The organism is Streptomyces sp. SS8 (genome assembly GCF_054072955.1).
In genome coordinates, this window is record NZ_JBSVCZ010000004.1 from 55,402 (window position 1) to 167,426 (window position 112,025).

Below are 112,025 nucleotides of genomic sequence, written 5' to 3' on the forward strand. Positions count from 1 at the left end.
CGCGGCGGCCCGGTGGACGGCCGGCCCGCACTGCTCCAGCGCCTGCCGCAGTGCCTGCCACCACTGCTCCGGGTCGCTCTCGTGGTCGGGGGAGACGGTGTGGGGCGCCTGGCCGCGCGCGACCACCTCGCCGGTGGCGGCGTCGACGACCAGTGCTTTGGTGGACTGCGTCGAGCTGTCCACACCGACAACGAGCGGACCTTCGGGTGCGGCCATGTCGCCTCTTCCTCTCTGGGGCTTCTGGGCGCATACTAATTTGTAAACGGGCCTGACGAAATACCCGAGAGGCATGACATGAGCTACGAGCCGACACCCGAGCACAAGTTCACCTTCGGTCTGTGGACCGTGGGCTGGCAGGGCCGCGACCCCTTCGGCGACGCCACCCGGCCGGCACTGGACCCGGTCGAGACGGTGCACAAGCTCTCCGAGCTGGGTGCCCACGGCGTCACCTTCCACGACGACGACCTGATCCCCTTCGGCTCCTCCGCCTCCGAGCGCGAGGGCATCGTCAAGCGCTTCCGCCAGGCGCTGGACGCCACCGGCATGAAGGTGCCGATGGCCACCACCAACCTCTTCACCCACCCGGTCTTCAAGGACGGCGCCTTCACCGCCAACGACCGGGACGTGCGCCGCTACGCGCTGCGCAAGACCATGCGCAACATCGACCTGGCCGCCGAACTGGGCGCCACCACCTACGTCGCCTGGGGCGGCCGCGAGGGCGCGGAGTCGGGCGGCGCCAAGGACGTGCGGGGGGCGCTGGACCGCCTGAAGGAGGCCTTCGACCTCCTGGGCGACTACGTCGTCTCCCAGGGCTACGACCTGCGCTTCGCCATCGAGCCCAAGCCCAACGAGCCGCGCGGCGACATCCTGCTGCCGACCGTCGGCCACGCCCTGGCGTTCATCAACGAGCTGGAGCACGCCGACCGCGTCGGCCTCAACCCCGAGGTCGGCCACGAGCAGATGGCCGGACTGAACTTCCCGCACGGCATCGCCCAGGCACTGTGGCACGGCAAGCTCTTCCACATCGACCTCAACGGCCAGTCCGGCATCAAGTACGACCAGGACTTCCGCTTCGGCGCCGGCGACCTGCGCCAGGCGTTCTGGCTGGTGGACCTGCTGGAGTCGGCCGGCTACGAGGGCCCGCGGCACTTCGACTTCAAGCCGCCGCGCACCGAGGACTTCGACGGTGTGTGGGCGTCGGCGGCCGGCTGCATGCGCAACTACCTGATCCTCAAGGAGAAGGCCGCCGCCTTCCGCGCCGACCCCGAGGTCCAGGAGGCGCTGCGCGCCTCGCGTCTGGACGAGCTGGCGCGGCCGACCCTGAACGAGGGCGAGACCGCCGCCGACCTGCTGGCCGACACCGCCGCCTTCGAGGAGTTCGACGTGGACGCCGCGGCCGGGCGCGGCATGGCCTTCGAGCGGCTGGACCAGCTGGCGCTGGAGCACCTGCTGGGCGTCCGCGGCTGAAACGGCCGGCCCGGTCGGTCCGGTCGGCTCCGCCGACACGGCCGACACGGCCGACACGGCCGGTGAGGCCCCGTGCGGGGGCGCGGGTGGCGGCCCGCGCCCCCGCACGGTCCGCCGCCGCCGCGCGGCCGGGGGGCGTCAGCCGTCCTTGCGGCGGCGGCGCCACCGGCGCCCCTTGCGGCGGCCTCTGCTCCAGAACCACCCCGCCGGGGGCTCGTCCGCCCGCCACGGCTGCGGCTCGGGCGGGTTGTCCCGCCAGCGGGCCCGCAGCATGCGCGTACGCGCGGCCGGCTCGCTCACCTCGGCGCCGCGTATGAAGTCCTCGTCGAGCACGATCTCGTCCCAGGCGTCTCTTCCGGCGTCGTCGCCGTCGCCCTCTCCCCGTCGTGCGTGTCCAGTGCCCACAACGCACCTCCTGGTGACGGGAAACGGACGGCGGCCCCCGGAAAGTTCCCGCCGCGGCGCGGACGAGCCCGCGGCGCGGGCGTCCCTCAGAGCGGGGAGAGCCGGTAGACGCGCCCGGGCGCCGTCTCGAACTCCACGACCCCGCTCTCCGGCCGTACGGCCTCCACCGGCCGCCCCCGGCAGGACACCGCGACCTCGCCGACCGTGCGCACCCGCACCCGGCGCCCGGCCCGGGAGAGCAGCTCGGCCCCGGTCAGCGCGCCGCCGCGCCAGGTGAGACCCACCTCGAAACCGCCGCGCGCCAGCAGCCCGCGTACCGACCCCTCGGGCAGCGCGGGCGGCAGGGCGGGCAGCAGATGGACCTCACCGGCGTGGCTCTGCACCAGCCACTCGCAGATTCCCGCGGCGGCGCCGAAGTTGCCGTCGATCTGGAAGGGCGGGTGCAGATCGAACAGGTTCGGGGCGGTGCGCTCGGGGGTGAGCTGGTCGGTCAGCAGCTTGTGGGAGCGCGCGCCGTCCTCCAGCCGCGCCCAGAAGTTGATCTTCCAGCCGAGCGACCAGCCCGTGCCCGCGTCGCCCCGCAGCTCCAGCGTGGTGCGCGCCGCCTCGAACAGCTCGGGGGTGCCGCGCCGGGTGATCCGGCCGCCCGGGTGCAGCGCGTACAGATGCGAGACGTGCCGGTGGCCGCGCTCGGGCGCGATCGCGTCCCAGTCCTCGCGCCACTCCTGGAGCTGCCCCAGCTCCCCGATCCGCGGCGGGGCCAGCCGCTCGCGCGCCGCCCGCGCCTCCTTCGCCAGCTCCTCGTCCACGCCCAGCAGTTCGGCGCTCGCGGCGGTGGCCTCGAACAGATCACCCAGGATCTGGTTGTCCATGGCCGGCCCCGCGCACAGCGAGCCGCCGGGGCCGGGGTGGTGGGCGTTCTCGGGGGAGATCGACGGACAGGTGACCAGCTCCCGCGTCCGGGGGTCCTCCACCAGGGCGTCCAGGAAGAAACGCGCCGCGCCGGCCAGGACCGGATAGCGCTCCCGCAGCTTCGCCTCGTCGCCGGTGAAGCGGTGGTGCTCCCAGACCGACAGCGCCAGCCAGGCGCCGCCGGTGGGCCACATCCCCCAGAACGCCCCGTCCACCGGCGCGGTGCCGCGCCACAGGTCGGTGTTGTGGTGGGCGACCCAGCCGCGCGCGCCGTACATGGCCCGGGCGGTACGGGCGCCGGCGGCGGCCAGATCGTCCAGCAGGCCGAACAGCGGTTCCCAGCACTCCAGGAGGTTGGCGGGGGCGGCCGGCCAGTAGTTCATCTCGGTGTTGATGTTGATGGTGTACTTGCCGCCCCACGGCGGGTCGGTCAGGTCGTTCCACAGCCCCTGGAGGTTCGCCGGCTGGGTGCCGGGCCGGGAGCAGGCGATGAGCAGGTAGCGGCCGTAGGCGAAGTACAGCGCCACCAGATGCGGGTCCTCGCCGCGCGCGAAGCGCGCCACCCGCTCGTCGGTCGGCAGCGCGGCGGCGGGCGTGGGCGGCACTTCCAGCCGTACGCGGCCGAACAGCGCGGCGTGGTCACGGACATGACGGGAGCGCAGCTCGGCGCAGGGCCGGGCGGCCGCCGCGTCCACCGGGGCGGCGGCGCGGCGGGCGGCCGCGCCGGGGTCCTCCTCCACGCCGCGCCAGTCGCGGTGGTTGGTGGCGGCCGAGACCAGCAGGGTGACGGCGTTCGCCCCCTCGACGCGCAGCTCGCCGTCCGCCGAGCGCACGGCGCCCCCCTCGGCGACCGCCCGCACCAGGCACCGGAAGCGCAGCACGCCCGCGATGCCCCGGGCGTCGTCGCCTGTGCCGTCCAGAGCGATGGAGTGCGGGGCGGGGGAGTGGGAGGCCGAGCGCAGCGGGCTGTCCAGGCGAGCGGTGAAGGAGACCGCGCCGGGGGTGTCGGCGGTCAGCCGGACCACGATCACCTGGTCCGGCGCGCTGGCGAACACCTCGCGGCGGTGGCGCACCCCGCCGCGCGTGTACTCCACCGAGGCGACGGCGCCGGCGAGGTCGAGTTCCCGCCGGTAGCCGGTGGTCTCGCCGCCCCCGGGGAAGGACAGGCACAGATCGCCGGCGGTCTGGTACTGGAGCTGCTCGACGGGGACGCCCATCAGGTCGGAGTCCACCAGGGCCCGCGCCTCGTCCCACCGCCCCTCGAACACCAGCCGGCGAACCTCGGGGAGGGCGGCGAGGGCCCGGGGGTTGTCGTAGTCGTGCGGGCCGCCGGCCCACAGGGTGTCCTCGTTGAGCTGGAGCCGCTCGCCGTCCGTGCCGCCGAACACCATCGCTCCCAGACGCCCGTTGCCCACCGGCAGGGCCTGGAGCCACTCGGCGGCGGGGCGGGGGTACCACAGGCGGAGCTCACCGGGGGCCGGGCCGCCGGGGCGGGCGGGGCGGTGGTCCGTGCTCACTTGAGGCTCCAGAGGGGGGAGACGGGACGGGCGCGCGGCCTGGCAAGCGCTTACCGTACACCCGTGGCACGGTCCGCGGGGAGGGGCGCGGACCGGCTCAGTCGTGCGCGCTCGGCCACTCCTGGTACGGCAGCAGCTCCCGCAGCCGGCGCGAGTGCCGCGGCCCGAGTACCACCTCGGTGTCGAGGTTGCCCGGATCGATCTGCCGGATGAACTCCCGGCACCGTCCGCACGGCGGCACCACGTGCAGCGTGCCCTCGCCGTCCCGCCATACGGCGACGATCCTCGCGATCCGGTACTCGCGCGCCGTGACCATGGCGGCGATGGCCGCGTGCTCGGCGCAGAAACCCGTCCCCGAGCCGGTGTCGATGCACACGCCCGAGTGGAGGCGGCCCGTTTCCGTCACCAGGGTCGAGGCCACATTGCCGAAGAGGCGGCCGCCGACGGGGTGCGGATGGAGCACCGCCTCGGCGGAGGCGATCAGTTCGTCGTCGGACACGGTGGTCACAGGGCCACGCTATCCGCGGCCGCCTCCGGTTCGCAGCGTGTTCTCCCGTGCGGCGGCGCCGTGTTCGGGACGGGACCGCCCGGCCTCCCCCGCCAAGGCCGGGCGGTCCCGCGTCACGGGGCGGAGGAGCCGAAGCCCAGTTCCGCCCAGACCGTGTGACCCCTGCCGCCTGCGCCCGGCCCTACCCCCCAGGCCTCGGCCAGGGCGCTGACCAGCAGCAGTCCGCGTCCGTTCTCCCCCTCCGCGCGGCCGGTCTCCGGGCAGAGCCCTGCCGCGCCTCCGGCGTGCCGGGCAGGACCGAAGCCCTGGTCGGTGACCGCCAGCCGCAGCCGTACGCCCGTGACGCGCAGCTCGCAGTCGACCTTCTCGCTGTCGGTGTGACGCACGGCGTTGGTGAAGAGTTCGGAGACGACCAGTTGCGCGTCGTCGCGGACCACCGTCCCGATGTCCCACTCCGTCAGCCGGGCGAGGACCCTCCTGCGGGCCTCGGCCACGGAGGTGCCTGTGGCCGGGAGACGGAACGCGTCCCACAGGGGCCTGTCGACGGACCCTCCGGTGCGCTCCAGCGGGCGAACATCGGAAAAGTAAGCCACGCCCTCAGTGTGAAGGGTGTGAGCAACATCTGGCAAGGATCAATCTGTTGTTTGCACAAACGTGCATGCCACCCTGTCGGGAAGATCCGACGGCATGACAAACTGCCGCTGCTGACAAGCGAGTTGGAACGCGGGAGGGGTGCGGTGGCTGACACCAGGGCGGGCGGCGCCCCCACGGTTCTGCGGGTGGTGCTCGGCCGGCGGCTGGGCGACCTGCGGCGGCGCGCGGGACTGACCTACGAGCGGGCCGCCGAGGTGCTCGACGTCACGCACGCCACCATCCGCCGGATGGAGCGGGCCGAGGTCGGCCTGAAGATCCCCTACGTCGAGAAGCTGCTGCGCACCTACGGCGTCACCGAGCAGTCGGAGATCGACAGCTTCCTCTCCCTCGCCCGCGAGGCCAACCGGCCCGGCTGGTGGCACCGCTACCGCGATGTGCTGCCCGACTGGTTCAGCGCCTTCGTCAGCCTGGAGAGCGAGTCCCACGTCATCCGCGCCTACGAGCCGCACTACGTGCCCGGACTCCTCCAGACCGAGGAGTACGCCCGCGCCGTGCTGCGCGCGGGCATGCCGCACGCCGCCGAGGAGGAGATCGAGCGCGGCATCGCGCTGCGGCTGGAACGCCAGCGGCTGCTCACGCGGGACGAACCGCCCCTGTTGTGGGTGGTGATGGACGAGACCGTGCTGCGCAGGCCCATCGGCGGGCCAGAGGTCATGCGCGGGCAGGTCTCCCGCCTGATCGAGGCGTGCTCGATGCCGACGGTGCGCCTGCAGGTCATGCCCTTCGAGGCCGGCCCGCACCCGGCCATGTACGGGCCCTTCCACATCTTCCGGTTCCCCATCCCGGAACTGCCCGACGTCGCCTACAGCGAGAGCCTGGTGGGCGCCGTCTACTTCGACCAGCGCGACGACGTCTCGGCGTTCCAGGAGGCGCTGGACCGGATGTGCGCACAGGCGGTGCCGGTGCGACGGACCGAGGCCGTCCTGGACGGCCTGCGCAAGGAGCTGTGAACCACCCCATGAGGAAACGCGTCTACAACGGCATGCCCGCCCGGCAGTTGGGGAGCGAGGGCTGGCGCAAGCCGTGGAGCGGCGGCAACGGGGGGAGCTGCGTGGAGGCCATGCGGCTCGCGGACGGAAGGGTGGCGCTGCGCCAGTCCACCGACCCCGACGGGCCCGCTCTGATATACGCCCGCCACGCGATGGCGGGGTTCATCCGGGGCGTCAAGGCGGGGCAGGCCGACTTCCTGCTCGCCCAGGAGGCGGCAGGCCCCGCACCGCGGCCCACGCAGCCCGCGCACTCCGCACATCCCGCGCAGAGCCCGTGCTGAGAACCGGCGAGGCGACGGCGACGGCTATGACGACGGCGATGACGACGACGATGATGGCGATCACGACGACTAGGACGGCTACGGCATGACCGACCAGCCCCACCCGGCACACCGGGCGCACGAGGGCTTCGCACCCGAGCAGATCGACACCAGCAGGCCGCACCCGGCCCGCATGTACGACTACTACCTCGGCGGAAGCGACAACTACGAGGTGGACCGCGAGGCCGCCGAACGCCTGATGAGGATGGCACCGGACGTACGGGTGAGCGCCCGAGCCAACCGGGACTTCCTCGGCCGCGCGGTGCGCACGGTGGTGGAGGAACTGGGCATCCGCCAGATCATCGACGTCGGCACCGGCATCCCCACCTCGCCCAACACCCACGAGCTCGCCCGGGCCGCGGCCCCCGACACCCGCGTGGTGTACGTCGACAACGACCCCATCGTCTCCGTCCACGCCGACGCCAAGCTCACCGGCGCGGGCAACGCCGAGTTCGTCCTGGCCGACGCCCGCAGGCCCGAGGCGGTCATCGGGCATCCGGCCGTCCGGGAGCTGATCGACTTCGGCCGTCCGGTGGCCCTGCTCCTCGTCGCCGTCCTGCACTTCGTCAAGGACGAGGAGGATCCCGCGGGGCTCGTGGCCGCGCTCGGCGGCGCGCTGCCCCCCGGAAGCTGCCTCGTCCTCACCCACGGCACCTCGGACTTCCACGAGAAGGATCGGGTGGAGGAGGGCACCGGCGTCTACCGGAACGCCACCGCCCAGGTCAGCCTGCGCAGCCATGCCGAGATCCTGTCGTTCTTCGACGGCTGGGACCTCACCGACCCCGGGCTGGTGCAGCTCCCGCTGTGGCGGCCGGACGGACCGGTGCCCGAGCCCGGCGAGCTGCGCCGCGTGGCGCTCTACGGAGGGGTCGGCGTCAAGCGCTGAGTCGCCGCGGCTCCCGCACCGGGCCCGGGCGGCGCCGGTCCGGCGCGCGTTCTCCGGGCGGACGCCGCCTCTCCGGAAAGCGGGCCGCTTCGGGGCCCGCTTTCCGGACGGGCCCGCTCCGTATGTCGGGCCAGGCCACCCCGCGGGGGATCCGGGCAGGCCCGACGGGGCCGTCCGTGTGGGGAACTGACCATTTATCAGGAGACGGACCGTTACCCGAGCCGGTGAGAGCCGGTTGTTCAACTGAATAACGAATCAATTTTGACATGGACACTTCCTGAAAGCGCTCCGCACTGCTACTACGTAGTAGGCGCACCTCACCCCCTCTTCCCTCCACACTCAGGAGACTTCATGAAGTTGTCCCGTCTCGCGTCCGTGGCGGCCACCCTCGCCGCCCTGGTCGGACTCGGACTCGGCGGCGCGGGCGTGGCATCCGCTCAGGAAGCCGCGGCCACCTCCTACGTCGCGCTCGGCGACTCCTACTCCTCCGGAGTCGGCGCCGGCAGCTACGACAGTTCCAGCGGATCCTGCAAGCGCAGCACCAAGGCGTATCCGGTGCTGTGGAAGAACGCGAACGCACCCGCCTCCTTCCACTTCACCGCCTGCTCCGGCGCCAAGACCGGCGACGTCATCAACAACCAGCTCGGCCCCCTGACGTCGAGCACCACCCTGGTGAGCATCTCCATCGGCGGCAACGACGCCGGCTTCGCCGACGCCATGACCACCTGTGTCCTGCAGGGCACCAACGCGTGCGTCGCGCGGATCAACGAGGCGCGCGCCTACATCTCCAACACCCTGCCCGGGAAGCTCGACGCGGTCTACAGCGCCATCCGCGGCAAGGCGCCCAACGCCCGGGTCGTCGTCCTCAACTACCCCCGCTTCTACAAGCTCAACGGCAGCTGCTGGGTGGGGCTCAGCGAGACCTCGCGCGCGGCCATCAACGACGCGGCCGACCACCTGAGCGACACCATCGCCAAGCGCGTCGCCAACCACGGCTTCACCTTCGGTGACGTCCGCGGCACGTTCACCGGCCACGAGATCTGCTCCGGCGACTCGTGGCTGCACAGCGTCGACTGGCTCAACATCACCAACTCGTACCACCCCACGGCGGCCGGCCAGTCCGGGGGCTACTACCCCGTGATGGAGCGCATCGCCTGATCCGGCACCGATCCACTCCCGAACCGTCCCCGGTGCGACCCGGCCGGAGTGCGACCGGGGACGGCGGCCGGTGGCGGCCCGCGAGAACCGCGGGCCGCCACCGGTGCCGCTCTTCCGCTCCGCGCCACGGAGGCGTGGGCGAGGAACCAGGCGGCCCGTGCGTACGTTCTCCGGAGTGAGCGGCGATCGCACCGCCGCCGGAGGAGGCGTGGAAGATGACCAACCGTGGAAAGATCGCCGTCGGCGGTGTGGCGGTGGGGCTGCTGCTGTGGGCGCTGACCGGCAGTTTCCTGATAGCGCTGGCGGTGGTGGTCGGTGTGCCGGCGATCGCCTACCTGGCGCTGGACCCCTCGCAGCGGCGCAGGGTGCGGCGGGTGGGCCGCAAGGAACTCGGGCGCTGACCGGGACACGGCGGGCGGCCCGTGCGGGCCGCCCGGGGTTCAGGCCGCCGCGTCCGGCCGCACCGCCAGCTCGTCCAGGGCCTTGAGCAGCCCCGGCAGCTCCGAACCGCGGCCCACCGGGAGTACCTCGCCGGGCTCGTCGTCCAGCAGGACGAACGCGATGTCGTCGGTCCGCGCCACCAGGCTCCAGCCCGGCCCGTCCGCGCGCAGAGTGCGGGCCTCCTCGGTGGCGAAGGCGGAACGGATCCGGCCGGGCGGCGGCGGGGAGTGCACATAGCCGCGGGCCTCCTCCAGAACCCGCCGGACCCTGCTGTTGGGGTTCTCGCCCGGATCGACGAACGTCACGTCCGCGTCGACCCGGGCGCGCCAGTCCGCCCACTGCAGCGCGATCTCGTCCGCGCCCAGCCGCCGCTGCGCCGGACCCCAGCGCGAGGTGTCCGGCGGGGACAGCGGTGCCCGGCCGCCGTCCAGCTCCGGATCGGGTTCCGGGTCGTGGGGGGCGGGGACGCCGGGCGCGGCCACCGCCAGCGCCAGCGGCCAGCCGGGCAGCACGGCGGCGATCGTCCGCTCGTCCGGTGACAGGTCGTACTCCATCCCGCAGTCCCAGGCGGCGATCGCGCACGCAACGAGGGACACGTCCTCCGTGACGACGGTCCAGCGCGCGCCCTGCCCGTCCTGTCCGAGAACGAGGCCGTGGCCCTCCGCGTACGGCTCCAGTCCCAGGGCGGCGCACGCCTCGGGATAGTCGTCGCCGAGGACGCTCGGGAACTGCGCGGGGGTGAGCAGCGCCGCGGTCAGCACGTACAGCGCGTCGTCGCCCTCGCCACGCGCGTCCTGTGCCTCTGCCACGTCGGCCTCCTCTCCGGACTCTCCGGACATCGTCCGCGCACCCTAGCCATGCCAGGGGGGCGGCGTCGAGAGACCGGGGACACACCGAGGGCACACCGGGGGCGCCTTCCGTCGCCCGTACTCCATGGAGGGACCGCGCGCGGCGCCTCAGTCGCGTACGGCCAGCGCGAAGTAGCGGTGCTCCTCGTCGGCGCAGGAGACCAGACGCCAGCCCGCGGCGGCCAGCAGCGGGCGGAGGTTCGGCTCGGCCCGCGGGTCGTCCGGCCCGGGCCGGCGCCCGTGCCGGGCAGCGAGAGCGGCGCGCCCGACCGGATGGAACAGCGCGAGACGGCCGCCGGGCCGGACCACCCGGGCCAGCTCCCGCAGGCCGGCGGCCGGGTCGGGCAGGTGCGACACCAGGCCGGCCGCGAACACCGCGTCGAGCACTCTGTCGCGCAGCGGCAGCCGGGCGGCGTCGGCGACGGTCAGCAGTGCGCCGCGGTGCCGTCCGGCCAGGACGGCGACCTCCAGCATCGCCGGGGTGAGATCGACGCCCACCACCGTGCCCTGTCTGCCCACCGCCGCGCGCAGCGCGGGCAGCGCGCGCCCGGTGCCGCACCCGGCGTCCAGCACCGTGTCACCGGGGAACAGGCCCAGCTCGGCCACGGCGGCGTCGTAGGCGGGGCCGTCGTCGGGGAAGCGGGCGTCCCAGCCGGCGGCCCGCTCGGTGAAGAACTCCAGCACGCGTGTCCCGTCGTACTCCGTCGAACGGTCGTCATCATTCACTGCCGGTGCCTTTCCCGGTGACCGGTCCCGGTACCCCTGCTTCCGGTTTCCTTCCTGTTCCGACCGGGCGGCGGGCGGCCGAGATCGGTGGTTGCCCCGGGGCCCGTCGTGGGTAAGGCTGGCACCGCGTGACCATGAGAAGGGGGAATCGGGGATGGCCCTGAGTAGTGAGCTGGACTGGCTCCTGGACGATCTGACGCAGCGGATGCCTTCGGTACGGCATGCGCTGGTGCTCTCGAACGACGGGCTGGTCACCGGAGCCGCCCAGAGCCTGGAGCGGAGCGAGGCCGAACACCTGGCCGCCGTCGCGTCCGGGCTGCACAGCCTGGCCAGAGGCACCGGGGACCGCTTCCACGTGGGCCGGGCGCGGCAGACGATGATCGAGTTCGACGAGGGGATGCTCTTCGTGACGGCCGCCGGGGACGGCAGCTGTCTGTGCGTGCTCGCCGAGGCGGATGCCGACATGGGCCAGATCGCCTACGAGACGACCCTGCTGGTGAACCGGGTCGGCGAGCATCTGGGAGTGGCCATGCGCAACGACCACTGAGCAGCGGCCGCTGAGCGACGGCCTGGGGCCCGCCGCCCCGCCGGACCGTCGCCGGCCGTATACCGGACACAGCGCCACCAGGGCGTTCTCCAGGTTTTCCACAGGCTCCCCGGAGCGGGCCGGCAGCGGACTACCTTCGTCGCACACGGTAGTCGTCGAGATGCGCAGGGGGATCACCATGCCGGTCGGACTGGCACGGGCGGAGAAGTCCGGTACACGGAAGACGGACACGGTGGAGACCGTGCCGATGGGCGAGGCGCACCGGATGCTGGGGATCAGGCCGAGGGAGCTGCAACTGGCCGTGGAGCTGGGCGTGCTGGCGACGGCGGCGCCGCGGCGGGAGAGCCGGCGCAGCCGGGTGCCGGTGGCCGAGCTGGCACGGGTGCGCGCGGAGGAGGGATTTCCGGCCACTTTGCGTGAGCGGTTGCGTCTGGTCGGTGCGCGGGAGGGCGCCGGGCTGCTGGGCGTCGCTCCGGTGCGCTTCACGCGGCTGGCCCGGGCCGGCCGCTTCGGCCCGGTGCGCTTCTCCCTCAACCGGTACCGGGCGGTGGTCTGGTTCTACCTCGCCGGCGAACTGCGGGAGTTCGCCGAGCACCAGCCGGCGCTGCTCGGCGGCCCGCTGCCCGAGGAGCTGCTGCGCACCCTGGCCGAGGGCGAGGACTGGCGTCCGCGCCACTGGCGCGACCGGCGGATCGCCCAGGCGGTCCGCCGGACGGACGACCCGTGGGCGGCCGCCGCCGCCCACGCCGCGGTGCTCACGCCGGAAGTAATGCGGGAGGCCGTGCCGGATCCGGGCGAGCGGGCCCGGCTGGAGGAACTGCGGCCGGAGCTGACCTGCGCCCGGCCGGAGTCCCCCGCGGCCAGGAAGGCCGTGCGCAGGCTGCTCACCGCCACCGGCGAGGAGGAGGTCCTCCGGCACCGGACGGGCCTGACACTGGCGATGGGCACGGCGCGGTCGGCCCGTCCCCTGCGCCGGCCGGAGCGCGAGCCCGCGGCCGCCGTCAGAGCTGACCCACGTCGATGACCTTGATCACCGCCCGGCCCTCCTCGTCGGAGGCCGTGAGGTCGACCTCCGCGGTGATACCCCAGTCGTGGTCGCCGTCGGGGTCGGCGAACGTCTGCCGCACCCGCCACAGGCCGTCCTCGGGACGCTCCTCGATCCGCAGCAGCTTCGGGCCGCGGGCGTCCGGGCCGGTGCCCAGCTCGTCGTACTCGTCCCAGTAGGCGTCCATGGCCTGGGCCCAGGCGTCGGCGTCCCAGCCGGCCTCGGCGTCCAGCTCGCCCAGTTCCTCGACCTTGTCCAGGGCGGCCAGCTCCACCCGCCGGAACATCGCGTTGCGCACCAGCACGCGGAAGGCGCGGGCATTGGCGGTGACGGGCTTGACCTGGTCGGCGCGGTCCTGTGCCTCCTCGGCCGTCTCGTCCCCGGGGTTGGCCAGCTGCTCCCACTCGTCCAGCAGGCTGGAGTCGACCTGGCGCACCATCTCGCCCAGCCACTCGACGATGTCCTGGAAGTCCTCGGACTTCCGGTCGTCGGGCACGGTGTGCTCCAGCGCCTTGTAGGCACTGGCCAGATAGCGCAGCACGATGCCCTCGGTGCGGGCCAGCTCGTAGTGGGAGACGAACTCACCGAAGGTCATGGCCCGTTCGTACATGTCACGGATCACGGATTTGGGGGACAGGGGATGGTCGCCGACCCACGGGTGGCTCTTGCGGTAGACGCCGTAGGCGTGGAAGAGCAGCTCCTCCAGCGGCTTGGGGTAGCCGATGTCCGCCAGCCGCTCCATGCGCTCCTCGTACTCGACGCCGTCGGCCTTCATCCGCGCGACGGCCTCGCCCCTGGCCTTGTTCTGCTGGGCGGCCAGGATCTGCCGCGGGTCGTCCAGCGTGGACTCCACCACGGAGACCATGTCCAGCGCGTACGAGGGGGACTCGGGGTCCAGCAGCTCGAACGCGGCGAGCGCGAAGGTCGACAGCGGCTGGTTGAGCGCGAAGTCCTGCTGGAGGTCCACGGTCAGCCGGATGCGGCGCCCCTCGGCGTCGGGTGCGTCCAGCTGTTCGACGACCCCGCCGTCCAGCAAGGAGCGGTAGATGGCGATCGCCCGCCTGATGTGGCGCAGCTGGCTGCGCCGGTCCTCGTGGTTGTCCTCCAGCAGCTTGCGCATCGCGGCGAAGGCGTCACCGGGCCGTGCGATGACGGACAGCAGCATCGCGTGGGTCACCCTGAAGCGGGAGGTGAGCGGCTCCGGCTCGGAGGTGATCAGCTTCTCGAAGGTCTGTTCGCTCCAGTTGACGAAGCCCTCCGGGGCCTTCTTCCGCACCACCTTGCGGCGCTTCTTCGGGTCGTCGCCCGCCTTGGCGAGGGCCTTCTCGTTCTCGATGACGTGCTCGGGAGCCTGGGCCACGACCAGGCCCGCGGTGTCGAAACCCGCCCGGCCGGCGCGGCCCGCGATCTGATGGAACTCCCGTGCCCGCAGCACCCGCACCCGGTTGCCGTCGTATTTGGCCAGCGCGGTGAACAGCACCGTGCGGATGGGCACGTTGACGCCCACCCCGAGGGTGTCGGTACCGCAGATCACCTTCAGCAGGCCCGCCTGGGCCAGCCTCTCCACCAGCCGCCGGTACTTCGGCAGCATCCCGGCGTGGTGCACCCCGATGCCGTGCCGGACGTAGCGCGAGAGGTTCCGCCCGAACTTGGTGGTGAAACGGAAGTTGCCGATCAGCTTGGCGATCTCGTCCTTCTCGGCGCGCGAGCACATGTTGATGCTCATCAGCGCCTGGGCGCGCTCCACCGCCTGGGCCTGGGTGAAGTGCACGATGTAGACCGGCGCCTGATGGGTCTCGAGCAGCTCGGTCAGCGTCTCGGTCAGGCCGGTCGTGCGGTACTCGTAGCTCAGCGGCACCGGCCGGGTGGCGGAGCGCACCACGGCGGTCGGCCGCCCGGTGCGCCGCGTCAGGTCCTCCTCGAACCTGCTCACGTCGCCGAGCGTCGCCGACATCAGGACGAACTGCGCCTGGGGGAGCTCCAGCAGCGGGATCTGCCAGGCCCAGCCGCGGTCCGGCTCGGCGTAGAAGTGGAACTCGTCCATTACGACCTGGCCGATGTCGGCGTCCGCGCCGTCGCGCAGCGCGATGGAGGCGAGCACCTCGGCGGTGCAGCAGATGACGGGCGCGTCGGCGTTGACCGAGGCGTCTCCGGTGAGCATGCCGACGTTCTCGGTGCCGAAGATCTTGCACAGGTCGAAGAACTTCTCCGACACCAGGGCCTTGATGGGTGCGGTGTAGAAGGTGACCTTGTCCTGGGCGAGCGCGGCGAAGTGCGCCCCGGCCGCGACCAGGCTCTTGCCGGACCCTGTCGGCGTGGACAGGATGACGTTCGCCCCGGAGACCACTTCGATCAGCGCCTCCTCCTGGGCGGGATAGAGCGTGATGCCCCGTCCCTCGGCCCAGCCGGAGAAGGCTTCGTAGAGAGTGTCGGGGTCTGCGGTGCTCGGCATCTGATCGATAAGGGTCACGCCCTCCATACTGCCTGCCGCGGCGCCCGCGGTGGGAACCGGCCGACCGCACGAAGATCATCGGCACTACGCTGTGCCACCGGCACAACGCAGGAGCGAGCGCGATGGGGTGGGGACGCACATGATGGGACCGGCGCATTCACTGTCGGGGGCGGCGGCGTGGCTGGGGGTGGGAGCGGTGGCGGACGCCCTGGACCGGCCGATGCCGTGGCCGGTCCTGGTGGTCGGCGCCCTGATCTGCGCGGGCGCGGCTCTCGCACCCGACCTGGACCACAAGTCGGCGACGATCTCCCGCGCCTTCGGCCCGCTCTCCAGATGGCTGTGCATGGTGATCGAGAAACTCTCGTGCGCGGTCTACAAGGCCACCCGCAAGTCCGGCGACCCGCGGCGCGCGGGAGGCCACCGCACCCTCACCCACACCTGGCTGTGGGCGGTGGCGATGGGCGCCGGCTTCTCGGCCTTCGCGATGCTCGGCGGACGCTGGGCGGTGCTGGGCATCCTCTTCGTCCACATGGTGCTGGCCGTCGAGGGCCTGCTGTGGCGGGCGGCGCGGGTCTCCAGCGACGTTCTGGTGTGGCTGCTGGGGGCGACCAGCGCCTGGATCCTGGCGGACATCCTGAACAAGCCCGGGAACGGGGCGGACTGGCTGTTCACCGCACCCGGCCAGGAGTACCTGTGGCTGGGACTGCCGATCGTGCTGGGTGCCCTGGTCCACGACCTCGGCGACGCCATCACCGTCTCCGGCTGCCCGGTCCTGTGGCCGATACCCGTGGGGAGCAAGCGCTGGTATCCGCTGGGCACGCCCAAGCCCATGCGGTTCAAGGCGGGCAGCTGGGTCGAGGTGCAGGTCCTGATGCCCGGCTTCATGCTGGCCGGCGGGCTGAGCGGGCTGTGGGCCGTGGGCTTCCTCGGCTGAAACCCCTCCCGGCGGGTCCTCCCGGGCCGGGCCCTGCCCCGCCGCACGCCCAGCCCTTCCGCCGTACGGCCCGGAGCGCTCCGGGCCGTACGGCGGAAGGGACGGGATCAGCCGTGCCAGGACCGCCACAGCGCGGCGTAGGCGCCGCCGGCGGCGACCAGCTCGCCGTGGCTTCCCAGCTCGCTGATCCGGCCGTCCTCCACGACCGCGATCACATCCGCGTCGTGCGCGGTGTGCAGCCGGTGCGCGATAGCCACCACGGTGCGACCTTCGAGGACTCGCGCCAGCGAGCGCTCCAGATGCCGGGCCGCACGCGGGTCCAGCAGGGAAGTCGCCTCGTCCAGCACCAGGGTGTGCGGATCGGCCAGCACCAGCCGGGCCAGCGCGATCTGCTGGGCCCGGGCCGGGGTGACCGCCTCCCCGCCGGAGCCGACCTCGCTGTCCAGGCCGCCGGCCAGCTTCCGGGCCCAGCCGTCGGCGTCCACCGCGGCGAGGGCGGCCCACAGCTCGGCGTCACCGGCGTCCGCTTTCGCCAGCAGCAGGTTGTCGCGCAGCGAACCGACGAAGACGTGGTGCTCCTGGTTGACCAGCGCCACATGCTCGCGTACCCGCTCCGCGGGCATCCGGGACAGCTCGGCCCCACCGAGCGTGACCTCGCCCGTCCGCGGCGCGTAGATCCCCGCCAGCAGCCGGCCCAGCGTGGACTTGCCCGCACCCGACGGCCCCACCAGCGCGACCCGCGTACCGGGCGCGACGTCCAGCGACACCCCGTGCAGCACGTCGCCCCCCGCGCCGTAGCCGAACCGCACCCGGTCGGCCCGCACCTCGCGGCCGTCCGGGAGCAGCGCGCCGTCGCCGGACTCCGGCTCGATCTCCCGCACCCCGACCAGCCGGGCCAGGGACACCTGGGCGGTCTGGAGCTCGTCGTACCAGCGCAGGATCAGGCCGATCGGTTCGACCAGCATCTGGGCCAGCAGCGCGCCCGTGGTCAGTTCGCCGACCGAGATCCAGCCCCGCAGCACGAAGAAGCCCCCGAGCATCAGCACCGAACCGAGGATCAGCACATGGGTGCCGTTGACGACGGGGAAGAGGACGGTGCGCAGCCACAGCGTGTAGCGCTCCCACGCCGTCCAGCGACCGATGCGGTGCTCGGACAGGGCGATCCGGCGCGGGCCCAGCCGGTGGGCCTCCACCGTCCGCCCGGCGTCCACGGTCTCGGCCAGGGCGGCGGCGACGGCCGCGTAGCCCGCCGCCTCGCGGCGGTAGGCGGCCGGCGCCCGCCGGTAGTACCAGCGGCAGCCCACCAGCAGCAGCGGCAGGGCGATCACGACGGACAGCGCCAGCGGCGGTGCGGTGGCCGTGAGCGCGCCCAGCAGCAGCGCGGCCCAGACGACGCCGATCGACAGCTGGGGCACCGCCTCGCGCATGGCGCCCGCCAGCCGGTCGATGTCGGTGGTGATCCTGGACAGCAGGTCACCCGTACCGGCCCGCTCCAGCACTCCCGGCGGCAGCCGCACCGAGCGGACCAGGAAGTCCTCGCGCAGATCCGCCAGCATCCGCTCGCCCAGCACCGCTCCGCGCAGCCGCACCTGCTGGACGAAGACCGTCTGGACGACCAGGGCCGCGGCGAACAGGACGACGGTGCGCTCCAGGCGCAGATCGCGGACCCCCGCCGCGAGGTCCTCCACCACCCGCCCCAGCAGATAGGGGCCGGCCATGGAGGCCAGCACCGCTGCGGCGTTCACCGACACCAGCACGGCGAAGGCCCCGCGGTGCCGCCGGACCAGCTCGCCGGCGTAGGCGCGCACGGTCCCGGGTGCGCCCGTCGGCAGAACCGCGGCCGACTCGGACGCGGTGGGATCATGGGCGGGCGGTGCGATGCCGATCATGCGCTCTCCTCCATCCGCTCGTGCCGCGGCCCCCGGCTCCCGGCCGGGCCGGCCGCGAGCCCGCTTTCGCCGGCCATGTCGGTGCCGCCGGTACCGTGGCCGTCATCGCCGTCGGCCTCACGGGTGACCACCGCGCGGTACCCCGGCTCGTCCGCCAGCAGGTCCCGGTGCGTGCCGACGGCGGTCACCGCGCCGCCGGAGACGAACGCCACCCGGTCGGCCCGGTCCAGCAGCAGCGGGCTGGAGGAGAACACCACCGTGGTGCGGCCGGCCCGCAGCCGGCGCAGTGCGTCGGCGACACGTGCCTCGGTGTGCGAGTCGACGGCGCTGGTCGGCTCGTCCAGCACCAGCACCCGCGGATCGGCGACCAGCGACCGGGCCAGCGCCAGCCGCTGGCGCTGGCCGCCCGACAGCGACCTGCCGCGCTCGGTGATCCGGGCCCGCATCGGGTCGCCGTCCGGGGCGCCCCCGGCGCGCGCCAGTGCGGCGAGCACATCGCCGCACCGGGCCGCCTCCAGCGCCTGCCCGGGCGCGACCGCACCGGACGACGGCACGTCGAGCAGTTCCCCCAGGGTGCCCGACAGCAGCACCGGGTCCTTGTCCTGGACCAGCACGGCGGTACGGGCCGCCTCCAGCGGCACCTCGTCCAGGGCGACCCCGCCCAGCAGCACCGACGGCTCGTGTGCCGCGGACCCGGTGCCGTGCCCGCCCAGCCGTTCGGCGAGCAGGCCGGCCGCGTCGGGATCGCCGCACACCACCGCCGTCAGACTTCCGGCCGGGGCGAGCAGCCCGCTCACCGGGTCGTACAGGTCGCCGTCCGGCAGCATCCGCGCGCCGTCGCGCGTATCCACCGCGTCCCGTGTCCGCGTCCCGCGGCTCAGTGCCAGGACCCGGGCGGTCCGCTCGGCCGACGGGCGGGAGAAGGAGTAGGCCATGGCGATCTCCTGGAACAGCCGGAGCGGAAAGAGCAGGAAGGTCACCGCGCCGTACACCGTCACCAGTTCGCCCACCGCGACCGTGCCGTCCAGCGCCAGCCGCGCACCCAGCCAGACCACCGCGATCAGCAGCACCCCCGGCAGCACCACCTGCACGGCGTCGATCAGCGACCACATCCGCGCGGTCCGCACCGCAGCCCGCCGCACCTCCTGCGAGGCCCTGCGGTACCTGCCGAGGAACAGCTCCTCGCCCCCGATGCCGCGCAGCACCCGCAGCCCGGCCACGGTGTCGGCGGCCAGCTCGGTGGCCCGCCCCGCCTTCGCCCGCTGTGCGTCCGCCCGGCGGGTCGCCGGCGGCAGCAGCGGCAGTACGGCCGCCACCAGCACCAGCACGCCCAGCGTCACCACGGCGCCCAGCAGCGGCTCGTACACCACCAGGGCCGTACACACCCCGGCCGTGGTCAGCGAAGCGGCGCCGAAGCGGGAGACGGCCTCGACGAACCAGCCGATCTTCTCGATGTCCCCGGTGGAGACGGCCACCACCTCGCCGGCCGCCACCCGCCGGGTCAGCGCGGCCCCCAGCGCGGCGGTCCGCCGGGCCAGCAGCTGCTGCACCCGGGCCGCGGCGGTGATCCAGTTGGTGATGGCGGCGCGGTGCAGCATGGTGTCGCCGACGGTGACCGCCAGACCCAGTGCCACCGTCAGGACGCCCGCGAGGACCAGCCGGTCCCCGGAACGCTCGGTGGCGGCCTGTACGGCCATGCCCACGGCCAGCGGGAAGGAGGCGACCGCCGCCATGTGGAGCGTCCCCCAGGCCAGCGCCTTCAGCTGGCCGCCCAGCTGTGAGCGCCACAGCCAGAGCATGAGGCGGGACCCGGACCGTACGTCGGGGTCGCCGGGATCGGGATATGGAAGATCGCGAATGCGCATGACGTCCCGGAAACGGTCTCGATGTCGGACAGGCGGAAGCGGCCGTGCAAGCCTTCCGCCATTCCCGGCGGTAGGGCAAAGGGTTTTCCGCGCGGCGGACGCGACGGTGCACGGCATGGACGGGCCCGGTACACGATCCGGATCCGGCGTCCGGCGCGGCACCCGGTCGTGGCGGGCGACGGCCGGAGCCTCGTCTCCTGGCCGGAAGCCCGTCCGGCCGGTGCCCCCGGACGGAGGACCGCTGTCCGGGAGGCCGCCCGCCCGGGCACGGCGGCGTCCGGGCGGGCGGCGGGCGGGCGACCGTAGGCTGGTGAACCGGGACCGGCCGCCCGAGCGCGGGCCCGCCGCCCCGCCCCCGCGACCGCCGAAGGAGCGCATTGCACCGCGACGAACCCGACTGGACCCCACCGCGCAGGGAGAAGGGCGAGCCGCAGCCGCCCGCCCAGATCAGCCGCATCCTGCGCCTCTTCCGCCCCTACCGCGGGCGGCTGGCCGTGGTCGGGCTGCTGGTCGGCGCCTCCTCGCTGGTGTCGGTGGCCTCGCCGTTCCTGCTGCGCGAGATCCTCGACGTGGCCATCCCCGAGCAGCGCACCGGCCTGTTGTCCCTGCTCGCCCTCGGCATGATCGCCACGGCGGTGCTGACCAGTGTCTTCAACGTCCTCCAGACACTGATCAGCACCACCGTCGGCCAGCACGTCATGCACGACCTGCGCACCGGGGTCTACGCCAAGCTCCAGCGGATGCCCCTGGCGTTCTTCACCCGCACCCGGACCGGCGAGGTCCAGTCCCGTATCGCCAACGACATCGGTGGAATGCAGGCCACGGTCACCTCCACCGCGACCTCCCTGGTCTCCAACCTCACCAGCGTGGTGGCGACGATCGTGGCGATGCTGGTGCTGGACTGGCGGCTCACCCTCGTCTCCCTGCTGCTGATGCCGCTGTTCGTCTGGATAAGCCGCAGGGTGGGCCGGGAGCGCAGGAGGATCGCCACCCGGCGGCAGAAGCAGATGGCGGCGATGTCGGCGATGGTGACCGAGTCGCTGTCGGTCAGCGGCATCCTGCTGGGCCGCACCATGGGCCGGGCCGACTCCCTCACCCGGTCCTTCTCCGAGGAGTCGGAGCGGCTGGCAGACCTGGAGATCCGCTCCAACATGGCCGGGCGCTGGCGGATGTCGGTCATCGGCATCATCATGGCGGCCATCCCGGCGCTGCTGTACTGGGCGGCCGGACTGCTTCTCCACCTCGGCGGCCCGGCCTTCTCCATCGGCACCCTGGTCGCCTTCGTCACCCTCCAGCAGGGCCTGCTGCGCCCGACCGTCTCACTGCTGAGCACCGGCGTGCAGGTGCAGACCTCGCTCGCGCTCTTCCAGCGCATCTTCGAGTACCTGGACCTGCCGGTGGACATCACCGAGCCCGCCCGGCCCGTGAGGCTGGGGCGGGCGCGCGGCGAGGTCCGCTTCGAGAACGTCAGCTTCTCCTACGACCCGGACTCGGCCACCCCCACGCTCAGCGGCATCGACCTGACCGTCCCGGCGGGCAGCAGCCTCGCCGTCGTCGGCGCCACCGGGTCCGGCAAGAGCACGCTGAGCTATCTGGTGCCCCGGCTGTACGACGTCACCGGGGGCCGGGTCACCATCGACGGCGTCGACGTGAGGGAGCTGGACTTCGACTCCCTGGCCCGGACGGTGGGAGTGGTGTCGCAGGAGACCTACCTCTTCCACGCCTCCGTCGCCGACAACCTCCGCTTCGCCCGCCCCGGCGCCACCGACGCCGAGATCGAGGCCGCGGCCCGCGCCGCCCGGATCCACGAGCACATCGTCTCGCTGCCCGAGGGCTACGAAACCCTCGTCGGCGAGCGCGGATACCGCTTCTCCGGAGGCGAGAAGCAGCGTCTGGCCCTCGCCAGGACCATTCTGCGCGACCCGCCCGTCCTCATCCTCGACGAGGCCACCAGTGCCCTGGACACCCGCACCGAGCAGGCGGTCCAGCGGGCCGTCGACGCGCTGGCCGCGGGACGCACCACGCTGACGATCGCCCACCGCCTGTCGACCATCCGCGACGCCGACCAGATCGTCGTCCTCGACGGCGGCCGGATCGCCGAGCGCGGCACCCACGAGGAGCTCATCGCGCGCGACGGGCGCTACGCGGCCCTGCTGCGGCGCGACGCCGTTCTCCCGGAATCCTCCGGACCGGAAACGGCGGGCCCGGCCGGCTCGGGACCGGACGCGGTCGAGACCGCCCCCGCCTGAGCCGGCCTCAGCGCAGCACCAGCACGTACTCCTCCACCACCTCACCGCGTGCCGCCGCGTATCCGGCGTCCTCGCCGCAGCGCACGAAGCCGCACTTGTCCAGGACCCGCAGCGAGCCGTGGTTGTCCCCGGCGGCGCGGGCGTACAGCGGCCGGTGCGGGTGCTCTACCAGAAGGGAGGCCAGCGCGCGCCCCGCGATGCCCCGGCCCCAGTGCTCGCGGGCGATCCAGTACGTGACCTCGCGCGCGTTCGGACCGCCGGGGCGGGGGTGGACCGCGGCGCTGCCGACGACCTCGCCGTCGGCGAGCACCGTCCGGCTCACGATCCCGGGGTCGCCGGGGAGCCGCTCCCAGCGGGCGTCGAAAGCGGCGCGGTCCGAGGGGTCGGCGACGGTGAAGGCCGCCATCCGGTTGGCCTCCGGATCGAGCCGGAAGCGGTGGAGAAGGGGCAGGTCGCCGGGTACGGTCTCGCGCAGTTCCACGGCGGGAGCGGTCACGACAGCCTCCCCGCGGTGTACAGCTCGTCGAAGACCAGCTGGTCCACCGGCGGCACCAGATCGCGGTCGGCGTACGACAGCAGGCGGATCTCCTCGATCTCGCCGGCGGCGGCGAGCGTGCCGCGGTAGTCGCCGGTGTAGCAGGCCATCCGCACCACCACCTGAGGAGTGCCCGCGTCCACCGGGGCCTCGTACGTGCCCACGTGGGCGATCGTGCCGGGCACGATCGCCACGGTCAGCTCCTCCTCGACCTCCCGCAGCAGGGTCTGCTCGTCGCTCTCCCCGGGGTGGCGCTTGCCGCCCGGGATGTAGAAGAGGTCCTTGCCGCGCGTACGGGCGCCCAGGATCACCCCGTCGCGCAGATGCACCCAGGCCACCGTGTCGATGAGCCTCCGTACGGGGCCGGACGCAGCGGGTATGGAGCCGGCGGCGCCCGTCACAGGGTGGTCCTTCCGCCCGAGAGGTGGAGCCCCGAGGAACGCGGGGCGAACACGCCGAACTCGTTGCCCTCCGGATCGGCCAGGACGTCCCACTCGGTCTCCTCGTCATGCCGGCGCACCATGGTGGCGCCCAGTGCGAGGAGTTCGCCGGTGTCGCCCCACAGGTCGAAGCGCACCCGGTTCCGGCCTGTCTTGGGATCCGGCACCGGGTTGAACCAGATCACCGGCCCGGCGTCCTGCGGATGGTGGATGGCCACCGCCCACTCCGCCGGCGGGGGAGGCTGTCCCAGCGGCCTGCGGCGTTCGTAGCCCAGCGCGGCGCACCACCAGTCGGCGAGCGCCTGGTGGTCGGTGGCGTCCACGACCAGGTCCTTGATACGTGCTGGCATGCCGACGAGCGTAGTCCGGCGCGGTGCCGGGGCGGGGGACCATGGGGTCATGAGCACTGAACCGATCCTCGTCTTCACCCGGACCACCGGCTACCGGCACGACTCCATCCCGCACGGGATCGAGGCCTTCCGCGAACTCGGCGGCGGCCTGGGTCTCACCGTCGAGGCCACCGAGGACCCCGGTGTCCTCGCCGCCGCCCTGGGCGGCTGCCGCGCGGTGGTCTTCCTCTCCACCAGCGGCGACGTGCTGACCTCCGAAAGCCGCGAGGCGCTGCGGGAGTACGCCGCCGCCGGAGGCGCCTTCGTCGGCGTGCACGCCGCGGCCACCACCGAGTACGACTGGCCCTGGTACGGCGAACTGCTCGGCGCCCGCTTCGAGAGGCACCCCGAACTCCAGCCGGGCGTGGCGGTGGTGGAGGACCGCGGGCATCCGGCCACCGCGCACCTGGATGCCGCCTGGCCGTTCACCGACGAGTGGTACGACTTCCGGGCCAGCCCGCGAGGCCGGGTGCGGGTGCTGCTCTCCGCCGACGAGTCCACCTACGAGGGCGGCGGGATGGGGGAGGACCACCCGCTGGCGTGGTGCCACGAGAACACCGGAGGGCGCTCGTTCTACACCGCCCTGGGCCACAGCCCCGAGGCCTACGCCGATCCCGCCTTCCGGCGCCATCTGCTCGGCGGCCTGGCGTGGGCGGCCGGCCTCCCCCTGCCCTGAGCCGTCCCTGCTCGGTGCCCCCTGCCCTGGCGCCGCGGCCGGCCTGGTGCCGTTTCGCCCCGGCAGCGGGCAGGATGGACCCGTGGTCACGATCCGGCTGGTCCAGGGCGACATCACCGAGCAGTCCGCCGACGCGGTGGTCAACGCCGCCAACTCCTCCCTGCTGGGCGGCGGGGGCGTCGACGGGGCGATCCACCGCGCGGGAGGACCGCAGATCCTCGCCGAGTGCCGGGCCCTGCGCGCCTCCCGCTACGGCAGGGGCCTGCCCACCGGACAGGCGGTGGCCACCACGGCCGGACGGCTGCCCGCGCGCTGGGTGATCCACACCGTGGGACCGGTCTTCAGCCGGGAGGAGGACCGCTCGGAACTGCTCGCCTCCTGCTACCGGCAGTCGCTGCGCGTGGCGCGCGAACTGGGCGCCCGCACCGTCGCCTTCCCCGCGGTCTCCACGGGCGTCTACGGCTGGCCGCTGGACGACGGTGCCCGTACCGCGCTGCGCGCGGTACGGGAGGAGACCGGGCGGGGGGAGGCGGCCGGGGCGTTCGACGAGATCCGCTTCGTCCTGTTCGACCGGCGGGCCTACGACGCGTTCACCGAGGCGATGTGACCGCCGCCCCGTCGGCGGACGGCCGGCACGGAGCGCGGCCGGAACGGTTTTCCACAAGACCCTGATGCCACGCCGGGCCTTTCGGCAGACTGTGTCCCCGGAGTCCGGGGGCAACCGGAGCGCCGGGTGGCCGGATCACGGGGGTGGGCACGGGCATGGACGCGGGGAACGGGAGCGGCGCGACCGCGTCGCGCGGTGGCGGAGACGGCCCCGTCAGCGGACAACCGGCCGGGGCACGGTCACCGCGCGGCACCGGCTGCTTCCTGGAGTGGATCGGTTCTCTGCTCCGGCGGCCCCGCAGGGAACGCGACCTCCCTCTGGTGTGGCTCGGTGGCGAAGGCGCCACCGCCGTCCTCGACTCCTTGGAGAAGCGGCTGGGGACCACCGACCGGCGGCAGGTGCCCCACGCGCGGGCCGACGCGGGGGAGCCGTCCGGCGCGGACGACGTCCGCCTGCTGCTGGACAGACTGTACGAGCTGTTGTCGGTGCGGAGCTTCGGTTCCGGGCACATCGGCTTCCGGCACTACGAGGTACTGCGGTGCCTGCTGGGGCCGTGGAGCGGCGAGGGGGGCGACGGCCACGCCGAGATCACCGCCCGGCTGCGCAGCCGCCGGGCCCCCGCTCAGGAAGGCCAGGCGGCGGACCGGGCCGGTCTCGCCGGCCAGATCGGCCCCGTCTGGCAACTGGTGTGGTGGCTGCTGCGGCAGGGGATCCCCACGGCCCTGTTCCGGATGGCGGTGTCCGGACGGTTTCCCGGGATCGGCCGCCCCTATCGCTGGTTCATGCGCCAGAGGTACCTGTCGCCGAAGGCCTCGGGGGGCTTCCTGGACTTCGCCGAGTGGATCCTGGCCTCGGAGTGCAGAGGCGAGCGGCGGGATGATCTCGACAAGCTGCTCGTCCACGCCTTCCTGCAGGACCTCCGGCGGGCTTATCCCCGTCTGTCCTGGCGCGTGCGGTGCTGGCGGCGGACGGTCTACCCCGTCGTGCTGGTGGAGGGAGCCGGACCGGGGGACGCGGGCGAGCGTCTGCTCGGACTCGTAGGGGAAGTGCGTTACGAGACGCAAGGGTGGGACCCGCTGCTGGTCGTCTACGCCCGTCGACGGCAGCCGTGGGAAACCGGTCTCCCGAAGGCCCCCGCGCTCGTCCCCGTCCGGCCGGAGGAGATCGGGCAGGGTGGCAGGGCGGCATGGGAGCGGGAGTCGGCCGCGGGACAACCGGCCGCGGACGGCAGGGCCTGGCTCCTGCCGGTGGAGATCTCCGGCACGTCCGTACGGGACGACGGCGAGGACGGTGGCGGACCGGCGGTGATCGCACCCGAGGCACCGCGGTGGTACGCCCACCGCACCTTCGCCGCCGCGCTGTGCCTGGCCCTGCTGGTGCCGCTCCTCGGCTGGTCGCAGCAGTGGCTGGGCGGACCGGGCTGCCTGCACCGGCCCTTCTCCGGTCAGGTGTCCGTCCGGAGCGTGGGCGGCGAGTGCGTCGGCTACAGCGACAGCGACGCCTTCCGGTTCAACGACCAGCCCGGCCAGGAGAAGCTCCAGCGGATCCAGGGCAAGCTCTTCGAGCAGAACCGGGAGGCGCGCGAGAACTGGGAGAGCAGCGGCCGGCGCCGCCCCTATGTCACGATCGTCCATCTGGGGACACTCACGGGCCGCAACACCAACGACGACGAGGAGGCGTACGCCGCCGAGCGCCAGGAACTCGAGGGGCTGGCCGTGGCCCAGTATCAGGGGATCCAGCAGCCGGCCACCGCCGCCGACGTACCGCTGATGAACGTGGTGGTCGCCAACGCCGGTTTCCAGATGAGGCACGCCGATCTGGTGATCGGCATGGTCGCGGACCTGGCGCACGGAGGGGGAGAGGCCCCCGTCGTCGGTGTCGTGGGGCTGGTGGAGAGCCGCACCAGCACCATCGAGGCACTGAAGAAGCTCAACGAGGCGGGGATCCCCGCGGTCGCCCCGACCCTCTCCGGCGAGGGCATGCACCGCGGTTCCCCGCTCTACCTGCAGATCGCCGCCCCCAACAGGGACCAGGCCACCATGGTCGCGGAGTACGCCGGGAACCGGAAGGTCCGCGGCACACGCGTCTACTACACCGTCGGTGAGCGGTCCAGCCTGCAGGAGGACATCTACGTCTCGACCCTGGTGGAGCAGTTGAAGGAGAAGGTCGCGAACCTGGAGTACGTCGAGGACTTCGAGAACAAGGGGCTGCGGAAAGAGGAGTGCGGCTACCGGGGAATGCTGTTCTTCGCCGGGCGGTGGTCGGAGTTCCACGACTTCCTCAGGGCCCTGGACACCTGCGAGGAGCAGCCGTTCCTGCTGGTGGCCGACGACTCGGTCAACCGCTACATGGCCAATCCCTCGCTGCGCAGGAGCGCGCCGGCCGGTCTGCCGCTGGTCTTCGCCTCCAAAGCACCCCTGGCCACTTGCGAGGCACTGCGCCTGCGGGCGGAGAAGGACGGGGACCGCAGGGCGGCCAAATTCCTCCAGCTGGTCAGTACGGACACGGAGGACCGGGCCCTGGAGAAGCCGCGCTGCACCGGTTCGAGCGGCGGCGGCCCGGGGGAGCCGGTGGGCGAACGCGTCGGACTCGCCTACGACTCGGCCGTCCTGCTGCTGGAGGCCGTCGAGTCGCTGACCGCGCGCGTCCGCCCCTCCGACGGCCCCTGGAACCCGCGGCTGATCGGCCCGGTGGCCGTCCACACCGAAGTGCTGCGCCGGAACGTCGACCGGCCGTTCTCCGGTGCCACGGGCCGGATCGAGTTCCACCGGGACGGAGGGGAACCGGTGGGCCGGACGGTCTCCTTCCTGCGGGTCGACGACATCACCGACCTCGACGAGCCGCCCCGGGAGGTGTTCCGCTGCGAGGGCACGGGGGCGGACGGCGAGACGGTCTGCGCCGAACCGGCCGCCGACGCCTCTCAGCGGTAGAGCAGGTACGGGCGGCGCGCCCGCTCGAAGGCGCGCACCTCCTCCCGCCAGGCGGCCGTGATCTCCTCCACGTCCTCGCCCGCGTCGATCATCTCCCGCAGCCTGGGGGAGCCGGAGAGCTTGTCGATCCAGAACGGGCGCCTGGTGTCCCAGGAGTCCTGGCGCCAGGCGAATTCGGCGTACCGCCGTGCCTCCACCAGCATCGCCACCGCCGTGGGGATCGGCTCGTAGCGGAGCGGATCGGTGACGTGGATCTGGACGCCCGCGCAGGTGGCGCCGGTGTGCTTGCCGAACGTCGGCACGAAGTAGCCCTCGCGGAACCGCACCCCCGGCAGCCTCCGCGCGTTCAGCCGGTCGCTGTAGCGGTGGTCCAGGTACGGCGCGCCGACGAACTCGAACGGGCGGGTGGTGCCGCGCCCCTCCGAGAGGTTGGTGCCCTCGAAGTAACCGGTCCCGGCGTAGACCACGGCGGTGTCCGCGGTCGGCATGTTCGGGGAGGGCGGCACCCAGGGCAGGCCGCTGCCGTGCGCGGTGGAGTACGGGTCCCAGCCGCGTACCGGCACGACCTCCAGCTCCGCCACCTTCCCGCCCCCGCCCTCTGCGGGCAGCAGCTCGCCGTTGAAGTAGCGGGCCAGCTCGCCCACCGTCATCCCGTGCTGCTGGATGATCACCTCGGCGCCGACCCCCGAGGTGAACTCCTCGGTCATCAGCGGGCCGTCGGCCCGCCGCCCGATCGGGTTGGGCCGGTCCAGCACCACGAATCGGGCGCCGGTGGAGCGGGCGGCGACCATCGCGCTGTACATGGTCCAGATGTAGGTGTAGAAGCGGACACCGACGTCCTGGATGTCGAAGACGATCGTGTCCGCCCCGGCCCTGGTGAACAGCTCGGCCAGCTTCGCCGCGCCCGCGCCGTACGCGTCGTACACCGTCAGGCCGGTGCGCGGGTCGGTGAACTCCGGCTCGGATCCGCCGGCCTGCGCACTGCCCCGGAAACCGTGCTCGGGGCCGAAGACTCCGGCGATCTCCAGTTCGCTGCGTGCGGCCATGGAGTCCACGATGTGCCCGGTATCGCGCAGGACACCGGTGGGATTGCTGATCACGCCGACTCGGCGGCCGCGCAGCATGGACCAGTCGCGGGCGGCCGCGACGTCGGCGCCGGGGACGACGCCCCGGCCTCCGGAGCGGTCGCCGGACGCGGCGGCGGTGGCGGTGGGCAGGAGCGGGGCGGCCAGTGCGGCTGCCGCGCCGCCGGCGAGGAGGGAACGGCGGGAAGGCATGCGGGGAAGCTAGTCGCGGGCGCGCCGAGCGACAAGAGGCCACGCACGGTGACAGAGGTAGAGAGCAATGGCGGCGCCCCGACGGAGCAGCCCCGGTTGCGCCCGCCCGCGTTTCACCCCTCGGAGACCGTCTCCTCGACGAGGACCACCTCCAGGGTGCGCGGGCCGTGGACGCCCTCCACCCGGTCCAGCTCGATGTCGCTGGTGGCCGACGGGCCGGAGATCCAGGTCAGCGGACGGGCCGGGTCGAGCCGTTCCAGCGCCTCGGGCACCGACGCCACCACCTGCCCGGGGGCGCGCACCACGCAGATGTGGTGGTCGGGGACCAGGGTGATGCGGCGGCGCCCCTGCCCGGGGCCGCCGTCCAGCACGATCGTGCCGGTCTCCGCGATCGCCACCGCGCATCCGGTCACCACGCTGTCCACCGAGTCCAGCTCACGCGCGGTGGCGGCGGCACGGTCGTGGACACGGACGGGGCCGGCCGCCTCCAGCCAGTGCGCCGGCAGACCGGGCGGCACCAGCACCGTGGCACTGCCGCGCTCCGCCAGCAGACGGCACAGCAGCGGGGGCAGGCCGTCGGCGCCGGTGCGGTGCACCACGGCGCGGTAGTCCGCCAGGTTCTCAGCCAGCAGCCCGGTGAGCGCCCCGGACGTTCCGGCCGCCCCGCTCCCGGACGGGACGTGGGCGCGCGCGTACTCCCGGGGCACGGGGACGTCGTCCGGCGTCTCGGAGCGCGGCACGTCCCGCAGGGCGCGGCGGATCCGGCCCAGCACCACCTCGCGGCCGCTCATCGGTCGCCTCCCCGCTCTCCCCGGTCTCTCCGTCCCCCGCCGTCGTCCCCCCGTTCGCGCCCCCACCAGTCGCGGAAGGACTCGGCGGGCACCTCGGGCAGCTCACGGCTCGCCGTCCAGGCCCGGCCCGGCCCCGGCAGGCGACGCGGATGCAGCCGCCTGGTGCGGGAGGCCAGCCGCTGGCCTGCCCGCAGTGCCGCCGGGTGCTCGAAGACCCAGCGGGCCGCCCGCATCGCCGCCCGCTCGGCGGCGTGCCCGCGGGCGGGGCGGACGGTGGTGCGCCGCCCGCGCACCGTCGCCTCGCCGCCCTCCACGACACGCTCGCGCAGATGGACCAGGACCTGGGGGATGTCGATGGCCACCGGGCAGACCTCGTAGCAGGCCCCGCACAGCGAGGACGCGTACGGCAGCGAGGCGTCCAGCTCCGTGACCGTGCCGCGCAGCTGGGGGGTGAGGATCGCGCCGATCGGACCCGGATAGGCCGAGCCGTAGGCGTGCCCGCCCGCCCGCTCGTAGACCGGGCAGACGTTCAGGCAGGCCGAGCAGCGGATGCAGCGCAGCGCCTGGCGTCCGACGGTGTCGGCCAGCGCGTCGGTACGGCCGTTGTCCAGCAGCACCAGATGGAAGTCGCGCGGACCGTCGCCGCCCTCGGCGTCCGCGGCACCCGTCCACATCGAGGTGTAGGGGTTCATCCGCTCGGCGGTGGAGGAGCGGGGCAGGAGCTGGAGGAAGACCTCCAGATCGCGCCAGGTGGGCACCACCTTCTCGATGCCGACCACCGAGATCAGCGTCTCGGGCAGGGTCAGGCACATCCGCCCGTTGCCCTCGGACTCCACCACCACCAGCGTGCCGGTCTCGGCCACCATGAAGTTGGCGCCCGAGATCCCGACCTTCGCGCGCAGGAACTTCTCCCGCAGGTGCAGCCGGGCCGCCTCGGCCAGCTCGGCCGGCTCCTCGCTCAGCCCCTCGGGCGCCGGGCGGCCCCAACGTCCCATCTCGGAGCGGAAGATGTCGCGGATCTCGCCGCGGTTGCGGTGGATGGCGGGGACGAGGATGTGCGAGGGCAGATCGTCGCCGAGCTGGACGATCAGCTCGGCCAGGTCGGTCTCGTAGGCGCGGATCCCGGCGGCCTCCAGGGCGGCGTTCAGGCCGATCTCCTGGGTGGCCATCGACTTGACCTTGACCACCTCGCTCTCGCCGGTGGCGCGGACCAGCTCCGTGACGATCCGGTTGGCCTCGGCGGCGTCGGCCGCCCAGTGGACGGTACCGCCCGCGGCGGTCACGGCCTCCTCCAGCCGCTCCAGGTAGTGGTCGAGGTGGCGCAGGGTGCGGTCCTTGATCGCCGCGCCGGCGGCCCGCAGCCCGGCCCAGTCCGGCAGTTCGGCGACGGCCTGCGCGCGCTTGGCGCGGATGGTGCCGGTGGCGTGGCCCAGGTTGCGGCGCAGCCGCCCGTCGCGGACGGCCGCGGCGGCGGCCTCGGGGAAGGCCGGCATGCCCAGGAACGTCCCACCGCTCATCGCGCCTCCTCCTCCGCGCCGCCGACCGTGCCGTCAGCCGTGCCGCCGTCCGTCGCCGTGCCGTCAGCCGCCGCCGTGCCACCGTCAGCCGAGGCCAGGATCTCGGCGAGGTGGACGGGCCGGACGGCCGAACCCCGCCGGGCCAGGATGCCGCCGATGTGCATCAGGCAGGAGTTGTCCACCGCGCACACCGCCTGAGCCCCCGTGCCCTCGATGCCGCGCGCCTTGTCCGCGCCCATCGCCGCCGACACCGCCGCGTTCTTCACCGCGAACGTCCCGCCGAAACCGCAGCACTCCCGTGCGCCCGGCAGCTCCACCAGCTCCAGGCCGCGCACGTTCTCCAGCAGCCGCCGGGGCCGGTCGCCCAGCCCCAGCGTCCGCAGACCGTGGCAGGTGGGGTGGTAGGTGACGGTGTGCGGGTAGTACGCGCCCACGTCCGCGACCCCCAGCACGTCCATCAGGAACTCGCTCAGCTCGTACGTCCTGGAGGCCACCTTGGCCACCTCCGCCTCCGCCCGGCCCCCGAAGGCCCGGGCGGCGATCCGCGGATGGTTCTCGCGCACCATCGCCGCACACGAACCGGACGGGGTGACGATGTGGTCGTAGCCGCGGAAGACCTCGGCGAAGCGGCGCACCAGCGGCTCGGTCTCGCGCCGGTAGCCGGTGTTGAACTGCGGCTGCCCGCAGCAGCTCTGGGCCAGGGGGAAGTCCACCTCCACCCCCAGCCGCTCCAGCACGGCGAGAGCGGCCCGTCCGGTGCCCGGGTAGAGGGTGTCGGTCACACACGTCACGAACAGCGCTACCCGCATACCGCGGCCTCCGCCCGACGCCAGGCTGCCTGGTCACCCATGGGCTCATGGTGCCGCAGCGGCTGGGTGGCGCGCAGCAGGGAGCGCAGCGCCGCCAGGTCACCGCGCACGGCGCCGGCCGCGCGCGCCTGGACCAGCACGTTGCCGAAGGCCGCCGCCTCGGCCGGGCCCGCCACCACCGGCAGCCCGCAGGCGTCGGCCGTGAGTTGGCACAGCAGCTCGTTGCGCGCCCCGCCGCCGACGATGTGCACCACCTCCACCTCCCGCCCCGACAGCCGCTGTGCGTCGGCGACCGCCCGGCGGTGGGCCAGGGCCAGGGAGTCCAGTACGCAGCGGACCGTCCCGGCCGGATCGCGGGGGACCGGAAGGCCGGTGCGCCGGCACGCCTGGGCGATCCGCGCGGGCATCCGCCCCGGCGCCAGGAAGGCCGGATCGCCGGCGTCCACCACCGAGCGCAGCGCGGGCGCCTTCGCCGCCTCGCGCAGCAGCGCGTCCAGGTCCGGCGCGAGCCCCTCGGCCTCCCAGGAGCGCAGACACTCCTGGAGGAGCCACAGGCCCATGATGTTGCGCAGATAGCGCACCGTGCCGTCCACGCCCAGCTCGTTGGTGAAGTTCGCGGCGCGCGAGTCCTCGGTGAGCACCGGCGCCTCCAGCTCCACACCGGCCAGCGACCAGGTACCCGTGGCGATGTACGCGAACGCCCGCCCGCTCTGTGCCGGGACCCCGGCCACGGCCGATGCGGTGTCGTGCGAGCCGACGGCCGTCACCGGCACCGGCCCGTCCAGCCCGCACTCCTCCAGCACCTCGCCCAGCAGCTCGCCCGCCGGATCGCCCGGCCGCCGCAGTGGCGGGAACAGCGACAGGTCCACACCGAACGCCCTCGCCACCGGCCGCGCCCAGTCGCCGGTACGCGGGTCGACCAGCTGGGTGGTGGAGGCGTTGGTCAGCTCGGTGCCCGCCTCGCCCGTCAGCCAGTACGCGATCAGGTCCGGGATGAGCAGCAGCCGCCGGGCGGCCTCCATCGGGGGCGTACCGCGGGCCGCCACCAGCTGGTGGAGGGTGTTGAACGGCTGGTGCTGCAGGCCCGTGGCGGCGTACAGCTCCCCGGGCGGCATCACGGCCGCGGCCCGCTCCGCGGCCCCCGCCGTGCGGCCGTCGCGGTAGTGCACCGGATTGCCCAGCAGCGCGCCCGAGGCGTCCAGCAGCCCGTGGTCCACCGCCCAGGAGTCGACGCCGACCGAGGCCAGGGAGCCACTCGGTGCGGCCCGGCCCGCCTCCCGCAGCCCGTCCAGCACCCCCCGGTACAGGCCGAGGACGTCCCAGTGCAGGGTGCCGCCGACGCGGACGGGGCGGTTGGGGAAGCGGTGCGCCTCGCGCAGCTCCAGAACGCCCGGCCCGGCCGTGCCCACCATGACGCGCCCGCTGGAGGCGCCCAGATCGACGGCGGCGAAGGACAGGGGGGAGCGTGTTGGTGGGGCAGGGGACACGTCGGGACCTCGCGGGGGAACGGGATTGGACCTGCCCGGCCACCGCGGTGGCCGGGCAGGGGATCTGGGAGGGACGTCAGCGCAGGAAGGCGGCGGCCACGCCCGCGTCGACGGGGATGTGCAGCCCGGTGGTGTGGCTCAGCTCGCCGCCGGTCAGCGCGAACACCGCGTTCGCCACGTGCTCGGGCAGCACCTCGCGCTTGAGGAGGGTGCGCTGGGCGTAGAACTCGCCCAGCTTCTCCTCCGGCACCCCGTACACCGCCGCGCGCCGGGCGCCCCAGCCGCCCGCGAAGATGCCGGAGCCGCGCACCACCCCGTCGGGGTTGACGCCGTTGACGCGGATGCCCCACTCGCCCAGCTCCGCCGCCAGCAGCCGTACCTGGTGCGCCTGGTCGGCCTTGGCCGCGCCGTAGGCGATGTTGTTGGGGCCGGCGAACACGCCGTTCTTGGAGGCGATGTAGACGATGTCGCCGCCCAGCCCTTGCGCGGTCATCACCCGGGCCGCCTCCCGGGAGACCAGGAAGGAGCCGCGGGCCATGATGGCGTGCTGGCGGTCCCAGTCCCCGGCGGTGGTCTCCAGCAGGGGCTTGGAGATGGAGATGCCCGCGTTGTTGACCACCAGGTCCACGCCGCCGAAGGCCAGGGCGGCCGCCCCGAACGCCTCGGCGATCTGCTCCTCGTCGGTGACGTCCACCGTCACAGCCACCGCCTTGTCGGGGCCGCCCAGCTCCTCGGCGACGGCGCGGGCGTTCTCCGCGTTCAGGTCGGCGACCACCACGCACGCGCCCTCGGCGGCCAGCCGGCGCGCGATGGCCCGCCCGATGCCCGAGCCCGCGCCGGTGACCAGCGCGACCCGGGCGGCCAGGGCCCTCGGCTCCGGCATCCGCCGCAGCTTGGCCTCCTCCAGCTCCCAGTACTCGATGCGGAACTTCTCGCTCTCCCCGATGGGGGAGTAGGAGGAGACGGCCTCCGCGCCGCGCATCACGTTGATCGCGTTGACGTAGAACTCGCCCGCCACCCGCGCGGTCTGCTTGTCCTTGCCGAAGGAGAACATCCCCACCCCCGGCACCAGGACGATCGCCGGGTCCGCGCCGCGCATCGCGGGGGAGCCGGGGGTCGCGTGCCGCTCGTAGTACGCCCGGTACTCCGCGCGGTAGACGGCGTGCAGCTCCTTCAGCCGGGCGACGGCCTCCTCCAGCGGCGCGGTCGCCGGCAGGTCCAGGACCAGGGGGCGGACCTTGGTGCGCAGGAAGTGGTCCGGGCAGGAGGTGCCCAGGGCCGCCAGGCGCGGATGTTCGGCGCGGGAGAGGAAGTCCAGCACGGCGCCGGTGTCGGTGAAGTGCCCGACCTGCGGCCGGTCGGCCGAGGCGACGGCGCGCACGTACGGCGCCAGCGCGGCGGCGCGCGCCCGGCGCTCGTCCTCCTCCAGCGGCTCGAAGCCCGCCAGGACCGGGCCGAAGGGCTCGGGCCGGCCACGCTCGGCGAGGAACGCCTCGGCGGTGCGGATGATGTGCAGCGAGTTGGCCTCGCACTCCTTTGACGTGCCGCCCCACGCGGTGATGCCGTGCCCGCCCAGGACGCAGCCGATCGCCCGCGGGTTGGCCTCCTTGGCGGCGGCGATGTCCAGCCCGAGCTGGAAGCCGGGGCGCCGCCAGGGGACCCAGACGACGGTGTCGCCGAAGCACTCGGCCGTCAGCTTCTCGCCGTCGGCGGCGCAGGCGAGCGCGATGCCGGAGTCGGGGTGGAGGTGGTCGACGTGGGCGGCGTCCACCAGAGCGTGCATCGCGGTGTCGATGGAGGGGGCCGCGCCGCCCCGGCCGTGCAGGCAGTGGTCGAACGCGGCGACCATCTCGTCCTCGCGCTCCACCCCGGGGTACACGTCCTTCAGCGCGCGCAGCCGGTCCAGGCGCAGGGCCGCCAGCCCGTCCTCGGTCAGTGTGCCAAGGTCCCCGCCGGAGCCCTTGACCCACAGCAGTTCGGTCCCGCCGCCGGTCACGGGGTCGGTGCCGGTGCCCTTGGCGGAGGTGTTGCCGCCCGCGTAGTTGGTGTTGCGCGGGTCGGAGCCCAGCCGGTGCGAGCGCGCCAGCAGCGCCTCGATGGTCTCCCGGCCCGTCATGCGGTCGCCGTCCATGTCCCTCACGCTCCCCAGCCGGCCTGGCGGCCGTCCTTGCGCTCCTCGGTGATCCGCTCGGCCCATCCCGAGCGGTGGTAGGCCGCGACCGGGTCCGGGGCCAGGCCCATCTCCTCGCGGACCTCGGCCAGCAGCGGCCGTACGTCGGTGTTGTAGGCGTCCATCAGCACGGCGTTGGCGGCCAGTACGTCGCCGGAGGCCTGGGCGGCCGACAGCGCGTCGCGGTCGACCAGCAGGGCCTTGGCGGTGGCCTCCTGGACGTTCATCACCGAGCGGATGATCGCGGGGATCTTCGCCTCGATGTTGTGGCACTGGTCGAGCATGAAGGCGGTCCGCGGCCCGTAACCGCCCCCGCGCACCACCTCGTACATGATCCGGAAGAGCTGGAAGGGGTCGGCCGAACCGACCATCAGGTCGTCGTCGGCGTAGAAGCGGGAGTTGAAGTCGAAACCGCCCAGCTTCCCCTCGCGCAGCAGCACGGCCACGATGAACTCGATGTTGGTGCCCGGGGCGTGGTGGCCGGTGTCCACCACCACCTGCGCCTTCTCGCCCAGCCTCAGGCAGTGGGCGTAGGCGGTGCCCCAGTCGGGGACGTCGGTGGTGTAGAAGGCCGGCTCGAAGAACTTGTACTCCAACAGCATCCGCTGCCCCTCGCCGAGCCGCTCGTACACCGTGGCGAGCGCCTCGGCCAGCCGCTCCTGACGGGCCCGTACGTCGTCCTGGCCCGGGTAGTTGGTGCCGTCGGCGAACCACAGCTTCAGATCGCGCGAGCCGGTGGCGTCCATGATGTCGACGCACTCCAGCAGGTGGTCCAGCGCCTTGCGCCGCACGGCCGCGTCGGGGTGGCAGACACTGCCGAGCCGGTAGTCGTCGTCCTGGAAGACGTTGGAGTTGATCGCGCCGAGGGACAGGCCGCGTTCCTTGGCGTAGTCCGCCAGCGCGGCGTAGTCGTCGACCCGGTCCCAGGGGATGTGCAGCGCCACGGTCGGCGCGACGCCGGTGTGCGCGTGCACCCGGGACGCGTCGTCGAGCTTCTCCCGCGGGGTGCGCGGGACGCCGGGCTGCGCGAAGACCTTGAAACGCGTTCCTGAGTTGCCGTAGGCCCACGAGGGCGTCTCGATGGCCTGTTTCCTGAGGGCCGCCTTCACGGCGGACACGGCGGTCATGCGTCAGAGCTCCCGGGGTCCGGACGGCTTCATGAATCGTTTCATCGCCGGAAAGCTATGAGGGCCCGCCGGGAGTGTCAAGGGGCAGGGCTGGTTGAGGGCCCGGAAGCCCGGCACTTCCCGGGCATTCGGACTTTTCCGTCCGCGCTCCATTGACGAGGGAGGGGGAGCGACCCTACCTTCGTGCGATCTCCATGAAACCTTTCATGGAGAAGATCAGGGCCGTCCACGGCTTCCCGCGAGGAGGAACGCGTGCAGCGCGTCTGCTTTCTGCTGAAGGTCCGCGCCGACCGGCTGACGGAGTACCGCGAGCGGCACGCCGCCGTCTGGCCGGAGATGCTCGACGCCCTGAGCCGCAGCGGCTGGCACAACTACTCGCTCTTCCTGCGCGAGGACGGCCTCCTCGTCGGCTACCTGGAGACCGAGGACTTCGCCGCGGCCAGGGCCGCCATGGAGGCCACGGACGTCAACGCCCGCTGGCAGGCGGAGATGGCAGGCTTCTTCGAGTCCCCGGACGGCGCGCGGCCGGACGAGGCCATGCGCCCGCTCACCGAGGTCTTCCACCTCGACTGACGGCGATGACGCCCGTGGTGACGCCGCGGGCTCCGCCGTGCCCCGGGCTCCGGGGCGGGTGCGTAGCATGGGCGCGCGGTCCCGGGCCGGGCGCCGCGGACAGCAGGAAACGGGAGACGGTCGGGCTCGTGGCGCGCATGGTGGGCATCAAGGACGTGGCACGTCAGGCGGGGGTGTCGGTGGGGACCGTCTCCAACGTCATCAACCGGCCGGAGATGGTCGCCGAGGAGACCAGGACCCGGGTGCAGACGGTGATAGCGCAACTCGGCTATGTACGCAGCGAGTCGGCGCGGCACCTGCGGGCGGGCCGCAGCCGGATCATCGCCCTGCTCGTGCTGGACATGGCCAACCCCTTCTTCGCCGACGTCGCCTCCGGAGCGGAGCGGGCGGCGCGTGAGGAGGGGCTCGGGGTGATGCTGTGCAACAGCGCGCAGAGCCCGGCGGAGGAGGCCGACTACCTCTCCCTCTTCGCCGAGCAGCGGGTGCGCGGCGTCCTGGTCACCCCGGCCGACACCTCCGGCCGGAACCTGGCCGAATTCCGCCGCCACGACATCCCCTACGTCGTGGTGGACCGGGTACTGGACAGCGCGGACGAGGGCTGCTCGGTCTCCGTCGACGACGTCACGGGCGGATCGCTGGCCGCCCGGCACCTGCTGGCACAGGGCCACCGGGAACTGGTCTACGTGAGCGGGCCGATGCATCTGTCGCAGTGCCGCGACCGGCACACCGGCGCGCTGGCGGCCCTGGCCGAGGCGGGACTGCCCCACGGCGCGCTGCGGCGGATCGAGGGCGAGCGCCTCGACGTGGCGGCGGGACGGGACGCCGGCGCCAGGCTGCTGGGGATGACGCCCAGACCGACGGCGGTGTTCTGCGCCAACGACCTGCTCGCACTGGGGGTGCTCCAGGCGCTGTTCGCGGCCGGGGTCTCGGTGCCGGGGGAGATCGCCCTGGTCGGCTATGACGACATCGAGTTCGCCGCGGCGGCGGCCGTACCCCTGACATCGGTACGGCAGCCCGCCTTCCGGATGGGGCGCACGGCCGCCGATCTGCTCATCGAGGAGACCGGGGAGGCGGCCGCCGAGCACCGGCACCAGCGGATCGTGCTCCAGCCCGAACTGGTCGTCCGCGACTCCAGCATCCCCGCGCCGCGTCACTGAGCCGCGGCCGCTTTCGCCCCTCGCGCGGCGACGCCGCCTCCCCTGGGACGGGAGAGGCGGCGCCACCGGGTCGTCGCCCGCCGTTCGGTCAGACGAGCAGGCCCACGGAGTGGACGAGGCCGGCGAGCAGACTGGTGATGAGGTCCATCGGGAACTTTCTCCTTGTACGTGTCGGGACGGATCCCCCGTCTCCCGGTGGGACTCCGGGCCGGGGGAAGCGGTGACGCTCCGCGGCGTGTCACTCGCACAACGTGAGCATCACGTGTCCCGCGGTCACCGCGCAGCCGTTTCCCCCGCCGCCACGCCTACGGGTGATTCCCCGGATGTCTGTTCGCCCTCCGAGGGGTGGTCGAGGAGGCCCCGTACCGCACGGACCGCGGCCCGGCCCGCACGGCTCGCGCCGACGGTGCTCGCCGAGGGGCCGTAGCCGACCAGATGGATCCGCGGATCGCGCACCACGCGGGTGCCGTCCATGCGGATGCCGCCGCCCGGCTCGCGCAGCCGCAGCGGCGCCAGGTGGCCGATGGCGGGACGGAAACCGGTGGCCCACACGATGCTGTCCGCCGCGACGAAGCGCCCGTCGTCCCACTCCACGCCGCCGGGAGTGATCCGGTCGAACATCGGCAGGCGCCGCAGCACCCCGCTGTCCCGGGCGCGCCGCATCTCCTCGGTCATGGGCAGTCCGGTGACGGAGACCACGCTGCGCGGCGGCAGTCCCCCGCGCACGCGCTCCTCGACCAGGGCGACCGCCGCACGCCCGCGCTCGGCGTCGAACGGCCCCTCGGTGAAGACCGGTTCGCGGCGGGTCACCCAGGCCGTGGCGGCGGCGGCCGGCGCGATCTCCAGCAGATGCTGCACGGCGGAGGTTCCGCCGCCCACGACCACCACGCGCTCGTCCGCGAAGGCGTCCGGCCCGGGGTAGCGGGAGGTGTGGAACTGGCGGCCGGCGAAGGACTCCTGACCGCGCACCCGGGGCCAGTAGGGGCGGTCCCAGGTGCCGGTGGCGCTGATCAGCGCCCGGGTGGCCCACACCCCGGCGTCGGTCTCCACCAGCAGCCGTCCGTCCCCGGCCTCGCGCACCGCGCGCACCCGCACCGGGCGCCGCACCCGCAGGCCGAAGGCGCGCTCGTAGTCGGCGAAGTACCCGCCGATCACCTCGGAGGAGGGGCGACGGGGATCGGCGCCGGTCAGCTCCATGCCGGGCAGGGAGTGCATCCCGTGCACCCGGCCGTAGGTCAGGGTGGGCCAGCGGAACTGCCAGGCCCCGCCGGGGCGCGGGGAGCGGTCCAGGACGACGAAGTCCCGGCCGGGCTCGTACCCGGCGCGCCGCAGGTGGTAGGCGCTCGACAGCCCCGCCTGCCCGGCGCCCACGACCACGACCTCCACCTCCGGGAAACCCATACCCCCGCCAACCACGGGCGGGGCCGGATGCTTCCCGATGCCTTCCCGGGCGGGGGCAGGCCCCAAGATGGAGTCATGAGCGATCGCTTCAGCACCCGCACCCTGCACATCACCACCGGCTCGGACGAGACCGTCGCCGACCTCACCCGCGAATGCGAGGGTTTCCTGGCCGAGGTCGCCGGCGGCCGCGACGGGCTGCTCAATGTCTTCGTACCGCACGCGACGGCCGGCATCGCGGTCATCGAGACCGGGGCGGGCAGCGACGACGACCTGCTGGCCGCGCTGCGCGACCTGCTGCCCGCCGACAACCGTTGGAGCCACCGGCACGGCAGTCCCGGCCACGGCCGCGACCACGTCCTGCCGGCCCTCGTCCCGCCGCACGCCACCCTGCCGGTGATCGGCGGACGGCTGGAACTGGGCACCTGGCAGTCGGTCTGCCTGGTGGACACCAACGGCGACAACCCCGACCGGCGGGTGCGGCTGTCCTTCCTGGGCTGACCGAGCCGCCGAGTCCGGGACAAGGCGGACAGGAAGACTGGGAGCCCTCCCAGTCTGGTCCAGGCCAATGCTACGGTCGCCCCCGGCGCCCGGAACGGGGCAGCGCTTCGAGCAGGACCGAACGGGAGAGGGGCGGCGCAGTGGACGGTGCGGGCGGCGGACGGCGGGCGTACATCGGGTCCTACACCTCGGCGGGCGGACGCGGCATCACCACGGCCGCCGTCGATCCGGACACCGGGGCGCTGACGGTGCTGCACCACACGGACGCGGTGCCCGACCCCTCCTACCTCGTGCCGGGACCGGGCGGGGGGATGCTCTACGCGGTGAGCGAGACCGAGGACGGCCGTGCCGCCGCGCTGTCCCTGGCCGACCCCGACCGGCCGAGCCCCGCCGGGGCGCCGGTGTCCGTCGAAGGCTCCGGCCCCGCCCATCTGACCTGCGCGGCCGGACAGCTGATCACCGCCAACTACACGTCGGGGAGCGTCAGTTCGCTGCCGCTGCGCCCCGACGGGACTCTCGGCGCGCAACCGGCCGTACTGCCTCACACCGGCAGCGGGCCGGTGGACGGGCGGCAGGAGGGGCCGCACGCCCACGCCGTGGTCGCCGACGCCTCGTGGCGCTGGCTGCTGGCGGTCGACCTCGGCGCCGACTCGGTGTGGGTCTACCGCCTTGACCACACCGCGGCCGCGCTCCGCCCGCACGGGCGGACACCGCTGCGCCCCGGCAGCGGACCCAGGCATCTGGCCTTCCATCCGCGCGGCGACCGGGCGTACGTCGTCAACGAACTGGTCTCCACCGTGGTCTGCTGCCGCTGGGACCGGGCGAGCGGGACCCTGGAGCCCGCCGGGGAGGTCGGCACGCTGCCGGCGGGTTCCGGATCGGAAGGGGAGAACCACCCCTCGGAAGTGGTGGTCTCCGCCGACGGCCGCTGGGCCTGGGCGGCCAACCGCGGGCACGACAGCATCGCCGTACTGGCCCTGGAGCCGTACGGCGACGGTATGGAGCTGGTCACCACCGTCCCCTGCGGCGGGCACTGGCCGCGCGACCTGGCCCTGGACCCGGCCGGGCGCAGGCTCTACGCCGCCAACGAGCGCTCGGGTGACGTGACCTGGTTCGATCTCGACCCGGACACCGGGGTGCCGCACCGGGCGGGCTCGATCCAGGCTCCTGCCGCCACCTGCGTCGTCCTCGGCTGAGGGATCCGGCCGGGAGACCGGCCGGGGCCCGGCCCGCCGTCCGGCCGCCGTGCGGTCCGCGACCCGGCGGGCCGCAGGGGGAGGGCCCGGATCAGTGGGCCTGCGCCCCCTGCGGCGACCGCTGGGCGATGCCGAGCTTCGCGGCGTAGGTGGAGGCCACCAGCCTGCCCACCGCCGTGTAGGAGCCCAGCGGCCCGGCGGCCTGGCAGTCGGCCTCCCGTACCGCGGACTCCAGCAGGCCCTCGGGGATCTCGGGGCCGATCAGGCAGGGCGCCAGGGCGAGCTGCCGGGAGCCGGCCTCGCGGAGCTGCTCGGCGGCGCGGGTGACGGCGCCCTCCTCGTCCAGCCCGGCGGACAGCACCGGCACCGCCAGGCGCGCGGCCAGCAGCATTCCGGTGATCCCGGCGGCCTGCACGGCCTCCTCGCCGCCCATGGCGGCCAGGATGATGCCGTCGGCGGCGGTGGCCACGGTGAACAGCCGGGCGCGGTCCGCCCGGGCCAGCCCGGCCTCGGAGAGCTTGACGTGGACGGCCTCGGCCAGCAGCGGGTGCGGGCCGAGCACATCGGTCAGCTCGGCACCGGAGCCGCTCTCGAGCACGGCCTGGCGTATCCGCCGCATCTGCGCCCCGTCGGGCCCGGCCAGCAGGGGGACGACCACCGCGAGCGGGGCCTCCTCGATCCTGCGGCGGGCGGCCTCGGCCTCGGCCTCCACCTCGGCGGCCTCCGCGCCCGCCTCCACCGCCTCGGCGGCGGCGGCCTCGACGGCGGCCGTCGCCGCGGCGGCCCGGGAGGAGCGGTCGGCCGCGGCCTGCGTCAGCACGGTCCGGAGGGCGGGGAACTCGCCGTCGTCGCCGTCCACGAAACCGACCCGGGCGTCGAGGCCCGGCAGCTCGGAGCGGGCGATGCTCAGGATCTCCTCGGCGAGGCTCCGGGAGGTGCCGGAGGGCACTCCGGGGACGGCCAGCACCAGAGCGGGCGCACCCTCAGGCGCTATGGCGGGCTGAGGCCGCCGGTGCCGTCCGGGCTGTCGGGGACGCGGCATTCGTACGGGCAGGCCGTTCGCGGGCCCAGTGGGGGTGCTCATGGCGCCGCATGCTAATGCCTTGGCGGGTTCGGCTGTTCGGGCGGGGCGGAGGAGTGCCGGTCTGTCCCCTTTTCTCCCGCGCGTCGCGGTGACGGCTTTGTTCCGCTGTGTCACCGGTCCGTGCCGGCCGGCACGCCCGGTTCCGCGGCCGTCTCACCCGATGTGGAGGAGCGCCGGGTCCGGCGGCAACCGCAGCGCGTCCCGGGCCAGCCCGCCGGCCAGGAGCAGGGATCCGGCCAGGGGGTCTCCCGCCGCCGGGACGGTCCGGGCGTGCGGCAGCCGTGCGGCCAGCTCCCGGCGCAGGGGAGCGAGCAGCGGTTCGCCGATCCCGAGAAGCCCGCCGGTCAGGGCGACGAGGCTGCCCTCGGTTCCGGGGCAGACGGCGGCGGCGCTCTCGGCGATGTGGACGGCCGCCTCCCCGACGACACGTGCCGCCACCGGGTCCCGGTCGGCGCAGCCGGCCACCTCCGGGGCGAACGAGGCGAGCACCGCCGGGCGGTCGGTGCGCGGATACAGCTTCCCCGGCAGGGAGGCCACGGGACCGAAGACGGCCTCGGCGCGGGCGAGCAGCGCGGCCGAGCCGCCCGGCCGGCCGTCGTGGGCACGCATCGCCGCCTCCAGGCCGGCCCGGCCGATCCAGGCGCCGCCGCCGCAGTCGCCCAGCAGGTGACCCCAGCCGTCGGCACGCCGCCAGGAGCGCAGGTCGGTGCCCGTCGCGATCACCCCGGTTCCGGCGGCGACCACGGCGCCGGGCCGCTCGCCCAGCGCGCCGGCGTACGCGGTCACGGCGTCGGCGGCCAGGGCCACGCGCCGGGCGCCCAGCTCCCGGGTGAACGCCCCCGGCAGCTCGGTGCGCAGTTCGCCGCCGAGCGTCGCCATGCCCGCCGCCCCCACGCACACGGTGTCGATCCGGAGTCCGGCCGGGCCCGCCGCCGCGGTGTCCGGTTCGGCGGCGGACAGCAGGGAACGGGCCCGGGGCAGCACCAGCTCCAGCAGATGGGCCGCCTCGATGCCCGCGGGGCCGGTGCGCACCGGACGGTCGCAGGCGGCGGTGCCCACCGGGACCGGCGCCGCCGCCGAGCCGTCGCTGCCGGCCCGGGCCAGGGCGAGGCGCAGCCCGGATCCGCCCGAGTCCACCCCCAGGATCCAGGGGGCCGGGCGGCCCGTCACGGCAGGCGCCAGTCGACCGGCTCCCCGCCCTGCCGCACCAGCAGCTCGTTGGCCCGGCTGAACGGGCGCGAACCGAAGAAGCCGCGGTCCGCCGACATGGGGGAGGGGTGGGCCGACTCCACCGCCGGGTACGCCTCCAGCAGCGGCCGCAGGTTCCGGGCGTCCCGGCCCCACAGGACGGCCACCAGCGGCTTGCCGCGCGCGGCAAGCGCCCGGATCGCCTGCTCGGTGACCTCCTCCCAGCCCTTGCCGCGGTGCGCGGCGGGCCGGCGCGGCGCGGTGGTCAGCGCCCTGTTGAGCAGCAGCACGCCCTGCCGCGTCCACGGGGTGAGATCACCGTTCGAGGGCCGGGGCAGCCCGAGGTCGGCCTGCAGTTCCCGGAAGATGTTCTCCAGGCTGCCGGGCAGCGGGCGCACCTCCGGGGCGACCGAGAAGCTCAGCCCGACGGCGTGGCCCGGTGTGGGGTACGGGTCCTGGCCCACGATGAGGACCCGTACGTCGTCGAAGGGCTGCTGGAAGGCGCGCAGCACGTTCGGTCCGGCGGGCAGATAGGTACGCCCCGCGGCGATCTCCGCGCGCAGGAAGTCGCCCATCGCGGTGATGCGCCCGGCCACCGGCTCCAGCGCCTTGGCCCAGCCCGGTTCGACAAGTTCACTCAACGGTCGTGCTGCCACGGGCGGTCACTCTACTGGGTCGGCCCGCCGCCGCTCAGCCGGTCGCGCCGACCGCCACGGGCCGTACGGCCCGCGGCGGTGACCGGACGTCAGACGGCCCAGGCGTACTGACCGGGCAGGCGCACGGGGCCGGCGCCGAGCGCCCGTGCGGCGCGCAGCGCCCAGTGCGGGTCGCGCAGCAGCTCCCGGCCGAGGAAGACCGCGTCCGCCTCGCCGTTCGCGATCGTCTTCTCGGCCTGCTCCGGTTCGGTGATCAGGCCCACCGCCGCCACCGGCAGCCCCGCCTCGGCCCGGACACGGGCGGCCAGGGGGATCTGGTAGCCGGGGCCGACGGGGATGCGCGCCCCCGGTACGGCGCCTCCGCTGGAGACGTCGAGCAGGTCCACGCCGTGCTCGCGCAGCAGTGCGGCCAGGCGCACGGTCTCCTCGGGGCTCCAGCCGCCCTCGGTCCAGTCGGTCGCCGACACCCGGAAGAACAGCGGCAGGTCCTCGGGCCACACCTGCCGCACCGCGTCCACGACCCGCAGGGCCAGCCGTGTGCGGTTCTCGAAGCTTCCGCCGTAGGCGTCCGTGCGCCGGTTGGAGAGCGGGGAGAGGAACTCGTGGAGCAGGTAGCCGTGGGCGCCGTGGATCTCGGCGACCTCGAAACCGGCCGCCAGCGCCCGCCGCGCCGCGTCGGCGAACCGGCCGACCACGTCGTCGATCCGCTCCCGGTCCATCTCCTGGGGCACCGGGTGGCCTTCCGCGAAGGGCAGCGCGCTGGGGGCGACCGGCTGCCAGCCGCCGTGCCCGGCGTCCAGCGGGGCGCCACCGCGCCAGGGGGCGTCGGTGGACGCCTTGCGGCCGGCGTGGGCGAGCTGGACGCCGGCCACGGCGCCCCGCTCCTTCACGAAGTCCGTGACCCGCCGCAACGCCCGGACCTGCCGGTCGTTCCACAGCCCCAGGTCGCCGGAGGAGATCCGGCCCTCGGGGGAGACGGCCGTGGCCTCCACCATGATCAGCCCGGTGCCGCCGGTCGCCCGCGCCGCGTAGTGGGCCAGGTGCCAGTCGCCCGCGACGCCCGCGTCCTCCCCGGCGGGTTCGGCGCTGTACTGGCACATCGGCGACATCCAGACGCGGTTGGGCACGGTCAGCGAACGCAGGGTGTACGGCTCGAACAGGGCGCTCACGGAAGGCTCCTCGTCGGTTCGGGATCGGGTCGGGGCCGACCGGGGGCCGACCGGGGCCCTGGACGCGGGTATCCGATCGGCCGGGCTTATACGATAAGCGTCGTAGTACGTTGCGTGTCAAACTACGATGCCTTTCGTAGTATGGGGGCGTGACGCCCCGAGCCCAGACCCCGAACACCGCCCGAGAGCTGGAGCACCCGGCCGCGCGGGAGATCCGGCTGGAGGAGGTCCTGCACGCACTCGCCGACCCCGTGCGCCTGCGGATCGTCCGAGCCCTGGCGGCGAGCGGGGAGGAGATGGCGTGCTCGCTCTTCGACCTGCCGGTCAGCAAGTCGACGACCACCCACCACTTCCGGGTGCTGCGCGAGAGCGGCCTGATCAGCCAGAACTACCGCGGCACCGCGAAGATGAACACCCTGCGCCGTGACGACCTGGAGCGGCTGTTCCCCGGACTGCTGGACAGCGTGCTCGCCTCGGCGGCCCGGCAGGAGGAGGGGCGGAGCGGCTGAGCGCCGCCCCGCCGCGGCCCGTCAGGACATCGAGCGCATCCGGTTGATCTCGGCCGTCTGCTGGACGGCCACGTCCCCGGCCATCTCCTGCACCTGGGTGTCACGGCCGTCGGCCGTCACGTCCTTGGCCATCGTCACGGCGCCCTGGTGGTGGGCGATCATCAGCTTCAGGAAGAGCCGGTCGAAGTCCTCGCCGCGGGCCTGCCGCAGCTCGTCGAGCTGCTCCTCGGTCGCCATGCCGGGCATCGGCGCGCCGCCGTGGCCGTCGTGGTCCCCGTGGCCGCCGTGCTCTCCGTCGTCCTCATGGCCGCCCTCGGCGCGGCCGTTGCGCTTGAGCCAGGAGCGCATCGCCGAGATCTCCGGCCCCTGGGCCGCCGCGATCCGGTCGGCGAGCCGGCGCACCTTGCCCGATCCGGCGTGCTTCTCGGCCAGACCGGTCATCACCAGCGCCTGCTGATGGTGCTCGATCATCCCTGTGACGTAGGAGAAGTCCGCGGCGTTGGGCCTGCCCCGCCGCGTCTCCCCCGCCTTCCGGGCCTCCTCGGCGGAGAGCGTCTCGGCGGCCTCGCCCGGCCTGCCGGGCGCGATCACGGAGGGGCCGCCGCCGGGGGCCGCCTCGCCCGAGCCGTCCTCGCAGCCGGTCAGCACGGCCAGCGCGGCCAGTGCCGCCAGCGCGGACGCGAGCGCACGGGCGGACAACCGGGATCTGTGACGGTCTGTCACTCTTCCTCCTGTGGCAGGGGTACGCCAGTCGACCCGATCCTGACACGGGACGCTCCGGCGTGCCCGGGTCCTGACACGCAGAGACCCGGCACCGTGTTCGTATTCCCCTGTCGGCGCGGGTGTGTAAGGAGTCATACTGCCCGAGTCCGTGAGCCGCCCAACTCGGGGCGGAACCAAGCGGATCGACAGGGAGGAAGCAGTGACGTCGTTGCCCAGACCCCGTGCGCGGCGCAGACACCTCGGCGCGGCCGCGGCCGTACTCGGCCTGCTGTCCACGCTCCTGGCCGCCGGACCGGCGGTGGCGATTCCCGACCCCGGTGACTCGCCGGCCACGTCCGGGAAGGTGTCGAAGCAGGACCGCACGGAAGCCGAGGCCGCCATCGGGAGCGGCGGGATACCCGGCGTGGACGAGGTCGTCCACAGCCGGAACGTCTCCCATCTGACCAACCTGCCCAAGGGAGCGCTCAAGAGCCTCAACACCGACCTGGCCTTCCAGGGACGCTACGCCTTCGCGGGCAACTACGACGGCTTCACCGTCTACGACATCAGCCGCCCGAAGTCCCCCAAGGTCGTCAGCCAGGTCCTGTGCCCGGGCAGCCAGAACGACATCTCCGTCTCCGGGAACCTGCTCTTCCTGTCCACTGACTCCTCGCGCAGCGACGACTCCTGCAACAGCACCGCCCAGTCGCCGACGGAGAAGAGCTCCTGGGAGGGCATCAAGGTCTTCGACATCAGCGACAAGCGGAACCCGCGGTACGTCGCGGCCGTGGAGACCGCCTGCGGCTCGCACACCCACACGCTGGTGCCCGACCGCGGGGACGTCTACGTCTACGTCTCGTCCTACTTCCCGGACGAGTCCTTCCCCGACTGTCAGCCTCCGCACGACGGGATCTCCATCGTGAAGGTGCCGCGCGAGGCTCCCGGGGAGGCGGCGGTGATCGACTTCCCCGTCCTCTTCCCGGACGGCGGCAACCCCGGCCCGCCGGAGAACCCGGTCGCCATGGTGCCCACCACCGGCTGCCACGACATCACCGCGTTCCCCGACATGAAGATCGCGGCGGGCGCGTGCATGGGTGACGGCATCCTGATGGACATCTCGGACCCGGCCGCCCCCCGCGTCATCGACCGCGTCCAGGACAACGAGAACTTCGCGTTCTGGCACTCGGCGACCTTCAACGAGAGCGGCCGCAAGGTCGTCTTCACCGACGAGCTCGGCGGCGGCGTCGGCGCCACCTGCAACGCGGAGGTCGGCGACAAGCGCGGCGCCAACGGCATCTACCACATCACGGGCAAGGGCGACCAGCGCAAGCTGGTGTTCAAGAGCTACTTCAAGATCCCCCGGCACCAGGCCGACACCGAGAACTGCGTGGCCCACAACGGCTCGCTGATCCCGGTCAAGGGCCGCGACATCATGGTGCAGGCCTGGTACCAGGGCGGAGTCTCCTTCTGGGACTTCACCGACTCCACCAGGCCCCGGGAGATCGGGTACTTCGAGCGCGGCCCGTACTCCGACCCCGACACTATCGGCGGCTCGTGGTCGGCGTACTACTACAACGGCCACGTCTACTCGAACGACATCCAGATGGGCTTCGACGTCCTGCGGATCCGGGACCCCCGCACCGCCGGCGCCGAGCGTGTCCGGCTGGACGAGCTCAACCCGCAGACCCAGCCCGACTACCGCTGATCCGGCCCGGCCCTCGGACCGCTGAACACGCAGGGCCCCGGCGGCACGTGCCGCCGGGGCCCGTCGGTTCCTCCCGTCCGCCGAGGGTCCGTCAGAGCGGGCCCGGCAGCGGCAGCAGTGAGACCTGCCCGGCCCGCTCCCCCAGGGGGATGTCGGGCGGGAACCCGAGCTCCCAGTCCAGCCCGTACCGGGCGAACAGCTCGGCCCGCAGCCTCGCCGGCGGCATCGGCGCCCCGGGCAGCAGCACGGCCACCACCGCCCCCATGAGCAGTGCGCGCAGCAGCGGGTAGTCGGTGTCCGGATCGTGCGAGCCGTAGCCGACGACGGTGTCGCGCAGCAGGCAGGCCAGCCGCTGCTGCTCGTCGCACTGGACGAAACCCTCGTGCTGCAGGATGCCGGCCATATGAGTGCGCATCAGCGTCGGCCGGTCGCGGGCGAGCCCCAGGATCGCGTCGATCGCACGGGCCAGCCCCTCCCGCCCGGCGTCCGGGCCCGCAGGCCGCGGCTCGCGCTCCAGCGCCTCGGCCAGGGTGAGGTGCATCAGCCGGTGGACGGCCGACTGCAGCAGCTGCCGCTTGCCCGGGAAGTAGTACGACACCAGGCCCCGCGCCGCCCCGGCCCGGTCCGCGATGTCCCCCAGGGTCGTCGCCTCGTATCCGCGCTCGTCGACGAGCTCCACCGTCGCCTGCAGCAGCCGCTCGCGGGAACGCCGGCGCAACTCCTCATTGACCGATGCGCTGCGAGGGGACATCCTGTTAACTCCTGCGTTGACTGGCTCAGGGCCAATATACTCAGCGGACTCCGGACGCCGGCCGGCGAGTCACGGCGGTGTCCGGTCGGACGCCGATCTCGGGCGACGCGGGGGATCGCCCGAGATCGGCCCCTCTTTCGGTGCTTCCACACGGTCACCCGCCCGGCTCGCTCAGCCGGTACGGTCCACCAGGTCCAGGACCGGCCGCAGCCCGTCGGGCCGCCGGTCGCGGGGCAGATGGTCCACCAGGTGCACGGCGCAGCCCAGCGCGGCGGCCCCGCCGTCCGCGTGCCGGCTGTCGCCGACCATCAGCGCCTCCCCGGGCGCCACCCCCAGAGCGCGGCAGGCCAGCTCGAAGATGCCGGGGTCCGGCTTCTGGACGCCCTGTTCGAAGGAGAGCACGTAGGAGTCCACCCGGCGGTCCAGGCCGTGGGCCTCGAACACCGGCCGCAGGTCCCAGCCGATGTTGCTCACCACCGCCACCGGCAGCCCCCGCTCCCGCAGCGCGTCCAGGACCTCGGCGGTGTCGGGGTAGGGGTGCCAGGCCTCCGGCCGCATGTGCCTCTCGTAGAGGGCGTCGTACAACTCCGGCCGGGGCAGCGGCACCCGGCGGGCCAGCGCGGTGTAGGCGGCGCGGTGCCGCTCGGCGCCGAGGTCGCGCTCCCGCCACAGCTTCCGCAGGCCGGGAGGCACGGCACGGGGGGAGGCGCCGCCGGGCAGTGCGCCGGCCTCCTCCAGTTCCGCCGCCAGCCGGGCGGACTCGTCATCGGGCAGGGCGATGCCCGCCTCGTCGAGTACGGCGCGCAGCCAGTCCGCCGTGGGCTCGACGCGCAGCAGTGTCCCGGAGAAGTCGAAGAGGACGCCTCTGATCACCATGGAGCCGATCCTTCCGGCCCGTGCCGCTCCGGTCGAGAGGGCCGGGCACCGCGCCCGCTCCACAGCGCCGCCGCCGCGGCGGCCACGGCGAAGCCCAGCAGCCAGCCGACGACCACGTCGGTGGGCCAGTGCACGCCCAGGTAGACCCGGGTGAAGCCCGCCCCGGCGACGCTCACCGCGCCCACCCACACGACGGCCAGGCGCACAGGGCGGCCCGCTCGGCGCAGATGCGCCAGCCACAGCAGCAGACCGCAGGTGAGCGCCGCCGTCATGGCGTGTCCGGAGGGCAGTGCCGCGAAGCTCGCCGAGTCCACCGGATCGCTCCAGCGCGGGCGGTCGCGGTCGAACAGCGCCTTGAGGACCTGCTGGAGGACGGTGCCGGCGATCGCGGCGGACGAGAGCCAGAGCGCCGGCCGGCGCGCGCCGCGCAGCACCAGCCACACGACCGTCACCAGCAGCACGGCCCGCATCGTCCACGGATCCCACACCCAGTCGGTCAGCACCCGGTTGAGCCGTGTCCAGCCGGGCTCGGCCACCGCCGTGCGGTGCAGTTCGGCCGTGACGTGCGCGTCGAGGTCCAGCAGCGGGTCCCATCCCGACAGGACGAGCACGGTGAGCACCGCGGCGACAGCGGTGCACAGCGGGGCGGCCAGGCAGGAGAGGGAACGCGGGGAGGGGCAACGGGAGGAGCGGGCCATGCTGGAGAGAATCGCCACTGGGCGGCGGTCCAACCGCCCGGTCGACGGGTTGGCCGGTCGAGGGGGCGCGCGCCGCGGCGCACGGGCGGCGGCCCAGCGCTCTCAGCCCAGCGCTCTCAGCCCAGCGCTCTCAGCCCGGGGGCGAAGGCCACCAGCAACGGCACCATCAGCACCAGGGCCGCCAGCGCGGTCATCCGCAGCCGCCGGACCACCGTCAGCCGGGGAGCGGCCCTCAGCAGCCGGTCGACCCGCTGCGGCACCTGTGCGCCGGAGTGCGCGGCGTGCGGGTCGAACACCCCGCGCTCCTCGTTGAGTTCGACCAGTGCCAGAGCCACCGCCAGCCGTCCGCAGCGCCGCGAGGCGACGTCGTCGGCCGCCAGCTCCACCAGCCGGTGCACCTGATCGCGGAACGCACGGAAGACCGGTACCCGCGGGAAGCCGGCGGCGAGCGCGGAGGAGCAGTTCAGCAGCCAGTCGTGACGGGCCCGCAGATGTCCCTGCTCATGGGCGAGGACGGCGTCGAGCCTGCGTCCTCTCAGCCGGCGCAGCGCCGCGGTGGTGACCACCAGCCGGGGCGTGCTCCCCGGCAGCCACCAGGCGTCCGGGCGCTCGCTCTCCAGCACCACCAGCCGTTCACCGGAGGCCGGTTCCTCGCCGGGCAGCAGCGGCGCGCGGGCGAGGAGTTCGGCGCGCCGGGCGCGCCGCCGGGCGCGCGTGTGGCGGATCTCCCGGGTGAGCATCGCGGCGGTCCACAGGCCACCGCAGGCGAGCACCACAGCCACCACCGCGGGCCAGGACTCGCCGAACGCGCTGAGCCCGTACGCCTCGACGACCCGGCTCGGAGCCGGGGCGAAGACGTGGCCGCGCACCGCCTGCCAGGCCGCCGCGCCGGACAGGGCCATGGCGAGCACGCAGCACAGCAGCACGGCGACCACCACGCACTGCCACACCAGCAGCGCCAGCACCGGCTCGCGGTCCGGCCAGGAGCCGCGGGCCAGCACGCGCGGCGCCGTCGCCGCGATCAGTGCGCCCAGGACGATCAGTGCGAGCGCGACCATCATGGGCGACAGCCTATGAGCCGGAGGCCGCTCGCGCGTCCGGAGGGAAACGGGAAGTGACGCACGCCTCACCGGCGCGGTGTTTCACCGGTCCCCGCGAACGATCAGGAGGTGAGCAGCATCGCGAACATCCCTATGCCCATCGCCAGTCGGCAGGCGGCGGCCACCTCCGGCGCCCGCCGCTGCCCGTCGCCGCGACCGGCACGACCGCCGCGGACGCCGGAGGTGGCGACCGGGAGGCTCAGGGGGCCCGGCGCGGGAGCCAGCCGGGCTCCCGCGAGCAGCGCGTACAGCGCGAAGTAGACCAGCAGCGCTCCTGTCAGCTCCGCGGTGGGGGCCGGCTGGGCGGAGGGCGCCGCCGCATGGTGCCCGTGGGCGGGGGCGGCGGACATGGCGAGCGCCATGTGGAGCATGGCCAGGGCGCCGACGGTGTGGTGCAGATGGTGGAGCCGGTGCTCCCCGTCGAACAGGACCAGCGCCAGTCCGTACACCGCGGCGGCGCCGAAGAGCGCCGCGAAGACCGCCGGCGGCAGTGGGTCCACCGCCGAGGCGGGCAGCGCCATCACGGCCATGCCCAGCCCCATCACCGCCTCGCCGGCGGCCTCCCGCCGCTGCCCGGGCGTGCCGCCGCGCGTCTGCCGCAGGCAGTACACGCCCACGGCGCCGCACAGGACCACCAGCATCCAGCCGACCGGCTCCGGTCCGTGCACCCCGCCTCCCCGCCGCTTCCCCGGCCGGCCGCTCCGGCCGGTTCCGCGGGGAGGATGCCCGGCGCCGGACGCCGGTACGGGAGCGCGCGGAGGCAGTGGGGGAGCGCGATCGGAGCGCGCGCTCGCGGGGCCGCGGCACGGCCCCGGAAAAGGCGCGGGAGACCTCAGATACCGGGCCGGTGGCGCAGCGGATGGTCCTCGGGAACCTCGACGAGGACGATCGGCACCCCGTCCGGATCGCTGATCCACGTCTCCACCAGCCCCCACGGCTCGCGCCTGGGCTCCCGCAGCACCTCCACGCCGCGGTCGGCGAGCTCCCGGTGGGCCCCGGCCGCGTCGGCGACCTGGAGCCACAGCCTCAGGCCGGGCGCGGGCGGTACCTCGGACCGGCCGGAGACCTCCAGGAAGCCGCCGCCCAGGAAGTAGACGGTCCCGCGCTCCGGCCCGGTGCCGAACTCCCGGTACACCGCCAGCCCCAGGGCGTCGCCGTAGAAGGCCCGCGAACGGTCCGGGTCGGTGGGGCGCAGCAGGATCCGGCTGCTCAGTACGTGAACCATGGCACCGAGCCTAGGCCGCTTCCGGGGCGCTGTCCGGTATACGGGCCGGACGGCCGGGCCGTGCGGACGGAGGTTTAGGCTCGGCCCCATGAACGCCCCGAACGCCCCCGCCTCCGCGGCCTCCGGTGTCATCCCCCCGACTGCCTCCCGGACCGCCCGTGAGAGCGGCTCCGGCCTGAGCTTCAGGACCGCGGGCGAGGACGACGTCCCCGCGCTGGTCGCCCTGGTGGAGTCGGCGTACCGGGGCGAGGCCAGCCGGGCGGGCTGGACCACCGAGGCGGACCTGCTGGACGGGCAGCGCACCGACCCCGAGGGCGTCGCCGACGTCGTCCGGGCCCCCGGCAGCCTGATGCTGGTGGCCGAGCGGGACGGGGAGCCGGTCGCCTGCTGCCAGCTCGAGCGCCGCGAGGGCGGGGCGGGGCGGACCGTCGCGTACTTCGGGATGTTCGCCGTCCGCCCCCTCCTTCAGGGCGGCGGGCTGGGCAGGGCGGTTCTGGCGGAGGCCGAGCGGACGGCGCGGGAGCGCTGGGGCGCCCGCGAGATGCACATGACGGTGATCACCGCCCGGGCCGACCTGATCGCCTGGTACGAGCGCCGCGGCTACGCCCGGACCGGGCGCACCAGCCCCTTCCCGTACGGCGACGAGCGTTTCGGCGTCCCGCTCCGCGACGACCTGGAGTTCGAGCTGCTGGTCAAGCCGCTTCGCCGACCGCTCTCCTGACATCGGGCAGGTCGGTGACCACGCCGTCCAGCCCCAGCTCGCGGACGCGGGCCAGCTCCTGGTCGGTGTTGACCGTCCAGGAGATCACCTTCAGGCCCGCGGCGCGGCAGCGCCCGACGACGTCCGCGTCCAGCCGGCGCAGCTCGCAGGAGACCATCGGGGCCCCCAGATCCACGGCGCGCTCGGGGGCGGTGGGTGTCGAGGTGCCGGTGACCAGCGCGATGGGGATGTCCGGCAGCAGCCTGCGGGTCTCGCGCAGGGCGTCGTCGTGGAACGAGATCACCGTGACCCGCCGGTGAAGGCCCAGCCGTTCGACGGCCTCCGCCAGCACCCGCGCCGCGGCGCGGTCCTTGATCTCGGCCTGGAGCGGCGCGGAGACCGCCTCCACGACCTCCTCGAAGACCGGGACTCGCTCGCCGAGGCCGGCGTCCAGCTCGCGCAGCTCGGCGAGGGTCTTGTCCGCGACGGGACCGGAGCCGTCGGTGGTGCGGTCCACATCGGCGTCGTGCATCACCACCAGTGCGCCGTCCCGGCTCAGGTGGAGGTCCAGTTCGATGACGTCGAAGCCCTCGCGGTCGGCCCGGACGAAGGAGCGCAGGGTGTTCTCGGGCTCGACGCCCATCACCCCGCGGTGGCCGACGGTCAGCAGTGGCACGGCGCGTTCTCGCTTTCCTGCGGTGTTCGAAGCGGCGGTGCGTACGCGCGGCAAGAGTAGCCGCGGACGATCACCGCCCGGGACGCGGGGCGCCGGTGGGACCGGCGGCGGGCGCGGAGCACGCTGGATCGGCCCCCTCGGCGTGGATACGGCTCTCTCTTCCGTTTGACAGGGGAGCTCGCAGGAAAAACAGCTGCATGGCGGGTGGTCGGCAGAAGAACTTTCTCCTTCTCGGGTTGATCGGGGAAGTCTGCGCAGCTACGGTGCTGCTACGAGAGTTTCTTCTGTGGAGGGGTAGTAATGACGGAAATCCTTTCGCCCGTGGTAGTGACGGGTGGCGCTCCGACCGCCGGCGACTCGTTCGCCGGCCGTGTGGTGGAGCACCCCGCCTGGGCGGTGCTCAAGGAGGCCGTCGAGGCTGTCCGTCCCGCCCAGTCCAAGGACGGCTCCATCGACTTCGAGGCCGAGGGCGCCCCCGCGCGGGCCGAGGTCGAGCGGCGCATCGAGCAGGTCGTGGCCTGCGTCGAGGAGCTCGCACCGCTGCTCCCGCACAACGAGGCCTACCACCGCGCGCTGGTGGCCGACCTGCGCCGCTGGGCCGGGAGCGGCTTCGGCGTCCCCGACTTCCTGGACTCCCTGCTGGCCTTCCAGCCCGCCTCCCACCGCGCCGACGGGATCCAGCACCTGGTCGTCTTCCCCATGTACACGCAGAACGGCAACCCCGACCGCAACCTGGAGGCCGTCGTCCTGCGCGTGGTCTGGCCGGACTGGCTGGCCGAGCTGGAGCGCACCCGCTACGACAACCCGCTCTTCCTCGGCATCACCTTCGAGGACTTCACCAGCGGCTACGACACCCACTCCGCGGTCCTCTTCCCCGAGACCGTCGCCGTGCGCGAGGCGCCCGAGCGGTTCTCCTGGGGCGGGATCTTCTGCGACCGCGAGGCCGCCCGCTTCCGCCGCGTCGTCGACGCCGCCTGCGAGGTCACCAAGCTGGAGCTGCCCGAGGACGCCCGGGGGCTGCTGGCCGACCAGAAGCGCGCCCAGCAGACCTTCGTGCTGTGGGACATGGTCCACGACCGCACCCACAGCCACGGCGACCTGCCCTTCGACCCGTTCATGATCAAGCAGCGCCAGCCGTTCTGGATGTACGGCCTGGAGGAGCTGCGCTGCGATCTCACCGCCTTCCACGAGGCAGTGAAGCTGGAGGCCGACGGTTTCGAGCAGGGCCGCGACGTGCAGTACGCCGTGCTGCTGGAGCGCCTGTTCCGCTTCCCCGTCACCGGCGAGCGCAGCCGCAACTACGACGGGCTGGGCGGCCAGCTGCTGTTCGCCTACCTCCACAAGCACGATGCCCTGCGCTGGACGGACAACAAGCTCAGCATCGACTGGCAGCGGGCCCGCGAGGTGACCGTGCACCTGCGCGAGGAGATCGAGACCCTCTACCGCGAGGGCATCGACCGCCCCAAGCTGGTCCACTGGTTCAAGGCCTACGAGCTGGTCTCCACCTACCTCGCCCCGCACCCCGGCTCGACCTGGGCCAAGGGCCCCGACGCCCTGGACCTGAGCCTGCCGCCGCGCAAGCTGGTGGACGAGGTGCTCCCCGACGAGTTCCCGCTGAGCATGTTCTACGAGGCCCTCGCCAAGAAGCTGCGTAACGTGATCGCATCGACCAAGGGCATCACCGCCGAGTCCGCCCTCCCGGCCGCGGCGTGACCACCGGACGTCACAGAGAGGCGATCACCACCATGACCAGCACATCCAACGGCAACGGCGGCCCCCTGGACGGCGCCGTCGTCGCCGTCGCCGGCGCGGCGGGCCCCGCCGGGCAGGCCGCGCTGCTGAGCCTGGCCGAACGGGGCGCCACCGTCGTCGCCGCCGACGCGGACGCCGAGCGGCTGGCCGAGGCCGTCGACAGGGCCCGCTTCGCGCACGGCGGCGCCGCCGTCACCGGCGACACCGTCGACCTGCTCGACCTGGAGGCCACCCGCGAGTGGGCCACCCGCACCGAGAAGGAGTACGGCCGCGTCGACGGGCTGGTTCACCTGGTCGGCGGCTGGCGCGGCTCGGCCGCCTTCGCCGAGACCGACCTGTCCCACTGGGACCTGCTGGAGAAGCTGCTGGTGCGCACCGTGCAGCACACCTCCCTGGCCTTCGAGGGAGCCCTGCGCCGCAGCGGAAACGGCCGCTACGTCCTGATCAGCGCCGCCGGCGCCACCCGCCCCACCGCGGGCAACGCCGCCTACTCCGCGGCCAAGGCCGCCGCCGAGGCCTGGACCCTGGCCCTGGCCGACGCCTTCCGCAAGGCTGGCAAGGGGGCGGATGCGGGGCCTCCGGCCGCTGCTGCCATCCTGGTGGTCAAGGCGCTGGTCAACGACGCGATGCGCGCCGAGCGCCCGAACGCCAAATTCGCGGGCTTCACCGACGTCGGGGAGCTGGCCGAGGCCATCGCCGGTGTCTGGGACAAGTCCGCCGAGGAAGTGAACGGACACCGCCTGTGGCTGACCCCGCAACCGTAGAGGCCCACCCGACCGAGGCACCCCCGGCATCCCCTCCGACGGACGCCCGGCGCCGCCACGACCCGCGGGTGCGCGGCTTCGCCAGCGACAACTACGCGGGCGCGCACCCGGAGATCCTGGCGGCGCTCGCCCTCGCCAACGGCGGTCACCAGACCGCCTACGGCGAGGACGAGTACACCGCCCACCTCCAGGAGGTCTTCCGCGCCCACCTCGGGCCGTCGGCGGAGGTCTTCCCGGTGTTCAACGGCACCGGCGCCAACGTCGTGGCCCTCCAGGCCCTCACCGACCGCTGGGGCGCGGTCGTCTGCGCCGACAGCGCCCACATCAACGTGGACGAGTGCGGCGCGCCCGAACGGGTCGGCGGGCTGAAGCTGCTGACCGTGCCCACCGAGCACGGCAAGCTCACCCCCGAGCTGGTCGAGCGCGAGGCGTACGGCTTCGACGACGAGCACCGGGCGATGCCGCAGGTGGTCTCGATCACCCAGAACACCGAACTGGGCACCGTCTACACGCCCGAGGAGATCCGGGCGATCTGCGAGACGGCCCACGAACGCGGCATGGCCGTCCACCTCGACGGCGCCCGCATCGCCAACGCGGCGGCCGCGCTGGGCGTCCCGCTGCGGGCGTTCACCACGGACGCGGGCGTGGACGTGCTCTCCTTCGGCGGCACCAAGAACGGCATGCTCTTCGGCGAGGCCGTCGTCGTGCTCAACCCCGGCGCGGTGCGGGCGATGAAGCACCTGCGGAAGCTGTCGATGCAGCTGGCCTCCAAGATGCGCTTCGTCTCGGTGCAGTTCGAGGCGCTGCTCGCCGGCGACCTGTGGCTGCGCAGCGCCTCCCACGCCAACGCCATGGCCGGGCGGCTGGCCGACGGCGCGCGCACCGTGCACGGGGTGGAGATCCTCCACCCCGTGCAGGCCAACGCCGTCTTCGCCCGGCTTCCGCACGACGTGAGCGAGCGGCTGCAGAAGCGTTATCGCTTCTACTTCTGGGACGAGGCCGCCGGCGACGTGCGCTGGATGTGCTCCTTCGACACCACCGAGGAGGACGTCGACGGTTTCGTCGCCGCGCTGCGGGAGGAGATGGCCCGCTGACCGCGCATGCGGGCGGCCTGCCGGCCGGAAGAAGCCGGACCGGAAAAAGGGAGGCTGGCCACCCCCTCCCCTCCTAGGCTTCCGGAACATGGAGCTGATCCAGCAGGACCCGGACCCGTTCGCCTACCTCGCAGCCTGCGAGGCCGTCGACCACCGGCATCCCCTGGTCGCGGAGACGGCCTCGCGGCTGCGGGAGCGGACCGGCGGGCGCACGGACGGCGAAGGCGGCCTCGTGCGCTACGCCGAGGCCGCCTTCGACTTCGTTCGCGACACCATCCCGCACTCCTTCGACAGCGGCGACCAGCGGGTGGCCTGGCGCGCCTCCGACGTCCTCGCCACCCGCAACGGCATCTGCCACGCCAAGGCGCACGCGCTGACGGCGCTGCTGCGCCACGAGGGCATCCCGGCCGCCCTGTGCTACCAGAAACTGAACGTCGTCCACGGCCTGGTCGCCCTCAGGCTGCCCGGCCGCCCCTGGGCGCGCCAGGACCCGCGCGGCAACAAGCCGGGCGTGGACGCGCGCTTCTCGCTCGACGGGGAGCGGCTCGCCTTCACACCGGATCCGGACGCGGGGGAGTGCGACATCCCCGAACTCCACGCGGCCCCGCCCGAGCCCGTCCTGACCGCCCTGAAGCGGGCCGGTGACCGCGCACAGCTGGAGCGGCTGCTCCCCGAGAGGCTCTGACGCCCCCGTCCGGCCCGCCCTAGAGGGAACCGGCCTCGGCCGGGGTCGGGGCGGTGCCGCCCAGATGCGCGGGCATCCACCAGGTGTCGTCCGGCCCCTTGGGCCGCACCGGGTACGCCCGCTGGGCCGCCTCCAGCAGCTCCTGCACGCGGTCGCGCAGCCGCTCGGTGAGCTTGGCCGCCGACTCGCCCTCGGCGGGCCGCAGCGGCTCACCGACCCGGATGGTGATCGGGAAGTGGTTGCGGCCGAAGTCCCGCTTGTGGCCCTTGGTCCACAGCCGCTGAGTGCCCCACAGCGCGACGGGCAGCAGCGGCACGCCGGCCTCCTGCGCCATCCGGGCCGCACCGGTCTTGAAGTTCTTCAGGGTGAACGACTGCGAGATCGTGGCCTCGGGGAAGACGCCGATGATCTCGCCCGAGCGCAGCGCCCTCAGCGCGTGGCGGTAGGCGTGCTCGCCCTGCGAGCGGTCCACCGGTATGTGCTTCATCGCGCGCATCAGCGGCCCCGAGACCTTGTGCCGGAAGACCGACTCCTTCGCCATGAAGCGCACCAGCCGCTTGGCGGGCCGGGCGGCCAGCCCGGCGAAGACGAAGTCGAGGTAGCCGATGTGGTTGCTGACCAGCACGGCGCCGCCGCGCCGCGGGACGTGCTCGGTACCGTCGATGTCGAAACGCAAATCGAGAGCCCTGAACAGGGTGCGGGCTGCACCGATCACGGGCGGATACACCAGTTCTGCCATACGGGGAGGACCCTTCTGGGAAGCTGCCTGGGGAGGGTTCTCCCGGCTGATCTACCCGAACCTACGCCGCCGTAACTTCCCTGGCCAATTCGGGGGACGGGAGATCCTCGTCACGTTCGGACACCACCGGGCCGGACACCACCCGGCGCCTCACCCCGCGACCCGGCGCAGTGTCAGGTACACCTCGCAGCCCAGGCAGTAGCCGAAGGCGGCGTTGAGGAAGGCCGCCGCGAGCGCGCACGCGGTCGCAGCCATGCCCAGCCACAGGGGCCCGGCGCCGTAGCCCACCAGGCCCACCAGGGCGAAGGCCAGACCCACGGCCTGCGCGAAGCGGGGCGGCGCCGCGTCCTCCGTTCCGGCCGGCGGTCCCAGCCGGGGCCGGACCAGACGGCGGAAGACCAGCCCGTAGGGCGACCGCGCCACGCCGAGCCCCGCCCCGGCGGCGAACACCAGCGCCTGTGCGGCCAGCAGCCAGAAACTCCCGCTGACCAGCACGGCGGCCAGGACCGCGGTGGTCACGGCGGCGGCGAACCTCGTTCCCCGTATGTCGACCCTCATGGCGTCAGCATTCCGCACCCGGGGGCACGGCGGCGGCCGGATGCGGGAATCGGCGGCATGGCCCCGGGCGCTGTGGGAGACGATGCGGGGGGCGGCCGGAGCGACGGGGTGACAGGGTCGGCGGAGATGACAGGGATGACAGGGACGGCGGGGACGACGGGACTGGTCGTGTGCCTGGCGGTGCTGGCGCTGGCCGGCGCCTTCGGGATGGCGCACAGCAGACGGAACGGAAGGATGACGGTGCGCGGACGGGATGCGGAGGAGAGGCTGACCGCCGGAGAGGTGGGGGCCGAGCGGCTGGGGGAGCGGGCCACGCTGGTGCAGTTCTCCAGCGCCTTCTGCCAGCCCTGCCGGGCCACCCGGCGGATCCTGGCCGAGGTGGCGCAGATGGTCGAGGGCGTCGTCCACGTGGAGGTGGACGCCGAGTCCCGGCTGGATCTGGTGCGGCGGCTGGGCATCATGCGCACCCCCACCGTCCTGGTGCTGGACGCGCGGGGCCGGATAACCCGGCGGGCGAGCGGGCAGCCGCGCAGGGCCGATGTCATCGCCGCGCTCGGGGAGGCCGTGTGAGGGCCGGGAGGGCCCCCGGGGCCGGGAGGGGCGCAGGCCGCGTGACCCTGGTCCCATCCGCGCGGGCGAACTTGACGCGGACCGCCCGCGGTGGACAGCCTGGCCTGCCGTGGGCAGGGGATCTCAGATGAGCGCACCGAACGGCATCCGGCGGGCACGGGAGGCGGCCGAAGCCGGTCCCGCCCTGCTGCGCGCCGTCTTCCGGCGGCACGCCGCCGGGGTCGCCGTGATCACCGCCCACGGGAACGGCCGCCCCGCCGGGTTCACCGCGACCTCCCTGGCCTCCGTCGCCGCCGAACCACCGCTGGTCTCCTTCAACATCGCCACGGCCTCCTCGGTGTGGCCGGTGGTCGCCGAGGCGGAGCACGTGGGGGTGCACATACTGGGCGAGCACCAGCGCGAGCTGGCCGCCACCTTCGCCCGCCCGGGAGCGGACCGCTTCGCGCCGCCCACCCGCTGGCACCGGGGGCCGTACGAGGTGCCGGTGCTGGAGGGCGTGCTCGCCTGGACGGTGGGCGCGGTGGTGGCCCGGGTGCCGACCGGCGACCACCGGGTGGTCCTGGCGGAGCTGGTGGCCGGGGACTCCTCCGGCGCGGGCCGCCCGCTGCTGTACCACGCGGGGCGTTACAACGCGTTGGGAGAGGGCACAGTGCCCTCCTGAGCCGTTGGAAAGGTCACAGTTCACCGGCCTTGCCTCTGGGTAAGGGCCTGGGTGTACTGACGAGTAATATCCTGGATGGAGAGCCGGCCCCACCGGACCGGATTCCGCCCGATCAGGCGCCTATGCTGCCTGTGAGACAAGGCAGCCAGTAATGACGACGCATGTAGGAGAGCCGGCGTGAGCTTGAGGATCGTTGTCTGTGTGAAGTACGTGCCCGACGCCACCGGCGACCGGCACTTCGCCGACGACCTGACCGTCGACCGCGAGGACGTGGACGGTCTGCTGTCGGAGCTCGACGAGTACGCCGTCGAGCAGGCCCTGCAGATCGCCGAGAATGCCGACGACGCCGAGGTCACCGTGCTGACCGTCGGCCCCGAGGACGCCAAGGACGCGCTGCGCAAGGCGCTGTCCATGGGCGCCGACAAGGCCGTGCACGTCGAGGACGACGACCTGCACGGCACCGACGCGATCGGCACCTCCCTGGTGCTGGCCAAGGCCGTCGAGAAGACCGGCTACGACCTGGTCGTCTGCGGCATGGCCTCCACCGACGGCACGATGGGCGTGCTGCCCGCGCTGCTGTCCGAGCGCCTGGGCGTGCCGCAGGTCACCCTGCTCTCCGAGGTCTCCGTGGCCGACGGCAAGGTCACCGGCCGCCGTGACGGCGACGCCGCCACCGAGCAGCTTCAGGCCGCGCTCCCGGCCGTCGTGTCCGTGACCGACCAGTCCGGTGAGGCGCGCTACCCCTCCTTCAAGGGCATCATGGCCGCCAAGAAGAAGCCGGTTCAGTCCCTGGACCTGGACGACCTGGACATCGACGCCGACGAGGTCGGCCTCGAGGGCTCCTGGACCAAGGTCGACGACGCCGCCGAGCGCCCGGCCCGCACCGCGGGCACGATCGTCAAGGACGAGGGCGAGGGCGCCAAGCAGCTCGCCGAGTTCCTCGCGGGCCAGAAGTTCATCTGAGCCCGAAGGTCCGTCGCACCCCTCACTCCTTTCCGCCCTCGCATTCCTCGCAGGAGAGCAACTCCCATGGCTGAAGTCCTTGTCTACGTCGACCACGTGGACGGTGCCGTCCGCAAGCCCACCCTCGAACTGCTGACCCTGGCCCGCCGCATCGGCGATCCGGTCGCCGTGCACCTGGGCGCCGGCGCCGACGGCGCCGCCGCCACGCTGGCCGAGTACGGCGCGGTGAAGGTGCTCGCCGCCGACGCCCCCGAGTTCGCCGACTACCTGGTCGTGCCGAAGGTGGACGCGCTCCAGGCCGCCTACGAGGCCGTCTCCCCGGCCGCCGTGCTGGTCCCCTCCTCCGCGGAGGGCAAGGAGATCGCGGCCCGCCTGGCGCTGCGCATCGGCTCGGGCGTCATCACCGACGCCGTCGACCTGGAGGCCGGCGACTCCGGCCCGGTGGCGACCCAGTCGGTCTTCGCCGCGGCCTTCACCACCAAGTCCCGCGTCACCAAGGGCACCCCGGTCATCACCGTCAAGCCCAACTCCGCCGCACCCGAGGCCGCCCCGGCCGCGGGCACGGTCGAGCAGCTGTCGGTGACCTTCGGAGAGAAGTCCACCGGCACCAAGGTCGTCTCCCGCACCCCGCGCGAGTCGACCGGCCGCCCGGAGCTGACCGAGGCCGCGATCGTGGTCTCCGGCGGCCGCGGCGTCAACGGCGCCGAGAACTTCTCGGTCATCGAGAACCTCGCCGACTCCCTCGGCGCGGCCGTCGGCGCCTCGCGCGCCGCGGTGGACGCGGGCTGGTACCCGCACACCCACCAGGTCGGCCAGACCGGCAAGTCCGTCTCGCCGCAGCTGTACATCGCGGCGGGCATCTCCGGCGCCATCCAGCACCGGGCCGGCATGCAGACCTCGAAGACCATCGTGGCCGTCAACAAGGACGAGGAGGCCCCGATCTTCGACCTGGTCGACTACGGCGTGGTCGGCGACCTCTTCGAGGTCCTCCCCAAGCTCACCGAGGAGATCAAGGCCCGCAAGGGCTGACACCTTCCGCGGAAGGCGTACGACAGCGGCCGGGGCCGCGCGGGTCGGTTCACCACCATCCGCGCGGCCCCGGCCGCGTCCGTACCGGCTCCGGCCCCCTCCGGGCGCTTCCGGGCGTGCTCAGGGGGGCGGGGGCACTTCTCCCGAGCCGCGCGGGATCAGCCGGGTGGGCAGCACCACGCGCCGCGGCTCCTCGCCCGAGCCCTCCAGCCGGCGGAAGAGCAGCTCGCCGGCTCTGCGGCCCAGCAGCGCGGGTTCCTGCGCGATGACGGTGACCGGCGGGGTCAGCAGATCGGCCAGTTCGAAGTCGTCGAAGCCCACCAGCGCCACGCGCCGCTCCAGGCCCGCCAGCACCCGCACCACGGTGACGGTCACCCGGTTGTTGCCCGTCAGCAGCGCGGTGACCGGCCCCGCGGCCGATCCCCGCCCCGCCAGCATGCGCTCGGCGTCGGCCCGTACGCGCCCGGGGTCGGTGGGGCCGAGCGCGACCCACGAGCCGTCCACCGCGAGCCCGGCCTCCGCCATCGCGGCCCGGTAGCCGCGCAGCCGCTCGGCGGCGGTGTGGATGCGCGGCAGGTCGCCGATGAAACCGATCCTGCGGTGACCGTGGGCGATGAGATGGGCGACGCCCTCGCGCGCGCCCGTGAAGCTGTCGGAGAGCACCGCGTCGGCCTCGATGCGGGCGGCGGGGCGGTCCACGAAGACGGTGGCGATCCCGGCGGAGATCTCCGGCTCCAGGTAGCGGTGGTCGTCGCCGGCCGGGATGATCACCAGTCCGTCCACCCGCCGGGCGCACAGGGCCAGTGCCAGCTCCTTCTCGCGCTCGCCGTCCTCGGCGCTGGAGCCGTTGATCAGCAGCGCGCCGTGCGCCCGGGCGACCTCCTCGACGGCGCGGCTGAGGGGGGCGTAGAAGGGGTCGGCGAGGTCCTCCAGGACCAGTCCGACGCTCGCGGTGCGGCCCTTGCGCAGGATGCGGGCGCTGTCGTTGCGGCGGAAGCCGAGGGCGGTGATGGCCTCCCGCACCCGGCGCTCGGTGTCGGGGGTGACACCGGGCTCGTCGTTGACGACCCGGGATACGGTCTTGAGACCGACCCCGGCGCGGGCGGCCACGTCCTTCATCGTCGGCCGCAGCCCGTAGCGGCGCCGGGTGCTGCGGGCGGGTCGGGCGGTGTCGGCCACTTGAGGTCTCGTCCTGTCGTCGGCGATCGGTGACACGGGTGCCGTACGGCGCGTTCCCGTGCGTCGGTGGCCTCAGAGCATAGAGCCGGCCAACGGAGTGGACAACGTTGTCAGGAATGAGTGAGACTCTCCGCCCATGGATCAGGATCTTCTCGCCGCCCTCGACATCGGCGGAACCAAGATCGCGGGCGCGCTGGTGGACGACGGCGGACGGCTGCTGCTGCGGACTCAGCGGCCCACCCCGGCGCGGGAACCGGGCGACGGCGTGATGCGGACGGTGGCCGAGGTGCTCGGCGAACTGAGGGCGGCCCCCCAGTGGCCGCGTGTGGCGGCCCTGGGGATCGGCAGCGCCGGGCCGGTGGACGCCCGGCGGGGCACGGTGAGCCCGGTCAACATCCCCGGCTGGCGGGACTACCCGCTGGTGGAGGGGGTGCGCGCGATCGTCGGGGGGATGCCCGTGACACTGGTGGGCGACGGAGTGGCGATCACCGCCGCCGAGCACTGGCAGGGCGCGGCGCGCGGCCGGGACAACGCCCTGTGCATGGTCGTCTCCACCGGGGTGGGCGGCGGGCTGGTCCTGGACGGCAGACTCCATCCCGGACCGACCGGCAACGCCGGCCACATCGGCCACATCAGCGTGGACCTCGACGGCGACCCCTGCCCGTGCGGGGCGCGCGGCTGCGTGGAGGGCCTGGCCAGCGGACCCAACATCGCCCGCCGGGCCCTGGCCGGCGGCTGGCGGCCCGGGCCGGACGGCGACGCCGGCGCCCGCGGGGTGGCCGCCGCCGCACGCGCCGGGGATCCGGTGGCCGTCGCCTCCTTCGAACGCGCCGCACGGGCCCTGGCGGCCGGGATCGCGGCGACCGCGACACTGGCCGAGATCGAGATCGCGGTGATCGGAGGAGGAGTGGCCCAGTCCGGCGAGGTGCTGTTCGCCCCGCTGCGCCGGGCGCTGCGGGAGTACGCCACGCTCTCCTTCGTCCGGGGGCTGGAGGTCGTCCCAGCCGGTACGGGCACCGCAGCCGGCCTCGTCGGGGCCGCGGCGGCCTGCCGGGAGGCGCTGGGCCGGCCCGTGTGAGGGCTCCGGCCGGTGGGGCGGGGTGTGCGGGGCGGAACGCGCGGGACGGGGCGCGGGGGCGCGTTTCCGGGCCGGGGTGGAGCGGGCAGTGAACCGGGGACGACGGAATGGGGGGAACCGTGATCGTCTGGTTGAACGGCGCCTTCGGCGCGGGCAAGACCACGACGGCCCGTGAGCTGGTCGAGTTGCTTCCGGACAGCCACCTCTTCGACCCCGGCCTGATCGGCGCGGGGCTGCGCGCGCTCCTGCCGCGCAAACGCCTGGACGAGGTGTCCGACTGCCAGGACCTGCCCGCCTGGCGGCGGCTGGTGGTGGACACGGCCGCCGCCGTCCACGGTGAGGTGGGCGGCACCCTGGTGGTACCGATGACGCTGCTGCGGCAGGAGTACCGCGACGAGGTCTTCGGCGGACTGGCGGCCCGCCGCATCCCCGTACGCCATGTGCTGCTGGACGTAGAGGAAACGATCCTCCGCGAGCGGGCCGCCCGGCGCGGGGAGGCCGGGGAGGCATCCGGGCAAGGCGGGAGCGGCGAGGGCCGCGCCTTCGGCGCCCCGGACACCGCGGCGGACGGCCGGTGCCCGGGGCCGGCCCGGCGCCCGGCGGTCCGCAGCCGGGTGCCGGACTGGCTCCGGGCCGACGCGCACGCCGTCGACGCCACCTTCCTCACCCCCCGGCAGACCGCCGAGAAGGTGGCGGAGGCGGTACGTGCCGGGGAAGGCGCCTGCGACATCGTGCAGACCCCGGAACCGACCGGGGAGACCGTGGCGGCCGGGGTCCTCCTCTTCGACGAGGCGGACCGGGTGCTGCTGGTCGACCCGACCTACAAGCCCGGCTGGGAGTTCCCCGGCGGCGTGGTCGAGCCCGGCGAACCGCCCGCCCGCGCCGGGCTGCGCGAGGTGGCCGAGGAACTGGGGCTGCGGCTGGACACCGCGCCGCGGCTGCTCGTCGTCGACTGGGAGCCGCCCCGCCCGCCCGGCTACGGCGGTCTGCGGCTGCTCTTCGACGGCGGCCGGCTGACCACCGCGGCCGCCCGCGACCTGCTGCTGCCCGGCTCGGAACTGCGCGGCTGGCGCTTCGCCACCGAGCGGGAGGCCGCCGGGATGCTGCCCCCGGTGCGGATGGAGCGGCTGCGCTGGGCGCTGCGGGCGCGCGAGCGGGGCGTCACGCTCAACCTGGAGGCGGGCACACCGGTCGGCGCGTGACGGCCGGAAGCCGCGCACCGCGCGGGCCCCGGCCCCCGGCGCCGGCGACCGGTCAGCCGAGCGCGGCCTCGGCGTACTTGCGCAGGAACAGCGCCTCGGTCACCGACAGCCGCCGCAGTTCGTCCGGGGAGACGCTCTCGTTGACCGCGTGGATCTGCGCCTCCGGCTCGCTCAGGCCGATCAGCAGGATCTCCGCCTTCGGGTAGAGCCTGCCCAGGGTGTTGCACAGCGGGATCGAGCCGCCCATGCCGGCGGTGGCCATCTCGGCGCCGTCGTACGCCTCGCGCATCGCCTCGGCCATCGCGGTGTACGCCGGGCTGGTGGTGTCCGCGCTGAACGGCTGGCCCTGGCCCACCTGTTCCACCGCCAGCCGCGCACCCCAGGGGATGTGGGACTCCAGGTGGGCGGTGAGCAGCCCGGTGGCCTCGGCGGCGTCCGTGCCCGGGGGCACCCGCAGGCTGATCAGCGCCTGGGCGCTCGCCTGCACCGACGGGGTGGCGCCGACCACGGGCGGGCAGTCGATGCCCAGCACGGTGACGGCGGGGCGGGCCCAGATGCGGTCGGCGACGGTGCCCGAGCCGATCAGCTCCACGCCGTCGAGCACCCTGGAGTCCCTGCGGAAGTCCTCCTCCGGGTACTGCAGGCCCTCCCAGGAGGCGTCCGAGGACAGCCCGTCGACGGTCGTCGAGCCGTCCTCGGCGCGCAGCGAGTCCAGCATCCGGATGAGGGCCGCGAGCGCGTCCGGGGCGGCGCCGCCGAACTGCCCGGAGTGCAGATTGCCCTCCAGGGTGTCCACCCGGACCTTCAGCATGGTCATCCCGCGCAGCGTCGCGGTGACGGTCGGCAGCCCGGCGCGGAAGTTCCCGGAGTCCCCGATGACGATGGCGTCGGCGGTCAGCAGCTCCGGGTGCGCCTCGGCGTAGAGCTCCAGGCCGCCCATGCCCATCTCCTCGGAGCCCTCGGCGATGACCTTGACGTTCACCGGCACCCCGCCGTCGGCCTTCAGGGCGCGCAGCGCGAGCAGGTGCATGATGAAACCGCCCTTGCAGTCGGCGGCGCCTCGCCCGTACCACCGCCCGTCGCGCTCGGTCAGCGTGAACGGCGGGGAGAGCCAGGCGTCCTCGTCCAGTGGCGGCTGCACGTCGTAGTGGGCGTACAGCAGAACGGTGGGGGCGCCGGCCGGGCCGGGCAGGAAGCCGTAGACCGACTGCGTGCCGTCCGGGGTGTCCAGCAGCGCCACGTCGGTGAAGCCCTCGGCGCGCAGCGCGTCAGCCACCCACCGGGCCGCCCCCGCGCACTCCTCGGGCGGGAACTGGGCCGGGTCGGCGACCGATTTGAAGGCCACCAGCTCGCCGAGTTCGGTACGGGCCCGGGGCATCAGCGAGGCTACGGTGGCTGCCAATGCGTCGTGCGCCATGGGGAACGCTCCTTCGTGGTGCTGCGTTGTGTGCCTGTGGGCGGGATCACCGTACGTACAGGCGAAATGTGTGGTGCCGATGATCCCACAGGGGGTTCGGGGGGACGCGGCACTAGGATGCGGCGATAACCGGAAGCGGCCGAGCGGGAGCGGTAACACACGTGAGCAGGGAAAGCGCCGAGGGCGCCGAGGGCACGGACCGGCAGGATCCGGTGTGGGACGTGGTGGTGGTGGGAGCGGGACCGGCCGGAGCCTCCGCGGCGTACGCCGCGGCCGTCACCGGGCGCCGGGTCCTGCTTCTGGAGAAGGCGGAACTCCCCCGTTACAAGACCTGCGGCGGAGGCATCATCGGGCCCTCCAGGGACGCCCTGCCGCCCGGTTTCGAACTGCCCCTGCGCGACCGGGTGTACGCGGTGACCTTCTCGCTGGACGGCAGGTTCGCCCGTACCCGGCGCTCCCGGAACATGCTGTTCGGGCTGGTCAACCGGCCCGAGTTCGACCACGCGCTGGTGGAGTCCGCGCAGAAGGCCGGCGCGGAGCTGTGGACGGGAGCCGCCGTCACCCGCGTCGAACAGCACGGCCCCGCCGTTCCCGACCGGCGCACCGTGGCCGTGGTCCTCGCGGACGGCCGCACCGTCCTGGCCCGCGCAGTGGTCGGCGCGGACGGCAGTGCCAGCCGGATAGGGGCCCATGTCGGGGTGAAGGTCGATCAGGTGGACCTCGGGCTGGAGGCCGAGATCCCGGTGCCGCCGTCGGTGGCCGAGGACTGGGCGGGCCGCGTCCTCATCGACTGGGGCCCGCTGCCCGGCAGTTACGGCTGGGTGTTCCCCAAGGGCGACACGCTCACGGTGGGGGTGATCTCCGCACGCGGCGAGGGCGCGGCGACCAAGCGCTATCTGGAGGACTTCATCGCCCGCCTCGGGCTCGCCGGCTTCGAGCCCGCGATCTCCTCGGGCCACCTCACCCGCTGCCGCTCGGCGGACTCCCCGCTGACCCGGGGCAGGGTCCTGGTGTGCGGCGACGCGGCCGGGCTGCTGGAGCCCTGGACGCGCGAGGGCATCTCCTTCGCCCTGCGCTCCGGGCGGCTTGCGGGGGAGTGGGCGGTGCGGGTCGCCGAGGCGCACGACGCGGTGGACGCCCGCCGCCAGGCCCTCAACTACGCCTTCGCCGTCAAGTCGGGGCTGGGTGTGGAGATGGGGGTGGGCAGCCGGATGCACGCCGTCTTCGCCCGCCGTCCGAAGCTGCTGCACGCGGTGCTCACCGGTTTCCGCCCGGCGTGGAACGCCTTCGCGAGGATCACCCGGGGGACGACCACCCTCGGAGAGCTCGTCCGCACCCACCCCCTGGCCCAGCGGGCCCTGGAGCGGATGGACCGCTGAGTGCCGAGCGCCGTTTCCCGGCGCCCCGGTCACCGGTTCATCCCTCCCGGGTGATCCGGAAGACGGGGTGCCGGTCGGCCACGGCCAGCAGCTCCCCGTCGCCCGAGGCCGGCCCGACGCCGTCGAAGAAGGCGCCGACCTCCCACTTCCACTTCCTCAGGTAGGCCCGCAGCACGGCCGGCTTCTCCTCGTCCGGCAGCTCCACGGCCGAGAACCGGTCCACGCGCCTGCCGATGCGCAGCTCCCCGCCGCCGGCCGCGCGCAGATTGCGCACCCACTGGGTGTGCCCGCGCGGTGCGACGAGGTACCGGGCGCCTTCGAACTCCAGAGGGTTGACGGGAGTGGTGCGCCATTCGCCGCTCTTGCGTCCCCGTACGGCCAGGGTCCGGGCTCCGGCGGGGCCGACGCCCCGCCGGAGCAGCCAGGCCACCAGCCTGTTGAACACGTGGTCGGTGAGCACGCCGGTCTTCCTGTGGTGCGGCGCGGTGCCGGGTGCCGGCTGCGATCCGCTGTGCGGCTGTGCGGTCATGGTCCGCCTCCTGGGCGAGGGTTCCGGGTCGCGCGGGACGACAAGGGCGAGAGAGGCGTTCCAGTTCGAGATCAGTGCTCTCTCAAGAGTAGTGTCACACGCCGTACGCGTCCGCGCAAGAGCACTGCTCTCTCTTTCGTGCGGTGCTTCCGGAGCTGGCAGACTGACCCCATGAACGCGATCCGAGGAGCCAGGGAACGGGCCCGCGCCGAGATCACCGCCGCCATCAAGGAAGAGGCGCGCAGACAACTCGCCGAGGAGGGCGCCGCCCGGCTCTCGCTGCGCGCGGTCGCCCGCGAACTGGGCATGGTCTCCTCCGCGCTCTACCGGTACTTCCCCAGCCGCGACGACCTGCTGACCGCGCTGATCATCGACGCCTACGACGCCATCGGCTCCACCGCCGAACGCGCCCTGGCCGCGGCGGACCGCGACGCGCCGGTCGCCCGCTGGCGAGCGGTCTGCCGGGCCGTACGGCAGTGGGCCCTGGCGCATCCGCACGAGTACGCGCTGATCTACGGCTCGCCCGTGCCCGGCTACTCCGCGCCCCGGAGCACCGTCGCCCCCGCCTCACGCGTCGGCCTCGCCCTGATCGGCGTCCTCCGCGACGCCCGCACGGCCGGAGCCCTGCGCGAGCCCGCCGGCGGCGCGTCCGCGCCGGCCCTCCCCGGGCCCGTCGCCGAGGACGCCGACCGGCTCGTGGAACTGCTCGGCCTCGACCTGCCCGCCCCCGTGACCGCGGGGCTCATCGCGGCCTGGGCCCAGCTGTTCGGCCTGATCGGCTTCGAGGTGTTCGGTCAGTTCAACCAACTGGTGAACGCCCGCGAGGAGTTCTTCGACCACGCCGTCACCCGGCTCGCCGCCGCCGTCGGACTGACCGGCTCCGAGGAAGGCTCCTAGCGCCGCGCCGGTCGGGGGACCTCGCCACCGGGCGAACCTCCGACCGGCGCCGCCCAGGGGCCGTGCCGTGCCGTACCGGGCTCAGGACGCCAGCGCCGACTCCGGCAGCAGCGAGGGGTCCTGGCGCACGATCCGCGCGTGCAGCTCCCGCAGGGCGGGGCCGGGCTCCGCCCCCCGCTCCTCCATGAGCCGGTTCCGGGCCTCCTCGTAGGCCGCCAGCGCCTCCGCGGGACGGCCGCAGCGGTACAGCGCCAGCATCGAGAGCCCCACCAGCCGCTCGCGCAGCGGATGCCGGTCCACCTGCCGCGCCAGCTCCTGGACGCACTCGTGGTACCGGCCCAGCTCCAGGTCGCCCTCCAGCCGGGTCTCCAGCACCATCAGCCGCTTCTCCGCCCAGCGGCGCCGCTCACCGTCGAGGTAGGGGCCGGCCAGCCCCTCGGCGAACTCGCCGCGCCACAGCTCCTCCGCCTGCCTCGCCAGTGTGCCGGCCCGGCGCAGGTCGCCCGACTCGCGCGCGGACAGCGCCTCGCGCAGCAGCGTCCGCCGTTCCGCCAGATCGTCGATCCCGGCGTTCTCCAGCCGGTAGCCGCTGCCGGTCCACACCAGTTCCGGGGACGAGCCGCCCCCGCCCGCCGCGGCGAAGGCCCGGCGCAGACCGGACACGTACTTCTGGGCCAGGTTCCGTACGTGCGACGGGGGCTCGCAGCCCCAGACCGCGCTCACCAGCGCGTCGTACGACATCGGCCGCCCCTCCTGCAGCAGCAGGACGGCGAGCACCGCCTGCTGCCGGGGCGGCCCCAGCGGCACCTCGTTCCCCCCGCGCAAGGCGCGCAGCGGACCGAGCAGTTCGAATCGCAGACCCTCAGCCATGTGCCCTCCCTCACCGCCCCATTGAGCCTACGTCCTGGACGGCGTTCCAGTGGATCTTCCCGCCAAGGCCGGTGTTCCGCGCCGCCCCGCCGCCCGGCGGGGCGGCGCGAGGCGGAGGAGCCGTGGCCCCGGGTGGCCGCACGTCCGCCGCCGCAGACGGAGGGACCCGCGGGACGGGCCCCGATCCGCCGCACCCAGGACGCGGGGGAGGGCGGAACGCACCCGGCCGGAGGCAGTGTGCCAGGGTGTGCTCCGGTCCGTTCGCGACGGTCGGACCACCCCGCTTTGTTCGCCGTGGATACAAAGCCAGAATGGGATGGTGACCCCGACGCGTACTGCAAAGCTGGAGAGAGGCCGCGGAGCCCTCGGCCCGGCGCTGGAACTCGTGCACACCGGACGCGCGCCCACCCGCGCCGTGCTCACCGCGGAGCTCGGCGTGACCCGGGCGACGGCCGGAGCCGTGGCCGCGGAACTGGAGGCGCTCGGGCTGATCACCGTTGACTCCCGGCCGGCTGTCGCCGCCGGCTCGCAGGGCCGCCCCTCCCACCGGCTGTCGGTCGACCCCGAGGGTCCGGTGGTCCTGGCCGCCCAGGTGCACGCGGACGGTTTCCGCGCCGCGCTCGTCGGGCTCGGTGGCCGGATCGTCGCCACCGTGCCCGGCGCCGTGACGGTGGAGGCCGATCCGGCACAGGTCCTCACCGAGGTCGTCGGCGCCGGGGCCGGGCTGCTGCGCGAGACCGGCCGGCGCTGCCTGGGCGCGGGCCTGGCGGTGCCCTCCGCCGTGGCCGAGCCGGAGGGCACCGCCCTCAACCCGCTGCACCTGGCCTGGCCCCCGGGGGCACCGGTGCGGGAGATCTTCACCCGCTGTCTGGCCGAGGCCGGTGTCACCGGGCCGTCCGCCGACGCGCCGGCGACCGGTTTCGCGGCCAACGACGTCAACCTCGTGGCCCTGGCCGAGCACCGCCACGGCGCGGGCCGCGGCGCCCGCGACCTGCTGTGCGTGGCCACCGGGCACCGTGGCGTCGGTGGCGCGCTCGTCCTCGACGGCCGTCTGCACACCGGCAGTTCGGGGCTGGCGCTGGAGGTCGGCCATCTGACCGTCGACCCGGACGGCAGGCCCTGCCACTGCGGCGGGCGCGGCTGCCTGGACGTGGAGACCGACCCGCTGGCCTTCCTGGAGGCCGCGGGCCGGGAGCCCGGTCCGGAGACCGGCCTGCTCAAGCGCGCCCTGGAGCTGCTGCGCACCGAGTACGCCACCGACCCGGCCGTACGCGACGCCGCGCACCTGCTCATCGACCGGCTCGGCCTGGGCCTGGCGGGCCTGGTCAACATCCTCGACCCGGACCGGATCATCCTCGGCGGGCTGCACCGCGCGCTGCTGGAGGCGGACGCCGAGCGGCTGCGGAACGTCATCGCCGAGCGCAGTCTGTGGGGGCGCAGCGGCAAGGTGCCGGTACTCGCCTGCGAACTGGACTACAGCGGTCTGGTGGGCGCCGCCGAACTGGCCTGGCAGCCGGTCCTGGACGACCCCATGGCGGTGGCGCGGAGCTGATCCGAGTCCGGGTCTTCGAGGCCCGGGGCTCCGAGGCGGGGCTCCGGTGCCCGTCAGGCGTGCTGCAGGGGTTCGGGCCGGGCCGGGCGGTCCGGCGGGAGATCCGCACCCGGGGCCGGAGCGGTGGGTGCGGCGGGTGCCGGTACGGGCAGAGTGATCCGGGCGGCCTCGCCGCCGGCGGCGAGGCCGCCCGGCGCCGGCGGCGGTCCGCCCGCCGGGAACGCCCCCACGGCGAGGGCGGGGGAGAGCTGCGGGGGGTGGTCGCGCACGGAGATCGTCAACCGGTCCAGCAGCAGTGCGATCTCCACGGTGCAGCGCCCGTCCGCGCCCGCCTGCCGACGGGCTCCCGCCAGCAGTTCGGCGACGCCGTCGGCCGCCGGGCCGACCAGCGGGTCCAGCTTCCAGTAACGCAACAGGGCCGACACGATGCGGCGGATCTGGCCGGCCCGGGAGGGAAGGGCCTGGAACTCCACCGTCCGCTGCCGGCCGGACGTGCTGGGGTGACTGATCACGACTGCGGCTCCCTGGGAGAGTCGGGGTGTCCGGACGACGGAGGAGAGAGCGTCAGGCGCACTGACGGCCGCTAGGGCACAGACTTCAGCGTGATTCAGGTGGGCAAAAGGCGCAAATCAGGCACTCTTTCCGGGTGGACGCGTCCGCGGCGTCCACCCGGACCCGGGCACCTCAGCCGTCGGCCGGGGCCGGGCGCCGCTCCGCCGCGATCTTCGGGGCTCCGGACCTCCCCGGCGCCCTGCCCGACCGGGCGCGGGCACCGCGCAGCGCGGCCACCAGGCCGTCGCTCGTCTGCTCCTTCAGACGCAGCGCGTACCAGGTGCCGTTGACGGCCGCCAGGGCCCGTCCGCGCGCGGCGTACCACGGCTCGCTGACGCGGACCTGCTCAACCGGCGCGCTGTCGATCTCCCGGCCGTAACTGGTCAGCAGCACCATCCGCCCGTCGCGGACGACGATCTGCCCGGCCCGGGTGAGGGACCGCAGCCACCGTGCTATCCGCACTCCGGTGGCACTGAACTCGGGCTCCGCCACAGCGCAACGCCTCCCACCTTCGTCACCGCCGGCCCGCCGCCACGGCCGGGCCGTCACCGGCGCCACCCCCACCGGGTGCTGCCCTGTCCATCCTGTCCTGCCCTGTCATGAAGTCTGCACCCACCGGGTCCGACGCGCCAGGGTGCGCGTAACGCACTACGCGCACCGCGGTACGTGCGACGCGCCGCACGCGCCCCGAGGGAAGCGCCACGCGCGGCCGGCCCGCCGGTCCGGCCCGCGAGCCGCAGCGCGGCGCGGAAGACGGGGGTGCCGTCGGCCGCCATCGTGTACCGGACCCGGGTGCCCGTGCCCTCCGGCGCCGGCAGCCACTCCTCCGGCATCGCCCGCACACCGGGGACGCCCACCGCGTCGACGCGGTAGGCGTAGCGCCCGGCGGGCTCCGCGGCCACGACCGTCTACAGGAAGCGGCCGCCGCCGCGCAGCGTGATCCTCCGGCCGAGGCCGTCCGCGGTCGGCCGGGCGCCGGTCGCCGCCTTGAACCACCGCGGCCGGCCCTCGGTGTCGGCCAGTACGGCGTAGACGGCGTCCGCGGGCTCCGCGGCCCGCGCGGTGAACACCAGCCGCACGGGGGCGGTGCGGACGAAGCCGGCGCCGACCCGCTCCAGTTCGCGTGTCATGGGCGCTCCTCCCGCGGGTTCCCGGCGTGGTGCCCGGCCCGCTCGCCGGGCCCCCCGTCCGCCACCACCAGATCCAGCTCCGGCAGCGCCTCGCGGATCTCCGCGCGCGTCCGCTCCGGCATGCCGCCGTCGGTCACCAGTGTGTCCACCTCTGCCAGGGAGGCGAACGAACTCAGTCCCACCGTTCCCCACTTGGTGTGGTCGGCGACGACCACCACCCGCCGCGCGGAGCGCACCAGACGGCGGTTGGTCTCCGCCTCGGCCAGATTGGGCGTGGACAGCCCGGCCTCGGCGGATATGCCGTGCACGCCGAGGAAGAGCACGTCGAAGTGGAGCGAGCCGATCGCCGCGTCCGCCACCGGCCCCACCAGGGAGTCCGAGGGGGTGCGCATCCCGCCGGTGAGCACCACCGTCGCCGCCCCCGGGAGGCCGCCCCGCGAGGCGTCCGCGCGCTGCGCGGTGTGGAAGACGTCCGCGACCCGCAGCGAGTTGGTCACCACCGTCAGATCCGGCACGTCCAGCAGGCACCGGGCCAGCGCGTACGTCGTCGTGCCCCCGGAGAGCGCGATCGCGCCGCCCGGGGCCGCCATCGCCGCGGCGGCCCGCGCGATGTCCTCCTTGGCGTGCCGCTCCAGTGACGACTTCGCCTCGAAACCCGGCTCGTGCGTGCTCGCCCCCGGCACCGGCACCGCCCCGCCGTGCACCTTCTCCAGCACGCCCTGCCGCGCCAGCGCGTCCAGATCGCGGCGCACGGTCATGTCCGAGACGTTGAGCCTGCGGGTCAGCTCGTTGACCCGCGCCCCGCCGCGTCGTCTGACCTCCTCCAGGATGAGCGCGCGCCGCTGCTCCGCCAGGAGGTTCTGGTTGTCGCCCACCTGCTGGTCCGTCCCTTCTCGTCCACCGGCGGCCGCGCACGTGATCGCCCGCGCGGCCGTGTGCGCGGATACGGGCATCTGTTCGGTCCCATCCTTCCACGCGGCCGCGGCGCGTCCCGAAGCGCGATCGTGACGCCCGGGCGGGCCGGTCGGGCTGCGCGCGGGGCCCCGCAACCGCCATCCTGGATGCCGCCGCGGGGTACCCCGCGGGAAACGGGGACACACCGGATCGGGGGGAGCGCAGCATGCCCGAGAACCGGCCGGCACCGCCGGCGGGACACCATGGTGACCAGGAGGAACCGGCGCTTGAACTCCTGGTGCACGGGGTCGGCGGCACCACACCGCAGGAGATGCTCGGCGATCCGCGCACGGTGCGGATCACCGGCGACGACACCGCCGGCATCCACCGCCGCACCGACGACGCGGACGCCGAGAGCCGCTTCGGGGAGTACGGGTACTCCGGCGGCCTGACCGCGGACCGGTCGGCCGACCCCCGCACCGGACCGTCGGCCGACCGCGCCCGGCAGCGGCCGATCCCCGAGGCGTACTGCTGGTCCAACCTCACCTCCGGCAACGGCGCCCGCGCCCTGTGGCTGCTCCTGCTGCCGTTCATGGTCGCCAACCTCGCCCACTGGATGCGCCCGGCCGCTCCCGCCCGCCACCGCGGCCAGCGGGTCTACGACGTCCTGGTGCGGCTGCTGGCGCTCTCCCTGACCGTGCTGCTCACCGCCGCGGCCTGCGAGGTCGCGCTCGACCTGGTGGCCTGGCAGTGCGCCGCCTCCGAGCGCTGCGCGCGCGGCAAGTCCTGGCTGGGGCCGCTCACCGAAGGCTGGTGGGCGTCGCCCGGCCGCCGCCTGGTCCTGGCCGCGCTGGTGCCCGCCGCACTGACCGCCCTGCTGTGGTGGCTGTCGCACCGCACCTGGAGCGCCTACGAGTCCGCCTCGCCGCCCCCGCGCCCGCCGGGCCCGGCCCGGCCGCTGCCCGGCGGGGAGAGGCCCGCGCTCTCCCTGCCGGGCTTCTGGTACGGCCGCCGCCTGGTCTCCCGGCTGCGCGCCGCCCACACCGCGGCCGGACTGCTCACCGTCGCCACCGCCCTGCTGGCCGCGGCCGCCGCCCACGACCTGCGCCCCGGCGGCGGCACGGTGCCGGAGGCCTTCGGGCGGGCGCTGGCCGCAGTCCTCGCGGCGGGCTGGGCGGTGACCGTGCTGGTCGCGGTCCGCAAGGGCCGCACCGAGTCCGAGCCGGACGAGCGGATCGACCGGTGGGCCTCGAAGGTCCTGCCGGGCGCCGCGCTGGGCGCGCTGGCGCTGACCGCCGTGTACGCCGCCTGGCCGCGCCCCGGCTGGACCTCCTCCGCCCAGCTGCCGGGCACCGGCATGTTCGCCTGGCTCGCCCTCCTCCAGGGCGCGCTGGCCGCCGCCATCGCCGTCACCGCCTACGTCCTGCACCGGGCCTCGCCCCCGGGCTCGTGCGCCGGGCGGTGCGCCATGGGCGGGCTGGGCGGCGCCGCGGTCGCCTTACTGGCCTGCGCGCTCGGCGGAGTGCTCACCGGAGGGGTGGCCCAGCGCGTGGCGGACTGGCTGGACAAGGGCGGCACCCCCGGCGTGGCCGGCGGCGCCATAGCGGGGCCGCCGGTGCTGCTGAGCTGGCAGGCGGCGGTGATCCCCGTCCTGCTGCTGGTCGTGGTGGTCTTCTTACTGGGCGCCGCGGTACGGGCGGGGCGGACGCGCAGGCGGCTCACACCCCGGATCGTCGAATCCTACGAGGGCGAGCCCCGCGAGCTGGAGTCCCGCAGCCGCCGGATCGCCCGCGTCGTCGCCTGGGCGCGGCTGACCGACTCCGCGCCGGCCCTGATCGCCTCCGTCACCGTCACCACCGTACTGCTGGGCGCCGGCGCCCTGGCGGGCGCGGCCCGCACCGGCCTGCCCCCGGGACCGGCCGCGGCCGCCTGGCCCGGCCCGCTGCCCGCCCTGGCGCAGGCCGTCCAGGGGCTCGGCTCCTGGCTGATGGGCGCCATGGTGGTGCTGCTGGTGGCGATGGGCCGCCGCGCCTACCGGGACGCCGCCGCCCGCCGCACCGTCGGCATCCTGTGGGACGTGGGCACCTTCTGGCCGCGCGCCGCCCACCCCTTCGCACCGCCCTGCTACGCCGAGCGCGCGGTACCGGACCTCACCTGGCGGATGTGCACCTGGACCGCGCGCACCGGCGGCCGGCTGGTGATCTCCGGGCACTCCCAGGGCAGCGTGCTGGCCGCCGCCGCCGTCTGGCAGCTCGACCCCGACACCCGCGGCCGGGTCGCCCTGCTCACCTACGGCTCCCCGCTGGAGCGGCTCTACGGGCGCTGGTTCCCGGCCTGCTTCGGCCCCGCCCCGATGCGCGCGCTGAGCGAGGAGGTGGACTGCTGGCGGAACCTGTGGCGCCTGACCGACCCGATCGGAGGCCCGGTGCTGCCGGGGGAGGACGGCGGACAGGAGGTGGACCGCGGCCCGCTCAAGGATCCGCTGCACTACGGCCGCACCCCCGAGCACCCGCTGCCCGCGCCGATCCTGGGCCACGGCGACTACCAGGCCGACCCCGCCTTCGACACCGAGCGCGCGGCCCTGCTGGACCGCCTGGACCGCCTGGCCGAGGGGGACGAGCCGCCCTGCGTGCCGGCCCAGTCCGAACGGCGGCCCGGGCAGGGGCCCGAACGGCGCGCCGGAGCCGGTCCGACCGGCTAGTGCCGTGTCAGCCGAGATTCACCCCGCTCGCCGCCTCCCCCGGCCTCCGGCCGGGGGTGCCCCCATGCCGCGTTGGCCGAAAGCCCAGGTAGGACAAGTACATGCGGCTTCCGGCCGTCTTGCGATCGCGTCCCCTCGGCCCTGCGGGCCTGGGGAGGCCCCAGCACCTGGGGGTACCCCCGGCCGGGGCTGGGGGAGCCTCGCTACCGGGCAAACCCTGACTGACGCGGCACTAGCAGCCCCGGCCCCGCGGCCGGTCCGGCCGCGGGGCCGGTACGGGCCGGCCGGGGCGGTCAGTGCCGCGGCTCCTGCGGCAGGTCCTCGGGGTGGAGCAGCGTCAGATCGTCGGTGTCCGGGTCGTCGAGCTGGGCGACCCGGCCCGCGTGCCGCTCGACCATGGCCTCGAAGGTCTGCCGCGCGGTGCGGCCGTTGCCGAACGTCGGCCCCTTGGGGAGCCCCGCGAAGTAGGCCAGCAGCGCGTCCGCCGTGCCGTCGGCGAGCTGGTACTCGTGCTCCTCGGCCTGCTGCCCGACGATCCGCAGCAGCTCCTGGGACGTGTAGTCGCCGAAGGTGATGGTCCGTGAGAATCGCGAGGCCACACCGGGGTTGGTCTCCAGGAAGCGCTTCATCTCCGCCGTGTAGCCGGCGACGATGACGACCACCTCGTCGCGGTGGTCCTCCATCAGCTTCACCAGGGTGTCGATCGCCTCCCGGCCGAAGTCCCGGCCGGAGTCCTCGGGGGAGAGGGCGTACGCCTCGTCGATGAACAGCACGCCGCCGCGCGCCCGGTCGAACGCCTCCTGGGTGCGGATCGCCGTCGAGCCGATGTGCTCGCCGACCAGGTCCACCCGGGAGACCTCCACCAGATGACCGCGCTCCAGCACCCCGAGGGAGTGCAGGATCTCCCCGTAGAGCCGGGCGACCGTGGTCTTGCCGGTGCCGGGGGACCCGGTGAACACCAGATGCCTGCGCGCGGAGGCGGCCTTGAGACCGGCCTCGCGGCGCCTGCGGCCCACCTCGATCATGTCGATGAGGGCCCGCACCTCCCGCTTGACGCTCTCCAGACCGACCAGAGCGTCGAGTTCGCCCAGCACCTCCTTGGCCGGCCGCGCCTCCTTGGCCGGCCCGCCGGACGCCTCGCCCGGGGAAGCCCCGCCGGTCGCGGGCGCGGAGGCCGCGGGAGGCGCCGTGGCGGCCGTCTGCTGGGGTATGCCGCCCAGCAGACCCGCGGTCAGGACGGCCGGGGAGGCGGGCGGGTCGGGCTCGGACGTGACCGGCGCGGAACTGCGGTCGCTGGTGCAGTCCTCCACGACGGGCCCTCCGTCGGCGAACTCGTAACCCCCGCGCGCACAGCGCTCGGTGCGGCAGCGGCGCAGCGTGGTGCGGCAGCCGTCGATCACATGGAAGCCGTAGCCGCCGGAGCCGGTCACCCGGCAGTTCGAGAAGGTGCCGCGCCCCTCGGCGGAGACGTAGAAGCCCGCCTCCGCCGGATCGGTCACGGTGCAGCGGTCGATCTCCGGATCGGCACCCTTGGTGACGATCACCCCCGTACCGGCGGCGTCGATCGTGCAGTTGGCCAGCGTGCCGCCGCTGCCGTGGTCGCGGAACCAGGCGCCGGTGGCGGCCTCCCGGATGCGGCAGTCGTCCAGCTGGACCGTCCCGCCGTCGCTCACCGAAACCGCCGTGTTGCGCACCTGCGCCAGATCGCTGTCGAGGACGTCGGCCCGCGAGCCCCGGTCCAGGACGAACAGTGCGTCCGGCACGTCGTGGACCCGGCAGGAGTCCAGCAGCGCCGAGGCGCCGTCGCTGACCCACACCGCCGGATAGTCGCCCGTGCTCTCCTGTATCTCGCACCCGTTGGCGTCCACACGGGTGCCCGGATCCCACACCGACAGGCCGTTGCGGCCGAAGCGGCGCACCGTGGAGCGGGTCAGCGTCAGCACCGAGCGCGAGCGCAGGTCGACCGCGTTCTCCGGGATGTCGTGGATCTCGCAGTCGGCGAGGGTGAGCACCGCGTCGGTGTCCAGGGTGACGCCGTCGGCGGAGGTGCGGTGCACCCGGCACTCGGTCAGGTTCCCGACCGCCCGGGAGGCGACCCGCACCCCCGCGCCCTTGATCTCGTACACCTCGCAGCCCACGGCGTCCACCGCGCTGCCCTCCCCGGACAGCGACAGCCCCGCGCCCGACGCGTGGTGGACCCGGCAGCGCTCCAGCCGGGGATGGGCGCCCTCGTGCACCGCGATGCCCGACTGCCCGGCCGCGACCACCTCGCACTCCTCGAACAGCCCGCCCGCGCCCCCGCCGACGCCGATGCCCACTCCGGCCGGGTTGTCCACCGTGCAGCGGCGCAGGGTCGGCCGGGCCCCGGAGCGCACCTCGACGCCGGAGGCCGACCGCGTCACCACCCGCAGCCCGGAGAGCTCGGCCACGCAGTCCTCGACCAGCAGCGCGGGCGCCGTGGCGTCCTGGCCCTCGATCTGGAGGTCGCGTACGACCGCCGCCGCCCGTACGGTCAGCGCCACCCCGTCGGCGGGGGCCAGGCGCACCGAGCCGCCGTCGGGGCGCTCGGGGCCGCGCAGGGTGACGGCGCGTTCGATCACCAGGTTCTCGCGGTAGGTGCCGGGGGCGACGGTCAGCACATCGCCGTCACCGGCGGCGAGGAGGGCTGCGGAGATGGTGGCGTAGTCTCCCGTTCGGCGCCGCCACCGCGACGAGCTGGTGTGCGTCACCTGGACCAAGCCCTGTGCCATGGACCGCCTTGCCCCAAACCTCGTGCGAACCTCGATCGCGCTGCCGCGCGCATCCGGATGCACCACCGTAGCGTGTGCCGGACCGATGGGATGACCGGTCCGCCCGCCACGGCGCGGGCGGGCCCTCCGCATGCCTGTCCTGGCCCGGTTCGGGCCGGAATGGCGTCAGCTCGACCTTCCGGTACGCCCCCAGTCGGGGCCCACCCGGGCCCACTCCCGCGCCCAGCGCGCGTAGCGGCGGGCCAGCAGCCGCCGCACCAGCAGCCGCCGCACGCTCTCCACCAGACCGGCCGCGGCCACCGCCGTACCGAATCCGGCCAGAGCGGCGTGCGAGGAGGCGGTGGCGGCGTCCATCGGACGTGCGGCGATCTCGCCGCCGGCGTCCACCCACACGCGCAGCCGGTCGCCGGGCTCGGTCGGCCGGTCGGCGACGACCGTGCCCGAGTGGGTGCGGCCGTCGACCGAGGTCCAGGTGGCGTTCACCCGGTGGCCGGACTCGGCCTCGGGGCCGTCGGCCACGGGCGGAGTGCTCTGGGCCCCCGTCGCCCACACCTGGTGCCGCTGGCGCTGCTGCTCGCGCACGACGCCCATCAGCGTCTCGTGCGCGGTCCGGGTGCCCCACAGCGCGACGGCGGGCGTGCCCAAAGTCATCAGCAGGACGGCGGCCAGCGCCAGCCAGCCCTCCACACGGTCGGTGGTCCGGTACAGCGGGTTCCCCCGCCACCGCCACAGCCCGGCGATCGCTCGCACGATCGCTCACCCCCTCGCCGCCGGTCGTCGCCCGCCCGGTCTCGCGCGGCAGCGGGTGGACGGGGAGAGGACGACGGCGCGGAGGACCGCGCCGGCCGCAGGCCGGGACGGCCGGTGGCGCCGTCTCTCTTCCACGGCCGAGCTTATCGGCACCGAAGCGCACTGCACAGCCGCCCAACAGGCCCGGAAGGAGTGAAAGAAGGAGGTGGAGAGGGTACCCGGGCGCCCCCGACCGGTATGGCCCCCTTTCGGGGCGCCGGGCCCGGTCCGTCCGCGGCGGGGGAACGGGCCCCGTACACCCGCAGCGGTCCGCGCGGACCGCCCGACCATGGAGGCCCGAGGACAGTGAACCGTTCCGCCCAGCTCCCCGTCGTGGTCGGCGTCGACGGCTCGCACCACTCCCTGCGCGCCCTGGACCGGGCGGTGGGGGAGGCCGTGCTGCGGGGCGCGCCGCTGGAGGTCCTGTGCGGCGCCTCCGCCCACCGGCTCGCGCCCGGCGGTGCTCCCGGCGCTCCCGGTGCCTCTGGTGCCGCCGGGGAGGCCGGGGCGGCCCGCACGGCCGACGAGGAGCACCGGCGGGCGCTGGCCCGGCAGGCCCGGCGGATCGCCGAGTCGGCCGCCGAGCGGGCCCGGGAGAGCGCTCCGGGGCTGGAGGTCAGGCCGTCGGCGGTGGAGGAGAACGCCGTCGCCGCGCTGGTGCGCGCCGGGCGCCGGGCCTCGCTCACCGTGGTCGGCACCCGCGGCCACGGCGGTTTCACCGGGCTGCTGCTGGGCTCGGTGAGCCTGCGGGTGGCGGCGCACACCGAGGGCCCCGTGATGGTCGTGCGCGGCGACAACGCGCGCCCCCGGCACACCGTGGTCGTCGGCGTGGAGTACGGGACGGACACCGACGCGGCGCGCTACGGCTTCGAGGAGGCCGAGCGGCGGGCGGCGGCACTGCTCGTGCTGCACGCCTGGGAGCTGCCGGTCCACCCCGGCGTCATGGTGCCGCCGCCGACCCGGGTGCTGGAGGAGATCGCCCAGGAGCAGGCCCGCTACGAGGAGAGCGTGCCGGTGGACGCCGTCGCCGGGCTGCGCGAGGAGTACCCGAACGTCGACGCCCGGGCCGAGACGGTGTACGCCGGGCCCGGCCACGCGCTGGTCGAGGCCAGCGCGGCCGCCGACCTGGTCGTCCTGGCCGCGCACCGCCGCCACCGCCTCCTCGGCATGCGTCTGGGCCCGGTCACCCACGCGGTGCTGCACCACGCCCACTGCCCCGTGGTGCTCGTTCCCACCGCCGCCTGACCGCCCGCCCCGCCCCCGTGCCGCTCCGCGCCGCCCCCGGGAGCCCGGGGGCGGCGGGCCGGGCCGCCGGCCACGGCCCGGCCCGGGTTCGTCAGCCCGGCCAGCGCCAGTCGGCGACCTCGGGCAGATCGGTGCCGTGCTCGCGGATCCAGCCGTGGTGGCGCTCACGCGCCTCCCGTACCGACTCGCGCAGCCCCCCGGCCCGCTCCGCGAACCCCGGGGCCCGGTCGATCACGTCCATGACCAGCCGGTAGCGGTCCAGGTCGTTGCGGACCACCATGTCGAACGGGGTGGTGGTCGCCCCGCTCTCCCGGTAGCCGCGCACATGCAGCCGGTCGTGGAGGCCGGGCCGGTGGGCGATCCGGTGGACCAGCCACGGATAGCCGTGATAGGCGAAGACCACCGGCCGGTCACGGGTGAACAGCGCGTCGAACTCCGCGTCCGGCAGCCCGTGCGGGTGCTTCGAGGCGGGCATCAGCCGGGCGATGTCCACGACGTTCACCACCCGCAGCGCCAGTTCGGGCAGACGCTCGCGCAGCAGCGAGGCCGCGGCCAGCGCCTCCTGGGTGGGCACGTCCCCGGCGCAGGCCAGCACCACGTCCGGCTCCCGTCCCGGCCGTTCGGTACCGGCCCACCGCCACACCCCGGCGCCGCGCTCGCAGTGTTCGCGGGCCCGCTCCGGCCCGAGCCAGTCGAAGCAGGGCTGCTTGCCGGCGACGACCACGTTCACCGTGTCCGTCGTCCGCAGCACGTGATCGGCCACGCACAGCAGGGTGTTGGCGTCCGGGGGGAAGTAGGCGCGCACCACGTCGGGGCTCTTGGTGAGCACATGGTCGACGAAACCGGGATCCTGGTGGGAGAAGCCGTTGTGGTCCTGCCGCCACACATGCGAGGTCAGCAGGTAGTTCAGGCTCGGGACGGGGGCCCGCCAGGGCACCTCGCGGGCGCTCTGCAGCCACTTGGCGTGCTGGGTGACCATGCTCGCCACGATGGTGGAGAACCCCTCGTAGGAGGTGAACAGCCCGTGCCGGCCGGTGAGGGTGTAGCCCTCCATCCAGCCCTGGCACATGTGCTCGGAGAGCACCTCCATCACCCGGCCGTGGCCGCCCAGGCCCCGGTCCGTCGGGAGCGAGTCACCCTGCCAGGCGCGGGGCGTGGCCTCCAGGACGTCCTGGAGGTGGTTGGACTCGGCCTCGTCCGGGGCCGTCAGCCGGAAGTCCCGCCGCTGCGCGGTGTCCTCGAAGAGCTGCCGCAGCATGCCGCCCAGCACCTGTGTCGGCTCGTGGGAGGAGGCTCCGGGTTCGTCCACCGGCACCGCGAAGGCATCCGGGCCGCGCAGCGGCAGCGGCCGCCGCAGCCGGCCGCCGTCGGCGTGCTTCGAGGCCCCCAGCCGCCGCTCCCCGCGCGGTACGTGCGCCAGCACACCGGGCAGGGGGCGCCCGGAACCGTCGAACAGCTCCTCGGGCCGGTACGAGCGCAGCCACCGCTCCAGCACACGCAGCCGTCCGGGATCGTCGCGCACGTCCTTCACCGGGATCTGGTGGGAGCGCCAGGTGTCCTCCACCGGGTCGCCGTCCACCTCCCGGGGCCCGGTCCAGCCCTTGGGGGTGCGCAGCACGATCGCAGGCCAGCGGGGCCGTCCGGCCGCCCCCTCCTCACGCGCCGCCCGCCGGATCGCGGCGATCCTCTCCAGCGCCGTGTCCAGGGCGGCGGCCAGGGCGCGGTGGACCTCGGCGGGCGGGGTGTCAGGTGCGGCCGTCACGTACAGCGGATCGTGGCCGTAGCCGCGCAGCAGGGCGTCCAGCTCCTCGTGGGGGATGCGGGACAGCACGGCCGGGTTGGCGATCTTGTAGCCGTTCAGGTGCAGGACGGGGAGCACCGCGCCGTCGTGCACCGGGTCCAGGAACTTGTCCGAATGCCAGGAGGCGGCCAGCGGCCCCGTCTCCGCCTCGCCGTCCCCGACGACGCAGACGGCCACCAGATCCGGGTTGTCCAGGGCGGCCCCGTAGGCGTGGGACAGGCAGTGCCCCAGCTCCCCGCCCTCCTGGATCGAGCCGGGCACCACCGGGGAGGTGTGGCTGGGCAGCCCGCCGGGGGAGGAGAACCGCTCGAACAGCCGCGCCATTCCCGCCTCGTCGCGCCCCATACCGGGCCACAGCTCCCCGAAGGTGCCCTCCAGCCAGCTCCCCGCCAGCACCGCGGGCGCGCCGTGGCCCGGCCCCCACACGCACAGCGCCTCCAGGTCGCGGGCGCCGATCACCCGGTTCAGATGGGTGTAGACCAGAGCCAGGCCCGGACAGGTGCCCCAGTGGCCCAGCAGCCGCGGCTTGACGTGCTCGGGCCGCAGCTCCTCGCGCAGCAGCGGATTGCCCCGCAGGTAGAGCTGACCCGCGGCCAGGTAGTTCATGGCGCGCCAGTGCGCGTCCAGCTCGGCGCACTCGCGTTCGGTGAGCGGGGGATGCGTCTGCATGGAACCTCCGGTCGTGGTTCGGTCGTGGCCCGGGCCGCCGCCCGGGCTGTCACTCGGACCGCCGCCCGGCCCGCGGACCGGCCGGCCTCCGAGAGGCTTCGAAGCCCTGTGGGGCGTGCGGCGCCCGTGGCCCGTGTCCCCTGCACGCGGTCGGCCACACCCGTACACACCGCCCGGACGGGGCCGCGCGCCGTGACGAACCCCCGCACGCGACACTCCGCGCCCCGCCGTCCGGTTGCCGCGGCGCCCTCCCCGGCAGCACGATGGCGGCGTGTTCAGACAGTGGCTGGCGCTGGAGGCGGGCGCGGACCCGGCCGAACGGGCCGGGGCCGTGCGCCGCGCCCACGAGGCGTTCCTGGCCGGGGGAGCGGTCGGCGCGCCCGTGCGCGGTCTGATAGCCGACTCCTGGCGGCGTTCGGCCAGGGCGTCGGTCGCGGTGGACCACACGGCCTCCGTGGACCTCACCGACGACGACCTGGCCGCCCACCGCCAAGAGCACCCCCTGGGCCGGGTCATGCCGCTGTTCCGGGAACTGCTGGGCGGCATCGCCGAGGACGGCGCCCACCTGCTGTCGGTCTGCGACGAGCAGGGCCGGATGCTGTGGGTGGAGGGCCACACGGACGTCAGACGGCGCGCGGAGCGGATGAACTTCGTCCCCGGAGCCCGCTGGTCCGAGCCCCACGCCGGCACCAACGCCCCCGGCACCGCGCTCGCGCTGGGACACCCGGTGCAGATCTTCGCCGCCGAGCACTACTGCCGCCCCGTCCAGCCCTGGACCTGCGCAGCGGCCCCCGTCCACGACCCGCGCACCCGCCGGGTGCTGGGCGCCGTGGACATCACCGGCGGCGACCACCTCGCCTCACCGCACAGCCTCGCCCTCGTCCAGGCCACCGCCCGGGCGGCCGAGGCCCAGCTCGCCTCCCTCCTCCCGGCCACCGCCCCGGCCCCCCTGCTGGAAGTCCTGGGCCGCGACGGCGCCCTGCTCCACACCGGCCGGCCCGGGGCGCCGGTACGGCTGGGGGCGCGGCACAGCGAGATCGTGCTGCTGCTCGCCTCCCACCCCGACGGGCTCTCCGGCGGCCGGCTCGCCCTGGAGCTGTACGGCGAACGCGACGTCAGCCCCGTCACCCTGCGCGCCGAACTCTCCCGGCTGCGCGGGGTGCTGGGCCCGCTGCTGGCCTCCCGCCCGTACCGTCTGACCGCCCGGATGCGCACCGACTGCGACACCGTCGCCGAGGCGCTGGACACCGGCGACCTGCCCACCGCGCTGGCCGCCTACCGCGGTCCGCTGCTGCCGCTGTCCGAGGCGCCCGGGGTGGCGCGGATGCGGCGGATGCTGGAGGACCGGCTGCGCGGGGCACTGATCGCCCGCCGGGACCCGGAACTGCTGGACACCTGGGTGCGCACCCCCTGGGGGGAGGAGGACCTGGAGGCATGGGAGGCCCTGGTCGGCGCGCTGCCCCCGGTGGTCGGGGCGGTGCCCGGCGCCCGGCTGCGGGCTCTGCGGGAGGTCTACGGGGTCGATCCCCCGTCGGGCCCGGGCGTCCCGCGACGCGCGGGCGCAACGTTCCCGCAACCCCCCGTTGCCTAACGTGGCGCTGCGCCTTCGCCGTTCGGCCGCCCGCGGGCGGACCGGTGCGGCGGAGCCTTCCGTGTTCCGTTCCACGGGGGACGCCTTCGGATAAGGCTCCCGGCCGCCCGGCGGCGTCCGGGCCCTGCCCGGGCCTGTCACCCCGTGGCCGCCGGCGCCGGGAGGGACCGCCCGCGCTCGGGCGGCGCGCACCCGGGAGCGGGGCGTGGAGCGGCGCTCCTCTCCCGGACGGCCAGGGTGGCACGGCGGGGCCGCACGGCCTGCTTGACGGCGAGCAGGACGAACGGCACCCGGTGGGGACCTCGCGGACGCGGGCCCCATCCCGCCCCGTCGTGCCGCCCGTGCCGGTCAGTCCAGGACTTCGAAAGGGTCGCCCGTGCGCAGGGTGCCGGTGTTCTCGGGGACGAGGAGCTGCCCGAACAGCAGCCGGTCGCCGAAGCGGCGGTGCCGGGCCAGGGTGCGCAGCGGCTCCTTGCCCCGCTCGGCCGTGGCCTGGTCGGTCGTGGTCACCACGCAGCGGCCGCAGGGCTTGGCCACCCGGAAGGACACCTCGCCGATCCGGATACGGCGCCAGCCGTCCTCGGACCAGGGCGCGGTGCCCTCGACGACCACGTTGGGCCGGAAGCGGTCCATCGGCAGCGGGCCCTCGTCAGGATGGTCCCCCTGCTCTATCAGCAGGTTGAGGGCGTCCAGCGACGACACCGTGGTGAGCAGCACCGGGAACGAGTCGGCCAGGCTCACCGTTTCGCCCGGGCGGCCGTGCGAGGAGGTGACCGGGCGCCGGTGCCCGGGCGCGTCCAGGTGGACCAGCCGCGCCTTCGTCCCCAGATACTCCGTCAGCCAGTCGTGCGCCTCGCCGGACGCGGGCACCGCCTCCAGCTTGGTGCGCCAGACCTCGAACACCTCGGTGCCCGAGGCCGGGTCGGGCACCCCGACGGTCAGCGGCGGCATCCCGGGGGCGGACAGCCGGAGACCGCCGCCGGGCAGTTGCCCGGCGGCGGCCAGCGCGAGGCGCGGGTGCCCGCGCTGGGTGAGCGGCGCGCCGTCGGGACCGGCCGCCATCCAGCGACGGTCCCCCGACAGTCCCCATGGCTCCACGACGGCACGGACGGTGCCGGTGCCCGCGAACGACTTCACCGGGTAGAGGTTGAGCGCGGCCAGCGTGGGCGTGGTCATGCGCCCATCCTGCCACCCGGGTCGGACAGTCGGCGGGTCAGTAACCACGCCCCTGGTACGAGTGGCTGTAGGGCTCGTCGTAGGAGCCGGGGTACGGGCTCTGGGCGGGCGCCGGGCGGGCCGCGACCGGACGCATCTGCTGGGGCTGCGGCTGCTGCGGGTAGCCGTACCCGCCGCGCGGCGCGGCCGCCTGCTGCGGAATGTACGGCGCGGGCGCCTGCTGCAGCGGTGCGGGCTGCTGCACCGGCGCGGGCTGCTGGTAGGCCGGGGCCGGGTAACCCCGCGCCGGCTGCGGCTGGTAGGAGGGCCCCGACGGCAGCGCGGGCAGCGCGGCCGGGAGGGCGGGCAGATGGTCCGAGGTCTCGTACGGGGACGCCGGAACGCGTATGGGCGCGATCTGAGGGGTGCCCCGCTCGGCGACCAGGCTGTCGTAGATCGGGGTGTCAGCGAAGGACGGCGCGCTGTAGTAGCCACCGCCATAGGTGCTGCGGGGGGACGTCATACTCATAAGTTAAGCCCACGATGTGCTGGTTGGGGAGAGCGAAAAGAAGGTCATTTGACGGGCTCTGCGCGGTCATCGGCCGCGGCTGCGGCCAAAGATGAAGAAAACGGTCATCCCGCCTCCGTGGGGGCCGGGAGACCGGCGGAGCACGGCGGGCGCGGACGGCCCGCTCACGGAAGAGGGAAGCATGACCATGCTCAAAGGCGCCAACGTCCCGGTTCCCGCGGACTCGGTCAGGGTCGAGGTGGGATGGAGCACCGGGCCCGGAGTGCCGGACGTGGACGCCTCTGCACTGCTGCTGGCCTCCTCGGGCAGGGTCCGCTCGGACGACGACCTCGTCTTCTACAACCAGGCCCGCCACGCCTCGGGAGCCGTGCGCCACGAGGGGAAGCGCGCCGCGGGCGGCGCCGTGACCGACACCCTCGCCGTGGACCTCGCCCGCGTCGAGCCCGCCGTCGACAGGATCGTGGTGGCCGCCTCCGCGGACGGCGGGGACTTCGGCCGGGTACCGGGGCTGTGCGTACGCGTGCTCGACGCGGGCGGCGGAACCGAACTCGCCCGGTTCGACAGCCGGGACGCCACCGTCGAGACCGCCTTCGTGCTCGGCGAGCTCTACCGCAGGCAGGGCGCCTGGAAGTTCCGGGCCGTCGGGCAGGGGTACGACAGCGGACTGGCCGGTCTCGCCACCGACTTCGGGATCACCGTCGACGAGCCGCCGACGCCGCGGACGCCGCCGGCCCCCGCCGCCCCCGCGCAGCCGGCCTCCGCCGCCGCGCCTCCGCCCCAGGCCCCCGCGGCCGCCCCCTCACCACAGCCGGCACAGCGGCCGGTGCGGCTGAGCAAGGTCACCCTGACCAAGGAGGCGCCCACGGTCTCCCTGGCCAAACAGGGCGGCACCTCCGGCGCGATGCGCGTCAACCTCGACTGGAGCACGCGCAGGCAGCCCGAGGGCTGGGGGAGCAGGCTGAGCCGGGCCCTGGCACCGCAGACCGGCCTCGATCTGGACCTGTGCGCCCTGTACGAACTCACCGACGGCACCAAGGGAGTCGTCCAGGCACTCGGCAACGCCTTCGGTGCGCTGCACCGGCCGCCGTACGTCCATCTCGACGGCGACGACCGCACCGGCGCCGTGGAGACCGGCGAGAACCTCACGATCAACCTCGACCACAAGGAGAGGATCCGGCGGATCCTGATCTTCGTCACGATCTACGAGGGCGCCCGCAGCTTCGCCGGCCTCAACGCCACGGTGACGCTCACACCCCAGCACGGCGCGCCCGTCGGCTTCTCCCTCGACGAGTGCGACCTCCCCTCCACCGTCTGCGCCCTGGCGCTGATCACCAACGACGGAGGCGACCTCGTCGTCCGGCGCGAGTCGCGCTTCCTGGTGCCCGAGCGAGGGGTGAGCCCGCAGCGGACGGTGGACCAGGCCTACGGCTGGGGCATGCGGTGGACACCCGGCCGCAAGTGACCTCCCCCCGGCGGTCCCCCGCACGCGGGGCCGGCCGAGCCGTCCGGTGGGCGCCGCGCCCGCCCGTGCCCGTACGCTGTGATCCGTGAGAATCGCGCTTGTGGACTCCGGGATCGGGTTGCTGGCCGCCGCGGCCGCGGTACGGCGTGCGAGACCCGACGCCGACCTCGTCCTGTCCTCCGCCCCCGACAGCATGCCCTGGGGACCGCGGACCGCCGAGGACATCGCCGCCCGCGCCCTGGACTGTGCGCGGGCGGCCGCCGCGTACGGGCCCGACGCGCTCATCGTCGCCTGCAACACCGCCTCCGTGCACGCACTGGAGGTGCTGCGCGCCGAACTGGAGCCGGCGGTGCCGGTCGTCGGCACGGTGCCGGCCGTCAAGCCGGCCGCCGCCGCGGGCGGCCCCCTGGCCGTCTGGGCCACCCCCGCCACCACCGGCAGTCCCTACCAGCGCCGCCTCATCGCCCGGTTCGGCAACGGCGCCGAGATCACCGAGGTGCCCTGCCACGGGCTGGCCGACGCCGTGGAGAAGGGGGACGGGGCCGCCGTCGACGCGGCCGTCGCCGCGGCCGCCGCCCTCACCCCGCGCGCGGTGCGGTCCGTGGTGCTGGGCTGCACCCACTACGAACTGGTCGCCGAGCGCATCCGCGCGGCCGTCCGCTCCCCACTGGCCCCCGAGCCGGTGCTGTACGGCTCGGCCGCCGCGGTCGCCGCCCAGGCGCTGCGGCGCATCGGCGCGGAACCGGACCCGCAGGCGCCCTCCACCGGCACCCTGACCGTCCTCCACAGCGGCAGGCCCACCGAGCTGTCCGGCCCCGCGCGCGGCTACGCCGAAGGGCGGCTGCTGGCGGCGGAGCGCGCCGTACGGACCGGCTGAGCGAGGCGGCCGGGCCGGGTGGCCGATCGGGGACGGCCGAGCGTTCGCCACCCCCGGCCCACCGCGCCGCCCACCGCGCGGCCGCCTACGGAACGTCCCAGCCCTCCCCGGCGGTCGCCAGCCCCACCAGCAGCCCCGCACCCATGGTGACCTGGCTGAAGCTCAGAGCGTTGCCCACGCTCGCCACCGCGGCCAGCCCCGTGAGCGCCACGCCCGCCGTCAGCACCACCGGTGTCGGGCGCGGTGACCGGTACAGCGCGAGCAGCACCCAGCCGAAGGCGGCGCCCATCAGCAGCACACCGGGCACCCCCTGCTCGGCCGCCGTCTGCAGCGGCGCCGAGTGCGGTTTGCCGTCCGGGGCGGCACCCCGCTCGGCGGCCCGGTTCAGGGCGCCGAACCGGTCGGGCCCCGCGCCGCGCACCGGATGCTCCGCCGCGAGCGCCGCGGCCTCCCGCCACAGCACGACCCGCTGCGAGGTGAGCGTCTCCCGTAGCGGCTTCTCCAGCGCCGCCGGCCCCACGCCGCCGGCCACCGCCCAGACGGCGCCCACCACGGCCGCGGCCACCGCCGCCAGCGCGACCAGCACCGGCGCCCTGCGGCGCACCCGGCCCGCGACCTGTGAGCACAGCAGCACCCCGAGCGCCGCGGCGCACCCGGCGGGCGAACCGGCCGCCAGCGCCGCCGCCGCGACCACCAGGGCCAGTACGCGCAGCAGCCGCCGCGACCGCGCGCTTCCCGCCGCCCACGCGGCACAGCACGCCGCGCCCGCCGCCAGCACCGCCAGCGCGGCCTCGGCACCCGCCCGCCCGGCCGGCACGGCGGCCGACGGATCCGGCAGCGGGAGGGCGGGAGACACAAGGAGCGAGCCCAGCCCGGCCAGCGCCACCCCGGCCGGCGCGGCGACCGGCAGCGGGGAACCCCCGATCCGCCCGCAGGCGTATCCGGCGGCCACCGCCAGCACCGCCAGCAGCACCCCCTCCGGCCGGGCGTCCCGCCCGGCCGCGCACAGCAGCGCCCAGCCGGCACAGCAGCCCAGTAACGCGGCGCCGGCGGTATCCGGCACGCCGCTTCGCTCCGGTGCGGCGGACAGTGATCCGAGCGCCGGTGAAGCCATCGTCTGCGACCCCCCGAGACAAACGGCCGCCGCGCCGGGCCCGGAGGTGCTCCGGGCGCCCGTCGCGGGCCGTGACGTGGGGCACACCGTAGCCGCTGGGACCGACACCGGGATACGCCCCGGCGAGAACACGTCCGCCCCGGACACACACGGGCGCTCGCGCCGGCCGGCGGCGGGTCCGTAGGCTCGCGGCATGGCGACTCCCGACTTCATCCGCGACCTGCGCGCCGACGTGGGGCGGCGGCTGCTCTTCCTGCCCGGCACCAGCGCCGTCGTCTTCGACGACGAGGGCCGCGTCCTGCTCGTACGACGGGCCGACACCGGCCACTGGTCGATCATCGGAGGCATCCCCGAGCCCGGCGAGCAGCCGGCCGACGCCGTGGTGCGCGAGGTGTACGAGGAGACCGCGGTGCGGACCGTGCCCGAGCGGCTGGTGCTGGTGCAGACGCTGGCCCCGGTCCGCTACCCCAACGGCGACGTCTGCCAGTTCGTGGACATGTCCTTCCGCTGCCGGGCGGTGGGCGGACGGGCGCGGGTCAACGACGAGGAGTCCCTGGAAGTGGGATGGTTCGGCCCGGACGAGCTGCCCCCGCTGGAGGAGTTCGCGCTGACGCGCATCGAGCGGGCGGGCGGCGACGGACCCACGTGGTTCCAGACCATCGCGGGGGAGTGAAGTATGGGTGCGACGCACATCGGTGGGGGAGCGGCCGCTGCCTAGGGTGCTGGCCATGACCGCGCCGCGAACCCCGCGTACCGTCCCCCCGTCCCCCGCCTCCGGCCCGGCCCCGGGCGTCCCCGCCGTGCCGCTGGACCTCGCCGGCCGCACCGCCCTGGTCACCGGCGCCGCCGGAGGCATCGGCAGGGCCTGCGCCCTGCGGCTGGCCGCCGCGGGCGCCGGGGTCCGCGCGGTGGACCGGGACGCCGAAGGGCTGCGAGGGCTCGCGGAGCGGGCACAGGGCCTGCCCGGCACCCTGGAGCCGGTCCACCTCGACCTCACCGACCTCGACGCCGCCGAGCGGGCCGCCGCCGGCACCGATGTGCTGGTCAACAACGCCGGACTCCAACTGGTCCGCCCCGTCCAGGAGTTCCCGCCGGAGGTCTTCCGCACCGTGCTGACGGTGATGCTGGAGGCCCCCTTCCGGCTGGTGCGCGGAGCCCTGCCGCACATGTACGGCCGGGGCTGGGGCCGGATCGTCAACATCTCCTCGGTCCACGGGCTGCGTGCCTCCCCCTACAAGTCCGCCTACGTCAGCGCCAAGCACGGGCTGGAGGGACTGTCCAAGGTAGTCGCCCTGGAGGGGGCGGCCCACGGCGTCACCTCCAACTGCGTCAACCCCGCCTATGTGCGCACTCCGCTGGTGGAGCGTCAGATCGCCGACCAGTCCGAGGCCCACGGCATCCCCGCCGACCGCGTGGTCTCCGAGGTCATGCTCGCCGACGCCGCCGTCAAGCGGCTGATCGAGCCGGAGGAGGTCGCCGAGGCCGTCGCCTACCTGTGCGGTCCGCAGGCGTCCTTCGTCACCGGCGCGTCCCTGGTGATGGACGGCGGCTGGACGGCGCACTGACCCGCGCCCCGGCGCAACCGGCCCGCGCCCCGGCGTAAACGATCCACGCCCCGGCGCGCCGGGCGCACACGCCCGCGCACCGACCCTGGCGCGCCCGTACCACCGGCAGGTATCCCTGTGCCCATGCCCGAGCACCACGCGGCCGAGCCCGCCGCCGGACCGGCCATCGAGCCCGCCGCCGAATCCGTGCCCCTGGAGTTCCTGGAACTCCTCGCCCGCGGCGCGCCCGCCGAGGAGTACGAACGGCCCGGGCGGCCGGACGGCTCCCCCGCGGCGGACCGCGCCCGGCTCCTCGCCCTGCGGGTGCGCTCCGAACTGGAGGGGCGCCGCAGGCGCGAGGCGGAACTGACGGCGCTGTTCGCCACGGCGCACGACCTGGCGGGGGTGCGGGAGCTGGACGACGTGCTGCGTGCCATCGTCCAGCGCGCCCGCTCCCTGCTGGGAACCGAGGTCGCCTACATGACCATCAACGACCCCGAGGCCGGCGACACCTACATGCGCGTCACCGAGGGATCGGTCTCCGCGCACTTCCAGCAGCTGCGCCTGGGCATGGGGGAGGGCCTGGGCGGGCTGGTCGCACAGACCGCCCGCCCCTACGTCACCGACGACTACATGCGAGACGAGCGTTTCCTGCACACCCGCAACATCGACTCCGGAGTCGGCGACGAGGGACTGGTGGCCATCCTCGGAGTGCCGCTGATGCTCGGACGCGAGGTGATCGGCGTGCTCTTCGCGGCCGACCGCCGCCCCCGCGTCTTCGACCGCGAGCAGGTCGCGCTGCTGGCCTCCTTCGCCGCCCACGCGGCCGTCGCCATCGACACCGCCCGGCTGCTGGCCGAGACCCGCGAGGCGATGGCCGAACTGGAGGCCGCCAACGCCATCATCCGCGACCGCAGTGCCGCCATCGAACGCTCCTCGGAGGTCCACGACCGGCTCACCGAACTGGTGCTGCGCGGCAAAGGCGTGGACGACGTGGCCGCCGCCGTCTCCGAAGTGCTGGACGGGGAAGTGGAGTTCGCGGAGATACCCGAAGGAGGCGGGAGCACGCCCGCCCGGGCCGTCGAGCGCTCCCGCCGCGACGGCCACGCGGTGCGTGACGGCGACTCCTGGGTGGCGGCCGTCTCCGCGGGCGGCGAACTGCTGGGCGCGCTGGTGCTGCGCGGCCACCGCGAACTCGACCCCACGGACCAGCGCACCCTGGAGCGCGCCGCCATGGTCACCTCACTGCTGCTGCTGGCCCGCCGCTCGGCGGGCGAGGCCGAGCAGCGGGTGCGCGGCGAACTCCTGGACGACCTGCTGGACGCGGCCGACCGCGACCCCCGGCTGCTGCGCGAGCGCGCCGCCCGGCTCGGCGCCGACCTCGACATCCCCCACGTCGTCCTCGCCGCCCGGCTGGACACCGGCGGCGGCACGGGACAGCGCGAGACCACCGACCGGCAGCGGCTGTGGTCGGCCGCCTCCCACCTGGCCGCCACCCGGCACGGACTGGCCGCCGCCCGCGAGGGCGGAACCGTCCTGCTGCTGCCGCTGGCCGGCGGAGAGGGCGCCGCGGGGGGCGGGACCCCGGGGGATCCGGGCGGCACGGCCCGGCAGGTCGCCGCCCAGCTCGGCGCGGCCGTCCACGCCCCCGTCACCGTCGGCGCCTCCCCGCCGGTGCCCGCGCCCGCCGCCGACCCGGCGGCGGTGGCCGCCGCCTGCGACGAGGCCCGCCGCTGCCTGGACACCCTCCGGCTGCTGGGCCGCTTCGGCGAGGGCGCGGGAGCCGGGGACCTCGGCTTCCTCGGACTGCTGCTGGCCGACGGCCGGGACGTCGACGGCTTCGTCCACCGCACCCTCGGCCCGCTCCTGGAGTACGACGAGCGCCGCGGAACGGATCTGGTGGGCACCCTGGAGGCGTACTTCGCCTCCGGCTCCAGCCCGGCCCGCACCAAGGACGTGCTCCACGTCCACGTCAACACCGTGGCCCAGCGGCTGGAGCGGGTCGGACGTCTGCTGGGGAGCGACTGGCAGTGCCCGGAGAGGGCCCTGGAGGTACAGCTCGCGCTGCGGCTGTACCGGATGTCCGCCGCCGTCGCCCGCTGACCGCCCGCCGGCCGTCCCTCGGGGCGGCCGGCGGGCGACACCGCTCAGCGGCCGTCCGCGGAGGAGGAGACACCGTCGCGCGGGGGCGGCACCCTCCCCGGGCTCTCCCGCCTCCCCGGCTCACCGGGCTCGCCGATCCGCTCCAGATCCCGCATCCGGGTCTCCTTGGCGACCCCGACCGCGAGCAGGGTGAGCAGCGCGGCGGCGATCACGTACAGCGCCACCGGCGTCGAACCCCCGAAGTCCGCCAGCAGGGCGGTGGCGATCAGCGGGGCCGGGGCGCCGGCGGCGACCGACGAGAACTGTGCGCCGATCGAGGCCCCCGAGTAGCGCACCCGGGTGGCGAACAGCTCGGAGAAGAACGCCGCCTGCGGGGCGTACATCGCGCCGTGGAGAACCAGCCCGACCGTCACCGCCAGCAGCACCGCGCCGAAGGACTCGGTGTCGATCAGCCAGAAGAACGGGAACGCCCACAGACCGACCCCGGCCGCGCCCAGCAGGTAGACCGGCTTGCGGCCCCACCGGTCCGACAGCGCGCCCCACACCGGGATCGCCGCGAAGTGGACGGCCGAGGCGATCAGCACCGCGTTGAGCACCGCCTGCTTCTCCATCTCCAGGTGCTTGGTGCCGTAGACCAGGACGAAGGCGGTGATGACGTAGTAGCTGATGTTCTCCGCCATCCGCGCGCCCATCGCGATCAGCACGTCGCGCCAGTGGTGGCGCAGTACGGCCAGCAGCGGCATGGTCTCCGCCTTCGCCGACGCGCCCTCGGAGTTCCCGGCACCCTCGGCGGCCCTGCGCGCCTCGGCCTTCGCCAGAGCGGCCTTGAAGACCGGCGACTCGTCGACCGACAGCCGGATCCACAGGCCCACCAGCACCAGCACCCCGGACAGCAGGAACGGCACACGCCAGCCCCAGGAGACGAACGCCTCCTCCGACAGCACCGCCGTCAGCACCGCCAGTACGGCGGTGGCCAGCAACTGGCCCGCCGGAGCGCCGGTCTGCGGCCAGGACGCCCAGAAGCCACGCCGGCGCGCGTCGCCGTGCTCCGACACCAGCAGCACCGCGCCGCCCCACTCGCCGCCGAGCGCGAAACCCTGCACCAGCCGCAGCACGGTCAGCAGGACGGCCGCCGCGGAGCCGAGCTGGGCGTGGGTGGGCAGCAGCCCGATCGCGAAGGTCGCGCCGCCCATCATCAGCAGGCTGATCACCAGCAGCTTCTTGCGGCCCAGCCGGTCGCCGTAGTGCCCGAAGACCAGCGCGCCGACCGGGCGGGCGACGAAGCCGACCGCGTACGTCACGAAGGCCAGCAGCGTTCCCACCAGCGGGTCGGACTCGGGGAAGAACAGCTTGTCGAAGACGAGCGCGGCGGCGGAGCCGTAGAGGAAGAAGTCGTACCACTCGATGGTGGTGCCGATCAGGGACGCGGTGACCACGCGTTTCAGGCTCGAAGGGGTGGGCGGGGCGCTTGCGGGTGACGGCATCGGCACCACTTCCTGACACTCGACGGGGACGTCCGTGTGCCGCCACACCGTAGGAAAGCCCAGGTCGCGGGCGTATGTGGTGGGACACCACAGTTCCGCGCGCCGCGGTGCGCGCGCCCGCCATGCTGCGGGGCGGGCGCGCGGCCGGCGGCCCCGCGCGGGGGCCGGCAGGGCCGGGCGGGAGGGTGTCCGAGTTGCCCCGCTCGGGTGTGGTTCGGGAGCGCGGTGCCGACTCCCGTGCTGACTCGGTGCTGACTACGCCGCGTACAACTCCGAGATGAGCCGCGGACCGGACGCCCCCGCATCCCGGCGACCCGCGAGTCGCGGTGGGTGTGGTGCATGGGCCGTCGGATGGGCCGTGGCCGGGCGGCCCGGGTGTTGCGGCCGGGGAAGCAGTGGTGTTTGCTCCCCCGGGCCGCGGTGTTACGGCGGAGGTCATGCCGGGGTGCCGCGTTCCTCACCGGTCCTGGGACAGGGCGAGGAGTTCGGCGAACAGGCCGCCGGAGTCGGCCAGTTCCTCGTACCGGCCTTGTTCGATCACGCGTCCCTCGCGCATGACGATGATGCGGTCGGCCAGGCGGGTGTTCTCCAGTTGGTGGGTGACGACGATGGTCATGCGCTCGGCGGCGATGCGTTTGGTCTCCAGGAAGATCCGGTGTTCGCCGCGCGCGTCCATCTGGGAGGTCGGTTCGTCCAGGATCAGCAGGGGGGACTGCCGGTACAGGGCCCGGCCGCAGGCCAGGCGCTGCCACTGGCCGCCGGACAGTTCGGCGCCGCCCCACAGCTCTCTGGCCAGGAGGGTGTCGAGCCGGCGGGGCAGTTTCTCGACCGCCTCGCGCATGCCGACGGCGTCGACGGCCTCCCACACGGGGGCGTCGTCGTACGTCCTGGGCTGGCCGAGGGTGATGTTCTCGCGGGTGCGCAGTGGCCAGCAGGCGGAGTTCTGCGGGACGAGGGCGGTGCGTTTCCACACCGCATCGGGGTCGGCGGCGGCGAGGTCGGTGCCGTCCCACAGGACGCGGCCCTCGTCGGCCAGGAGGATGCCGGTGATGAGCTTGACCAGGGTGGACTTACCCGAGCCGTTCTCGCCGACGACGGCCAGGATCTCGCCGCGGCGCAGGGTGAGGGAGACGCCGTTGACGGCCGGCTCGTCCTTGCCGGGGTACTGATAGACGACCTCCTCCAGCCGGATCTCGTCCACCCGGTCGGGGATGGCAGCCTGGCCGCGCCGGGGTGCGCGGTCGGCGGCCAGGTCGAGGAAGGAGCGCATGTCGGCCAGGTAGAGCGAGGTGTGGAACATCGCGGCGCCGTGGATGACGAACTGGGAGAGCGCGGCCAGGGTGGTCTGGACGGCGACGACCGCGGTGGCGGCGACGGGCAGGGCCACCCGCCCGGTGGTGGCCAGCCAGGCGAGGGTGGCCCAGGTGCCCAGCAGGAACGTGCCGCCCAGGGCGCTGGTGGCCAGGGTGATGCGCAGCATGCGGGGCGCGGCGGTCAGGGTGCGCTGGTCGATCCGGTCCGACAGGGCGCGGTACCAGTAGACGAGGTAGCCGGTCATGCCGTTGGCGCGGACCTCGTCGCCGTAGCGGGAGTAGGTGGCCCACCAGCGCATCATGGAGCGCACGTTGCGGTCGCCGACGTTGAGGTAGTGGGTCTCGTAGTCGACGCGGGCGGACAGCACGGCGCCGACGCCGGCGGGGATCACGGCCAGCAGGAGCAGGGGCAGCATCATCGGGTGCAGGGCGGTGATGACGCCGCCGGCGGCGGTCATGCGGATGAGGGCCGCCATGAACCGCTGGCCGTCCTGCACCATCAGCCGGGTACGGGTGACTCCGACCTCGGCGGCCTCCTGCCGGTCGGCGAACCCGTCCTCGCCGTACGCGGAGGCCTCCACGCGGCATACGGCGGCCACCAGCGCGATGTCCGCCTCGGTCGTCAGCCGCGGGGTGATCCGCCCGTCGGCGTAGGAGGCCAGGGCGCCGCTGATCCGGCCGAGTCCCGCGGCGGCCGTCACGACGGCCAGGGCGGGCAGCGCGCCGTGCAGGCGTTCGGATGCGGTGCCGGTGCCCAGAAGGTGGGTCATGGCCTGCGCGGTGAACGCCAGGACGGTCGCGGCCGTGGCGCCGGCCAGCAGCTGGCATGCCAGCAGGAGCACGACGCAGGACCTGTCGACGGCCCAGGCCATGCGCGCGGTGTGTCCGAGCACGGCGGGCAGACGCCGGCACATCGCCCCGAAACCGGCCTCCGCCAGGGGGTTCTTGCCGTGCTGGCCCTCGAAGGTGATGGTGGCCGGTGGTGGCGGGGGAGGCGTCTCCGTATCCGTGCGTGTGGTCGGGGCGTTGGTCACCGTCATCTGCGTCTCTCCTTGTGGGCCGGCACCGCACCCGGATGGCTCGGCGATGCACGGCATAACGACGCGGCGACGGAACCGAGCGCGCTCGATTTCGGACGTGCCGGGCCCCTTGCTCGGCAAGGGGCCGACCACTCGAGCGCCGCGCGGGAGCCCTCCGTCGAGAGGCGAGAGTTGGCCGAATCGCCGGTGCCCGAAACGCAAGGGGCCGACGGGGTTCCCGATGTCCGGCAGGGGGTCGGAACCGCCGTTTGGTCGCGGGCGTCCTCGCGGACAGACTGTCCCTGTGGAATCAGCTGGTGTGGCCACCGAAGCGTGGATCGGGAAGCGGCGATGAGTACCGGCCTGCCCTTCTTCCGGTACCACCCGGATCCCCTGGCGAGCGGTTCCATCCGCGCGTCCGCCGAGACGTGCGCGTGCTGCGGCCGCGGCACGGGCTGGATCTACACGGCGGCCTTCTACACCGCCGACGAGGTCGGCGGACGCTTCTGCCCGTGGTGCATCGCGGACGGGAGCGCGGCCGAACGCTTCGCCGGGGAGTTCGCCGACTCCTGTGGGCTCGACGGCGTCGGCGAGGACGTCGTCCACGAGGTCACCCGCCGCACTCCCGGATTCCACGCCTGGCAGGATCCGCGCTGGCTCGTCCACTGTCACGACGCGGCCGCCTTCGTGGGCGAGGTCGGTTACGCCGGGTTGGCGGCACATCCCGATGCCCTCGACCGGCTGCGGGCCGATCTGCGTATCGAGGGCCGGCACGACGAGGACGAACCCGAGCGCTTCCTGACCCACCTGGGGGAGGGGGCGACCGCCATGCTCTTCCGCTGTACCGTCTGCGGCACCCACCTCGCCTACGCGGACGCTCCCTGAGGACCGTCTGCCTCGGCGATTGTCCTGTGCCGCCGGGCATTGGCCCTCGTGCCGGGACCGGTGGCCGTGAGTTCCACGCCGTCGGGCGGTGGCGCGGAGGCCGGGCGTCGCAGACGCCGGACTCCCGTGCGGTTAGCGTGCCTTCGCATGACCCATACCGAGATCGAGATCACCGCGGAGCCGGTCCGGGACCTGCTGCGCGACCAGCACCCCGATCTGGCCGACCGCCCGCTGAAGCTCGGCGCGCGTGGTTGGGACAACCGGCTGTGGCGGCTCGGCGACGACCTCGCCGTACGGCTGCCCTGGGCGACGAGGTCCGCGGACGAGCTGCTGCGCAAGGAGTACGCGTGGCTGCCCGCACTCGCCCCGAGCCTGCCGCTGCCGGTCCCCGTACCCGCACCGCCTGGGTGAGCCCTCCGAGCGGTTTCCGCGGCCCTGGACCGTCACCACCTGGGTGCCGGGCGAGCCCGTCGACCGGGCGCCCGTCACGCGCGCCGCGGAGGCGGCCGACGCCCTGGCCGCCTTCCTCACCGCCCTCCATCGGCCCGCTCCCGCCGGGGCTCCAGCCGGTCGCTACCACGGGGGACCACTGGCGGACCGTACCGAGGGATTCGCCGGGCAGCTCGACGCGGCCACGGAGGCGGGACTGGTGCCCGGCCCGGACGCCGTCCGCGCAGTCTGGGAGGACGCCGCCGCCGACCGCTTCCATGCCGCATATCGGCCGGCCCCGGACGCGGCCACCCCGCGCCGCGCCCGCGGCTGGGCGGTTTCGAAGGCCCTCACCCGCCTTCTCGTCGGGGACGCCGGCGTCCACGGCCGCCCCGGCGGCAAGCCCACCTGGGGCCCGCCCGGCCGCGCCGCACTCGGGCACCTGACCGCAACGGCCCACCGCTGACCACGCCTCGACCTCTCGGTCCCCCGGTGAAGAGGGGCGCGCATGCTTCGCCGTTCGGCGGGGGGCGGGTGAATCCGGTGGGCGACGGGTGCGGCGCCGCGCGCTTGTTCGCGGGGTGCCGCGGAGGGCCGGGGGTGACCCCGAAGCCGTCGGGGAGTGTTCCGGTCGTGCGGTGAAGGCGGGTGGGAATCCGGGGAATCAGCCTCCTTGCACACTCCTGGGCCTTAAAGCTGCTTGGTCTGGAAAAGGTTGATGTAAAGGACCCTCTTTCCGGCCGTGTGACCGGAGTCACAGTTTCGATTGCCCTGCTTGCCCTTCGAGGGAAGATCCAGTTCCCCTGTCTCCCGGATTCTCCGTGTCACCCGGAGATTTGACTTGTGCTCGACTGTCCCGGGGCGTCGTGATCCGGCCGAGATCCTGTGCGGACCGTGTTCATGATTCACGACTCGGTGACAGCGCGAAGGGCCTTGCTCTTCCAGCGCCTTGTCTCTGTGAATTGGTTGTGTTTATGTGTCCTGGCCTCCGCCGCATCGCGGAGGTTCCACCGCCGGGACGCCGAGTCCTGCCGCCCGGCCGGTGGAGGGAGCGCAGCCGACCATGGCAGGAGCGGGGAAACCGAGTTAAGTGCCGCGACCGCGATTTTTCCGCGATCCGGCTTGGGGTGAAGCCTTTCCCGAAGTGCCCTCGAGCACCCGGGAAGGCCGGGCAACTCCAGCCCGAATCCGACAGCTAACCTCGTAGGCGTGGGAGAGGACTCACACCCATGTCTCGTGGTCGCCACCGTCGTCCGAGCAAGTCTTTGATTTCCCGTCAGTTCTCCCGGATTTCCCTGGTCGCCGCGGCCGGTGGTGCGGGAATCGCGGCGCCGATGGTCGCGGCCGGCAGTGCGAACGCGGCTTCCGCCGAGGTGTGGGAGAAGGTCGCCGAGTGCGAGAGCAGCGACAACTGGTCCATCAACACCGGCAACGGCTACTACGGCGGTCTGCAGTTCTCGCAGTCCAGCTGGGAGGCGGCCGGCGGCACCGAGTACGCGCCGCGCGCCGACCTGGCCACCAAGCAGGAGCAGATCACCGCCGGTGAGAAGCTGCTCGAACTCCAGGGACCGGGAGCCTGGCCCACCTGCGGACCGGCGGCCGGGCTCACCCGGGACTCCGGCGCGCCCGACAGCGCCCCCGCCACCCAGACGGGCGGCGAGTCCGAAGTGAAGGCGGGAGCGAAGGCCGGGGCCGAGCGCAAGCCCGCCGCCGGCTCCCACACAGTCGCCCCCGGCGACACCCTCCACCGGATCGCCACCGCCCACGGTGTGGAGGGTGGCTGGCAGACGGTCTACGACGCCAACCGCGAGACCGTCGGTGACAACCCGCACCTGATCCTCCCCGGCCAGGAGCTGAGACTGGCCGCCCGGTCCTCCGGCGCAGAGCAGGAGCGCGCCCCGCAGCGCGCCGACCGCACCCAGGCCCGCCCGACCGCGGAGAAGACCGCGCCCCAGGCCTCGCCGAAGGCCTACGCGGACAACCTCGACGGCTGGATCCGCGAGGCCCTGGACATCATGCGGGCCAACGGCATCCCCGGCACCTACGAGGGCATCCACCGCAACATCATCCGCGAGTCCGGCGGCAACCCGAACGCGGTCAACAACTGGGACATCAACGCCCAGCGCGGCACCCCCTCGATCGGCCTGCTCCAGGTCATCAAGCCGACCTTCGACGCCTACCACGTCCCGGGCACGGCGAACAGCCAGTACGACCCGGTCGCCAACATCGTCGCCGCCTGCAACTACGCGGCAGACCGCTACGGCTCGATCGACAACGTCAACGGGCCCTACTGAGCCGACCGGGACTGCGGGCCCCGTGGCCCCGCCCCCCACCCTGCCCCTTGTGGTGGCGCGCTCGCGCCACCACAAGGGGCAGGGCACTTTCGGGGGAAGGCCCTCCACGGGATATCTTGATGTCGAGCAATGTTGCAGACGTGGAGCGGAGCACCCGGTGACTGACTCGACCATCATCTACACACAGACCGACGAGGCCCCGGCCCTGGCGACGTACTCTTTCCTGCCGGTGGTCAGGGCCTACGCCGCCAAGGCGGGCGTCGCCGTGGAGAGCCGTGACATCTCCCTGGCGGGGCGGATCATCGCGGTCTTCCCCGAGTACCTCAAGGAGGAGCAGCGCATCGGTGACGCGCTCGCCGAGCTCGGCGAGCTGGCCAAGACCCCCCAGGCCAACATCATCAAGCTGCCGAACATCTCGGCCTCCATCCCGCAGCTCAAGGCCGCGATCGCCGAACTCCAGGAGAAGGGCTACGCGCTCCCGGACTACCCCGACGACCCCAAGACCGACGAGGAGCGGGAGATCCGCGCCCGCTACGACAAGGTCAAGGGCAGCGCCGTCAACCCGGTGCTGCGCGAGGGCAACTCCGACCGCCGCGCCCCCGCCTCGGTGAAGAACTACGCCAAGACCCACCCGCACCGCATGGGCGCCTGGACCGCGGAGTCCAGGACCAACGTGGCGACCATGGGCGTGGACGACTTCCGCTCCACCGAGAAGTCCGCGGTCCTCGCCAAGGACGACGCCCTCCGCATCGAGCTGGTGGGCGACGACGGCTCCACCACCGTGCTGCGCGAGTCCGTGCCCGTGCTCGCCGGCGAGGTCGTGGACGCGGCCGTCATGCGGGTGGCCGCGCTGCGCGAGTTCCTGAAGGAGCAGGTCGCCCGCGCCAAGGCCGAGGGCGTGCTGTTCTCGGTCCACCTGAAGGCCACCATGATGAAGGTCTCCGACCCGATCATCTTCGGTCACGTGGTGCGCGCCTTCTTCCCGAAGACCTTCGCCGAGTACGGTCAGACCCTCGCCGCCGCCGGCCTCACCCCGAACGACGGCCTCGGCGGCATCCTCAAGGGCCTGGAGTCGCTGCCCGAGGGCGCGAAGATCAAGGAGTCCTTCGAGGCCGAGCTGGCCGAGGGCCCGGAGCTGGCCATGGTCGACTCCGACCGCGGCATCACCAACCTGCACGTCCCCAGCGACGTCATCGTCGACGCCTCCATGCCGGCCATGATCCGCACCTCCGGCCACATGTGGGGCCCCGACGGACAGGAGCACGACACCCTCGCGGTCCTGCCCGACAGCTCCTACTCCGGCGTCTACCAGGCCGTCATCGACGACTGCCGGGCCAACGGCGCCTTCGACCCGGCCACCATGGGCTCGGTGCCCAACGTCGGCCTGATGGCGCAGAAGGCCGAGGAGTACGGCAGTCACGACAAGACCTTCGAGATCCCGGCCACCGGCACCGTCCGGGTCACCGACGGCGACGGCAACGTCGTGCTGGAGCAGACGGTCGGCGCCGGCGACATCTTCCGCATGTGCCAGACCAAGGACGCCCCGATCAGGGACTGGGTCAAGCTGGCCGTCACCCGCGCCCGCGCCACCGGCGCCCCGGCGGTGTTCTGGCTGGACGAGACCCGCGCCCACGACGCCAGGCTGATCGAGAAGGTCCGCACCTACCTGGCCGAGCACGACACCGAGGGCCTGCGGATCGAGATCATGGCGCCGGTGGAGGCCACGAAGTTCTCCCTGGAGCGCATCCGCCGGGGCGAGGACACCATCTCGGTCACCGGCAACGTGCTGCGCGACTACCTCACCGACCTGTTCCCGATCCTCGAGCTGGGCACGAGCGCCAAGATGCTCTCCGTCGTCCCGCTGATGAACGGCGGCGGCCTGTTCGAGACCGGCGCCGGCGGCTCCGCGCCCAAGCACGTCCAGCAGCTGGTCAAGGAGAACTACCTGCGCTGGGACAGCCTGGGCGAGTTCCTGGCCCTGGCGGTCAGCTTCGAGCACCTGGCCCAGACCACGGGCAACGCCAAGGCCCAGGTGCTGGCCGACACCCTCGACCGGGCCACGGCCACCTTCCTCAACGAGGACAAGTCGCCCACCCGCCGTATCGGCGGCATCGACAACCGCGGCAGCCACTTCTACCTGGCGCTGTACTGGGCCCAGGAGCTGGCGAAGCAGACCGACGACGCCGAGCTCGCGCAGGCCTTCGGCCCGCTGGCGCGGGAGCTGGACGAGCAGGAGCGGACGATCGTCGGCGAGCTGGCCGCCGTCCAGGGCTCCCCGGCCGACATCGGCGGCTACTACCGCCCCGACGACGCCAAGGCCTCGGCCGTCATGCGCCCGTCGCAGACCCTCAACCGGGCGCTGGCGAGCCTGTCCTGACACGGCGGGCACGGAGGCGCTCCTCCGCCCCCTGCGCCTTCCGCGCCCGTCCCGTGACGCCGCCGCCCCGGCCGGACTCCTCGTCCGGCCGGGGCGGCTTTCGGGTACCGGGTCAGCGGTAGGTGAGCAGCGCGCGCCGCTCCCCGGCGAAGTGCGCGTGGTCGTTGAAGGCCAGCAGGCTGATGCCGGAGGAGCCCGCGACGAGGGTGGTGATCGCGGCGTTGACGGTGACCCGGTTCAGCGCCACGATCCCGGCCGGCGGGGCGGACAGCAGCCCCCCGCACAGGGCCGCCAGCACTCCGCCGGAGGTGACCACCACCGCGTCGCGCCCGGGCCGCAGTCCTTCGGTCAGCCCTCGCAGCGCATCGGCCGCGCCGGAGGCGAACCGCTGCCAGCCGCCCCCGCCCGTGTCCGCCATCCACGCGGTAAGGGCCCGGTCGAGGGCCGCCTGGACACCGCGTGAGCCGTAGGAGGCGTCGGCGGACGTGCCGGCGGGGGTGTCCTGGGGCGCGGCGCCGCCGTAGCGCTCGACGAGATCGATGTGGTCGTACTCGTTCCACCGCGCATCGGTGCGCGGCGTCCCGGACAGCCCGGCGGTTCTCGCGATGATCTCCGCGGTGTCGCGCTGCCGGGCCAGGGTGCCGCAGACCACGACCGGGTCGCGCGGCGCACGCCGGGCCAGCTCGGCGCCGGCGACCTCCGCCTGTCTGCGTCCGAGGTCCGACAGCACGTCGTACCCCTCGGCCGTGTCGGCGCCGAACGTGGCCTGGCCGTGGCGGACCAGATGGATGACCGGCATCGCTGCCCTCCTGTCGTCGATGTGCTGTCGGGGCTTTCCGGTCCGGCGGTCCGGCGCTGCCGCCGTTTTGCCCGGGGAGGGCGGGCGGAACCGGGGCCCGGTCCGGGAGGCGGGGGCGGGGAGCGGCTTTCCTCAGCTCATCCTGGCCACGACGCCCAGGGGCAGCAGGCGCATGGCGAAGCCCATGGGCACCCAGGGCCAGGCGGGCACCTTCGCCTGGGCGCGCTCGGCCTCGATGGCCCTGACCATGGCGCGCACCCCCTTCTCGGTGGAGACCATCAGCGGTGTCCGGCCGGCCGATCCGCTCATCTCGGAGGCGATGTAGCCGGGGAAGAGGGTGGTGACCCTGATCGAGGTGCGCAGCAGCTCGGCGCGGATGCCCTCGGCGAGGGCCGCGACGCCGGCCTTGCTGGCCGCGTACGTGGTGAGGTTGCGGGGCAGGCCGCGCATGGCGCTCATGGAGGAGACGACGACCAGATGGCCGGCCCCCTGGTCGCGGAAGACCTCCACGGCGGCCTCGCACTGGGCGAGGGCGGCGGTGAAGTTGGTCCGCGCGGTCTGGAGGTTGGCGTCGAAGCGGCCGGTGCCGATCGGCTGGCCCTTGCCCAGCCCGGCGTTGACCACGACCCGGTCCAGCGAGCCCAGATCGGCGCGGAAGGCGCGGAAGACCTCGAAGACGGCGCCGTGGTCGTTGACGTCCAGCGCGCGTACCGAGACGGTGATGCCGGGATGGGCGGCCAGCAGTTCCTCGCGCAGCCGCTCCAGACGGTCGGTGCGGCGGGCGCACAGGGCGAGATCGCGGCCCCTGGCGGCGAACTCGCGGGCCATCTGCTCGCCCAGCCCGGCGCTGGCCCCGGTGATGAGGATTCTCTGACGGGTGCTCATGCCGTGTGCTCCTGTGTCCTCGTCGTGTTCCGTGCCCCGGCGGACCGGCCCCCGTGGCCGGCGGCCGGTCCGCCGCGTGGGACGCCGGGGTACGCGTCCTCGTGGGGGAGAGCCCCGGTGACCGGCGGACCCGGTGACGCGTCCGGTGTACTTCCGGGCCCGCGGTGATTGGGTGAAGTTCGCGGCCGGCTCCCTGCCGGGGATGTCAGGAGTGCCCGGGCGGCGTCGCCGCGACGGCGAGCGTAGCCAACATACTGACCAGTGCTCAACAGCGTGGGCGTGGGGTGGTCCGGATCACCTCCGTGCACCGGCGGGCGCGGGACGGTCAGCGTGAGGGGGCGAGCGGTGCGCCCAGAGGCGCGAGCAGCCGGCCGAGGCCGTCCACGAGGAAGCACGCCAGTTCCTCGGCCGCCACTTCCTCCCCGGCCTCGATCGCCATCTCCTCGGCCATCGCCAGCCAGCCCCGCACCGCGAGACGTACCAGCGGATCGGGGGAGGGCTCGCCCAGCGCCGTCAGGACCCGCTCGGCCAGCGTGGCGCGGATGCCCTCGAACACCTCCACCACCAGATCGTCCCCGCCGGCTCCGGCGCGCACCAGGGCCACGTAGTTGGCGCGGCGGCGCCGCACGAAGCCGGTGAAACCCTCGACCACGGCGCGCACCCGCTCCTCGGGCCCGCCCTCGTCCGGCAGGCGCGTGTGCCGCAGCAGCCGCTGCCCGGCGGCCCGGACCACCGCGACGTAGTAGTCGCGCTTGGTCGGGAAGTAGTGGAAGAGCAGGCCGCGCGAGATGCCCGCCTCGGCGGCCACCTCGTGTATCGACAGCTCGTGGATGGGCCGGCTGACCAGCAGCCTCAGTCCGATGCCGATCAGCTGCCCGCGCCGGTCCTCGGCGCTCAGGCGCACCCGGGCGCGGGCGGGATCGGCGGTCATGCGGGTGACGGTAACCCGCCGCCGCGGGCTCGGCAAACACCGGCCCGGGGCGGCCGGCACACGGGATGCGGAAGGCGCCGGCCAGGACGGGGGGAACCTGGCCGGCGCCGGTTCGGAAGCGGGTGCCGGGGGCGGCGGTCGCCTTCGCGGCGAGTGGCACTGCGAGGCTTCAGCCGGACGATCGTCCTCGCAGGCGGTGTGTGAGGCCCGGGGACACTGTCCCGCCCTCCGGCACCCGCGACGAGTACAACCGCCCGGCCGGCGCGGACATTCCGCACCGGGGATCATGAATCCGGATGGAACCGGATGAGGTGCGTCACATCGGCCGTCCGTGGAATGAGCGGACCGGTGCGGGTACTCGCCGACCGTGAACACAACCGCCGAAGTGCTGTCCGAGTCCGCGCTCGGAGAAGCGGTCGACCTCCTGGTGAGGCTGGTGGAGGCGGCGGGCGCCCTGATCATCTTCACGGGAGCCGTCTGGGCGTTCGGACGCTTCCTGCTGACCATGGCGCGGGGGGCCGGCCCGGACCGCAGGTTCAACAGGATCCGGCTCACTCTGGGGCGCTTCCTGGCGCTCGGCCTGGAGTTCCAGCTCGCCGGAGACGTACTGCGCACGGCGGTCGCGCCGAGCTTCACCGAGATCGGGCAGCTCGCCGCGATCGCGGCGATCCGCACCGCCCTGAACTTCTTCCTCGGCCGGGAGATCGCGGCCGAGCGCGCCGAGATCGAACGCGAACGCCGCAAGGAGGCGGACGGCTCCCGGGCCCGGGCGGAACCGGTATGACCACCGCCCTGAACCTGGCGGCGCTGGCCACCACCGCCTTCGGGCTGGTGGCCGCCGCGGTGGTGCTCGCGGCGGCCGGACGGCTCGCGCCGGCCCTGGCCGTCCTCCTGGACTTCCTGACCGCGGCGGGACTGCTGCGGCTGACCGGTGATCCGAGCTGGAGCACCATCGCGGCGGCCGCCGCCGTGATCGCCGTCCGCAAGCTGGTCACCGCCGGTCTGCGCGTCCAGCGGCCCGGCTGACCGCGCGGGCCGTACGGACGGCGGCGTCCGGGCGGCCTCCGGGCCGGCGCCGGAGGAACGCGCGTCCAGCGGCCCGGTCACGGGGGGCGCGGGCGTGTTGCGGAACGGAACCACCGGGTAGTCGTATCCGATGTTCTTCGACACCGGATACGACCTGCTGCGGGTGGCCGTCATGACCGCGTGCTCCTACGTGGCCCTGATCACGGCGGTGCGGATCTCGGGCAAACGCACGCTGGCGAAGATGAACGCGTTCGATCTGGTGGTCACCGTGGCCCTGGGGTCGACGCTGGCCACCATCCTGCTCAACTCGACCGTCTCCCTCGCCGAGGGAGCGCTCGCCCTGGCCCTGCTGGTGGCCCTCCAGTTCGTCAGTGCCTGGGCGGCGGTGCGCTCCCACCGCTTCCGGCGGCTGGTCAAGGCCGAACCGACCCTGCTGCTGAGCGGCGGCCGCATGCTCGGGGAGGCGATGGCCCGGCAGCGGGTCACCGAGAGCGAGGTGCTCCAGGCGATCCGCTCCCAGGGGATCGGCTCGGTCGAGGAGGTCGCCGCGGTGGTGCTGGAGACCGACGGCAAGTTCAGCGTGATCACCCGTTCGCAGGCCGGCTCGGGCAGCTCCCTGTCGGACGTCGGGCAAGCGGCCGGAGCACGGCCGGGGGAGTGATCCGGGGGCGGAGGCCGCCGAACGGAGCCTGGGCGGAGGACGCGTACCGGGCGAACCGCCGCGAACGGTACCAAGATGGTCGGGAAGATCCATCAAGGAGTTCCCATGGCTCGTCATTCCTCACCGCGCGGGCGGGCAGCCGCCCGGAGCGCCGCCTCCACGCCCGGTCCCCCGGGGATTCGGGACCAGCTCGTGACCGGCCTGATGCTGCTGGCCGGCATCTGGCTGATCCTGGCCTCGTGGTTCCTCAGGTACCCCTTCGGCGACGCCGCGGTCGACGCCCAGCGCAACGAGACCGGTGTCGGCATCGTGCTGCTGCTCGTCGCCTTCGCCCGGATCGTACGCCCGCGCGGGTGGCTGTCGGATCTGGCCGTCCTGCTCCTGGGCGTGTGGCTGCTGGTCGCGCCCGCTCTGATCGACTACGGCGGCACCGAGAACACCCCCCGGGTGGCCCAGACCAACGAGATCGTCATGGGCGTCGTGCTCGTGGTGCTGGCTCTGGTGAGCATGCTGCTGCTGTTCCGGGCCCGGCGCATGAGCCCGGAAGAGGCCGAATGAGCGGGGTGCGGCGCGGGGCTCCGTGCCTTGCCCGTTCGCGACGCCCCCGGCGGCCGTCCGTCCGGACCCCGGCCACCCGTCCGTGATCAGGAGTTCCCGCTTTCCCCGACGCCTGTCCCGGCGGGCCGGTCGCCGGCGGTGCGGGACTCCAGGAAGTAGGCCCCCAGGCTGCCCGCGAGGGTGGCGAAGACGGCGACCGAGTAGACCGCCAGCACGATCTCCATGACCTTGGGGAAGGCGCCGGGCCGGTTCAGCGGCTCCCCGGTGACGGTGGCCAGCGCGGTGGCGTGCAGCGCCTCGCCGAGGGAGCGGTAGGAGCCGAACTCGTACAGCAGTTCCCCGCTGCCCAGGACGGTGATGGCGGAGACGGCCGCCAGCCACCCGATCCGGTCACCGAGCACCCGGCGCGCCGAGCGGGAGGAGCGCACCACCGAGGAGAGCACCCGGCCGGTGCGCAGCATCCGCACCGAGTGCGCCAGCCGCAGCACCCTCAGGAAGGGCAGCACCAGGAAGAGGAGCTGCCACCAGTTGCGGCGCCAGAAGGCCCTGGTGTCGGGAGCGATGAGCACACGGGTGAGGAACTCCGCGGCGAACACCGCCCACAGCAGCCAGCCGGCCACGGCCAGGGCCAGGCTCAGCGCGCTGCCGGGCCGGGCCAGCCGCTCACCGAGCACGAGCAGCAGGAACAGCACGCCCAGTGCGCTCATCACCGGGGTCGCGCGGTCCAGCAGCTCCCGGGCGAGCCGCTCGCGTTCGGAACGGGGGCGTCGGGAGGGGCGGACAGGAAGAGCAGGCACACCGCTGCCGTTCCCGCTGCGCGGGCGCGTACTCACGCCGCTTCCGCCGCCCGCCCCCGCCGCCTGGCTCCCCGGGCGCCCGGCCCGCAGGCGCGCGGGACGTCCCACCAGCGCCCGTCGGACGCGTGCGCGGGCGGGGCCCGGTGAGCCGGACCCCGCCCGCGTCCTCGGGGGAGGCGTGTCGCTCGCGTCTGTGTTCTGGTGTGCCGGGCACCTCCTACATCTCGGCCCGCCGGGGCAGGAGCCGGTCTTCCCGGTGGCGTGCCCGCTCCAGCCGGAGCGGGCAGGCGGCCGTGCGAGGCCCGCCGGGGC

The 112,025-nt window shown here is 74.1% G+C and carries 103 protein-coding genes, 1 pseudogene and 1 riboswitch (1 of these 105 running past the window's edge); of the genes and pseudogenes, 49 read left to right on the forward strand and 55 right to left on the reverse strand.

Going from position 1 to position 112,025, the window contains the following annotated elements; all coding sequences use genetic code 11:
- Window positions 1-216 carry the 5' portion of a xylulokinase gene (gene xylB, locus ACW69E_RS05570; RefSeq protein WP_457497041.1) on the reverse strand. 1,212 nt of this gene lie to the left of the window's left edge, so only the first 216 of its 1,428 coding nucleotides appear in the window; it begins with the start codon at window positions 214-216; the stop codon falls past the left edge of the window.
- 78 nt (window positions 217-294) lie between these two features.
- On the opposite strand from xylB, the gene xylA reads away from it, so the two are divergent.
- On the forward strand, window positions 295-1,467 hold the full coding sequence (gene xylA / locus ACW69E_RS05575; RefSeq protein ID WP_457497042.1) for a xylose isomerase: 1,173 nt from the start codon (window positions 295-297) through the stop codon (window positions 1,465-1,467).
- Between the two features lie 138 nt (window positions 1,468-1,605).
- Here the strand turns inward: xylA and ACW69E_RS05580 are convergent, their stop codons facing one another.
- The 4 genes from ACW69E_RS05580 to ACW69E_RS05595 all read right to left on the reverse strand — a co-directional run bounded on the left by ACW69E_RS05580 (window position 1,606) and on the right by ACW69E_RS05595 (window position 5,402).
- The gene (locus ACW69E_RS05580) at window positions 1,606-1,872 is read right to left on the reverse strand and encodes an SGM_3592 family protein (protein ID WP_457497043.1); all 267 of its coding nucleotides are present in this window, start codon (window positions 1,870-1,872) and stop codon (window positions 1,606-1,608) included.
- Between the two features lie 86 nt (window positions 1,873-1,958).
- Entirely contained in the window at window positions 1,959-4,301 is a 2,343-nt protein-coding gene (locus tag ACW69E_RS05585; protein ID WP_457497044.1) for a glycoside hydrolase family 95 protein, read from the reverse strand.
- 97 nt (window positions 4,302-4,398) lie between these two features.
- A complete protein-coding gene (locus tag ACW69E_RS05590; RefSeq protein WP_457497045.1) occupies window positions 4,399-4,809 on the reverse strand; it encodes a cytidine deaminase family protein in 411 nt (136 codons plus the stop codon).
- A 113-nt stretch (window positions 4,810-4,922) separates the two neighbouring features.
- Entirely contained in the window at window positions 4,923-5,402 is a 480-nt protein-coding gene (locus tag ACW69E_RS05595; protein ID WP_457497046.1) for an ATP-binding protein, read from the reverse strand.
- Window positions 5,403-5,546: 144 nt separating this feature from the next.
- Between ACW69E_RS05595 and ACW69E_RS05600 the strand changes: the two genes are divergently transcribed.
- From ACW69E_RS05600 to ACW69E_RS05620, 5 genes are all read left to right on the forward strand, one after another.
- Window positions 5,547-6,413: a helix-turn-helix domain-containing protein gene (locus tag ACW69E_RS05600; RefSeq protein WP_457497047.1), complete on the forward strand. Its 867-nt coding sequence runs from the start codon at window positions 5,547-5,549 to the stop codon at window positions 6,411-6,413.
- 8 nt (window positions 6,414-6,421) lie between these two features.
- Window positions 6,422-6,733, forward strand: coding sequence for a DUF397 domain-containing protein (locus tag ACW69E_RS05605; protein ID WP_457497223.1), 312 nt, complete (start codon window positions 6,422-6,424; stop codon window positions 6,731-6,733).
- A gap of 85 nt (window positions 6,734-6,818) precedes the next feature.
- Window positions 6,819-7,658, forward strand: a complete 840-nt coding sequence (locus ACW69E_RS05610; RefSeq protein WP_457497048.1) for an SAM-dependent methyltransferase — start codon at window positions 6,819-6,821, stop codon at window positions 7,656-7,658.
- A 351-nt stretch (window positions 7,659-8,009) separates the two neighbouring features.
- Window positions 8,010-8,816, forward strand: coding sequence for an SGNH/GDSL hydrolase family protein (locus ACW69E_RS05615; RefSeq protein ID WP_457497049.1), 807 nt, complete (start codon window positions 8,010-8,012; stop codon window positions 8,814-8,816).
- A 215-nt stretch (window positions 8,817-9,031) separates the two neighbouring features.
- A complete protein-coding gene (locus tag ACW69E_RS05620) occupies window positions 9,032-9,217 on the forward strand; it encodes a hypothetical protein (protein WP_457497050.1) in 186 nt (61 codons plus the stop codon).
- Between the two features lie 39 nt (window positions 9,218-9,256).
- On the opposite strand, the gene ACW69E_RS05625 is transcribed toward ACW69E_RS05620, so the two are convergent.
- The gene (locus tag ACW69E_RS05625) at window positions 9,257-10,096 is read right to left on the reverse strand and encodes a hypothetical protein (protein ID WP_457497051.1); all 840 of its coding nucleotides are present in this window, start codon (window positions 10,094-10,096) and stop codon (window positions 9,257-9,259) included.
- A gap of 117 nt (window positions 10,097-10,213) precedes the next feature.
- Window positions 10,214-10,831, reverse strand: coding sequence for a class I SAM-dependent methyltransferase (locus ACW69E_RS05630; RefSeq protein WP_457497052.1), 618 nt, complete (start codon window positions 10,829-10,831; stop codon window positions 10,214-10,216).
- A 154-nt stretch (window positions 10,832-10,985) separates the two neighbouring features.
- Between ACW69E_RS05630 and ACW69E_RS05635 the strand changes: the two genes are divergently transcribed.
- A complete protein-coding gene (locus ACW69E_RS05635) occupies window positions 10,986-11,378 on the forward strand; it encodes a roadblock/LC7 domain-containing protein (RefSeq protein WP_457497053.1) in 393 nt (130 codons plus the stop codon).
- 160 nt (window positions 11,379-11,538) lie between these two features.
- Window positions 11,539-12,402 (forward strand): DUF6397 family protein, encoded by an 864-nt coding sequence (locus ACW69E_RS05640; protein ID WP_457497054.1) that lies wholly within the window; start codon window positions 11,539-11,541, stop codon window positions 12,400-12,402.
- On the opposite strand, the gene ACW69E_RS05645 is transcribed toward ACW69E_RS05640, so the two are convergent.
- Window positions 12,380-14,893: a DUF3516 domain-containing protein gene (locus ACW69E_RS05645; RefSeq protein ID WP_457497055.1), complete on the reverse strand. Its 2,514-nt coding sequence runs from the start codon at window positions 14,891-14,893 to the stop codon at window positions 12,380-12,382. The genes ACW69E_RS05640 and ACW69E_RS05645 overlap by 23 nt on opposite strands.
- A 121-nt stretch (window positions 14,894-15,014) precedes the next feature.
- Here ACW69E_RS05645 and ACW69E_RS05650 point away from each other — a divergent pair, with 121 nt between their 5' ends.
- The gene (locus ACW69E_RS05650; RefSeq protein ID WP_457497056.1) at window positions 15,015-15,809 is read left to right on the forward strand and encodes a metal-dependent hydrolase; all 795 of its coding nucleotides are present in this window, start codon (window positions 15,015-15,017) and stop codon (window positions 15,807-15,809) included.
- Between the two features lie 107 nt (window positions 15,810-15,916).
- Here the strand turns inward: ACW69E_RS05650 and ACW69E_RS05655 are convergent, their stop codons facing one another.
- Window positions 15,917-17,698, reverse strand: coding sequence for an ABC transporter ATP-binding protein (locus ACW69E_RS05655; protein ID WP_457497057.1), 1,782 nt, complete (start codon window positions 17,696-17,698; stop codon window positions 15,917-15,919).
- The gene (locus ACW69E_RS05660; protein WP_457497058.1) at window positions 17,695-19,563 is read right to left on the reverse strand and encodes an ABC transporter transmembrane domain-containing protein; all 1,869 of its coding nucleotides are present in this window, start codon (window positions 19,561-19,563) and stop codon (window positions 17,695-17,697) included. Before ACW69E_RS05660 ends, ACW69E_RS05655 begins: the two co-directional genes overlap by 4 nt.
- A 377-nt stretch (window positions 19,564-19,940) precedes the next feature.
- On the opposite strand from ACW69E_RS05660, the gene ACW69E_RS05665 reads away from it, so the two are divergent.
- Window positions 19,941-21,812: an ABC transporter ATP-binding protein gene (locus tag ACW69E_RS05665; protein ID WP_457497059.1), complete on the forward strand. Its 1,872-nt coding sequence runs from the start codon at window positions 19,941-19,943 to the stop codon at window positions 21,810-21,812.
- A gap of 7 nt (window positions 21,813-21,819) precedes the next feature.
- Here the strand turns inward: ACW69E_RS05665 and ACW69E_RS05670 are convergent, their stop codons facing one another.
- Genes ACW69E_RS05670 through ACW69E_RS05680 form a run of 3 tightly spaced genes read right to left on the reverse strand, consistent with a single transcriptional unit; the run spans window position 21,820 to window position 23,137 of the window.
- Entirely contained in the window at window positions 21,820-22,308 is a 489-nt protein-coding gene (locus tag ACW69E_RS05670) for a GNAT family N-acetyltransferase (protein ID WP_457497060.1), read from the reverse strand.
- Window positions 22,305-22,748, reverse strand: a complete 444-nt coding sequence (locus tag ACW69E_RS05675; protein WP_457497061.1) for an NUDIX hydrolase — start codon at window positions 22,746-22,748, stop codon at window positions 22,305-22,307. Before ACW69E_RS05675 ends, ACW69E_RS05670 begins: the two co-directional genes overlap by 4 nt.
- Window positions 22,745-23,137, reverse strand: a complete 393-nt coding sequence (locus ACW69E_RS05680; RefSeq protein WP_457497062.1) for a VOC family protein — start codon at window positions 23,135-23,137, stop codon at window positions 22,745-22,747. Before ACW69E_RS05680 ends, ACW69E_RS05675 begins: the two co-directional genes overlap by 4 nt.
- A gap of 49 nt (window positions 23,138-23,186) precedes the next feature.
- On the opposite strand from ACW69E_RS05680, the gene ACW69E_RS05685 reads away from it, so the two are divergent.
- The 3 genes from ACW69E_RS05685 to ACW69E_RS05695 all read left to right on the forward strand — a co-directional run bounded on the left by ACW69E_RS05685 (window position 23,187) and on the right by ACW69E_RS05695 (window position 27,389).
- Entirely contained in the window at window positions 23,187-23,852 is a 666-nt protein-coding gene (locus ACW69E_RS05685) for a ThuA domain-containing protein (protein ID WP_457497063.1), read from the forward strand.
- 82 nt (window positions 23,853-23,934) lie between these two features.
- Entirely contained in the window at window positions 23,935-24,459 is a 525-nt protein-coding gene (locus ACW69E_RS05690; protein WP_457497064.1) for an O-acetyl-ADP-ribose deacetylase, read from the forward strand.
- Between the two features lie 155 nt (window positions 24,460-24,614).
- On the forward strand, window positions 24,615-27,389 hold the full coding sequence (locus ACW69E_RS05695; protein WP_457497065.1) for a hypothetical protein: 2,775 nt from the start codon (window positions 24,615-24,617) through the stop codon (window positions 27,387-27,389).
- Here ACW69E_RS05695 and ACW69E_RS05700 read toward each other — a convergent pair.
- The 7 genes from ACW69E_RS05700 to rhaI all read right to left on the reverse strand — a co-directional run bounded on the left by ACW69E_RS05700 (window position 27,380) and on the right by rhaI (window position 36,567).
- Window positions 27,380-28,666 carry an exo-beta-N-acetylmuramidase NamZ family protein gene (locus ACW69E_RS05700; RefSeq protein WP_457497066.1) on the reverse strand — a complete coding sequence of 429 codons (1,287 nt, stop codon included), beginning with the start codon at window positions 28,664-28,666 and terminating at the stop codon, window positions 27,380-27,382. The two genes, ACW69E_RS05695 and ACW69E_RS05700, sit on opposite strands and share 10 nt — an antisense overlap.
- A gap of 113 nt (window positions 28,667-28,779) precedes the next feature.
- The gene (locus ACW69E_RS05705) at window positions 28,780-29,457 is read right to left on the reverse strand and encodes a LutC/YkgG family protein (RefSeq protein ID WP_457497067.1); all 678 of its coding nucleotides are present in this window, start codon (window positions 29,455-29,457) and stop codon (window positions 28,780-28,782) included.
- Entirely contained in the window at window positions 29,454-30,974 is a 1,521-nt protein-coding gene (locus ACW69E_RS05710; RefSeq protein ID WP_457497068.1) for a lactate utilization protein B, read from the reverse strand. The genes ACW69E_RS05705 and ACW69E_RS05710 overlap by 4 nt, the downstream gene beginning before the upstream one ends.
- The gene (locus ACW69E_RS05715) at window positions 30,971-31,783 is read right to left on the reverse strand and encodes a (Fe-S)-binding protein (RefSeq protein WP_457497069.1); all 813 of its coding nucleotides are present in this window, start codon (window positions 31,781-31,783) and stop codon (window positions 30,971-30,973) included. The genes ACW69E_RS05710 and ACW69E_RS05715 overlap by 4 nt, the downstream gene beginning before the upstream one ends.
- Window positions 31,774-33,270, reverse strand: a complete 1,497-nt coding sequence (locus tag ACW69E_RS05720) for a rhamnulokinase (protein WP_457497070.1) — start codon at window positions 33,268-33,270, stop codon at window positions 31,774-31,776. Before ACW69E_RS05720 ends, ACW69E_RS05715 begins: the two co-directional genes overlap by 10 nt.
- Window positions 33,271-33,346: 76 nt before the next feature.
- Window positions 33,347-35,401 (reverse strand): bifunctional aldolase/short-chain dehydrogenase, encoded by a 2,055-nt coding sequence (locus ACW69E_RS05725; protein ID WP_457497071.1) that lies wholly within the window; start codon window positions 35,399-35,401, stop codon window positions 33,347-33,349.
- 5 nt (window positions 35,402-35,406) lie between these two features.
- On the reverse strand, window positions 35,407-36,567 hold the full coding sequence (rhaI, locus tag ACW69E_RS05730; protein ID WP_457497072.1) for an L-rhamnose isomerase: 1,161 nt from the start codon (window positions 36,565-36,567) through the stop codon (window positions 35,407-35,409).
- A gap of 252 nt (window positions 36,568-36,819) precedes the next feature.
- On the opposite strand from rhaI, the gene ACW69E_RS05735 reads away from it, so the two are divergent.
- Together ACW69E_RS05735 and ACW69E_RS05740 are read left to right on the forward strand one after the other, a co-directional pair.
- Entirely contained in the window at window positions 36,820-37,140 is a 321-nt protein-coding gene (locus ACW69E_RS05735) for an L-rhamnose mutarotase (RefSeq protein WP_457497073.1), read from the forward strand.
- Between the two features lie 137 nt (window positions 37,141-37,277).
- Window positions 37,278-38,297: a LacI family DNA-binding transcriptional regulator gene (locus ACW69E_RS05740; RefSeq protein ID WP_457497224.1), complete on the forward strand. Its 1,020-nt coding sequence runs from the start codon at window positions 37,278-37,280 to the stop codon at window positions 38,295-38,297.
- A 273-nt stretch (window positions 38,298-38,570) separates the two neighbouring features.
- On the opposite strand, the gene ACW69E_RS05745 is transcribed toward ACW69E_RS05740, so the two are convergent.
- Entirely contained in the window at window positions 38,571-39,698 is a 1,128-nt protein-coding gene (locus ACW69E_RS05745; protein ID WP_457497074.1) for an FAD-dependent oxidoreductase, read from the reverse strand.
- A 75-nt stretch (window positions 39,699-39,773) separates the two neighbouring features.
- Here ACW69E_RS05745 and ACW69E_RS05750 point away from each other — a divergent pair, with 75 nt between their 5' ends.
- Both ACW69E_RS05750 and ACW69E_RS05755 read left to right on the forward strand, forming a co-directional pair.
- Window positions 39,774-40,196: a secondary thiamine-phosphate synthase enzyme YjbQ gene (locus tag ACW69E_RS05750; RefSeq protein WP_457497075.1), complete on the forward strand. Its 423-nt coding sequence runs from the start codon at window positions 39,774-39,776 to the stop codon at window positions 40,194-40,196.
- Window positions 40,197-40,336: 140 nt separating this feature from the next.
- Window positions 40,337-41,392, forward strand: coding sequence for a lactonase family protein (locus ACW69E_RS05755; RefSeq protein ID WP_457497076.1), 1,056 nt, complete (start codon window positions 40,337-40,339; stop codon window positions 41,390-41,392).
- A gap of 91 nt (window positions 41,393-41,483) precedes the next feature.
- Here ACW69E_RS05755 and ACW69E_RS05760 read toward each other — a convergent pair whose 3' ends face one another.
- The 4 genes from ACW69E_RS05760 to ACW69E_RS05775 all read right to left on the reverse strand — a co-directional run bounded on the left by ACW69E_RS05760 (window position 41,484) and on the right by ACW69E_RS05775 (window position 45,489).
- Window positions 41,484-42,476: a hypothetical protein gene (locus tag ACW69E_RS05760; protein ID WP_457497077.1), complete on the reverse strand. Its 993-nt coding sequence runs from the start codon at window positions 42,474-42,476 to the stop codon at window positions 41,484-41,486.
- Window positions 42,477-42,629: 153 nt separating this feature from the next.
- A complete protein-coding gene (locus tag ACW69E_RS05765) occupies window positions 42,630-43,646 on the reverse strand; it encodes an N-acetylglucosamine kinase (protein ID WP_457497078.1) in 1,017 nt (338 codons plus the stop codon).
- Window positions 43,643-44,320: a uracil-DNA glycosylase gene (locus tag ACW69E_RS05770; RefSeq protein ID WP_457497079.1), complete on the reverse strand. Its 678-nt coding sequence runs from the start codon at window positions 44,318-44,320 to the stop codon at window positions 43,643-43,645. Before ACW69E_RS05770 ends, ACW69E_RS05765 begins: the two co-directional genes overlap by 4 nt.
- Before the next feature lie 89 nt (window positions 44,321-44,409).
- Window positions 44,410-45,489, reverse strand: coding sequence for an NADH:flavin oxidoreductase/NADH oxidase (locus tag ACW69E_RS05775; RefSeq protein ID WP_457497080.1), 1,080 nt, complete (start codon window positions 45,487-45,489; stop codon window positions 44,410-44,412).
- Window positions 45,490-45,638: 149 nt separating this feature from the next.
- Between ACW69E_RS05775 and ACW69E_RS05780 the strand changes: the two genes are divergently transcribed.
- A complete protein-coding gene (locus ACW69E_RS05780; RefSeq protein WP_457497081.1) occupies window positions 45,639-45,998 on the forward strand; it encodes an ArsR/SmtB family transcription factor in 360 nt (119 codons plus the stop codon).
- A gap of 21 nt (window positions 45,999-46,019) precedes the next feature.
- On the opposite strand, the gene ACW69E_RS05785 is transcribed toward ACW69E_RS05780, so the two are convergent.
- The gene (locus ACW69E_RS05785; RefSeq protein WP_457497082.1) at window positions 46,020-46,721 is read right to left on the reverse strand and encodes a DUF305 domain-containing protein; all 702 of its coding nucleotides are present in this window, start codon (window positions 46,719-46,721) and stop codon (window positions 46,020-46,022) included.
- A 199-nt stretch (window positions 46,722-46,920) separates the two neighbouring features.
- Between ACW69E_RS05785 and ACW69E_RS05790 the strand changes: the two genes are divergently transcribed.
- Entirely contained in the window at window positions 46,921-48,405 is a 1,485-nt protein-coding gene (locus ACW69E_RS05790; RefSeq protein WP_457497083.1) for an LVIVD repeat-containing protein, read from the forward strand.
- Between the two features lie 91 nt (window positions 48,406-48,496).
- On the opposite strand, the gene ACW69E_RS05795 is transcribed toward ACW69E_RS05790, so the two are convergent.
- From ACW69E_RS05795 to ACW69E_RS05820, 6 genes are all read right to left on the reverse strand, one after another.
- Window positions 48,497-49,156 (reverse strand): TetR/AcrR family transcriptional regulator, encoded by a 660-nt coding sequence (locus ACW69E_RS05795; RefSeq protein WP_457497084.1) that lies wholly within the window; start codon window positions 49,154-49,156, stop codon window positions 48,497-48,499.
- A 171-nt stretch (window positions 49,157-49,327) separates the two neighbouring features.
- Complete coding sequence (locus ACW69E_RS05800) at window positions 49,328-50,032, reverse strand: HAD family hydrolase (protein ID WP_457497085.1); 705 nt, start codon at window positions 50,030-50,032, stop codon at window positions 49,328-49,330.
- The gene (locus ACW69E_RS05805) at window positions 50,026-50,730 is read right to left on the reverse strand and encodes a phosphatase PAP2 family protein (RefSeq protein ID WP_457497086.1); all 705 of its coding nucleotides are present in this window, start codon (window positions 50,728-50,730) and stop codon (window positions 50,026-50,028) included. The genes ACW69E_RS05800 and ACW69E_RS05805 overlap by 7 nt, the downstream gene beginning before the upstream one ends.
- Window positions 50,731-50,846: 116 nt before the next feature.
- Complete coding sequence (locus tag ACW69E_RS05810) at window positions 50,847-51,791, reverse strand: M56 family metallopeptidase (RefSeq protein WP_457497087.1); 945 nt, start codon at window positions 51,789-51,791, stop codon at window positions 50,847-50,849.
- 101 nt (window positions 51,792-51,892) lie between these two features.
- Window positions 51,893-52,498: a DUF5134 domain-containing protein gene (locus ACW69E_RS05815; protein ID WP_457497088.1), complete on the reverse strand. Its 606-nt coding sequence runs from the start codon at window positions 52,496-52,498 to the stop codon at window positions 51,893-51,895.
- 164 nt (window positions 52,499-52,662) lie between these two features.
- A complete protein-coding gene (locus tag ACW69E_RS05820; RefSeq protein ID WP_457497089.1) occupies window positions 52,663-53,055 on the reverse strand; it encodes a VOC family protein in 393 nt (130 codons plus the stop codon).
- 88 nt (window positions 53,056-53,143) lie between these two features.
- On the opposite strand from ACW69E_RS05820, the gene ACW69E_RS05825 reads away from it, so the two are divergent.
- Window positions 53,144-53,776 (forward strand): GNAT family N-acetyltransferase, encoded by a 633-nt coding sequence (locus tag ACW69E_RS05825; protein WP_457497090.1) that lies wholly within the window; start codon window positions 53,144-53,146, stop codon window positions 53,774-53,776.
- Here ACW69E_RS05825 and ACW69E_RS05830 read toward each other — a convergent pair.
- Window positions 53,748-54,431 (reverse strand): glycerophosphodiester phosphodiesterase, encoded by a 684-nt coding sequence (locus ACW69E_RS05830; RefSeq protein WP_457497091.1) that lies wholly within the window; start codon window positions 54,429-54,431, stop codon window positions 53,748-53,750. The genes ACW69E_RS05825 and ACW69E_RS05830 overlap by 29 nt on opposite strands.
- 300 nt (window positions 54,432-54,731) lie before the next feature.
- On the opposite strand from ACW69E_RS05830, the gene ACW69E_RS05835 reads away from it, so the two are divergent.
- The 4 genes from ACW69E_RS05835 (at window position 54,732) to ACW69E_RS05850 (ending at window position 58,726) form a co-directional block, all read left to right on the forward strand.
- Window positions 54,732-56,144, forward strand: coding sequence for a DUF6421 family protein (locus ACW69E_RS05835; RefSeq protein WP_457497092.1), 1,413 nt, complete (start codon window positions 54,732-54,734; stop codon window positions 56,142-56,144).
- Between the two features lie 32 nt (window positions 56,145-56,176).
- Window positions 56,177-56,947, forward strand: coding sequence for an SDR family NAD(P)-dependent oxidoreductase (locus tag ACW69E_RS05840; protein ID WP_457497093.1), 771 nt, complete (start codon window positions 56,177-56,179; stop codon window positions 56,945-56,947).
- Complete coding sequence (locus ACW69E_RS05845) at window positions 56,926-58,041, forward strand: threonine aldolase family protein (RefSeq protein WP_457497094.1); 1,116 nt, start codon at window positions 56,926-56,928, stop codon at window positions 58,039-58,041. The genes ACW69E_RS05840 and ACW69E_RS05845 overlap by 22 nt, the downstream gene beginning before the upstream one ends.
- An 88-nt stretch (window positions 58,042-58,129) precedes the next feature.
- A complete protein-coding gene (locus ACW69E_RS05850) occupies window positions 58,130-58,726 on the forward strand; it encodes a transglutaminase-like domain-containing protein (RefSeq protein WP_457497095.1) in 597 nt (198 codons plus the stop codon).
- Window positions 58,727-58,745: 19 nt separating this feature from the next.
- Here the strand turns inward: ACW69E_RS05850 and ACW69E_RS05855 are convergent, their stop codons facing one another.
- Window positions 58,746-59,465, reverse strand: a complete 720-nt coding sequence (locus ACW69E_RS05855) for a lysophospholipid acyltransferase family protein (protein WP_457497096.1) — start codon at window positions 59,463-59,465, stop codon at window positions 58,746-58,748.
- A gap of 150 nt (window positions 59,466-59,615) precedes the next feature.
- Window positions 59,616-60,023: a DUF4395 domain-containing protein gene (locus ACW69E_RS05860; protein ID WP_457497097.1), complete on the reverse strand. Its 408-nt coding sequence runs from the start codon at window positions 60,021-60,023 to the stop codon at window positions 59,616-59,618.
- A gap of 126 nt (window positions 60,024-60,149) precedes the next feature.
- Here ACW69E_RS05860 and ACW69E_RS05865 point away from each other — a divergent pair, with 126 nt between their 5' ends.
- The 4 genes from ACW69E_RS05865 to ACW69E_RS05880 all read left to right on the forward strand — a co-directional run bounded on the left by ACW69E_RS05865 (window position 60,150) and on the right by ACW69E_RS05880 (window position 63,246).
- Window positions 60,150-60,593 carry a TlpA family protein disulfide reductase gene (locus ACW69E_RS05865; protein WP_457497098.1) on the forward strand — a complete coding sequence of 148 codons (444 nt, stop codon included), beginning with the start codon at window positions 60,150-60,152 and terminating at the stop codon, window positions 60,591-60,593.
- A 127-nt stretch (window positions 60,594-60,720) separates the two neighbouring features.
- A complete protein-coding gene (locus ACW69E_RS05870; protein ID WP_457497099.1) occupies window positions 60,721-61,254 on the forward strand; it encodes a flavin reductase family protein in 534 nt (177 codons plus the stop codon).
- Window positions 61,255-61,431: 177 nt separating this feature from the next.
- The gene (locus ACW69E_RS05875; protein WP_457497100.1) at window positions 61,432-62,217 is read left to right on the forward strand and encodes an electron transfer flavoprotein subunit beta/FixA family protein; all 786 of its coding nucleotides are present in this window, start codon (window positions 61,432-61,434) and stop codon (window positions 62,215-62,217) included.
- A gap of 66 nt (window positions 62,218-62,283) precedes the next feature.
- Entirely contained in the window at window positions 62,284-63,246 is a 963-nt protein-coding gene (locus tag ACW69E_RS05880) for an electron transfer flavoprotein subunit alpha/FixB family protein (protein WP_457497101.1), read from the forward strand.
- 120 nt (window positions 63,247-63,366) lie between these two features.
- Here the strand turns inward: ACW69E_RS05880 and ACW69E_RS05885 are convergent, their stop codons facing one another.
- Complete coding sequence (locus ACW69E_RS05885; RefSeq protein ID WP_457497225.1) at window positions 63,367-64,365, reverse strand: LacI family DNA-binding transcriptional regulator; 999 nt, start codon at window positions 64,363-64,365, stop codon at window positions 63,367-63,369.
- 196 nt (window positions 64,366-64,561) lie between these two features.
- Here ACW69E_RS05885 and ACW69E_RS05890 point away from each other — a divergent pair, with 196 nt between their 5' ends.
- Both ACW69E_RS05890 and ACW69E_RS05895 read left to right on the forward strand, forming a co-directional pair.
- Complete coding sequence (locus ACW69E_RS05890) at window positions 64,562-65,503, forward strand: ROK family protein (protein WP_457497102.1); 942 nt, start codon at window positions 64,562-64,564, stop codon at window positions 65,501-65,503.
- A gap of 119 nt (window positions 65,504-65,622) precedes the next feature.
- A complete protein-coding gene (locus ACW69E_RS05895; protein WP_457497103.1) occupies window positions 65,623-66,705 on the forward strand; it encodes an NUDIX domain-containing protein in 1,083 nt (360 codons plus the stop codon).
- Window positions 66,706-66,757: 52 nt separating this feature from the next.
- Here ACW69E_RS05895 and ACW69E_RS05900 read toward each other — a convergent pair whose 3' ends face one another.
- The gene (locus ACW69E_RS05900; RefSeq protein WP_457497104.1) at window positions 66,758-68,122 is read right to left on the reverse strand and encodes a M20/M25/M40 family metallo-hydrolase; all 1,365 of its coding nucleotides are present in this window, start codon (window positions 68,120-68,122) and stop codon (window positions 66,758-66,760) included.
- Window positions 68,123-68,334: 212 nt separating this feature from the next.
- Here ACW69E_RS05900 and ACW69E_RS05905 point away from each other — a divergent pair, with 212 nt between their 5' ends.
- Window positions 68,335-69,501, forward strand: a complete 1,167-nt coding sequence (locus tag ACW69E_RS05905; protein ID WP_457497226.1) for a geranylgeranyl reductase family protein — start codon at window positions 68,335-68,337, stop codon at window positions 69,499-69,501.
- Between the two features lie 37 nt (window positions 69,502-69,538).
- Here the strand turns inward: ACW69E_RS05905 and ACW69E_RS05910 are convergent, their stop codons facing one another.
- On the reverse strand, window positions 69,539-70,030 hold the full coding sequence (locus ACW69E_RS05910; protein WP_457497105.1) for a nitroreductase family deazaflavin-dependent oxidoreductase: 492 nt from the start codon (window positions 70,028-70,030) through the stop codon (window positions 69,539-69,541).
- A gap of 171 nt (window positions 70,031-70,201) precedes the next feature.
- On the opposite strand from ACW69E_RS05910, the gene ACW69E_RS05915 reads away from it, so the two are divergent.
- Window positions 70,202-70,927 carry a TetR/AcrR family transcriptional regulator gene (locus tag ACW69E_RS05915; RefSeq protein ID WP_457497106.1) on the forward strand — a complete coding sequence of 242 codons (726 nt, stop codon included), beginning with the start codon at window positions 70,202-70,204 and terminating at the stop codon, window positions 70,925-70,927.
- An 81-nt stretch (window positions 70,928-71,008) separates the two neighbouring features.
- Here the strand turns inward: ACW69E_RS05915 and ACW69E_RS05920 are convergent, their stop codons facing one another.
- Window positions 71,009-71,797, reverse strand: coding sequence for an AfsR/SARP family transcriptional regulator (locus ACW69E_RS05920; RefSeq protein WP_457497107.1), 789 nt, complete (start codon window positions 71,795-71,797; stop codon window positions 71,009-71,011).
- Window positions 71,798-72,113: 316 nt separating this feature from the next.
- On the opposite strand from ACW69E_RS05920, the gene ACW69E_RS05925 reads away from it, so the two are divergent.
- Window positions 72,114-73,349 carry an ROK family protein gene (locus ACW69E_RS05925; RefSeq protein ID WP_457497108.1) on the forward strand — a complete coding sequence of 412 codons (1,236 nt, stop codon included), beginning with the start codon at window positions 72,114-72,116 and terminating at the stop codon, window positions 73,347-73,349.
- A 53-nt stretch (window positions 73,350-73,402) separates the two neighbouring features.
- Here the strand turns inward: ACW69E_RS05925 and ACW69E_RS05930 are convergent, their stop codons facing one another.
- The 4 genes from ACW69E_RS05930 to ACW69E_RS05945 all read right to left on the reverse strand — a co-directional run bounded on the left by ACW69E_RS05930 (window position 73,403) and on the right by ACW69E_RS05945 (window position 75,906).
- Window positions 73,403-73,861, reverse strand: a complete 459-nt coding sequence (locus ACW69E_RS05930; protein ID WP_457497109.1) for an ATP-binding protein — start codon at window positions 73,859-73,861, stop codon at window positions 73,403-73,405.
- A 172-nt stretch (window positions 73,862-74,033) separates the two neighbouring features.
- Complete coding sequence (locus tag ACW69E_RS05935) at window positions 74,034-74,393, reverse strand: hypothetical protein (RefSeq protein WP_457497110.1); 360 nt, start codon at window positions 74,391-74,393, stop codon at window positions 74,034-74,036.
- A gap of 416 nt (window positions 74,394-74,809) precedes the next feature.
- Window positions 74,810-75,031: a hypothetical protein gene (locus ACW69E_RS05940; protein WP_457497111.1), complete on the reverse strand. Its 222-nt coding sequence runs from the start codon at window positions 75,029-75,031 to the stop codon at window positions 74,810-74,812.
- Complete coding sequence (locus ACW69E_RS05945) at window positions 75,028-75,906, reverse strand: DeoR/GlpR family DNA-binding transcription regulator (protein ID WP_457497227.1); 879 nt, start codon at window positions 75,904-75,906, stop codon at window positions 75,028-75,030. Before ACW69E_RS05945 ends, ACW69E_RS05940 begins: the two co-directional genes overlap by 4 nt.
- A 245-nt stretch (window positions 75,907-76,151) precedes the next feature.
- Between ACW69E_RS05945 and ACW69E_RS05950 the strand changes: the two genes are divergently transcribed.
- Complete coding sequence (locus ACW69E_RS05950; protein ID WP_457497112.1) at window positions 76,152-78,626, forward strand: hypothetical protein; 2,475 nt, start codon at window positions 76,152-76,154, stop codon at window positions 78,624-78,626.
- 293 nt (window positions 78,627-78,919) lie between these two features.
- Here ACW69E_RS05950 and ACW69E_RS05955 read toward each other — a convergent pair whose 3' ends face one another.
- Complete coding sequence (locus tag ACW69E_RS05955; RefSeq protein WP_457497113.1) at window positions 78,920-81,376, reverse strand: right-handed parallel beta-helix repeat-containing protein; 2,457 nt, start codon at window positions 81,374-81,376, stop codon at window positions 78,920-78,922.
- A 165-nt stretch (window positions 81,377-81,541) separates the two neighbouring features.
- Complete coding sequence (locus ACW69E_RS05960; RefSeq protein ID WP_457497114.1) at window positions 81,542-82,126, reverse strand: Rv1733c family protein; 585 nt, start codon at window positions 82,124-82,126, stop codon at window positions 81,542-81,544.
- A 345-nt stretch (window positions 82,127-82,471) separates the two neighbouring features.
- On the opposite strand from ACW69E_RS05960, the gene ACW69E_RS05965 reads away from it, so the two are divergent.
- On the forward strand, window positions 82,472-83,410 hold the full coding sequence (locus tag ACW69E_RS05965; protein ID WP_457497115.1) for a universal stress protein: 939 nt from the start codon (window positions 82,472-82,474) through the stop codon (window positions 83,408-83,410).
- Window positions 83,411-83,501: 91 nt separating this feature from the next.
- On the opposite strand, the gene ACW69E_RS05970 is transcribed toward ACW69E_RS05965, so the two are convergent.
- Window positions 83,502-85,880: a phosphoketolase family protein gene (locus ACW69E_RS05970; RefSeq protein ID WP_457497116.1), complete on the reverse strand. Its 2,379-nt coding sequence runs from the start codon at window positions 85,878-85,880 to the stop codon at window positions 83,502-83,504.
- Between the two features lie 271 nt (window positions 85,881-86,151).
- Between ACW69E_RS05970 and ACW69E_RS05975 the strand changes: the two genes are divergently transcribed.
- Complete coding sequence (locus ACW69E_RS05975; RefSeq protein WP_457497117.1) at window positions 86,152-87,471, forward strand: GAF domain-containing protein; 1,320 nt, start codon at window positions 86,152-86,154, stop codon at window positions 87,469-87,471.
- A gap of 348 nt (window positions 87,472-87,819) precedes the next feature.
- Here the strand turns inward: ACW69E_RS05975 and ACW69E_RS05980 are convergent, their stop codons facing one another.
- Together ACW69E_RS05980 and ACW69E_RS05985 are read right to left on the reverse strand one after the other, a co-directional pair.
- On the reverse strand, window positions 87,820-88,647 hold the full coding sequence (locus ACW69E_RS05980) for an MOSC domain-containing protein (protein WP_457497118.1): 828 nt from the start codon (window positions 88,645-88,647) through the stop codon (window positions 87,820-87,822).
- 37 nt (window positions 88,648-88,684) lie between these two features.
- The gene (locus tag ACW69E_RS05985; protein ID WP_457497119.1) at window positions 88,685-89,149 is read right to left on the reverse strand and encodes a DUF6643 family protein; all 465 of its coding nucleotides are present in this window, start codon (window positions 89,147-89,149) and stop codon (window positions 88,685-88,687) included.
- Window positions 89,150-89,342: 193 nt separating this feature from the next.
- On the opposite strand from ACW69E_RS05985, the gene ACW69E_RS05990 reads away from it, so the two are divergent.
- Together ACW69E_RS05990 and ACW69E_RS05995 are read left to right on the forward strand one after the other, a co-directional pair.
- Window positions 89,343-90,617, forward strand: coding sequence for a TerD family protein (locus ACW69E_RS05990; protein ID WP_457497228.1), 1,275 nt, complete (start codon window positions 89,343-89,345; stop codon window positions 90,615-90,617).
- Window positions 90,618-90,702: 85 nt separating this feature from the next.
- On the forward strand, window positions 90,703-91,494 hold the full coding sequence (locus ACW69E_RS05995; protein ID WP_457497120.1) for a glutamate racemase: 792 nt from the start codon (window positions 90,703-90,705) through the stop codon (window positions 91,492-91,494).
- An 85-nt stretch (window positions 91,495-91,579) separates the two neighbouring features.
- Here the strand turns inward: ACW69E_RS05995 and ACW69E_RS06000 are convergent, their stop codons facing one another.
- Window positions 91,580-92,557 (reverse strand): O-antigen ligase family protein, encoded by a 978-nt coding sequence (locus ACW69E_RS06000; RefSeq protein ID WP_457497121.1) that lies wholly within the window; start codon window positions 92,555-92,557, stop codon window positions 91,580-91,582.
- A 244-nt stretch (window positions 92,558-92,801) separates the two neighbouring features.
- On the opposite strand from ACW69E_RS06000, the gene ACW69E_RS06005 reads away from it, so the two are divergent.
- From ACW69E_RS06005 to ACW69E_RS06015, 3 genes are all read left to right on the forward strand, one after another.
- Window positions 92,802-93,281, forward strand: a complete 480-nt coding sequence (locus tag ACW69E_RS06005) for an NUDIX hydrolase (protein ID WP_457497122.1) — start codon at window positions 92,802-92,804, stop codon at window positions 93,279-93,281.
- 55 nt (window positions 93,282-93,336) lie between these two features.
- On the forward strand, window positions 93,337-94,173 hold the full coding sequence (locus ACW69E_RS06010; protein WP_457497123.1) for a 3-hydroxybutyrate dehydrogenase: 837 nt from the start codon (window positions 93,337-93,339) through the stop codon (window positions 94,171-94,173).
- A 123-nt stretch (window positions 94,174-94,296) separates the two neighbouring features.
- A complete protein-coding gene (locus ACW69E_RS06015; protein ID WP_457497124.1) occupies window positions 94,297-96,255 on the forward strand; it encodes a helix-turn-helix domain-containing protein in 1,959 nt (652 codons plus the stop codon).
- A gap of 44 nt (window positions 96,256-96,299) precedes the next feature.
- Here the strand turns inward: ACW69E_RS06015 and ACW69E_RS06020 are convergent, their stop codons facing one another.
- Together ACW69E_RS06020 and ACW69E_RS06025 are read right to left on the reverse strand one after the other, a co-directional pair.
- Complete coding sequence (locus ACW69E_RS06020; RefSeq protein WP_457497125.1) at window positions 96,300-97,739, reverse strand: MFS transporter; 1,440 nt, start codon at window positions 97,737-97,739, stop codon at window positions 96,300-96,302.
- 457 nt (window positions 97,740-98,196) lie between these two features.
- Window positions 98,197-100,092, reverse strand: a complete 1,896-nt coding sequence (locus ACW69E_RS06025) for an ATP-binding cassette domain-containing protein (RefSeq protein WP_457497126.1) — start codon at window positions 100,090-100,092, stop codon at window positions 98,197-98,199.
- A 330-nt stretch (window positions 100,093-100,422) separates the two neighbouring features.
- On the opposite strand from ACW69E_RS06025, the gene ACW69E_RS06030 reads away from it, so the two are divergent.
- The 4 genes and pseudogenes from ACW69E_RS06030 to ACW69E_RS06045 all read left to right on the forward strand — a co-directional run bounded on the left by ACW69E_RS06030 (window position 100,423) and on the right by ACW69E_RS06045 (window position 106,056).
- On the forward strand, window positions 100,423-100,956 hold the full coding sequence (locus ACW69E_RS06030) for a CbrC family protein (RefSeq protein ID WP_457497127.1): 534 nt from the start codon (window positions 100,423-100,425) through the stop codon (window positions 100,954-100,956).
- Between the two features lie 147 nt (window positions 100,957-101,103).
- Window positions 101,104-101,851 (forward strand): annotated as a pseudogene (locus tag ACW69E_RS06035) (phosphotransferase).
- Window positions 101,852-102,430: 579 nt separating this feature from the next.
- A riboswitch (cyclic di-AMP (ydaO/yuaA leader) is annotated at window positions 102,431-102,608 on the forward strand.
- Window positions 102,609-102,719: 111 nt separating this feature from the next.
- Window positions 102,720-103,679: a transglycosylase family protein gene (locus tag ACW69E_RS06040; RefSeq protein ID WP_457497128.1), complete on the forward strand. Its 960-nt coding sequence runs from the start codon at window positions 102,720-102,722 to the stop codon at window positions 103,677-103,679.
- 157 nt (window positions 103,680-103,836) lie between these two features.
- On the forward strand, window positions 103,837-106,056 hold the full coding sequence (locus tag ACW69E_RS06045; RefSeq protein ID WP_457497129.1) for an NADP-dependent isocitrate dehydrogenase: 2,220 nt from the start codon (window positions 103,837-103,839) through the stop codon (window positions 106,054-106,056).
- A gap of 112 nt (window positions 106,057-106,168) precedes the next feature.
- On the opposite strand, the gene ACW69E_RS06050 is transcribed toward ACW69E_RS06045, so the two are convergent.
- From ACW69E_RS06050 to ACW69E_RS06060, 3 genes are all read right to left on the reverse strand, one after another.
- Window positions 106,169-106,855 (reverse strand): histidine phosphatase family protein, encoded by a 687-nt coding sequence (locus ACW69E_RS06050; protein WP_457497130.1) that lies wholly within the window; start codon window positions 106,853-106,855, stop codon window positions 106,169-106,171.
- A gap of 132 nt (window positions 106,856-106,987) precedes the next feature.
- On the reverse strand, window positions 106,988-107,740 hold the full coding sequence (locus ACW69E_RS06055) for an SDR family oxidoreductase (protein WP_457497131.1): 753 nt from the start codon (window positions 107,738-107,740) through the stop codon (window positions 106,988-106,990).
- Between the two features lie 325 nt (window positions 107,741-108,065).
- Window positions 108,066-108,671, reverse strand: a complete 606-nt coding sequence (locus ACW69E_RS06060; RefSeq protein WP_457497132.1) for a TetR/AcrR family transcriptional regulator — start codon at window positions 108,669-108,671, stop codon at window positions 108,066-108,068.
- Window positions 108,672-109,038: 367 nt separating this feature from the next.
- Between ACW69E_RS06060 and ACW69E_RS06065 the strand changes: the two genes are divergently transcribed.
- From ACW69E_RS06065 to ACW69E_RS06080, 4 genes are all read left to right on the forward strand, one after another.
- Entirely contained in the window at window positions 109,039-109,455 is a 417-nt protein-coding gene (locus tag ACW69E_RS06065; RefSeq protein ID WP_457497133.1) for a DUF1622 domain-containing protein, read from the forward strand.
- Window positions 109,452-109,697, forward strand: coding sequence for a hypothetical protein (locus ACW69E_RS06070; protein ID WP_457497134.1), 246 nt, complete (start codon window positions 109,452-109,454; stop codon window positions 109,695-109,697). The genes ACW69E_RS06065 and ACW69E_RS06070 overlap by 4 nt, the downstream gene beginning before the upstream one ends.
- 130 nt (window positions 109,698-109,827) lie before the next feature.
- Window positions 109,828-110,358 (forward strand): DUF421 domain-containing protein, encoded by a 531-nt coding sequence (locus ACW69E_RS06075; RefSeq protein ID WP_457497135.1) that lies wholly within the window; start codon window positions 109,828-109,830, stop codon window positions 110,356-110,358.
- A gap of 105 nt (window positions 110,359-110,463) precedes the next feature.
- Complete coding sequence (locus tag ACW69E_RS06080; RefSeq protein WP_457497136.1) at window positions 110,464-110,916, forward strand: SPW repeat domain-containing protein; 453 nt, start codon at window positions 110,464-110,466, stop codon at window positions 110,914-110,916.
- Between the two features lie 86 nt (window positions 110,917-111,002).
- On the opposite strand, the gene ACW69E_RS06085 is transcribed toward ACW69E_RS06080, so the two are convergent.
- Complete coding sequence (locus ACW69E_RS06085) at window positions 111,003-111,713, reverse strand: hypothetical protein (RefSeq protein ID WP_457497137.1); 711 nt, start codon at window positions 111,711-111,713, stop codon at window positions 111,003-111,005.
- Window positions 111,714-112,025 lie beyond the last annotated feature (312 nt).

What these genes read in the sequence shown, in the direction of transcription:
- xylA (WP_457497042.1), top strand. Translation starts at nt 295, where the DNA reads ATGAGCTACGAGCCGACACCCGAGCACAAGTTCACCTTCGGTCTGTGG.
- ACW69E_RS05605 (WP_457497223.1), top strand. Translation starts at nt 6,422, where the DNA reads ATGAGGAAACGCGTCTACAACGGCATGCCCGCCCGGCAGTTGGGGAGC.
- ACW69E_RS05610 (WP_457497048.1), top strand. Translation starts at nt 6,819, where the DNA reads ATGACCGACCAGCCCCACCCGGCACACCGGGCGCACGAGGGCTTCGCA.
- ACW69E_RS05615 (WP_457497049.1), top strand. Translation starts at nt 8,010, where the DNA reads ATGAAGTTGTCCCGTCTCGCGTCCGTGGCGGCCACCCTCGCCGCCCTG.
- ACW69E_RS05620 (WP_457497050.1), top strand. Translation starts at nt 9,032, where the DNA reads ATGACCAACCGTGGAAAGATCGCCGTCGGCGGTGTGGCGGTGGGGCTG.
- ACW69E_RS05625 (WP_457497051.1), bottom strand. Translation starts at nt 10,096, where the DNA reads ATGTCCGGAGAGTCCGGAGAGGAGGCCGACGTGGCAGAGGCACAGGAC.
- ACW69E_RS05635 (WP_457497053.1), top strand. Translation starts at nt 10,986, where the DNA reads ATGGCCCTGAGTAGTGAGCTGGACTGGCTCCTGGACGATCTGACGCAG.
- ACW69E_RS05640 (WP_457497054.1), top strand. Translation starts at nt 11,539, where the DNA reads ATGCGCAGGGGGATCACCATGCCGGTCGGACTGGCACGGGCGGAGAAG.
- ACW69E_RS05650 (WP_457497056.1), top strand. Translation starts at nt 15,015, where the DNA reads ATGATGGGACCGGCGCATTCACTGTCGGGGGCGGCGGCGTGGCTGGGG.
- ACW69E_RS05655 (WP_457497057.1), bottom strand. Translation starts at nt 17,698, where the DNA reads ATGATCGGCATCGCACCGCCCGCCCATGATCCCACCGCGTCCGAGTCG.
- ACW69E_RS05660 (WP_457497058.1), bottom strand. Translation starts at nt 19,563, where the DNA reads ATGCGCATTCGCGATCTTCCATATCCCGATCCCGGCGACCCCGACGTA.
- ACW69E_RS05680 (WP_457497062.1), bottom strand. Translation starts at nt 23,137, where the DNA reads ATGCCAGCACGTATCAAGGACCTGGTCGTGGACGCCACCGACCACCAG.
- ACW69E_RS05685 (WP_457497063.1), top strand. Translation starts at nt 23,187, where the DNA reads ATGAGCACTGAACCGATCCTCGTCTTCACCCGGACCACCGGCTACCGG.
- ACW69E_RS05695 (WP_457497065.1), top strand. Translation starts at nt 24,615, where the DNA reads ATGGACGCGGGGAACGGGAGCGGCGCGACCGCGTCGCGCGGTGGCGGA.
- ACW69E_RS05700 (WP_457497066.1), bottom strand. Translation starts at nt 28,666, where the DNA reads ATGCCTTCCCGCCGTTCCCTCCTCGCCGGCGGCGCGGCAGCCGCACTG.
- ACW69E_RS05705 (WP_457497067.1), bottom strand. Translation starts at nt 29,457, where the DNA reads ATGAGCGGCCGCGAGGTGGTGCTGGGCCGGATCCGCCGCGCCCTGCGG.
- ACW69E_RS05710 (WP_457497068.1), bottom strand. Translation starts at nt 30,974, where the DNA reads ATGAGCGGTGGGACGTTCCTGGGCATGCCGGCCTTCCCCGAGGCCGCC.
- ACW69E_RS05715 (WP_457497069.1), bottom strand. Translation starts at nt 31,783, where the DNA reads ATGCGGGTAGCGCTGTTCGTGACGTGTGTGACCGACACCCTCTACCCG.
- ACW69E_RS05725 (WP_457497071.1), bottom strand. Translation starts at nt 35,401, where the DNA reads ATGGACGGCGACCGCATGACGGGCCGGGAGACCATCGAGGCGCTGCTG.
- rhaI (WP_457497072.1), bottom strand. Translation starts at nt 36,567, where the DNA reads ATGACCGCCGTGTCCGCCGTGAAGGCGGCCCTCAGGAAACAGGCCATC.
- ACW69E_RS05740 (WP_457497224.1), top strand. Translation starts at nt 37,278, where the DNA reads ATGGTGGGCATCAAGGACGTGGCACGTCAGGCGGGGGTGTCGGTGGGG.
- ACW69E_RS05745 (WP_457497074.1), bottom strand. Translation starts at nt 39,698, where the DNA reads ATGGGTTTCCCGGAGGTGGAGGTCGTGGTCGTGGGCGCCGGGCAGGCG.
- ACW69E_RS05750 (WP_457497075.1), top strand. Translation starts at nt 39,774, where the DNA reads ATGAGCGATCGCTTCAGCACCCGCACCCTGCACATCACCACCGGCTCG.
- ACW69E_RS05760 (WP_457497077.1), bottom strand. Translation starts at nt 42,476, where the DNA reads ATGAGCACCCCCACTGGGCCCGCGAACGGCCTGCCCGTACGAATGCCG.
- ACW69E_RS05795 (WP_457497084.1), bottom strand. Translation starts at nt 49,156, where the DNA reads ATGTCCCCTCGCAGCGCATCGGTCAATGAGGAGTTGCGCCGGCGTTCC.
- ACW69E_RS05800 (WP_457497085.1), bottom strand. Translation starts at nt 50,032, where the DNA reads ATGGTGATCAGAGGCGTCCTCTTCGACTTCTCCGGGACACTGCTGCGC.
- ACW69E_RS05805 (WP_457497086.1), bottom strand. Translation starts at nt 50,730, where the DNA reads ATGGCCCGCTCCTCCCGTTGCCCCTCCCCGCGTTCCCTCTCCTGCCTG.
- ACW69E_RS05810 (WP_457497087.1), bottom strand. Translation starts at nt 51,791, where the DNA reads ATGATGGTCGCGCTCGCACTGATCGTCCTGGGCGCACTGATCGCGGCG.
- ACW69E_RS05820 (WP_457497089.1), bottom strand. Translation starts at nt 53,055, where the DNA reads ATGGTTCACGTACTGAGCAGCCGGATCCTGCTGCGCCCCACCGACCCG.
- ACW69E_RS05825 (WP_457497090.1), top strand. Translation starts at nt 53,144, where the DNA reads ATGAACGCCCCGAACGCCCCCGCCTCCGCGGCCTCCGGTGTCATCCCC.
- ACW69E_RS05835 (WP_457497092.1), top strand. Translation starts at nt 54,732, where the DNA reads ATGACGGAAATCCTTTCGCCCGTGGTAGTGACGGGTGGCGCTCCGACC.
- ACW69E_RS05840 (WP_457497093.1), top strand. Translation starts at nt 56,177, where the DNA reads ATGACCAGCACATCCAACGGCAACGGCGGCCCCCTGGACGGCGCCGTC.
- ACW69E_RS05850 (WP_457497095.1), top strand. Translation starts at nt 58,130, where the DNA reads ATGGAGCTGATCCAGCAGGACCCGGACCCGTTCGCCTACCTCGCAGCC.
- ACW69E_RS05855 (WP_457497096.1), bottom strand. Translation starts at nt 59,465, where the DNA reads ATGGCAGAACTGGTGTATCCGCCCGTGATCGGTGCAGCCCGCACCCTG.
- ACW69E_RS05860 (WP_457497097.1), bottom strand. Translation starts at nt 60,023, where the DNA reads ATGAGGGTCGACATACGGGGAACGAGGTTCGCCGCCGCCGTGACCACC.
- ACW69E_RS05865 (WP_457497098.1), top strand. Translation starts at nt 60,150, where the DNA reads ATGACAGGGATGACAGGGACGGCGGGGACGACGGGACTGGTCGTGTGC.
- ACW69E_RS05870 (WP_457497099.1), top strand. Translation starts at nt 60,721, where the DNA reads ATGAGCGCACCGAACGGCATCCGGCGGGCACGGGAGGCGGCCGAAGCC.
- ACW69E_RS05880 (WP_457497101.1), top strand. Translation starts at nt 62,284, where the DNA reads ATGGCTGAAGTCCTTGTCTACGTCGACCACGTGGACGGTGCCGTCCGC.
- ACW69E_RS05885 (WP_457497225.1), bottom strand. Translation starts at nt 64,365, where the DNA reads ATGAAGGACGTGGCCGCCCGCGCCGGGGTCGGTCTCAAGACCGTATCC.
- ACW69E_RS05890 (WP_457497102.1), top strand. Translation starts at nt 64,562, where the DNA reads ATGGATCAGGATCTTCTCGCCGCCCTCGACATCGGCGGAACCAAGATC.
- ACW69E_RS05900 (WP_457497104.1), bottom strand. Translation starts at nt 68,122, where the DNA reads ATGGCGCACGACGCATTGGCAGCCACCGTAGCCTCGCTGATGCCCCGG.
- ACW69E_RS05910 (WP_457497105.1), bottom strand. Translation starts at nt 70,030, where the DNA reads ATGACCGCACAGCCGCACAGCGGATCGCAGCCGGCACCCGGCACCGCG.
- ACW69E_RS05915 (WP_457497106.1), top strand. Translation starts at nt 70,202, where the DNA reads ATGAACGCGATCCGAGGAGCCAGGGAACGGGCCCGCGCCGAGATCACC.
- ACW69E_RS05920 (WP_457497107.1), bottom strand. Translation starts at nt 71,797, where the DNA reads ATGGCTGAGGGTCTGCGATTCGAACTGCTCGGTCCGCTGCGCGCCTTG.
- ACW69E_RS05925 (WP_457497108.1), top strand. Translation starts at nt 72,114, where the DNA reads ATGGTGACCCCGACGCGTACTGCAAAGCTGGAGAGAGGCCGCGGAGCC.
- ACW69E_RS05940 (WP_457497111.1), bottom strand. Translation starts at nt 75,031, where the DNA reads ATGACACGCGAACTGGAGCGGGTCGGCGCCGGCTTCGTCCGCACCGCC.
- ACW69E_RS05950 (WP_457497112.1), top strand. Translation starts at nt 76,152, where the DNA reads ATGCCCGAGAACCGGCCGGCACCGCCGGCGGGACACCATGGTGACCAG.
- ACW69E_RS05955 (WP_457497113.1), bottom strand. Translation starts at nt 81,376, where the DNA reads ATGGCACAGGGCTTGGTCCAGGTGACGCACACCAGCTCGTCGCGGTGG.
- ACW69E_RS05970 (WP_457497116.1), bottom strand. Translation starts at nt 85,880, where the DNA reads ATGCAGACGCATCCCCCGCTCACCGAACGCGAGTGCGCCGAGCTGGAC.
- ACW69E_RS05980 (WP_457497118.1), bottom strand. Translation starts at nt 88,647, where the DNA reads ATGACCACGCCCACGCTGGCCGCGCTCAACCTCTACCCGGTGAAGTCG.
- ACW69E_RS05985 (WP_457497119.1), bottom strand. Translation starts at nt 89,149, where the DNA reads ATGACGTCCCCCCGCAGCACCTATGGCGGTGGCTACTACAGCGCGCCG.
- ACW69E_RS05990 (WP_457497228.1), top strand. Translation starts at nt 89,343, where the DNA reads ATGCTCAAAGGCGCCAACGTCCCGGTTCCCGCGGACTCGGTCAGGGTC.
- ACW69E_RS06005 (WP_457497122.1), top strand. Translation starts at nt 92,802, where the DNA reads ATGGCGACTCCCGACTTCATCCGCGACCTGCGCGCCGACGTGGGGCGG.
- ACW69E_RS06010 (WP_457497123.1), top strand. Translation starts at nt 93,337, where the DNA reads ATGACCGCGCCGCGAACCCCGCGTACCGTCCCCCCGTCCCCCGCCTCC.
- ACW69E_RS06015 (WP_457497124.1), top strand. Translation starts at nt 94,297, where the DNA reads ATGCCCGAGCACCACGCGGCCGAGCCCGCCGCCGGACCGGCCATCGAG.
- ACW69E_RS06020 (WP_457497125.1), bottom strand. Translation starts at nt 97,739, where the DNA reads ATGCCGTCACCCGCAAGCGCCCCGCCCACCCCTTCGAGCCTGAAACGC.
- ACW69E_RS06025 (WP_457497126.1), bottom strand. Translation starts at nt 100,092, where the DNA reads ATGACGGTGACCAACGCCCCGACCACACGCACGGATACGGAGACGCCT.
- ACW69E_RS06030 (WP_457497127.1), top strand. Translation starts at nt 100,423, where the DNA reads ATGAGTACCGGCCTGCCCTTCTTCCGGTACCACCCGGATCCCCTGGCG.
- ACW69E_RS06040 (WP_457497128.1), top strand. Translation starts at nt 102,720, where the DNA reads ATGGTCGCGGCCGGCAGTGCGAACGCGGCTTCCGCCGAGGTGTGGGAG.
- ACW69E_RS06050 (WP_457497130.1), bottom strand. Translation starts at nt 106,855, where the DNA reads ATGCCGGTCATCCATCTGGTCCGCCACGGCCAGGCCACGTTCGGCGCC.
- ACW69E_RS06055 (WP_457497131.1), bottom strand. Translation starts at nt 107,740, where the DNA reads ATGAGCACCCGTCAGAGAATCCTCATCACCGGGGCCAGCGCCGGGCTG.
- ACW69E_RS06060 (WP_457497132.1), bottom strand. Translation starts at nt 108,671, where the DNA reads ATGACCGCCGATCCCGCCCGCGCCCGGGTGCGCCTGAGCGCCGAGGAC.
- ACW69E_RS06070 (WP_457497134.1), top strand. Translation starts at nt 109,452, where the DNA reads ATGACCACCGCCCTGAACCTGGCGGCGCTGGCCACCACCGCCTTCGGG.
- ACW69E_RS06075 (WP_457497135.1), top strand. Translation starts at nt 109,828, where the DNA reads ATGTTCTTCGACACCGGATACGACCTGCTGCGGGTGGCCGTCATGACC.
- ACW69E_RS06080 (WP_457497136.1), top strand. Translation starts at nt 110,464, where the DNA reads ATGGCTCGTCATTCCTCACCGCGCGGGCGGGCAGCCGCCCGGAGCGCC.